Raw genomic sequence first — 108330 nt, 5'->3', positions numbered from 1 at the left:
GTGGTATAGTGCGCCAGTTCCCCGTTCTACCGACCACGCCATCTGAGCGGCGACACTGCTCGCGAGGGCGTGCCTTACTGGTAAGGGCCAACTCCAAAGCACCGGTGTAGCGACGTACTCGTATGGCTGTCACGGAAGCAGGATTCGACGTCGAAGCGGACACACAGGCGAACACGCTGTACCTCGAATTCTCGGGGACGCTCTCTCCAGCCCAGATCAAGCAGGCCGCTGCCGAGGCCCTCACGTCGGCCCGGCATCTCTCCGAGGGCTTCTCCGTCATCAACGACATCTCTGCGTTCACGCCGCCGTCGCCGGAGGCGGCGAAACCTATCGAGGACGCTCAGAGCGAGTTGAAACAGATGGGCGTCGGCGACGTCGTCCGTGTCGTCGCGTCGGAGACGAGCGCCGTCACCGAGAACGCGTTCGCCCGACGGTCACGCGCGGCCGGGTACGAAGGCGAGACGGCGGCGTCGGTGGCCGAAGCAGAGCGCCTGCTCCACTGAGTCCCGAAACCGATTTGGGCGTCCTGTGGCGACACTGACCCGATGACTACGCTGCGCGACTCGTTGCCCGAGCGCCCCCTATCGACGACAGAGGTCACGGCCCTCGAAGCGCAACACGACGACTACGGCGTCGCGCCGGTCGGGTTCTTCCCGGAGTTGGACGTGGTGACGGCGTTCGTCGTCATCGTGGACGGCGACCACGGGTACAGCCTCGGGTTCGACGGGCGCGACGAGCGGTGGGTACTCGTCGAGCAGTTCGAGGACGGTGACGACTTCGCCGGCGTCACGGACCGCCTCCGTGAGTGGGTCGGCGAGGATTGGGACGACGTCGACGAGGACACCGTCGAACTGGACGACGTCGCCTGACGCCGGCCCCTCTCCTGTCAATCTGACTGAACAACATTGAAGTGGTATCGTGTACAACGTTAACACGGAGCCCCCGAGCTCCCAGCGGGAACGACCGCTGTAGCTTCCGGGATTGGCATCGACGGCCAACTATCGTCGGCGGGCTAGGCCACCCCGCCGACGTGCGCTTCGTTTCGTGACGGCGTCGACAGGTTGAGGTTCTTCTCCCGCTATGTCGTCCCAATGAGCACCTTGGCCGCAGTTCTCAGGGTCGGCGAGACACCGCCGATAGGTACGGGGATGGTCCCACGCGTCGAGGCGCACCTCTACGACGGTGGCCTCCCGCGACTCGTCGCCTACCGGGTGACGGAGGGCCCGGAACTGGAGCGGTACCCGGGCGGGTACGCACCGGACTTCGCCGCCGAGACGACGTACCCGGTGACGGACGTACTGCTCGCGATACCCGAAGCGCGAGCGCTCTCGTCCATCGGGCAGCGACTCGACACACTCTCGACGAAGGCCGAGGCGAACTACGGCCGGGACTTCGGGTCGATGGTGTTCACCACGGACGTCGAGTGGGGGAGCGACGGCTACGGCCGCCTGTTCGAGGCTCGGAGCCAACTGGAGGCACACCCGTTCGACGGACAGGTCACCGTGACGCTGACGCCGGGCGCGACGGACGAACAGACTGCGGCGCTCCGTGAGAACCTCGACCGGATAGCTGGCCCGACGCGTGTGTACGTCTCGGCGGAGAACGGCGAGTGAGAGTGGTCGGTGGCGAGTGGTCCGCTCGGGCGGAGAGGTTTTGACCCCGCGTGTGTACTCTCGGATATGGACGCGGCGCGGCTTCCCGGAACCCAGACGACCGACCAGGTAGTCGCGCACGTCGACATGGACTGCTTCTACGCGGCCTGTGAACGGCGGCGAGAACCCGCCCTCGAAGGCGAACCGCTCGTCGTCGGGATGGGGTACGAGAACGGGGAGACCCACGGCGCAGTCGCGACGGCGAGTTACGAAGCACGGGAGTACGGTGTAGAGTCGGCGATGGCTATCTCGGAGGCACTCGAACGCCTCCCTCGGCGAGTCGAGGCCGCCGAAGACCCCGAGACGTCGGTCGAGGCGGCGGGATACTACCGCCCGGTCGATATGGACCACTACGAGGCGGTCGCGAGCGAGGTCAAGGACGTCCTCCACGACGCCGCCGAGGTGGTCCGCGAGGTCAGCATCGACGAGGCGTACCTAGACGTCACCGACGACGTCGCGTGGGACGAGGCCGAGTCGTGGGCCGACACGCTAAAGGCGACCATCGAGTCGGAGGTGGGCGTCGTGGCGAGCGTCGGCGTCGCGCCGACGATGAGCGCCGCGAAAGTCGCCAGCGACCACGACAAGCCCGACGGCCTCGTCGTCGTTCGACCGGGGGACGTCCGGGAGTTCTTCGCGGACCTCCCCGTCGAGGAAGTCCACGGCGTCGGCCCGGTGACGGCCCGTGAACTCGCGGCGCTGGACATCGAGACGGCGGGGGACCTCGCCGCGGCCGACCCGGAGACGGTCGCCGAGCGATTCGGCGACCGGGGGCTGGAGATACGGCGCTACGCCCGCGGCGAGGACACGCGCACCATCACGCCGAAGGGCGACCCGAAGAGTCTCTCGCGCGAGTCGGCGTTCACCGAGGCCGTCGAAGACACCGATCAGAAGCGCCAGAAGGTCGAGACGCTCGCGGCGGCCGTCGCCGACCGCGCCCATCGCAAGGAGGCCCGCTACCAGACTATCGGCATCAAGGTCGTCGAACCGCCGTTCGACGTGAACACCCGCGCCCGGTCACTGCCCGGGCCCGTCGACGACGCGGACCTCGTCAAGTCGGTGGCGCTGGACCTGCTGACGGAGTTCGAGGACGCCGCGGTCCGGAAGGTCGGCGTCCGCGTCTCGAACCTGGACTTCTCCGCGGGGCGACAGGCCAGTCTCGGCGGGTTCGACAGTGAGGACTCGCCACAGACGGACGACGGTGAGGGGGCGACGGGCGGTTCGACCACCGAGAACGACCCGGAGGGACAGGTTTCGCTCACCGAGTTCGGCGACACCGCGTCGGGGCGAGACGAGGACGCGTCGTCTGCGAACCGCGACGGACAGGTGTCGCTCGACGACTTCGACTGACGGCTCTCAGGCGACGCCGTTCTCTAAGTTCTCCAGTAACTTCCCGACGAACAGGCCCGCACGCGGCGAGATGGTGTCTTCTGCGGGGACCGTCGTCGGGTGGGCGGCGAGCGTCTGGACGAACTGCTCGCTGTGGGTCATCGCGTTCAGCATGTCCACCACGTCGACAACCAACCCCTCGTCGTCCGTCTCCATCTCCGGGTACCGCGCCTTCTCGGCGTCGGTGTAGGTAATCGTCCACGCCGGGCCACCGACGGCGTCGAGGACGTCTTCGAGCGGTGCCACCTCCAGCGGTCCGTCGCTCGTCCCGACGAAGACGACGCCGTCCTCGACGTGGGTGTCGTAGCGGGTCATGCGGTGGTCACCGACACTGGTTACCACGGGGACCGCCAGCACAATAGCCCTTGCTCACCTCTCACCGGTACGACTGGTCGACTGGCTGACTAGCGTCTGACGGAGAGTTATGGGTGGTGCGGTGCTCTGTCCCGACAAGAACGCATGGCAGAGACTGAACACATTACCGTCGCGGACACGAGCGCGGGCCCCGGCGGCACCGAGGACCCGGGGCAGTCCGTCGACATTCCGGTGGTCGAACTGCTGACCGGACGTGGGTTCATCACCGGCAAGTCCGGGTCGGGGAAGTCAAACACCGCCAGCGTCGTCGCCGAGAAGTTGCTCGACAACGGGTTCGGCCTCCTCGTCGTCGACATCGACGGCGAGTACTACGGCCTGAAAGAGGAGTACGAGATTCTCCACGTCGGCGGCGACGAGGAGTGTGACATCCAGGTCACCGAGGAGCACGCGGGCAAGATAGCCTCGCTAGCGCTCGAACAGAACGTCCCCATCATCCTGGACGTCTCTTCCTTTCTCGACGAGGAAGAGGCGGAGGCGTTGCTGACCGCCGTCGCCAAGCAACTGTTCGCCAAAGCGAAGAAACAGAAACAGCCGTTCCTGATGCTCGTCGAGGAGTGTCACGAGTGGATTCCGGAGAAAGGGTCGATGGGCGAAGTCGGCAAGATGCTCATCAAGATCGGGAAGCGGGGCCGCAAACACGGCCTCGGCATCGTCGGCATCAGCCAGCGACCCGCCGACGTCAAGAAGGACTACATCACCCAGTGCGACTGGCTGGTGTGGCACCGGCTCACGTGGAACAACGACACCAAAGTGGTGGGTCGCATCCTCGACAACGACTACGCCGACGCCGTCGAGGACCTGGACGACGGCGAGGCGTTCATGATGACCGACTGGGCCGAACAGGTCCGCCGCGTCCAGTTCCATCGCAAGCAGACCTTCGACGCCGGCGCGACGCCGGGGCTGGACGACTTCGAGCGGCCAGAACTGAAGTCGGTCAGCGAGGATTTGGTCTCGGAACTGGAGACCATCAGCGAGGAGAAACAGGCCACCGAGAACCGCATCAAGGAACTCCGCGAGGAACTGGACAAGAAGAACTCCCGCATCGCCGAACTGGAGACGGAACTGCAGGACGCACGCGACCTCCAGCGGATGGCCGAGCAGTTCACCGAGGCGCTGGTCGGACACGTCGAGGGGTACAACCCCGGCCGCACCGCACAGGAGGAGATGCGCCGACAGCGCGAACGACTCGCCGGTCCGCCCGAGGAGGACGACGCGGCAGCGGCGAACGGGTCGGCGGGGACCGACGAAACGGAGGAAGCACCGCCCTCCGACGCGACCTCCGGGGGCGGGTTCGGCGACGCGTTCAGCGCCTTCAGCGACGACGGCGTGGCGATGAACGGCGGGAGCGACGACGCCGTCGTCACGAACGGGGCCGCGCCGGCGACGAACGGTGCGTCGACGAACGGACACGCCGACGAGGAGAGCGACGCCGACGCCGCCCTCGCGGCCGCGATGGCCGCCGTCGACGACGCCGAGAGCGGGGACGACTCGCCAGCGAGCGACGCGACCGACCGGCCCGCCGTCGTCGCCGCCGTCGTCGCCGACCTCACCGAGATGAACGACAAGACCCTGCGGATGCTGGCCTACTACCGTGAACACGGGCCGGGCACGCCGCTGAACGCGCAGTTCTCCGCCGGCGGTGACGGGGACCGGACCGCGGCGTACGCCCGGAACCGGACGCTACGGCTGCGCGGCCTCGTCGAACACGTCGGTCGCGGGAAGTACGACTACCGACTCCGTGACCTCGTGAGCGAGGAGAGCGACGAGACCCTCGACGAGTCGACGATAGAGGACTACGCTACGCGAATCGAGCGCGACGTACTCGACGGTCACGGCGAGGCGTGACCGGTTTCTGCGGTTAGTTCAGCGGTTCGACGAGGTCTTCGAGCGCCGCGCGCGGGTCGTCGGCCTTCGCGACGCCGCTCGCGAGGAGCACGCCGCTCGCGCCGAGGTCCGAGGCGGAGACGATGTCCTCGCCCGTCGAGATGCCGGCGCCACAGAGGACGTCGACGTCGCCGTCGACGCGTGCCGCGGCGTCGACAGCGCCCGTGACGATGTCCGGGTCGGCCTTGCTGACCGGGGTGCCGGTACCGATGAGTTCCGGCGGTTCGACGGCGACGGCGTCGGGGCCCAGCGCCGCGGCGGCGCCTATCTGGTCGGGGTTGTTCGCACAGACGATGGTCTCTAAGTCGGCCCGGTCGGCCGCGTCCAGCGACGCGTCGATGTCGGCGAGTTTGAGGCGGTTCTCCGAGTGGTTCAGCATGGTCCCGACCGCGCCGGCGTCGGCGACGGCCTCGGCGAGCGTACTCCCGGTGTGACTGCCGTGCTCGTTCGGGCTGACGTGCTGGGCCCACGTCTCGACGCCGGTCTCGGCGACGGCACCGAGGTGCGCGGCCTGCGGCGCGACGGCCACGCGGACGCCGGAGTCGTCGGCCACGTCGGCCGCGGCGGTCGCTACTTCGACTGGGTCGCACGGATACGCCTTCAGGTTGACGAGGACGAACATACACCACCCACCGGGGGCCGCCGGGAAATAGGTTGCGAGAGCGGGGCGAGGCGTCGAACGCCGCGATGAGTGAGCATTAAGACACTGGACGGTGAACAGTCGGGAGACAAGTCGTGACCACCGGGGACGAGACGCCGACCGTACTCATCGTGGAAGACGAACAGCACCTCGCCGACCTCTACACCGACTACCTGTCCGACCGGTTCGACGTCCAGACGGCGTACAGCGGCGAGGAGGGTATCGAGATGCTCTCGCCGGACGTGGACGTGGTCCTGTTGGACCGCCGGATGCCGGTCGTCTCCGGCAACGAGGTGCTCGCCGAGATGGAGGAGCGCGGCCTCGACTGTCGAGTCGCGATGGTGACCGCGGTCAACCCCGACTTCGACATCATCGACATGGGCGTCGACGACTACCTCGTCAAGCCGGTGACCCGTGACGACCTGACCGAGGTCGTCGAGCGCCTCGACAAGATAGCGACCTACAACGAGCAACTCCAGCGGCTCACGTCCCGCAAACTGAAGCGAAACGTCCTGCAGGTCGAGAAGACACAGACCGAACTCGACGGGAGCGAGCAGTACCGCCGGCTCCAGTCGGAGATTGCCGACATCGAAGAACGGGTCGATTCGCTGGCCGCCGAGCTAGACGTCGAAGAGCGGGACCTTCGCCTCTAGTCCTTCCGTTCGACCACGTCGCCGAGGGTGTACTCGCCGCTACTGGACCCACCGGACCACTCGGTGTCGTCGGTGCTGCCGCCCGCGCTCAGGTCGATGCCGAGCGCGCGCTCCAGTTTCGTACGCACGTCGTCGCTGGGGAGCGAGTTCCCCTGTTCGAGCTTTCGGATGAGGCTCGCCTTCTCGTTGAGTTTCTGGGCGAGGTCCTTCTGACTCAGGCCCTCGGACTCGCGGGCCTGCCGAATCTGGTCGTCGAAGTCCTGTGCTATCTCGTCCATCTCGTCGAACATGTCCCGGCGGCGGCCGCCACCACCCGACGAACTCGACGAGGAACTGGACGACGAGGACGACCCACCGCTACTCGACGACGTCGAGTACTTCGTCGACGTGGACGACGAGGCGTCCTGCGTCTTCACCTCTGTCCCGAAGTCGGTACACTCGTCGCAGACGTCGAGTTCTGCCCCCTCGATTTTGACGCGGTTGGGAGAGGAGACCTCCGTCCCGCACATCTCGCACTGTACCATACTGCCGGGTTGGAGAGGGCGCGGTATAAATGGTGCGTTGCCCTCACTCCAGCGCCTGCATCGAGTAGTAGAACCGCTGGAGGGCGGTGACGTGCCCGACGACGGCGAAGACGACGAGCAGCCACCCGACGAGCGTGAGGGTCAGCGCCGTCGGGTTCACGAAGGCCGCGACCCCGGTCGTGATGCCCACGAGGGCGAGACGGTCCGCCCGGCCAAGCAGGCCGCCGTAGACTCGGTCGAGACCGACCGCCTGTGCCTGGGTGCCGAGATACGACGTCATCAGGACGCCGGTGACGGCCGCGATACCGAGGGCCCATCGGCCGAGTCCGGCCGCGAGACCGACGATGATGACGATGTCGGCGTAGCGATCGAGGACGTGGTCGAGCAGGTCTCCTCCAGAGGAGGCCACGTCGAGCTCTCGGGCCAGCGCGCCGTCGACGAGGTCCAGCCAGCCGTTGAGGAAGACGAGGACGGCCCCGGCGAGATACAGCAGGGGTGCCCTATCCGAGACTGCGTAGACGCCGGCGGCGGCGACGGCCAGCAGGAACGCGAGGACGCTGACGCCGTTGGGCGAGAGGCCCACGGTCTTCGCGGCGCCGACGAACGGGACCAGCGCTCGGTCGGCGACCGAGCGGAACCTGTCCAGCGTCATAGCCAGTCGACGTAGGAGACGGTGCCGGCGCTCGGTTCGACCTCGTCGGCGAGGACGGCCGCGATCCCGTCGGCCACCTCGTCCGGGTCGCGCTCGGTCGTGTCTATCTCGTAGACGTTCTCGGTACCGTGGTGGGAGACGGCCTCGGAGAGTATCACGTCGAGGGCCTCCGACTCCGCATTCTCGTACGCTTTCGAGTCCGAATCGCCCCGTTCGCGTAGCCGCTCGACGACGGTGTCGGGGTGCGCTCGGAGGACGATCACGCGATCGGCCGCGAAGTTGTGGGCCAGATGCGACTCGAACAGCACGTCGTCGCGGCCGTACAACCACTCGGCGACGGCGTCCATGTCGGCGACGACGCTCCCGCGCTCCTCGTCGACGCCGGTCGAGAACCCCTCGTCCTCGATAATGTCGTTGAGGTGGACGACGTCGAGGTCTGTCTGGAGCAGTTCGGTCGCCGTGGTCTTGCCCGTCCCGGGCGTCCCGGTGACCGCGACTCTCACGCCTCGACCACCTCGACGACGTCGTTCAGGATCGCGACGGCCCGTTCGGTGTCCTCCTCGGTCCCGCAGGTGATGCGGATGCACTCGGGCAGGCCGAACGAGGAACAGTCGCGGACGATGACGCCCTCCTCCTGTGCGGCGTCGGCGACGGCGGAGGCGTCACCCACTTCGGCCAGCACGAAGTTACCGGCGCTGTCCCACGTGTCCGCCGTCAAGTTGTCGTGGATGTACTCGCGGGCCCACGCGGCCGTCTCGACGGAGCGCTCGACGTGGTCGTCGTCGTCGAGTGCCGCGAGGCCGGCCCGGCAGGCCAGTTCGCTCGCCGAGAACGGCGTGTTGATGCGTGCGTAGGCGTCGGCCCACGACTCTGGGACGAGGGCGTAGCCGAGACGGACGCCGGCTAGTCCGTAGGCCTTCGAGAACGTCCGCAGGAGCGCCACGTCGTCGCGTTCGTCGAGGAGGGGTCGCTTGCTCGGCGACTCCGTGAACTCGCCGTAGGCCTCGTCGACGAGGACGAGCGTCGCTTCGTCCGTCTCCTCGGCGATGGTCCGGACGGCCTCCATGGAGAACTCCGCGCCGGTCGGGTTGTGGGGGCTGGTGAGGTAGACGATACGCTCACCGTCGTAGTCCTTCAGGACGGTGTCGGCCGTCTGGGCGAAGTCCTCGGCCTTCGAGAGCGTGTACTCGCTGACCTCGCCGTGGTGATAGCGCGCGCTCATCTCGTAGTAGGCGAAGCCGGGCTTCGGGACGAGTACCTCGTCGCCGGGTTCGAGCATCGCGCGGGCGAGACAGTCCAGTGCGCCGTCGCCGCCGTTGCTCAGCCACACCTGCTCCGGGTCGGCGTCCCACGTCGCCGCCAGTTTCTCGACGAGGTCGGCGTGGGAGGCCTTCGGGTAGGAGTGCATCCGTTCGGCCGAGTCCCGGATGGCCTCGACGGCCAGCGGACTCGGACCGAACATGTTCTCGTTCGACGCGAGTTTCACCATCTCGTCCGGGTCGAGACCGAGTTCCCGGGCGACTTCCTCGATACCGCGGCCCGCCCGGTAGACGGTGTGAGCGGAGAGGTCCCGTGGTTGCATGGATGTGCCAAGCGGGTGGGGCGGCTTAAGCGTGCTCACCTGCAGAGAGGGCCGTCCTCCGCAGTCCACCCGAACGCACACGCAGGCGGTTCAGTTCATCCCTCCCGAAGAGTACCAATAGTGTGCACGCGGTGCCGGTAGGCGATACCACTTCTCGTCGACCAGTCGAGACCCGGCCGCCGAGACGGGGAACCGATGAGTGGTACCACTCCAACTGGAGCGGACTAGACGTGTCGAGCGGGGTGGAGGCGTTCGAGGACGCTTGCGACGGGTCTTGACGCTCTGTAGCCTGCCTGTTCCGGGGCGTTCAAGAGGCCCGCGTCCAACCCACGGGCATGAGCACAGTCGATGCCGCGGTTTTCGCGACACACCTCGTCTTCGCGGGCCTCTGGTCCGGGAGCGTCCTGTTCGCTACCTACGCCGTCCTCCCGACGGCGATGGACGGCGACACCCGTCCCGGTCCGCTCTCGACGATGACCGGGAAACTGAAAACCGTCTCGCGGGCGAGCGCACTGCTCCTGTTCGTCACGGGCGGTCACCTCGCCGCGACGCGCTACACCGCCGAGTCGCTGACCGGAACCGGTCGCGGCCACCTCGTCGTCACGATGGTCGTCCTCTGGTTCGCGCTGGCCGGCCTCGTCGAAGTCGGGGCCTCGAAACTCTCCGATGGGTTCGACCAGAAGAAGGTCCGCGAACCCGCCCGTAACGCCCGCCCGTTCCTGCTGGGCGCGTCGCTCGTCGCCGTCCTTCTGCTGGTCAACGCCGGCGCCATCCTCGGCCTCTACTACTAGAGTCGCTCGCCGACGTGGTCGGCACACTTCAGCGCGAGGGCCGCGATGGTGAGCGTCGGGTTCATCGACCCGGCGGTGACGAACACCGACGACGACGCCACCGAGAGGTTGGCCACGTCGTGGGTCCGTAACTGCGGGTTCACGACGCTCGTCTCCGGGTCGGTGCCCATCCGGGTGGTCCCCATGTGGTGGTAGGCGGGGCCGGACCCGCCGCCTTCGGGGCCGGCCGTCCACGAGACGTCGACACCCAGTTCGTCGAGAATCGCGTGCTGGATGTCGTTCGCGCGCCCCATCGACCGCCGGACGCGCGGCCCCCACGACCACTGGACGTCGGGGACCGGGTTGCCGTGGTCGTCGGTGGTCGAGGTGTCGAGCGTCACCCGATTCTCCTTCCGGGGTGGCTGGCCGACGAGGCCGCCCATCGCGATGCTGTTGCCGTAGGCCTCTCGGAGGTCCCCCAGCAGTGTGTCGCCCCACTCGTCGGCCGAGAGCGCTAGCTCTACCGGCGACGGGCCGGCGTAGTTGAGGAACTCCAGTTTGATGGGCGAGAGCGCGTCGTCGGAGGCCGGAACGACCGTCTCGTCGTCGCCGACCTGCTCGACGGCCTGCCTCGGGTCGTCGTAGAACTGGTGGCACTCGCTGGTGAGAAAGCCGACGTGGTTCTGGCGGGTTCGCGCGTCCAGCGTGCCGCCCGCGCCGGCGAACAGGTGGTCCATGAAGTACCGACCGACGAGGCCCGACGAGTTCGCGAGGCCGTCGGGGTCGTCTTCCGACCGGGAGAGCAAGAGGAGGCGCGGAATCTCGACGCCGCCCGCCGCGAGGACGAACTCGCGGGCCTCCTGTCGGTGTTCGGTGCCGTCGGGGGTCGCGTAGACGGCCGCGCTCACACGGCCGTCGGCGTCGGTTTCGAGTCGCTGGACCGGCACGCGGTCGAGGACCGTCGCGCCCTCGGCCTCGGCGTCTTCGACGTGGACGCTCGCGTCGTACTTCGCGCCGGAGGGACACACTGGCTGGCAGGTGCCGTAGCCGACACACGGACCCCGGCCGTCGTAGGCCTCGGAGTTGCGGGCGTTCGGGACACCGTGCATCGAGATACCCAGCGACTCGCAGGCCTCGGCGAACAGCGAGTCACTGTACGAGGGTGGGAACCCCGGGAGCGGGTAGGGGTCGTCCCGCGGCGGTGCGAACGGGTTGTCGGCGTCGCCGGCCACGCCCATCGCCCGTTCGGCGTCGGCGTAGTACGGCCGCAGGTCGTCGTAGTCGATGGGCCACGCCGGGTCGTCGTTGTCGTGACTTCCGTCGAAGTCGCTGGGGTGCAGGCGCATCACCATCCCCTGCCAGTGGAGCGTCGACCCCCCGACGCCCTTCACCCGGGCGACGTTGAGCGGGTAGTACTGCTCGCCGCTGGCCGAGAAGGCGTCGCGCTCGCCGCCCATGTCCCAGACTGACCCGTCGTGGGCGGGTCGGATGGCCTCCTCCATCCGACGGGGTCGCTCCTCGAAGTCGAACCGTGGACCGGCCTCCAGAACCACCACGTCGTAGCCGTCGCTCGCGAGTCTGCTGGCGACGAGGGCGCCCGCCGGCCCTGCACCGACGACGCAGACGTCCGCGCGTGACTCCGGCGTCCGCTCCATCTCGACAGCGATTAGGTGAGCCTAAACTTAGGCGTTGTCATCGACGGCGTCGAGAAGGGGCTCGCGGCGTCAGGGAATCTTCACGGAGTGTTTCAGCGTCCCGATGCCCTCCACCTCTATCTCCACCTCGTCGCCGTCTTCGAGCGGGCCGACGCCCTCCGGCGTCCCGGTGGCGATGACGTCGCCGGGTTCGAGCGTCATGTACTCGGTAATCTCGGCGATGAGTTCCTCGACGGAGAAGATGAGGTGGTCGCGCGAGGAGGACTGCCTGACCTCGCCGTTGACACGGCTCTCGATGGTGGCGTCTTCGGGGACGTGTTCCGGCGTCGCCACGAGCGGGCCGATGGGACAGGCGTTGTCGAAGGCCTTCCCGCGGACCCAGTTCTGCTCTATCTCCTGGTCGTCGCGGTTCGAGATGTCGTTGAGGCAGGTGTACCCTGCGACGACGTCCATCGCACCGGACTCGCTGACGTTCTTGCACTGCTCGCCGATGACGACGCCCAGCTCGGCCTCGAAGTCGATGCGCTCTTTCCCCGACGGCATGGTGAGCTTGCTCCCGTGGGAGGCGACGGCGTTCGGTGCCTTCAGGAACAGCATCGGCCTGTCCGGCAGGTCGGAGCCCATCTCTTCGGCGTGGTCGGCGTAGTTGCGGCCGATACAGACGATTTTGGTCGGTTCACACGGTGGCAGGATGTCCACGTCGTCGGGAGCGTACGTCTCGTCGCCGAAGGCGATGCGCCCGTACGGACCGGCGGCCGCCGTGACGACTGGTTCTCCGTCCTCGACGGTCCAGCGACCGCCACGGACGTTCCCCGCGGTGTCCCGGAATCGAACGCGCTTCATGACTCCGACGACTCGGGGCCGACGGATAAGCGTTTAGGAGGGGTGGGAGGCCTGCCGGCTGGAGGTTCGACGCCTGTCTACGGCGTATTCGTCAGTCGCCACATACCGGCGCGCCGGGAGTGACCGAACGGCTTTTGAGAGGCGCCGGGCTACGCTCGTCGCATGAACTGTCTCGTCGTCGGCGCCGGGTCCATGGGCCGCTGGTTCGGCCGGACCCTCCGGGACCACGCCGACGCGACACTCGCGTTCACGGACCTCGACGCGGACGCGGCACGCCGGGCGGCCGACGCCGTCGGCGGCCGCGCCGTCCCCAGTGACACGGCGGACCGATTCGACGTGGTCTGCGTCGCCGTGCCGATGCCCGTCGCCGAGGAGGCCATCGGCGAGTACGCGCCGTCGGCGACCGACGCCGTCCTCGACGTGACCGGGAGCATGGCCGGACCGCTCGCGGCGATGGAGACGGCGGCCCCAGACGTCGGTCGGGCGAGCCTCCACCCCCTGTTCGCGCCGGAGAACGCCCCCGGTAACGTCGCCGTCGTCACGGACGCCGGCGGCGACGCCGTCGACGTTGTCCTCGGGGCTATCGCTGCAGCCGGCAACGAAACGTTCGAGACGACGGCGGCCGAACACGACGAGGCGATGGAGACGGTGCAGGCCGGCGCCCACGCGGCGGTCCTCGCCTACGCGATGGCCGCCGACGACGTGCCCGACCGGTTCCACACGCCGGTCTCGGGCGGACTCGCCGACCTCGTCGGACAGGTCACCGGCGGTGACGCCCACGTCTACGCCGACATACAGGAGACCTTCGAGGGGGCCGACAGCGTCGCCGAGGCGGCCCGAGAGATAGCGGACGCGGACGCGGAGACGTTCACCGCACTGTACGAGGACCTCTCATGAACCCCGAGACGCGCCAGCAGATACGCGAGAACGCCCAGTACCTCCGGAACGTCCGTCCGGTAGACCCCGAAGAGATATTCGAGTACGTCGACGGCCAGCCACACCCGGCCGTCGTCCGGCAGGTGCTCCGCGAGGAGGCCGTCGACCTCGCGCTGGTCGAACAGGACGACGGCACGTTCGTCCCGGCGCCGGAGGGACCGCTCTCGCCGGCGGGTCCGTTCCACGGCGTCGAGCGCTTCCCCGAGGAGTACGGCCGGCGGGTCGAGAGCCTGCTCACCGACGCGTACGGCCCGGACTGGGAGCGCGGCGACAGCGGCGAGCAGTTACGCGAGCGCATCCGCGACGTGAAAGAGCGCTACCTCCGGCGCGACGACGTGGCCTACGACGACCTGACGGCCCACGGCTACGCCGTCTACCACCTGCCCGACTACTACGCGGTCACGCAGTACGTCCTCTCGGACCTGTTGGTCGAGGGCTTGCTCCCCACCAGACTCCGCGTCCTCGACGTCGGCGCCGGCGTCGGGGGGCCGGCGCTGGGACTGCTCGACCTCCTGCCGGACGAGGCGCTCGTGGACTACCACGCCATCGAACCGAGCGCCGCCGCCGACGTCCTCGAGACGATGCTCGACGACCCCGGACCGAACGTCGACGTCTCGATACACCGGGAGACGGCGGAGGCGTTCGACCTCGACGCCGCCGTCGCGGCCGACGGCCCGTTCGACCTCCTGCTGTTCGGGAACGTGCTCAACGAACTCGACGACCCGGTGAGCGTGCTCGAACGCTACCTCGGCGCGCTGGCCGACGACGGGACGGTGGTGGCGCTGGAACCCGCCGACCGGAACACCGCGACGGGCCTGCGCGAGATAGAGCGCGCCGTCACCGACGACGGCCCGGCGAACGTCTACGGCCCGACGGTCCGCCTGTGGCCCCACCAGATGCCCGAGAGCGAGTCGTGGTCGTTCGACCGCAAACCCGACCTCGCCGTCCCGTCGATGCAGCGACGACTCGACGACGCCGCGGGCGGGACGGGCGAGTTCGTCAACGTCGACGTCCAGTACGCCTACAGCGTCCTCCGGACGGACGGACGGCGGGCCATCGAGATGACGCCGGACCGCGGCACCCACGCGCCGATGGCCGACGCCGAGAGCTACGTCACCGACCGGGTGAACCTGCTGGCGGTCAAACTCAGCCACGACCTCTCGGAGGGGGAGTCCAACCCGCTGTACCTGCTCGGCGACGGCAGTCAGGAAGTCGACCACTTCGCCGTTGTCACCGAACCCTCGCTGTTGAACGACGACCTGCGAGACGCCGACTACGGCGACCTGCTCTCCCTGCAGAACGCGCTGGTCCTCTGGAACGACGACGAGGGGGCGTACAACGTCGTCGTCGACGGCGAGACGACGGTCGACAGGGCGCGCTGACGAGCGGCGCGCCACGCCCGGGCAGTGGGTTTTTCTCGCCCACGGCCCCAGACGGCGTATGGACGAGCCGACCATCCTGCTGACGAACGACGACGGCATCGACAGCGTCGGGTTGCGAGCGGTGTACGACGGACTCTCCGAGGTCGGCGACGTGACCGCCGTGGCGCCGGCGGAGGACCAGAGCGCTGTCGGACGCGCTATCTCTCACGAGGTCGACGTCCGGGACCACGAGATGGGGTACGTCGTCGACGGGACGCCGGCCGACTGCGTCGTCGCCGGACTGGAGGCGCTCGTCCCCGAGACGGACCTCGTCGTGGCCGGCTGTAACCGCGGTGCGAACCTCGGTGCGTACGTGCTGGGCCGGTCGGGCACGGTGAGCGCCGCCGTCGAGGCTACCTTCTTCGACGTCCCCGCTATCGCCGTCTCGATGTACATCCCGGTCCGGGAGGACGCGGCGTTCTCTGATATCGAGGCCGACGGCGACAGCTACGGCGAAGCGGTTCGGGCCACGTCGTATCTGGCGGACCACGCGCTCGGCGCCGGCGTGTTCGAGCAGTGTGACTACCTCAACGTGAACGCACCCGTCGCCGAGTGGGGGCCGGCGCCGCTCGAAGTCACCCGGCCCTCGCGACTGTACGAGATGGACGCCGTCCGCGACGGCGACGCGGTCACGCTCCACGACCGCATCTGGGAGCACATGGCCGACGGCGACATCCCGGACCCCGAGGGAACCGACCGTCGGGCCGTCGTCGACGGGCGAGTGAGCGTCTCCCCGCTCACCGCGCCGCACACGACCGAACACCACGAGGCACTGGACGCGCTGGCGGAGACGTACGACGCCGAGGAACGCCCGTAGATTGATACCGCTCGGCGGTCCAACGTGACTCGATGGCGACTGCGAGGGCCGAACGAGCGGGGTACGAACGGTTGGCGCTCGGTGCCGGCGTCGCGTTAGTGCTGTTCGCGCTCCTGTTCCTGTCGCTGGACGTCTCCGCGACGGTCGGGGCCCTGACCGGCGCAGACCTCCGGTTCGTCGCGCTCGCCGTGCTCCTGTCGCTGCTCGCCCAGTTCTGCTGGAGTCTGACGACGGTCGCAATCGTGGACGGTATCGACGGCTCGCTCCCCCGCCACCGCGTGCAGTTGGGCTACCTCTCCGGCACGTTCGGGAAGCAGGTCTTGCCGCTGGGCAACGTCGGCGGGTCGGCGATTCTGGCGTACGTGCTCGCCGAGGACTTAGACCGCCAGTTCCGCGAAGTGTTCGCGGCCGTCACGGCGAGTGAACTGCTCGTGTTCGCGGGGTCGCTCGGCGTCGCGACGCTGGGACTGGTGGCACTGCTGGTCAGCCCGCTCCCCGGCCTCGACGGTCCGCTCGTACTCGCGATGCTGGCCGCCGTCGTCTTCGCCCTCGTCGTCGGCGGGGCCGTCCTCGCGTACCGCCGGCACGTGGTCGCGACGCTCGTAGAGCGGACGGCCGCGCTCGTCAGGGCCACCGTCGGCCGCGTCTCGATGCGGGTCCACCGGTCGCTGGCGCCCCGTCGCGTCACGAACGGCGTCGAGTCGTTCCTCGCGGCCTTCGGCGCGGCGACGGGGGACACGCGACGCCTCGTGCTCGCGTCGACGCTCGCCGTCATGGGGTGGATAGCCTTCTCCTACGCGCTCCTGTTCGGTTTCGGCGCCGTCGGCGTTGCGCTCCCGGTCGGTCTGGCACTGTTCCTGACCCCGGCCAGCGGCCTCGCGACACTGCTGCCGACGCCGGGCGGGTTGGGCGGGACCGAAATCGGACTCACGGCGGTGTTGACCGTGTTGACCGGTGCGCCGCCGGAGGTAGCCGCCGCCGGTGTCATCGTCTACCGACTCGCGACGTACTGGCTGGTCGTCTCCGTCGGTGCGCTCGCCTCGCTGTACCTCTCGGCGACGGTGTGGCACGCCCTCGACTGACGACGACCCGATGGTCAGGGTTATGACGCCGCCCTCGTACACCTCGATATGAGCGAGCGACGGTCGGCAGTGCTGTTCGTTCTCCTCGCCGCGGTGTGGGGCACGTCGTTCATGGCCATCAAGGCCGGACTGGAAGCGTTCCCACCGGTGCTGTTCGCCGCCATCCGCTACGACCTCGCGGCCGTACTGATGGTCGGCTACGCTGCGGTCACCTGCGACTACTGGCTCCCGCGGACCCGCGCGGACTGGCTGACGCTGGTCGTCGAAGGGACGCTCATCATCGCGCTGTACAACGCCTTCCTCTTCGTCGGCGAGACGGGCGTCACCAGCGGCGTCGCGGCCATCCTCGTCGGGATGAGCCCCATTCTCTCGACAGTGTTCTCCCGCCTGTTCCTCCCGGACCAGCGACTGACGGTCGTCGGGACCCTCGGGCTTCTGCTGGGGTTCGTCGGCGTCGCGATGGTGGCGCGTCCGGACTCGTCGACGCCGCTCGCGAGCGAGGCGCTCTGGCCGACGCTGGTCCTGCTCGCGGCGGCGTCCGTCGCCCTCGGGAGCGTCCTCGTCCAACGCCTCGACGGCGACATCTCGCCCGAGGGGATGGTCGCGTGGTCGAACGTTCTCGGGGCCGTCCTGCTCCACGCTATCAGTTTCGGACTCCCCAGCGAGGCGCTCGCAGACGCCCAGTTCTCCCTCGCTGGCGTCGCCGCACTGGTCTATCTGGCGGTGTTCGCGAGCGCCATCGGCTACGTCGTCTACTTCGACCTGCTGGCTCGCCTCGGCGCGATAGAGATAAACCTCGTCTCCTACGCCGCACCGATATTCGCGGCCGTCTCGGGCTGGCTAGTGCTAGACGAGACGCTCGAACTGCTCGACGTGGCCGGTTTCGTGGTCATCTTCACCGGGTTCGTCCTGCTGAAACGGCACGCACTCGCGACGGAGTTGTCGCCGGTCCTCGACCGGGTCGAGGGCCTTCTCCCCGGCCGTTGAGTCGGTGCCCCCGGGAAGTTATTTGTCCGTGTCCGGCGAACGAGTAACCGTGAACGCCGATAGTCTCCGCGTCGTCCGACTCACCGCCCTCTTTCTCGTGGCCGGTGCACTGCTCGGGGCCGGCATCTGGACGTTCTGGCGACTGGGGCTGGTCGTCGGACTGGCCGCCGTCCTCGCGAGCGTCGCTCTCGTCTCCTACGCCGGCTACGACACCTACCGGTTCGCGACGGCGTAGTCAGAACAGCCCCGTCACGAACCCGAGTCCCATGGTACAGAGGACGACGGCCGAGAACACCGGGAGGTACCCCGTGTACTGCTCGACAGTCTCCTCGAAGTGCTGATAGCCGGCGAGCAACAGCAGGGTCAGGCCGACGATACCGACGACGACGGTCAGCGCGTACGCCGTCATCAGTTCGAGACAGTGTGCCGACCCGTAGCAGAGTGCGATTATCTCGAACTCCTCCTCGTGGGCGAACCCCAGCAGGAAGGCGAACCACGCGATACCGAGGAGGCCGCGGTCGGTGGCCTCCTCGAAGTCACCGTGGTCGTGGCTGTGGCCGCCGCCGAACGGGAGTCTGTCGGTCAGTCTCCCGAGCAAACCGCCGCCACCGTGGGCGTGCCCGCCTGCGTGACTGTGGTCCTCGTCGCCGTGCGCGTGCCCGTCGTCGAACTTCGAGAGGTGACCGTCGTCGTGCGTGTGGTCCTCGTGTCCGTGGCCGTCCCCACCGTGGGTGTGTGAGTGCCCCTGTCGGTACTCGCGGACACCCAGGAGTAGCAGGAGGACGCCAGCGACGATGCTCACCGGGCCGCCTATCTCGACGCCCGGTGGCACCACCACGGGTTCGTTGACCTGCGTCAGTTCGAAGTACGACTTCGCGTAGAAGAACACGGCCACCATCGCGATGCTGCTGACGAGGTGGCCGACGCCGATGAGGACGCTCGCCGCGAGGCCGTAGAGCCACTTGTTCGACTGGTCGAGGGCGTACGAGGCGGCGACTGGCCACCCGTGTCCCGGTTCGATACCGTGGACGGCACCGAGTGCGACCGCACCGAGGAACAACCCGAGGGCTTCACCGTGTACCGGCATTGTCTGGGATTCGACGATGTGACGGTTAGTGGTTGTTAATACTCGACAGGGGGGTCGCTCATACTGACATCACCGGCCAGACGGTTGCACCAGAGGGAACTACTATACCGACGGGCGTCGGTTTTCGCGTATGAGCGACACGATTCTCGACTTGCTGGAGCGGAACGCGGACCACGCCGAGAGGTTCGCCGACCGCTTCGACGACGTGCAAGACGCACAGCACCCCGAGGCAGTCACGGTCTGCTGTTCGGACTCGCGCGTGTTACAGGACGCCATCTTCGGCAACGAGGACCCCGGCTACCTGTTCACCTGCGGCAACATCGGCAATCGTGTCGTCCAGCGGACCGAGGCGGGCGAGGTGGTCTCCGGCGACGTGCTCTATCCGCTCGCACACACCGGCACAGAGACGGCCGTCGTCGTCGGCCACACCGGGTGTGGGGCCGTCACGGCGACGTACGACGACCTGACCGAGGGCCTCTCGGAACCGCCCGGTATCGAACACTGCATCGGTCTCCTGAAGCCACACCTCGAGGGTGGCGTCGAGTCGCTGCCGGACGACGTGGGCAGGGCGGGGGCCATCAACCGCCTCGTCGAGTACAACGTCGACCGACAGGTGGAGGTCCTCGTCGAGAGCGACGACGTGGCCGAGGACGTCGAGGTAGTCGGTGCAGTCTACGACTTTCAGGACGTCTACGGCGGCCAGCGGGGGGAACTCCACGTCGTCAACGTCGACGGCGAGACGAGCGTCGAGACCTTGCGGGCGGAGTACCCCGACATGGCGGACCGAGTGCATCGCCTCTGGGAGTACTGAACGCGGTCCTAATCCCCTTCAGAATCGCTGGACGCGTGTCTCCGAGGAGCACAGAGACCGAACGCCCGGTTCGACGTGGCGTACTGTTTCTCTGAGTCGGTTCCCGCCGAGACACACACCTGCGCGCGTGCCCCTCGATTTTATGTATCTCCACTGTCACGACGAGGTATGTTACGACGTGACCTCCTCCGAGCGGGCGCGACTGCCGGTGTGGTCGCCGGTGCTGGCTGTCTCGGCGGCGACGACGGCCCGGCGTTCAGGGAGGGCTTCGAGGACGGCCTCGGCGACTGGGAGTCCGGGGCCGCCATCGGGCCGGAGGTGGACCTCGCGGCGTTCGAGTGGGAGGTCGACACCACTAGCGACGAGGCGGCTGCTGGCGAGCGGTCCCTGCGTATCTGGAACGAGGGCGACTACGACGACGGCGTGACGTGGGTCGTCCATCCGGTCCCAGTGACGGCCGGGCAAGCTTACACAGCCACGGTGACGGCACAACTCTGGAGCGAGTCGGAGTCGTTCAACACGCTCCGAGACGCCGTGATGCGACTCGGCCCCGAGCCACCCGAGGTAGAGACGGACTTCCCACATCCGGGCGTCAACACCAGCGCACTCGGTCAGACGCCCTACGGCGGCCTGCGAGAACCACTCTGGCTCGCCGACGGCTGGCGCGAGTACACCTTCGAGTGGACGACGCCAGAACTATCCTCTGAGACGCTGTATCTTGCCGTCGGGACGGCGGTCATCTGGGAGGGCGACGCGACGCACTACGTCGACGAACTGACGGTCACCCTCGAACCGCGATGACGACGGTCCTCAACGGACGACTCGGCGGACTGGTCGTGGGGCTAATCGCCACGGCGGCCACGGCGGCAGCGTCAGAGCAGGGCTGGCAGACGCGACTGGGGTCTCACGGTGGGTCGCGCTCTCGGCCGAGGTGGTCTACGGGGCCGTCGCGGGCGGGGCACTCGTCGCACTGGAGTTGTCCGTCTTCGGCGTCCTCGGTGTCCCGCCGAGTGCCGTCGACGTGCTGGGCCTCACGCTCGGGTGGGGCCTGACCCTACTGCTCGCTACGCTCGCGGGTGTCACACTCGTCGCCGGCCGAGGAGTCGGCCGGTCGGCGGCCGTGCCGCTGGTTGTGTACCATCTCGTCTACGCGCTCGGACTGTGGGTCTGGGTCCGGGCTACGTGGATAACCTGCGTCCCGGCCAGCGCTGGACCGTCAGCGTCGTCGGCTACCGGTTCTCGCGCTGTTCGACCTTGTTCAACTCGATGAGGAGTCGGAACATCGCCTTCACGAGGTTGGCGTCGACGTCGAATCGCTTCGCGTTCTCGCCGGCGCGGTCCATCACGGCTTGTTCCTGCTCTTCGTCGGTGGTCGGCAGGCCCTTCTCGGCTTTGACCTGTGCGATAGTGTCGGCCACGTAGGTCCGCTGGGCTATCTTCTCGACTATCTCGCGGTCGATAGTGCGAATCTCCTCGCGCAGTTCGTCTAACGACATCTCCTCTGGGTTCGTGTTCGAACTCATACTGTGTGTGTTCCCTCCGTCTGTGTCGTGGTCAGCAGCGTCGTCCCGGGCCGCTCGTCCCAGCGCGCTCGAATCTGTTCGAGTGCTGGTCGCTCGCCGACGGCGGTGAACGAGGGGCCGGTCCCCGACAGCGAGACACCGTCGACGTGGCGCATGCCTTCGACGAGCGGTTCGGTGTCGAACTCCAGCGCGGCGCAGAACGCGAGGCCGTTGACCGTCATCGCTCGCTCGTACTCGCCGTCGAGCGCGAGGTCCTCGACGAGTCGGGCCATCGGCGCGACCTGCCGACAGCGCTCGACGTCCGCGTCCGCCGAGAACGCCTGCTCGGGGGGCGTCCAGACGAGCACGTCCCAGTCCACCTCGTCGCGGGCCAACACGTCGTCGGTGTCGTTGTCGGTGACGGTGACGCCGCCCAGCATCGACGCGGAGGCGTCGTCGAACGCGCCGGTCGCGGTCACGCCCACGTCGCGGGCGGCCATCACGCCGAGTCGCGCCATATCTTCTCGGGTCATCCGCTCGGTGGCGTCGAGTGCGTCCAGCGTCGCCATCACTGTCGCGTTGGCGGCCGCACTCGAACTCTTGAGGCCCGCGGCCATCGGCACCTCGCTCTCCGTGCGGACGTGGCCGCCGACGACCGGAGGCGTTCCGACGACTTCGGGCCCGCCGTGGGCGTCGACGACGTACTCGACGCAGCGCTCGACGAGGCGCGTGTCGGCGTCGGGGACGCCGGCCACCTCGCCGGTCACGCCCTCCGTCTCCGTCGACAACTCGACGGTCGCTTCGGTGTACTCGTCGATGGCGAACGCCGACCCACGGCCGGTCGCCAGCGCGTTGAGGACCGTCCCTGCGGCCGGTGCTGCTGCCGTGCCTTCCATCGCTCAGTTCTCCAGTCCGGGGCTATTTACCATCTGCGGAACCGGCCACGGCGACAACGGGTCGTTTTTCCACCAGCGACGGTAAGGCAGGCGCATGAGCAACCGCTCCGACATCGCGCCGGACACCCTCTCTGTCGAACTGAGCGAGGACGGCGTCGCAGTCGAGTACCTCGACGGGCGGACCGCCTTCTACCGCGGTGTCCCCGCGAAGGCCGAGGAGAGCGTCCGGACGGCGCCGGGCAAAGACACGCACGTCCTCGTCACCGACCCGACGGAGACGTCGGGCATCCTCGTCTACGTCAACGACCTGCGGACCCACGACGACATCATCGAGGAGAGCGGCGTCGGCCGGGTCGTCCTGACCGACGGCGAGGAGGACGAACTGTTCCCCGGCGTGACCGTCCGGGACCACCAGATGCGCGTCGAAGTCGACGTCGACTTCGAGGTCGCCGACGGGCGCGTGTTCGTCTTCGAGGAAGACGAGATGGGCGAACGGAGTTACGAAATCGTCCCGGGGGACGCGTAACGCGAACAGAGCTACGAAGTCGTGCCGGCAGAAGACTGAACCGGACCAGCCGTCGTCCTCGCGGACCGCTACTGGAACCGGGGACGTATCCGCAGAGCGTCGGGTCGCAACGCCGACGTGGTGCTACTGTATGTACGACGGGTCCTCGTCGTCGCAGTTGGCCTCGTGTTGTCGCGCGTCGTCCTGGTCGTCGAACATCAGCCCGCACGTCTCGCACTTGTACCAAGTCATCTCGTCGCGCTCGGTAGTGACAACCATGTGCGTCTGTCCGACGCCCGTGCGTAAATTGTTTTCCCGCGACACAACGGGAACCCTCAAGAGGGCCGGACGGCTAGCCGACGGCATGAGCGGGTCCAGCGACGGCGGCGTCGAACTCACTGTCGAGGGAGCCCACAAGCGCGACGCCGGCCGCGGCATCGCGCGCCTCCCCGAGTCCGTGCGGAGTGCCCTCGGCGTGCTGAGCGGGTCGCCGGTCATCATCGACGGCGAACGGATGACCGTCGTCAAGGTGTGGCCCGGAGACGACGACGGGTCGACGGTCCGCATCGACTCCGACACGCGGGCCAACGCGGGTGTCAACATCGGCGACACGGTGACGGTTCGCGCCGGCTCTGTCACCGAGGCGAACACCATCAGCATCCAGCCGATGGAACCCCTGCCGGGCAGCGACGAGTACGAACACATGGTGCGGACGCGGCTGGTCGACCAGATGGTGCAGGCGGACGAACGGACCCACATCGACGGCCTCGGGACGTTTCGCGTCCTCTCGACTGACCCGGACGGGCCGGTCCGAGTCACCGACCAGACCGACGTCTCGGTCCTCCCGCGCATCGAGGAGTCCGCCTCGGACGGGAACGCGACGGTCGACGAGCAGTCCGGCCCGACCGAGACGCCGAACGCCAGACCGGCCGAGACGGAGACGGGCGTGAGCTACGAGGACATCGGCGGTCTGGACGAGGAACTCGACCGTATCCGCGAGATGATAGAGATGCCGCTCTCGGAACCCGAGGAGTTCCGACGGCTGGGTATCGACCCGCCGAGCGGCGTCCTCCTGCACGGCCCGCCGGGCACCGGGAAGACGCTCATCGCCCGCGCCGTCGCCAACGAAGTCGACGCCTACTTCGACACGATCTCCGGCCCGGAAATCGTCTCGAAGTACAAGGGCGAGAGCGAGGAGCGCCTCCGAGAGGCGTTCGAACGCGCCGAGGAGAACTCCCCTGCCATCCTCTTCGTCGACGAAATCGACTCTATCGCCGGCTCTCGGGACGAGGACGCGGACATGGAGAACCGCGTCGTCGCCCAGTTGCTGACGCTGATGGACGGCCTCGAAGACCGGGGACGGGTGGTCGTCATCGGCGCGACCAACCGCGTCGACGCCGTCGACCCGGCCCTCCGCCGCGGCGGCCGCTTCGACCGCGAAATCGAAATCGGCGTCCCGGACGAGGGCGGCCGCCGGGAGATTCTCGACGTCCACACGCGGGACGTGCCCATCGGTGACGACGTCGACCTCGACCGCATCGCGGCCCAGACCCACGGCTTCGTCGGTGCCGACCTCGCCTCCCTGACCACGGAGGCCGCGATGTCGGCGCTGCGAGCCAAGCGCGACCGCTCGGACGGAGACGGCGACGAGACGGCGAGCGACGACGGCGCGGAGGTGACACAGGACGACTTCGACGCGGCGCTGGCGACGGTCGAACCCAGCGCGATGCGGGAGTACGTCGCCGAGTCGCCCGCCGTGTCGTTCGACGACGTTGGCGGTCTGAGCGAGGTCAAGCAGACGCTCACCGAAGCTATCGAGTGGCCGCTGGCGTACGGCGACCTCTTCTCCGCGACGAACACGGACCCGCCCAGCGGCATCCTCCTGTACGGCCCGCCGGGCACCGGAAAGACCCTGCTCGCTCGCGCCGTCGCCGGCGAGAGCGACGTGAACTTCATCCACGTCGCCGGCCCGGAGATAATGGACCGCTACGTCGGCGAGAGCGAGGAGGCCGTGCGCGAACTGTTCGAGCGCGCCCGCCAGACTGCCCCGAGCATCATCTTCCTGGACGAGATAGACGCCATCGCCAGCCACCGCGGACAGGGTAACGAGGTGACCGAACGGGTCGTCTCGCAACTGCTCGCCGAACTGGACGGCATCACCGAGAACCCGAACCTCGTCGTCCTCGCGGCGACGAACCGTCGGGACATGATAGACGACGCCCTCCTCCGGCCGGGCCGCCTCGAACAGCACGTCGAAGTGCCGAACCCGGACCACGACGCACGCGAGGCGATTCTCTACGTGCACACGGAGGGGAAGCCGCTGGCCGACGACGTCTCGCTGTCGCCCCTCGCAGCCGACACGGAAGGGTTCTCCGGGGCGGAACTCGAGGCCGTGGTCCGCGAGGCGTCGATGCTCGCCATCCGCGAGGCCGCCGACGAGATGGGGCCGGCGGAGGCCAGCGAACGGGCCGACGAAGTGACCATCACGACCGACCACTTCGAGCGAGCGCTGGCGCGAGAAGCGGAGCGCTGAGAGGCAGAATCTGTCTGATTCTTCGGTACCGTGTGTCGAAGAGAGGAACGGTCGAGTGGGCGCCGCCGACGAGGAGTGACGTGAAAGGCTGTCCGGACAGCCTTTGGCGGACGAGCGACGCCATGTGGCCGAGCAGCGAGACGGACTGTTGTACCGGCATCGACGTGAAAAGCGCCTTGCCGGCGAAATATCCTTGCGGAGCGAACGATAAAAAAGGCCCGGTGTCCGGCGGCTACTGCTCGCCGTCGGTCGGTGAGTCAGTCGCGTCACCGTCCCCAGTGTCCTCCGGGGGCTCTCCCTCGCCACTGGCGGTCTCGTCGTCGCCAGCGGTCTCACTGCCGCCGCCGCCCTCGGTACCGCCGATACGCGGGAGTCGCCGGCCGCGGAGGAGCCGACGCAGACCGTACGCCGGCAGGGCCAGCACGCCCAGCCACGGCGCCGCCGCGGCCAGCGTCACCAGCGTCGCCCGGCCGAAGACGTAGACGTCGGTCACCGACCGGAGGAAGACGGCCGTCAGCGACTGCTCGTGGTACTGGGTCCGAATCTGGCTGATTCCGGGTTCGGGTTCCTGCAGTTCCACCCGAATCGTCGAGAACGCGACCCGCTGTTCGAGCGAGCGCTGTTTGGCTTCCAGTCGCTCTATCTGGCCCTGCACGTCGGAGAGCTGTTCCTCGATGCGGAGCAACTCCTCGGTGTCGTTGGCGTCCTCGTAGAACGTCCGGAGACGGGCCCGACGCTGGCGCAGGTTCTCCAGCCGTGCCTCAAGGTCGACCAACTGGTCGGTCACGTCCTCGGTGTTCGTCTCCTCGCTCAGGACCGTGCCTTCCGCGGCGACGTCGTCCTGCATCGACTGGTACCGCTCGTTGGGTACCCTGACAACGACGTACCCCGAGGTCCACGTCTCGTTGCCCGTGCGGTGGAGTCGCTGGTTGGACCCGCTCACGTACCCACCGTACTGCCGGGCCTGCGAGGCGATGGTCGCACGGCTCTGTGAGAAGTTCTCCACCTCGACGACCATCCGCCCGGTCTTGATTATGGCTCGCTGCTGGGCTGCCGCGTCGACCTGGACGCTTCCCGACCCGCCGTCACCGCCGCTCGTGTCGGCGCGTTGTTGCTGTGCTCCCTCTGCGGCCGGTGCGGACCCGGCGTCGCCGCCGCCACCGGTAGCGAGTTCGGCGCCGTCGCCGCTGACGGGGTTCCCGCCCATGCCCGTACACCCGGCGAGCAGGAGCGTCACGGCCAGCGCGACGACCAGTGATTTCTTCGACATGACGACTACGTATCGTCTTCGCCGGCGTATAGTGCCGCCGGACGCTCAAAACGCGTTTTGTGTGAAAGAGCGACTGGACCTATCGGAACTCTGTTCGGCGGTCGCCGAGTGCCGGGAACTCGTCGCGGACGGCCGTGACTCGCTCGGGGTCGACGGTCGCGCTGACGAGCGTCGGGTCGTCGGCGGAACTGGCCAGTGCCGTCCCCCACGGGTCGTACACCGTGGACCGTCCCAGCAGTTCCGCGTCGTCGAACGACCCGACGCCGTTGGCGGCCGCGACGAACATCAGGTTCTCGACGGCGCGCGTCCTCGGGAACAGTTCCCAGTGTTCGACGCGGGGGTAGGGCCACGCGCTCGGGACGAGCGTCAGCGTCACGCCGTCGTCGACGAGTCTGCGGTACAGTTCCGGGAACCGGAGGTCGTAACACGTCGTCACACCCACGGTGAACCCCTCGAAGTCGACGGTCGGGAGCCGTCGGCCCGGTTCGAGCAGTTCGGTCTCGGCGGAGCCGTAGCCGAAGAGGTGCTGTTTCCGGTAGATCGAGCGACGATTCCCGTCACGGTCGAAGAAGACGGCGGTGTTGGCGAGGCCGTCCGCGGCGGGCACGTCGACGCCGGCGTCGGCACTCGCGGCGAGGTCCTCGACGATGCTCCCGGCGAGGACCGCTACGCCGTGGTCGACCGCGGCCTCGCGAACGGCGGTCAGCGTCGCTCCGTCGACCCCCTCTGCCCGTCGGGCGTAGCTATCGAACGCGAAGTAGCCGACGTTGAACAACTCCGGCAGGACCACGAGGTCGGCCCCGTTCGCGGCCGCGCGGTCGATAGCGTCGACGGCGCGTCCGACGTTGGCGCTCACGGCCGAGGGCTCGACCGCAATCTGAGCGAGTGTGAGTCTCATGCTTCGACTTCGAGGTAGTCACGCAGGGCCTGTTCGAGGTTCTCCATCTCGCCGTCGAGGTTCCGTTTGAAGAACCGTTCGACCCCGGGGAGTTTGCCGTCGACGACGAACCGGTTGGTCAGTTTGGTCCCGCCGTCGTCTGTCGGTTCGAGTTCGTGCTCGCCCTGTACCTGCATCACCTTCGAGCGGCCCACGAAGCGGACGTACTCGGGTTCACGCCGTTCGACGTCCCGCGTCTCGATGCGGATGGTCCGGTCGATTATCGGAATCGGCAGCGAGATGTGCCACGTCGCCTCCTCGTCGCTGATGACCTCCCAGTCCTCGACGACGCTGATGGGGCGGGCCCGCTGGTCCGGGTCGGCGATGAACGCCCAGACTCGCTCGGGGGGTGCCGACACCGTCATCGACCGCTCTACCCGGACAGTCATGTACGTAGCTCAGGTTTCCGCCGGAATGAATCCACCGACTAGCTGGTCGTCACGCGCCACGTCGTCGACCGGGCACGGCCCCACTTCTCGATGTCGACCTCGTCGGCTTCCTCCGCGAGACGGGGCAGGCGGGCGCCGACCTGTTTCGAGGAGAGGCCGAGCTGTGAGGCGATGTTCTTCGCGCGGAAGTAACTCTCTCCCCGCGAGACGCTCTCCCGGAGGTACTCCAGAATGCGTCTGTCCTCCTCGCTGAAATCGACCATAGAAGCGGTACGTGCCGAACGGATTTAATCGTTCCTTTCAGGTACCGTCCGCGACACCGGTCAGGCGTCGTAGACGTGTATCGCGACGAGCGCCAGACTCGCCGCGAGCATGGCCACGCCGAAGCCCACGCCGCTGTTCAACAGCAGTCCGCTCGTCTCGAGTTCCTGTGCGTGCCGGATGGCGTAGTTGTAGCTGTTGACGGCCGCCAACACTGCGGCACCGACGGCGACCACCCCGAACAGGACGCCGAGCCCGATTCCCATGTCAGTCTTCGCTTCAGTCGCCATGCGAGTGGGTTTCGGTGTTTCCCACTTAGTTCATTCGGGCCGTCGCCAGCCACAGGACCTATCCCGACGGACGAGAGAGCGCCGTGTGATGTTTGGACTCGGTCGCCTGAAACTGATAGGTGTCGTCGTTCTGGTTCTCGGCGTAGCTGGCGGTGGCGCGTTCGCACTCGGCGTCGTCGGCGCACCGACCGTCGAATCCGTCGACAACCACTTCGCCGGCGTCTCGAACGAGACGACGACGATACACACGAACCTCACGGTGAACAACCCCAACCCGATAGGTGTCCGACTCGGCGGGACGACGGTCGACTACGCCGTCGCGATGAACGGCGTCCCCATCGCCAGCGGCGAGAAGAGCGGCCTCGCTCTGGAGACGGGCAACACCACGCTCCCGTTCTCGACCGAGATGCAGAACGGCCAGATTCCCCCGTGGTGGCACACCCACATCGAGAACGGGGAGACGACCGAAGTGACCATCGACGCCGACGTCTCCTCGTCGATGCTCGGCGGCCGCTCTATATCGCTCACGCAGGACGAGACCATCGAGACGGACATCATCGGCCAGTTCAACTCCACGGAGACGCAGCCGGTGAACGCCAGCCAGCCGTTCGTCTCGGACCCGGTGCTGTACATCAACGAGACGCGCGGGTCGTGGGACCGCGCGAACCTCACGGAGGCCGAGACGCCGATGGACCTCGCGTTCACCGTCCACAACCCGAAGCCGTACCCCTACACGGTCTCGAAAATCGGCTACGAGATCACGATGAACGACGTCGCCGTCGGCGAGGGTGAGACCGAACGCGGGTACACGATAGGGCCGGGCGAGACCGAGACCGTCGAGGCGGGCACGGCCATCCAGAACGGGAACCTCGACCGCTGGTGGGTCACCCACCTGCGACGGAACCAGGTGACGGACCTCTACATCGACTTCTATCTCGTCCTCGAGGGTGGCGGTGAACAGTTCCGCGTCGACATGGACGCTATCGACTACGAGAAGACCATCGAGACGGACATCTTCGGCAACAAGGCGCAGTATCCGACCGGCGAGAACGGCACCGCCGCCGCCGGCGGTGACGGGACCTCGGACGGTGAGACTGAGACGCCGACGCCGACACCGACCCCGACGGAGACGGCGACCGACGGCGGCCTGTTGGGTGACGACGGTACCGAGACGCAGACCGAGGCGGCGACCCCGACCGAGACGGCGACCCAGACTGACGGCGGCACCCAGACGGCCACGCAGACCGACGGTGGCACCGAGACCGCGACGCAGACGGACGACGGCGGAATCCTCGCGCTGAGTCGCTGAACGCCGGTAGCACCGTCAGTCGGCCTCGCCGGTCTTTCTGGTGAGTGACCGGATACCGGGCCGGAAAAGTCGGCGGCGTACTCAGCGTTCTCCACGCAGTCCCCGGTCACAGTCCTCGGTCCAGAAACTCGCGCCGAGGCCGGTCGGGCCACGACTGCGTCGGAAAACTCGCGCCGTCTGGACGACCCTCACTGGATGGTCGTGTGTTCGGACTCCTCGTCGAGCGCGAGATTGGTCGCTATCTCGGCGTTTCTCACGGCGTACTCGGCGGTCTGCTGGAGGCTGACGAGTACTTCCCGGACCTGCAACAGGCTCTCGTTGTCCATCTCCGGCAGGTCGTTGAGGATGTCGTGTTCCTTGTCGCCGATGTCGGAGTACGCCTCGCGGACCTCGATTGCGGTGTCGTAGTTCCGGTCGACGGCAGACTGGACGGCCATCGCGGTTATCTCGTTGACCTCGTCGGTGAAGTCACGGATGCGCCGCATCGTCGAACTGTCGACGTCCAGCGCGTGTTCGGGGGCCTCCAGGGCTATCTCGGCGATGTCCTCGGCGTTGTCGGCGGTCAGTTCGAGGTTCTTCGCGATGGAGCGGTAGCCGATGAGCGGGAAGCCGTCGTCCAGCCCCACCGCCCGCGCGAGGTTGGGGTTCTGGTACGAGGTGAAGATGAGGCGCAACAGGAGCACGAATATCTTGTTGGCCTGGCGCTCCCGGTTGAGCGCGCGCTGGGCCAGGTCGGGGTTGCCGTGGGCCAGGGCCTTGACGGCCTCGTTGCGCATCGTCGACCCGGTCGACTCCAGCCGTTCGAGCAGGTTGTCGAGCGTGAAGTCCTCGGGGTCGACCGAACAGCGGATGGTGATACGCTGGGGTGTCTCCTCGATGACACCGAGCCCCATCAACTGCGTCTCCGCGTTGTAGACGGCGTTGATGTGGGCCGATTCGAGGGTCTGTCCCTCCGGCGCCTCGACGTGGATGATGCGCCGGCCGAGGACGTACTGGGCGACGATAGCCCGTTCGACGGCGTCGGCGTTGAGGTTCTCCGCGTGGATTATCGCCTCGGACTCCTCGGTCTGGACCGATTCCGGCATGACGGTCAGCGTCCCTTTGCCACCCATCCGGAGCGACACCTCGTCGCCCTTCTCGACGTCGTGTGCGCTGGCCCACTCCGCCGGCAGCGTCATCGCGAGCGTGGACGGGCCTAGCCGCTGGACTTTCCGTGTTTCCATATGGCCTTTCTTATACGCCATCGACCTTAATCTTCACTATACACCAATTAATGCGAGCAGTCGAATACAATCACTTGGTGTGGCGTGCCGCTGGTCCACGTCTGTCAGGAGACGACTTCGACGAGGCGGCGCTCGTATCGTCCGACGCGGACCTTCAGCCACCCCTCTAGTTCGGCGTCTAACTCCGGGTCGCCGGTGTCGACTCTGAGGGTTCCGATGTCGTCCAGTTTCCGGCGGGACGCCACGACCTCGACGTCACACCGCCGGACGACGGCGGGCGAGAGTTGCTGATTGCCGCGGCCGAAGACGAACCCCTGCCCGCCGATGGGCGAGACGACGACGACGTTCTCCTCACCGAGGGCGGCTAAGATGTCCGACTCGGCGGCGTCCGCGACGAGGAGTTCGCCGTCGCGCCAGACGTCGACGCCGAGGGTCGTCCCCTCGAAGCCCAACTTCTCTTTGATGGCGCCGACGGTACTGCCCGGTCCGAGGACGTAGGTGACGCCCGGGCGAACGCCTTCGGCGACCCCTTCCGCGAGCGTCTCGACAGTGCCGCCGCCCAACTGCTTGGCCGACTGGCGCTGGTCGGCGACGGGGACGGTGGCGACGGCCCGCAGTTCGGTCACGACTTCGCCGCCCCTGAAGGCGTCCTCGTCGATGTCGTTGACCTCGGCGGGTTCCGTCTCCGAGAAGGTCCCGAGGATGCGGCCGGCCGCGCGGGGCGAGACGCCGAACACCGACGAGTACACCTTGACGCCGGCCGGGACGCCGAGTATCGGCGTCTCGTCGTCCAGTTCGTCCAGTGTCTCTGCCACGTCGACGGCGGTGCCGTCCCCGCCCACGAACCCGACGACGTCGACGCCGTGGTCGACGAAGGCCCGGACCGCCGCTCTCGTGTCCTCGCTCGACGTCTCCGCCGGGTCCTCGGGGTGACCCACGACTGTCGGGTCGAACCCGGCCTCGCGAGCGAGCGAGGCCCCCATCGGGTCACCGTACGTGAGCAGGTCGACCTCTTGGCTCGTGGCTCGAAGCGAGTCGAGTGCCTCGCGTGCCCGGTCCGGTGCGCGCTGCTCGGCCCCACGCTCGCGTGCCTCGGCGACTTTCCCGTCAGTTCCCTTCAGTCCCACGCGGCCACCCATGCCCGCGATGGGGTTGACCACGACAGCGATACGTCGCATAGCCGTCGGTTGGGTACCCGGCGGCAAAAGGCACCCGGGAGCGTGTCTTTCAAGCCACCCGCCACAGAAGGGCCGGTATGCTCGAACTACTGCAGGCGAACGTCCAGACCGGCGTCATCAGTGCCGCCGGCGCAGTCATCACGCTCGGCGGCCTCGTACTGACGGCGCTGTGGCTGGCCTACCTCTACCGCTGAGCGAGTCGACTCACTCGCTCTCTGGCGACTCGACGCGCGCTCGGAGCCACGCGGCCGCGTCCTCGACGACGGCCTCCTCGGGCCCCTCGAACCGAACGGTGACGTTCTCGCCGGGATAGCTCCCGACCTTGACGGGGAACTGCTCTCGTACGTCGGCGAGTCGGTCCAGCAGTGCACTCTCCGGTTCCGCGGCGTCGACGGTCCGCACGTACTGTCGCTGGCCGCTGAACTCCTCGGCCACCTCCTCGAACATCCGCTTCATCTCGTCGGGGACGCCGGGCAACACGTAGCACTGTTCGACGACACACCCCGGCGCGACGCCTTCGTGGTTCGGCAGGACGCGGCTCCCTTCGGGGACCTCACCGGTCCCGTCCGTGAGGTCCTCGCGGGTGTAGCCGCCGTGTTCTTCGAGCCACGACAGCGCTTCCTCGCTCTCGACCACGTCGCGACCGAAGGCGGCGGCCACGCCGTCGATGGTCACGTCGTCGTGCGTGGGGCCGAGGCCGCCCGTGACGAGGACGGCGTCGTACTCGGCGTGGTACTCGTTGACGACGCGGGCGATGTCGGCGGTCCGGTCCGGGACGACGGTCGTCCGCTCGACGGTGACGCCCCGGTCGGCTAACTGTCGGCCCAGCCACGCGGCGTTCGTGTTGACCGTCTCTCCGGCGAGCAGTTCGTCTCCGACCGTGACCACCGCGACGCGCATACGCGGCGTAGGGCGTGCCGATACAAATACTGTGGGTCGCCCGTCAGCGCATCCCCGGCGGGGGACCGCGGTCCCGCGGGTCGTCGTCGCCCTCGTCTTCCTCTAAGTCGATGCCCGCCTCCTTCCGTTTCCGGATGACGGCCTGCAACTGCCGGTAGTAGTACAGCGTCCCGCCGCCACCCACCAGTATGGCCACGAGAGCGAGGCCGCCGAAGATGAGCAGGTCACGTTCGAGGTAGTACCTGACACTCACCTGCCGGGCGTCGATTGGCTGTGCCCATCGGACGGTCATCCGGTTCGTCTCCTCGTCGACGCTCGACTCGTAGCCCCCCGGACTCACCTGTGAGAGCAGTGGGAGGCCGACCCGAGCGCCGGGCGGCATCGTCACCTGATACGTCGCGCCGTCGAGGTGGGTCGGCGTCGCGTAGGACTTCCCGTTACGCGGGGCGCTGTACGCGACCTGTCCGGTGACGTTGCCCGGGAACCGGATGGTGGTCCGGTCGCCGCTCCGAGTGGCATTCATCGAGGAGTTCGCGCCGGTGACGACGGTGCCGTTCGCGTAGCGGAACTTGAGCGCCTGTATGGGGACGCTCTGCTCCCGTCCGAGGCCGTCGCGGTCGTACACCTCGAAGGTGTCGTTGTTCCGGACGTCGTAGACGGCCCTGTACGAGGACTTCTCCAGCACGATAGACGCGTTCGACTGGGTCTCCCAGTCGTACGTCGCGTTCTGATTGAGTTGACTCTGATCGATGTCCTGCTGGCCGAACAGCCCGCTGCAGCCGGACAGGGCGACCAGTGCGACGATGCCGACGAGAGCGAGGTGGCGGCGGTGCATAGCTCAGGGGACGACGGCGAGCAGTTCCGATTGCATGAACCGGCCGATGTCCGACAGGAGGCCGGGCGCGTCGGTGTCCGGGTCGCAGACGATGCTCTGTTCCAACAGGCCGATGCGTTCGACGGTCACGATGTCCTGTGCGTGGCCGGCCCGGTTGACCGTCGCACGGGCGTTCGACCGGGTGACGCTGTTGGCGTTGACCCGACCGTTCCCGCGGGACCACTCGTACAGACGGTCCACTTCCTCGTCGGCGAGTCGCGGGTCGTCGCCTGCGACGAAGCGAAGCGGCATGTGCTGGACGATGCCGAACCGCTTGCGAATCTGGGCGGGCGACCCCTGTCCGAGGTTCAGGTTCGCCGCCGGGATACGGACTTCCTGTCCGAACCCGACGTCGAGGACGAACCCGTCGTCGTCCCACGAGTCCAGCGTGCCGACGTACGTCTCGCCGTCCTCGTGGGTCGGGACCATCTCGCCGAACTCCTCGCGCAGGAGGTTCCGGGCGACGGTGGCGTCCGGGCCGTCGACGGTCACCGTCGGAAAGTCGTCTTCGCGGTGGCCGACGTCGAACTCGACGTCGAGTTCGCCGAGTTCGTTGGCGACCAGCGACCGCAGGCCGTCGAGCGCACGGTCACGGGTGTCGCCCGTGACGTACACTTTGGTACCGAGAACGACCATCAGGCCTCGGCTTCCGTCTCGACGTTCAGTTCGTCGCGCAGTTCCTCGATGCGCTCCTCCATGGCGGTGACCAGACGGGTGTTCTCCATGGCGTCTATCTGGTTCCCACACTCGGGGCACTCGAAGCCGAACTCCATCGCTTCGCCGAACTCGAAGCGGATGCCACAGTGTTCACAGAGGTAGAACTCGTTGTCCCGCTCGTACTCGCGACGTTCTTCGAGGCCGTCGAGCAGACGGTACATCTCCTCTTCGAGTTGCTCGGGAATCTTCTCGTACTCGAAGGTCCAGAGGTAGGTGAGCCACCCAGAGTCCTCGTCGCGGAGGCGACGGTACGACGCCAAATCGTTCTCGTAGAGGATGAACAGCGCACGGCGCACGTCGTTGAGTTCGAGGCCCAGTTCCTCGGCCAGTTCCTCGTCGGTCACTTCGCCGTCCGGCGGCGCGGCTGCGACCGGCATCCCTTTCGGTCCGACTAGCTCGTGGAGGTACTTCTGTATAACCGGGTCCTCCAGGAGGTCCTCAAAAGCCATTATCCGTGTCTCGGGCGGTCACGCGGTTAAAACCATCGGAGCGCTCGCTGGCACTCACACACCTTGGCCCGCGGACGCGAAGCGACTTCGACTTTCGGGTCTGGTCCCGCCGGGCCTACGCTCAGACGTCGTCTACGTCGTCGTCTTCGGGGTCGACGACTCGCTTGCCCGTCTCCATCGGGACGACGACGCGGTCCGGGTCCTCCCACTCCCGTTCGAGTTCGCGGCCCTCGAACAGGCGGTCCAGAAACACCGCGAGGGAGGCCACCTCCGAGTGTGGCTGGTTCGTCACACCGACGTTGTAGTCCGCGTTCTCGTACACCTCGAAGGGGACTTTCTCGGCCCCGACGACGAGCAGGAGCGGTCCCTCGGCGTGTGCCTCGCGGACGTCGGCCTCCACGTCCTGTACCGGTTCGCCGTACATCGTGAGGTGGACGATGGTGCCCTCGAAGTCCCGGATGAGTCGCTTCGGTTCCTGCGTGACCTCCACCTCGAACGGGCCGCCGAAGCGCTCGGTGATGTCGACGATCGTGTCCGTGCGGTCACGGGCGGACCCCGCCATCACCACGCGGTCGGCACCCAGTGCCCGGGCGGTGAGGCCGACGTGGGTCGTCATGCGCTCGTCCCGACCGGGGCGGTGGCCGAGACGGAGGACCGTCACCTCGTTGTCGCCTCTCATCCGTTCAGTGCCGACTCGATGGCGTCACGGACCGGTGCGTAGGCGATCTCCTGCCACTCGACGGGCTGGTCGTTCACGAGGACCGTCGGCGTGCCGCGAAGTCCTTTCTCGACGGCCCCGTCGCGGTCGGCCTGCACCGTGGGGTCGTACGTTCGCCCCGTGGCGGCCTCGCGGACCGCCGACCCGTCGACGTCGAGGCCGTCGGCGAGTTCGGCGTACACGTCCGGACCGAGACGGCCCTGATTGTCGAACAGCCGCTTCGAGTACGTGAAGAATGCGGCGTCGCCCGCCGAGTCCTGCACCTTGCGGGCGGCGTTCGCGGCCTGCCACGAGACCTGTTCGTCCACCGGAATCGGGAAGTCGTGGAACTCGTAGCGGACCGTCCCGTCGGCGAGGAAGTTCTCCCGTACCTTCGGGAAGACGGTCTGGGAGTACGTCTGACAGTGGGGACAGGCGTAGTCCTCGTACGCGGCTACGGTCACGTCGGCGTCGGAGTTCCCGGCGACGGGTGCGGAGAGTGGCTGCCCGCTCGCAGTGGGGACCGAACTGCCGTCGGACCCGTCTCCCCCGGACCCGCCGGAGAGACAGCCAGCAGTCACACCGGTGAGGGCGACACTCCCGGCGATGAAGCCGCGGCGGCTGAGTCGCGTCATACCCCTTACTCGCCCCGGGAGCTATAAAACGGCGTCCATCGCGGTACCGGAACGCTATTTGACCGTCCGCGTCGACTCCGGGTATGAACCTCGAAGGCCAGCGCATCGTCGTCACGGGCGGTGCGGGCTTCATCGGGTCGCACCTCGTCGAACGCCTCGTCTCGGACAACGACGTCCTCGTCGTCGACGACGGCTCGAACGGCCGACGCGAGTGGGTCCACGACGACGCGACGTTCGTCGAGGGCGACCTGACAGACCCCGCCGTCGTCGCGGACACCGTCACGGCCGACACCGACCTCGTGGTCCACCTCGCGGCCTCGAAACTGGTCGACACCGACGCGCCGCGCCGACAGTTCACCGACAACAGCGACATCACCTACAACGTCCTCGAACGGATGGACGAGGTGGGCGTCGAACACATCGTGTTTACGTCGTCGTCGACCGTGTACGGCGAGGCCCCACGACCCACGCCGGAGGACTACGCGCCGCTGGAACCCATCAGCGTCTACGGCGCGACGAAACTCGCCGAGGAGTCGCTCGTCTCGACGTACGCCCACAGCCACGGCGTCCAGTCGTGGGTGTTCCGCTTCGCCAACATCGTCGGCCCGCGCCTGCGCGGCGCGGTCATCCCGGACTTCGTCGAGAAACTGCGGGAGAACCCCGATTCGCTGACCATCCTCGGTGACGGCCGCCAGCAGAAGTCCTACATGCACGTCTCCGAGTGCGTCGACGCCATGGTCTACGCCGTCGAACACGCGGACGACGACCACAACGTGTTCAACCTCGGTACCCGCACCACGACGTCCGTCGACCGCATCGCCGACATCGTCGCCGACGAGATGGGTGTCGACCCCGAGTACGAGTACACCGGCGGCGACCGCGGGTGGACCGGTGACGTCCCCCGGATGCGCCTCTCAATCGACAAACTCGCGGCGGTGGGCTGGGAACCCGACCAGTCGAGCGACGACGCGGTGCGACAGTGCGCCCGTGAACTCGTCGCGGAACTGTGAGCGACTGACACCCGGGGTTTGCGGTGAGTATTATACGGCAGGCCCCGGAGTGAGGGTTATGACACCGTTCTCGCGCGTGACGGACCTCGACGCGGAGCGAGTCCTCTTCGCTGTCGGCGGGGTCCTCTGTGGGGCACTCACGGCACTCGTGGTCGTCGGTGGGGGTGACCCGGTCCGTGCTGTCCTGTTCGGGTCGTTCACGCTGTACCTGCTCGGTGCCGCCGTACCACAGGTCCACGAGCGGGTCCCGGAGTACAAGCGAACCGCCGCGATAGCGCTGGGCGGCGTCGGGGCACTGGCGGCGCTCACCGGCACGAGTTCACTCCTCCCGCTGTTGTTCGTGATGGGCGGCGTCGCCGCCCTCCTCGGCCTCTGGTGAGCGCCGAACCGCGACGTCCCGTCAGGCGGGGAACGTCCCAGTCAGTTCCGCCTTCCCGACCATGTGGCCGCTGGCGGCGTCGTAGACGTCGTCCTTGCTCGCGCTGCGCTCGAGGTCCAGCGTGGTGTCCAGCGCGTACAACAGGAACCGGTAGGTGTGCTCGCGGTCCGGGGGGTTCGGGCCCCCCCATCCGACTTCGCCGAAGTCGTTCTCGCCCTCGACCGCACCCTCGGGCGTCGTGGCCTCGGGAATCTCGGTGACGTCGGGCGAGACGTTCCAGACGACCCAGTGGTCCCACACCTTCCCCGCCGGTTCCTTCGCGTCGGGGTCGTCGACGACGAGGACCAGCGATTCGGCGTCGTCGGGCACGCCCCGTATCTCCAGCGGTGGACTCGTGTTCGCCGCCGCGTAGCCGTACTCCTCCGGGATGCGCTCGCCGTCGTCGAACGCCGGACTGGTGAGTTCGAGGTCGGCCATACCCGAGAGTTGCCACCCGAGAAGCAAAAACGTCATCCCGGTAGCCCTTTGCCGGTCGGTCGCCAACGCTCGGCCGTGCAGGTCGTCGGGTACCAGTCTCGCGTCGAAGACCACGCCGCACTGCGCCTCGCCGACGGCGAGGCGGTCACCGTCGAGCGGCTGGACCCGGGGACGGAACTCACCTACGCGCTGGGGGAGCGCCACTGTGCGGGAGCGGTCGACGGCGACCGACACTACGCTTGCGACGAGACGGACGCGCCGTACTGCCCGGAACACACGAGCAGGTGGCCGTGTGCCCGGTGTACCGGCGACTGTACCAAGCCCATCGAGGCCTGCGACGAGGAACACGCCGTCTATCTGGCGGCGTTCGCGCCGGCCACCGTCAAAGTCGGCGTCACCCGGTCGTGGCGTCTCGAAACCCGACTTCGCGAACAGGGCGCGGACCGGGCCGCACACCTCCGGACCGTCGCCGACGGCCGCATCGCCCGGCAGATAGAGTCCGACATCGCGACGGACCTCGGCGACAGGGTCCGCGTCCCCACCAAGATAGCGGGTCTCCACGAGTCCATCGACGAGCGGTTCTGGTCGGCCCTCCTCGACGAGTACGAGACGCTCGCGACCTACGACTTCGACTACGGCCTCGAACTCGCCGAACGGCCGATGGCCGAGACGCTCGCGACCGGCACCGTCCGCGGGACCAAAGGCCGCGTCGCCGTCCTCGACAACAACGGGAGCACCTACGCCGTCGACTTGCGGGCCCTCGTCGGGTACGAACTGACCGAGGGCGGGACCGACCGGGACCTCCAGTCGAGTCTCGGGGCTTTCGGGTAGGTTCTATCCGGGCCGATTTGGTTACACACAAAACACTTACCGAACGGTCTCGCGCTCACACTCGTGCGACGCGAAGTACTCCTCGCTGGGGCCATCGCCCTCCTGACGCTGACGATGGTCGCCAGTGCGACGGCGGTCCCCGACGTCCTCTCGGAGCCGACCGAAGACGTGCGTCCGAGTCACCTCGACCTCCGAGAGTCCTACGTCGATGCCCCCCACGTCTCCGGCGAGACGGTGACGCTCTCGCTCACGTCCAGCCTCGAACACCGGGGCGGGACGGCGGAGAACGTCACGGTCGTGACGCGGGCCATCGACGCCGACACCGGACTGGTAGCGACGACGGAACGACAGTCGCTCGGTAACGTCAGCGGCGACCGGGACGTCTCCTTCACCCGGAACCTCACCGTCGAACGCGACGGCGACTACCGCATCGAGACGACGGTGTACGAGGACGGCCGCCGCGTGTCCGTCCAGCGGCGGACGGTCAGGAACGTCGACGCCCTGACCCCGGCGTACGCTCGGTCGCCGGTCTCGTTCCACCGGTTCGAGAACACGAACACGCCGCTCCGGGCTATCTCGTACCGTATCGCCGACGTCGAGAACAACGAGACGACGCTGAACGTGACGGCGTACCTGACCAACAGCGGCGACGACCCGGCCGGCGGGCTCTCGCTCCGGATGCGCGCCCGGCAGGCGGAGTCGAACGTCGTCGCCGACGCGTCGACGCTCGAAGTGGGGCAGATTCGCCCCGGCCGGACGCAGACGGTCAGCACGACGCTGACCGTGCCCGACGGCTACAACTACTGGCTCGACGGCATCCTCCAGTCCGACGGCGTCATCGTGGCCACGGAGAGCGCGCCCGCGAACCTCGACCCCCAGGAGACGCTGACCGAGAACGAGACGCGCCGCGACGTCGGGTTCGACTCCGGCGACTTCGAGGAGGCGACGGCGGCACCGGACCGGATGACCGAACGAGCGGAGGAGACGACTGCCGGCGGGAGCGGCCCCGGTTTCACCGTCGTCGTCGCGCTCGTCGCCCTCCTCGTCGCGACGCTCGGACTCACACGGAGACACGCATGACCGAGGAACCCACCACCGACCCGACTGCACCGACCGACCAGACACAGAGCGACCACGCTCCCCCATCGCCGACACCCGACGAGTCACCGTCTGACGACGCCGACGAGGGATACGCTGCCGTCGAGTACCTCCAGTTCGCGGCCATCGGCGTCCTCGTCCTCGTGGCACTGGTCGCAACCTTCCGGCTCTACTTCTCGGTGTCGGCGGCCGTCGACACCTTCGTCACCCGACGGTATCGCCCGCTGTTCATGGCCGGGTTCAACCTCGTCGTCCTGCTCGGGTGCGGCATCGGGCTCTCGGCGCTCGTGCGCCGGTTGGCCTGACACGACAACCCTTTTCAGCGGGCCAGCCGAACCCGGAGGCATGGCAGACGACGAACCCGAGAACGGCGACGAAACGGCCGAATCGAGCGAGAACGGCGAGGAAGAGAAGTCCTTCCGAGAGCGCGTCGAGGAGATTCGACAGAAGCGCGCCGAAGAGCGCGAGGAAGGCGAAGAGGGCGAGATGAGCCGCGAAGAGCGCATGGAAGAGATGATGGGCGGCGGTGGCGGCCCCGGCGGCATGGGCGGCGGCGGCAACCCGTTCGCACAGATGATGGGCGGCATGATGGGCGGCGGCCCCGGTGGCCCCGGCGGCATGGGCGGCGGTCCGCCCGGCCGCGGTGCCGAAGAGGAGAGCGGGAGCGACAACGAGGAACTGACCCGCGAAATCCGGAAGCTCCGCGACGAAGTCCACGACGTCCGTCGCTCGCTGGACCGTATCGCCGACGCGCTCGAAGACTGAGCGCGCGACTCCGTTTCTCTCTTCCCACCGACGACGGAGCGGCCGCTCCGCCGTTGGTTCGAACGACCCGCGAGGTGGCCGCTCAGTTCTGATACGCGAGGTTCATGACCCACTGGGAGAAGGCGTCGTCGTGTGGGTCGACCTCCTCGTCGCCGATGAACGGTGACAACTGGTCGCCGGCCATCAACAGCGAGAACTCCAGGTCGCGGGCCGCGGGCGTGAGGTGGTACGTGTTGTGCCCCTCGTAGACCGTCTCCTCACGCTGGATGAGTCCCTTCTCGAAGAGGGACTCGACGATGCGACTGCCCTTCCGGGAGGAGACGTCTAACTCCTTCCAGAAGTCGCTCTGATGGATGCCGCCGGACTCGCGGATGAGCTCCAACCCGGCTCGTTCGTCCTCAGAGAGGTCCGCCTCCGACGCTGCCGAACTCATTATGGTAACAACACCGACGGTCGGCCGCTTAAATCTGACCTTCGACCGGGTGGTACTCGGTCGTGCACGGTGGCCCGTCGGCGAACTCGTAGCGCTGGCCCTCACCGAGGGCGACGAGCGAGGACGAACGGGTGCCGAAGCCGTCGCCGTGGACGCAGACGCCGTAGTCGTGGTCGGCGATGGTCTCGCCCGCGCGGTCCAGCCACGCGTCGACGCCCTCTCCGGGTTCGACCTGCATGGCCTCGCGGAGTCGGTCGGCGTTGACCGCCTGCTGTTCGCCCACGTCGGGCCGATGGCCCGGAATCCGGTAGTCCCCGTCCGCGCCGACGTTGACGACCACGTGGACGCCCGGTTGGAAGTTGCGGACGGCTAGCTGGCCGTCCCACTCCAGCAGTACGGCGGCGTTCTCGTCGGCCAGCAGGAGGTTGAACCCCTCGTACTCCGCCTCGCGGGTCGCACGCTCGACGGCGCGGGCGGCGTCTTCGGCCGTCTCGTGGCCGAGACAGTCGCGGACCAGCAGGCCGCGGGAGCGCTCGCCCGCGAGGTCGGCGTCCACCCAGCGGTTGGTGATAGCCGCGAGGAGGCCGTGTTCGTTGTAGCCCAGCCACGTACCGTCCGCTTCGCCGTCGGCCGGCGCCACCACGCGAGCGCCCCAGTGACGCACTGCCGGCGGTTCGGATGGGCGGTCGACTCGCTCGTCACGGTTCGCGGCGAAGGCGACGGGTGTCCCGTCGAACACCTGCCACGCGAGGACGATGGTACACACGGACGTCAGTAGACGATACGAGTAGAAAACGGCTTGGCTGGAGCGCTCGCTACGACTCCAACCGCTCGCGGACCGCGTCGCGGTCGACGGTGCCGGAGGCCGTCCGCGGGAGCGAGGTGGTCACTCGAACGGTCTTCGGGACCTCGTGGGACGCGAGTTTGCTCCGGCAGTGGTCGCGCACCGTCTCGGAATCCACGGCTCCGACCACGAGCGCCGCGACCCGCTGGCCCCACTCCTCGTCGGGGAGGCCGACGACGGCGGCGTCTTCGACGCCCGGACACGCTCGGATAGCGTCGGCTACCGCGCCGGCGTCGACGTTCTCCCCACCCGTGACGATACGGTCGTCCACGCGGCCGACGACCCACAACCGTCCGTCCTCGTCGCGGTAGCCCACGTCCCCGGTGTGGAAGCCGTGCGGGCCGAACGCGTCCTCGGTCCGGTCGTCGTCGAGGTAGCCCGGCGTTACCGTCGGGCCGTCGACGACGAGTTCGCCGCGCTCGCCGGGGCTCACCGGGTCGCCGTCCGCTACGACGGTCACGTCGGTACAGACGAGTGGCTGGCCGACGGTCCCCTCGTACTCGGACGCCGTCTCGGGCAGCGCCGTCGCTATCTGCGAGGCGGTTTCGGTCATCCCGTAGGTGGGACACGCCGGCACGCCGCGCTCGCGACACCGGTGTAGCAACTCGGGGCTCGCGGGACCGCCACCGAGCAGGACGAACCGGAGCGCGTCGTCCGGTCTCCAACCGGCGTCGAGCAACCGCCGGAGCGTCGTCGGGACGAGCGAGACGCCGGTCACGTCGAACTCGGACAGCACGCGCGCCGTCTCCGACGGGTCGAACTCGCGCTGGACGACCACGGTAGACCCGTACAGCGTCGAACGGACGAACGGCGCGAGACCGCCCATGTGGTAGGTCGGCAGGCAGACGAGCCAGCGGTCCGCCGGCGCTACCCCGAGTCGGAACGCCGAGGCGGTGGCGCTGGCGACGAGGTTGCCGACGGTCAGTCGCACGCCCTTCGGGTCGCTCGTGGTCCCCGACGTAAAGAGGACGAGTTGCGTCGCGTCACGGTGAACTTCCACCGGCTCGACCGCCGCACTGGCCGTCTCCAACGCCTGAACAGCGTCCGTCGTGGGATTGTCGAGGGAGACCACCGGACAGTCCGCGACTCGGGTCGCCAACTCCTCGGTCGCCCGTTCACAGACGAGGAGGTCGGCGTCGAGCGTGTCGAGTTGCGCAGACAGGCTCTCCGCGTCGAGCGTGACGTTCAGCGGCGCGAGGGTCGCGCCGACCCGCATCGCGCCGAACAGCAACGGCCCGACTGCGGGCCGGGTGTCCACGAGCGTCGCGACGGTGCCGTCCGGCGTGTCGACGGACGTGGCCAGCGTCGCGGCCACGTCGTCCGCTCTGGCGTCGAGTTCGCGGTACGTGGACTGTGCGCCCGCATCCGCGTCGACCATCGCGGTGCGCTCGGGTGTCGTCTGGACACGGTGGGTCAGGAGGTCCCGCGTCGGCCACTCGACCGGGTCACGCATCCGGCCCCACCTCCGCCGGGTCGACCCCGAGGCCGGGCGACTGGGGGACGGCCATCCGTCCGTCCGAGACAGTCGCCGGGTCGGGCGCGAGGTCCGTCGCCAGTCGGTCGCCAGTCGCGAGGCCACAGGCCCGCACGTCTGGTATCGCGGCGGCGACGTGGAGGGCGGCGAGACGGGCGACCACGCCGTCGATGGTCGTCGTGACGACGGGGTCGACGCCGCGTTCGCGGGCCCGCATCGCCAGTGTGTGGGCGTTGCCAGGACCGCCCAGCACCATCGGCTTGAGGACCAACACGTCGGCGGCGTCCGCGTCGAGTATCTTGTCGACGCGCCGGTCGACGAGCGACTCGTCGAGTGCGACCCCGACCGGTCCGCCCCTGAGGGCCGCGTGCCCGTCGACGTCGTCGGCCGGAAGCGGTTGTTCGACGTACTCGACACCGAGGTAGGCGAACCGCTCGAAGGCTCGCTCGGCCTCGTCGCGGGACCACGCACCGTTCGCGTCGGCCCGGAGCGTCACGCCGTCGCCCACGCGGTCCCTGAGGGCGCCGATTCGCTCGACGTCGTCTTCGACGGGCCGTGCACCGACCTTCACCTTACAGCAGTCGAAGCCGGCGTCGACGGCGCTCGCGACGGCGTCGGCCGTCTCCTGTGGCGTGCCGTCGCCGACGGTGGCGTTGACGGGGACGGACCGACAGCGTCGGTCGGCGTCGAACCACCGATAGAGCGCCACGCCGTCTGCCCTCGCGTCGGCGTCCAGTAGTGCCGTGGCGAACCCGTGGCGGGCAGCCGGCACCTCGGCGGCGTCGAGCGCCAGCATCGCGGCGGTGTGACCGCCGTCCGCCTCGGCCGCGGCGGCGTCCGCTAGCCCGGACCGACACGCCTCGAGCGACTCCGTCCACCCGGGGAGCGGTGTCGCCTCGCCGACGCCGGTCGTGCCGCGGTGGTCGTAGCGGACGACGACTCCCTCGCGTTCGTCGATAGTGCCGCTGGCGGTGGCGAGCGGGCTTCTGAGCGGGAGCGAGAACGGCGTCGTCTTCATAGTACCGTCGGGAGTGCGAGGCCGGCGGCGAACAGGAGCGAGTGGAGGAACAGCGTCTGGCCCATGCGCTCTAACGCCGGGTTCAGTGCGGCCCCGTCGGTGTTCGTCAGCACCGTCTCGGTCGTCACGACGGCCAGTGGGAGCGAGAGCACCGGCGCGAGTGCCGGGAGGCCGTAGGCCGGGTCGATGGCGAAGACGGCCGGGACGACGTAGGCCATCCCCACGAGAGCCAGAAACTCGACGCGGCTCCAGCCGTAGCCCAGATAGACGGCCAGCGTCTTCTTGCCGGCGGCCATGTCCGTCTCCCTGTCACGGACGTTGTTGACGACCAGAATCGCCGTCGAGAGGCCGGCGGCGGGCAGACTCGCCACCACTGCGGCGAGGGTGAGGCTTCCGTCGGGGAGCGCCATCGGGAACGTCCCGACGGCGGGCGTGTTCGCCACCGCCTGCACGTAGTACGTGCCGGTGACCGCCACCAGACCGAAGTAGACGAACACGAACAGGTCGCCGAGGCCGCGGTAGCCGTATGGGAGCGGGCCGCCGGTGTAGAGAACGCCCGCGGCGATTCCCGAGAGGCCGACGACGACTATCGGGAGGCCGCCGATGGCCACGAGGTAGACGCCGACGGCGACGGCGAGCGCGTACGTCAGGAGCATCGCTCGCTTGACCGCCTCGGGTTCGATGAGGCCGCCCGCGGTCACTCGGGTGAACCCCTCTCGTTCGTCCGTGTCGGCGCCCTTGATGGCGTCGTAGTAGTCGTTCGCGAAGTTCGTCCCCACCTGAATGAGGAGGGCCCCGACGAGCGCTGCGAGCGCCGGGAGCAGTGCGAAGACGTCGGCGTGGACCGCGAGTCCGGTCCCGACGACGACCGGGGCGGCCCCGGCGGGGAGCGTCTGTGGCCGGGCGGCCATCAGCCACGCCTTCCGCTTCGAGACGTTCGCCGTCGCTGTACTCATTGGCGGAACTGGGGACGCTATCCCCAAAGCGACTGTGGTTCGCCCCCTCTCGTCTGTGTGCCCGACTCGTGTTCCTCCGCGGAGAACGTGAGTGTCAAACAACACGTAGGGGACTGCATTTTTATCTTCACGCGCGGTACGCTGTGTATGACCGACGCCGACGGTTCCCGTGTCTCGTCCGGCATCCCAGGCCTCGACGAGGTACTCTCAGGCGGATTCGTCGACGAGCGGACCTACACGGTCCGTGGAACGTCCGGGACGGGGAAGACGATTCTCGGCTACCACTTTCTGACCGCCGGCGTCGACGAGGGCGAACGGAGCCTCTACCTCGCCTTCGAAGAGACGGCCGACGACATCGTCGCCAACGCGGCGTCGCTCGGCATCGACCTCTCCGGAGTCGTCGTCGAGGACCTGAGCCCGTCGCCGACACAGTTCCTCGAAGACGAAGGGTACACCGTCTTCGGACCGGGAGAGGTCGAAGGCCACGAGATGGTCTCGCGCATCGCGGAGGCCATCGAGACCCACGACCCCGACCGGGTGTTCATCGACCCGTTGACGCTGTTGCGCCACCTCTCGCCGGACGAGTACCAGTTCAAGCGGATGGCGGCGTCGATGACGAGTTACCTCAAACAGCGGGGCACGACGACGCTGTTCACGACGCAACCGACCCTCGCCGAGTCGGACGAGGACCTCCAGTATCTCAGTGACGGGTCGATAACGCTCGAACGGTCCGAGTACGGCCGCGACCTGACGGTCGACAAGTTCCGCGGCTCCGACTTCCGGAGCGGGCGACACAGTTTCCGCATCGACGGCGACGGCGGCATCACCGTGTTTCCGAGTCTGGACCCGACCGAGTTCGACCAGGAGAGCAGTTACGAGACGCTGTCGTCGGGTATCGACTCGCTGGACCTCTTGCTCGGCGGGGGTATCGAGCAGGGTAGCATCACCCTCGTGAGTGGCCCGAGCGGCGTCGGGAAGTCGACGACCGGGATGGCCTTCCTCCGGGCCGCGGCCGACCGCGGGGAACCGGTCACGGCGTATCTGCTCGAAGAGACGGCGTCCAGTTTCCGCCACCGCTCGAACGCCCTCGGGTACGACATCGACGCCCTCGAGGCCGACGGCACGTTCCGTCTGTCCGAGGTCGAACCGGTGACTGTCTCCGCCGACGAGTTCGCCGACACCGTCAGGCGAGACGTCGACGCGCGGGATACCGAGATGGTCCTGCTGGACGGCACCGCCGGGTATCGGATGGCGCTCCGGGACGAGACCGAGGGTCTGGAGACGGAGTTGAACGCGCTCTGTCGGTACCTCCGGAACAGGGGCGTGACTGTCCTGCTCACCGACGAAGTGCGCTCGGTCACGGGGTCGTTTCAGGCGTCGGACTCTCGGCTCTCGTACCTCGCCGACAACGTCGTGTTCATCCGCTACATCGAGGTGGACGGAGAGATACAGAAGGCCATCGGCGTCCTCAAGAAGCGCTTCGGCGACTTCGAGGCCACGCTCCGGCAGTTCCGTATCGAGTCGGACGGCATCGCCGTCGGGGAGACGCTCGACGACCTGCGCGGCATCCTGACGGGGACCCCGACGAGACGGGTCGAGTAGCCGACCGATGACTGCCCCCCGCAGCACGCTCACGGCGGCACTCGACGGCGGCCCGGAGCGGGTCGCGTTACTCATCGACAACGACAGGAACCGCGAGTTGCTCGCGACCCAACTCGACGACTTCGAGGTCCTGACACCGGAGTCGCTGCGGGACCTGCCCCAGTTCGACGTCTGTCTGGTCGACACCGCGACCTACCCGCGGGTCGCAGACCAACTCACCGAACGGCGGGCCGAGGCGGACCCGCTCTTCGTGCCGGTGTTGCTGGTGGTCGGCCCGGACGCCCCCGAGCACACGGTCCAGAACCCGCCAGAGACCGTCGACGACGTGCTGACGGTGCCGACGTCGACGGCGGTGTTCGAGAACCGGCTCCGGTCCTTGCTGCGAATCAGGCGCCAGTCCGAGCGACTCGCCCTCTTCAACCGGGCGATTGACGACGCACTCACCGGTATCACCATCGCCTCGGCCGAGGACGACCAGCCACTGCAGTACGTTAACGACGCCTTCGTCGAGATGACTGGCTACGAGCGCTCGGAGATTCTGGGCCGGAACTGTCGGTTTCTGCAAGGGCCCGAGACCGACCCGGAACCGGTCCGGGAGATGCGCGAGGCCATCGACCGAGGCGAGGGCGTGACCGTCGAACTCCGCAACTACCGGCGAGACGGGACGATGTTCTGGAACCACGTCGAGATAGCCCCGGTGTTCGGGCCGTCGGGGCTGACACACTTCGTCGGGTTCCAGCAGGACATCACCGAACGAGTCGAGCAGGCACGGACCCTCCGACAGTACGAACAGATAGTCCGTGCGGCCGGCGACCCGATATACTCGCTCGACGCCGACCTCCGGTTCACGCTGTCCAACGAGGCGACCGCCGACCTCTGTGACCGCGCCCCGGGCGAACTGACCGGCGAACACGTCCGAACCGTGCTGGGACGGACACACGCCGCCGCGCTCTCCGGCGCTATCCTCGAACTGGCCGACGCGGGCGCGTCACAGACGACCATCGAGACGACGATACGGGACGCCGAGGGCCGGGACCGGAAGTTCCAGACGGCCGTCGCGATGAACCCGGCGTCCGAGTTCGACGGCGTCGTCTGCGTGAGCCGTGACGTGACCAGCCACCGAGAGCGGGAGTCTCGCCTGTCGGTGCTGGACCGCGTCCTCCGGCACAACCTCCGCAACAAACTCCACGTGGTCCTCGCACAGGTGGAGTTCCTCAGGGAAGCCAGCGACGACGAGGGGGTCAGGACGCCGGCGGCGGCCATCGAACGGGCGGCCACCGAACTACTGGACCTCGGGGACACCGCGAGGGAGTTTCACGAAACGCTCGACCCGAGTTCCACCGACCACGTCGGTCCGATGGACGTCGTCTCGCACGTCCACCACGTCATCGAGGAGGTCAGGATGGGTCACACCGACGGCAACGTCGTCGCCTCCGCACCCGACGAGGCGTGGGCACGGGCCCACGACTCGCTCGAACTCGCGCTCGGCGAACTCGTCGAGAACGCCGTCGAGTACGGCCAGACCGACGTGACCGTATTGGTGGACGTGACCGTCGAAGCCGACGCCGTGGTCGTCACCGTCACCGACGACGGCCCGGGGATGCCCGAGGCGGAACGAGAGGTTCTCGCCGCCGGGATGGAGTCAAACCTGAGGCACTCGACGGGACTGGGACTGTGGTTCGTCCGCTGGATGGCGATAAACAGCGGCGGGTCGTTCGACGTCCGTGAGAACGACCCGACCGGGACCGTGGTCGAACTCAGGTTCCCGCGTGCCGACCCACCCGAGACCCCGTCTCAGTAGTGCCACGGGACGTCGTCGAAGTCCGGTTTCCGGCCCTCGTTGAACGCGTCTCGGCCCTCCTGTGCTTCGTCGGTCATGTAGGCGAGTCGCGTCGCCTCACCGGCGAACACCTGCTGGCCGACCATGCCGTCCGAGTCGAGGTTGAAGGCGTACTTCAGCATCCGCATCGCCGTCGGCGACTTCTCGTTCATGCGCCGGGCCCAGTCGACGGCCACGTCCGCCAGTTCCTCGTGGGGCACCACCTCGTTGACCATGCCCATGTCGGCGGCTTCCTCGGCGTCGTAGGTCTTCCCGAGGAAGAACACCTCGCGGGCCTTCTTCTGGCCGATCTGTCTGGCGAGGTACGCGGAGCCAAAGCCGCCGTCGAAACTCCCCACGTCGGGGTCGGTCTGGAGGAACTTCGCGTGCTCCTCGCTGGCGAGCGTGAGGTCACAGACGACGTGCAGGGAGTGGCCGCCGCCGACGGCCCACCCCGGGACGACGGCGACGACGGGTTTGGGGATGTGGCGAATCTGGCGCTGGACTTCGAGGATGTGGAGTCGGCCGACGTTCTCCGGTGCGTCGTCGTCGTCCCCGACGTCTCGCGGGTCTCGCTGCGCCCCGCTCGCCCGTTCCGAGTCGCGTGGCGACTCGCTGTCCTCGTCGACATCGTACTCGTACCCGCTCTCCCCCCTGATGCGCTGGTCGCCGCCCGAACAGAACGCCCACCCGCCGTCCTTCGGCGACGGGCCGTTCCCGGTGAGGAGGACACAGCCGACGTCGGTGAGTCGCTTCGCGTGGTCCAGCGCCGCGGAGAGTTCGTCGACCGTCTCGGGTCGGAAGGCGTTGCGGACCTCGGGGCGGTCGAAGGCGATTCGGACCGCACCCGTCTCGGTAGAGCGGTGGTAGGTGATGTCGGTGAAGTCGAACCGCTCGACGGGTTCCCAGCGGTCCGGGTCGAATAGCTCTGAGACCATACCGGGCATGACGGTGGGCGGCGCAAAAAGATTCGCAGTGACGGCGAAACGCTTTCGACGGGGCCGTCCGTCACCCGACGTGCATGCCCTCCACGACGAACGACCGGACATTGAGAGCCGGCCTGGCGGTGTTCTCGGTGTTGGTCCTCGCCTACAGTCTCGTTATCGTCCAGCAGATACTGCTCGGCTTGCTCGCCGTCGCGACGCTCTGGACGGTCTACCTGTTCTACCACTTCGTGCAGGTGCTGGGTCGCATCGCCGCAGCGCTGGAGCGGTTGGCGTCACAGCGCGCCGACGGCGGGACGGGCACGCCACCGGCGGAACAGCCCCACCGCGAAGTGGCCGACGACCGCGACCTCGAACGTGACTACTGAGAACTGGGGACGAGGATTTATACGTAGCTGTGGCCGACCTACGTCCCGTTCAGCGCCCGCATGACTGAGACGTTCTACGACGTCCTCGGCGTCGCGGCGGACGCGACGACCGAGGAGATAGAGGCCGCCTACCGGGAGCGTCTGAAGGAGACGCACCCGGACGTGAGCGACGCCGCCGACGCACGCGAGGTGACACAGACCATCGTCGAGGCCCGTGACGTCCTCGTCGACGAGGCCGCTCGCGAACGCTACGACCGACTCGGCCACGAGGCCTTCGTGGGTCGCGAGTCGTCGGTGACCGAGAGCGACGTCGCCGCGGCGGCGCGTCGGGCCGGCTACGGCGAGTCGGCGGCCAGTCGGACGACGTCCGCGGGCGACACGTCCGCCGAGTCGGACGACGGCGACCCCCACCAGCGGGCACGCGAACGCGCCGAGCGAGAGCGGCGCGCCAGCGAGCGGGTGCGTGCGGACCGTGAGGACCGGACTGGGACGACCCACGGCGACGGGACGGCGGCCGGGGACGGCCGGACGAGACGGACCGACAGCGGCCGGTCTGCTGGCAGGACCGCGGAGACGGACGCACGGGGTGGGTACGCCGACGCCGGCGGGGCCGACGCGTGGACCGGGACCGACACGTACGCGGTCAGAGACTCCGTCCAGACGGGGTCGAGATACGAGCGCCTCGTCCCCACCGGGCGCGAACTCACACTGCTCGGCATCACGTTCGCGCTCTACCCAGTCCTGCTGTTCAGCGCACTCGTCCCGGCGTTCCCGCTGTTCGTCAACCTCGTCCTCGGTCTCTGTCTCGTCCTCGTCGTCGGGTACCTCCAGTCCGTGCCCAACGTCGCGATGCTCGTCTTCGGGGCCTGGAGCCTCGTCACGCCGCTGGTACTGGTGGCACTGAACGTCAGTTTCCTCTCGCTGCTCGGCGTCGTAGCCCTGAGCGGGACGTGGCTCCCGTTCGGATTCTCGATACTCACCTACTCGGTCCTGCGACTCTAGACGCAGGCTTTTGTGAGTCGGGCCGGTCGCACACGTATGGAGCACTCTCGTCGGTCGTTTCTCGTCTCTGCCGCCGCGGCCCTCGGACTGTCCGGGTGTAGCGAACTGTCCGGTTTCGAACCCACGTCGAGACGTGACTCCGGAGCCACGTCGGGGGAGACCACGAACCCACAGGCGGGCGGTGTCGGGACGGACGCCCCCTTGACGCCCTCGGCCGGCACCGAGACTGAACCGGTCCAACAGGAGTTCTCGCAGGCAACTCGGGAACGCGCCTCCGAGGTGGGGACCGCCGTGCGGGACTCCGTGGTGGTGCTCCGGGACGGCAACGCCGGCGGGACCGGATGGGTCGTCGGCGAGGGCGAAATCGTGACGAACGCACACGTCGCCGACGGGTCTCCGACGCTCTCGGTCGAGACGTTCGACGGAGCGACCGGAACCGCCGAACGGGTCGGCTACCACGAGGACCTCCGGCCGGACCTCGCGCTTCTAGAGACAGACCTGTCCGTCCCGCCACTCTCGCTGGGGAACGTGGAAGACCTCTCGCGTGGCGACCCGCTCGTCACCGTCGGCCACCCGGGGCGACTCGGGCAGTGGATAATCAGCCTCGGTCGCTATCTCCGGGTGCTAGACGGTATCGACTGGCTCCTCTCGACCGTTCCGACACAGCGCGGGAACAGCGGCGGGCCGCTGGTCACGCTGGACGGCGACGTCGTCGGCGTCGTCTCCGGGTCGACGACCGGCCCCGAGAGCAGTCGGCCGGACTTCAGCAGGAACGAGACGGCCTACACGGAGTTCCCGGAGCTAGCGGAGCGGACCACCTCGGTCCCGGTCGACACGCTGGAAGCGTCGCTCAGCGACTGGCGATAGCGGCCCGCACCCGAGCGGTCAGGTCGTCCCGGACGGCGTGGCTCGCTTCGGCGTCGAACGACACTTCGAGGACCTGCGTGCCGTCGGTCCGGACAGCGTCGGCGAACGCGTCGAGGAACGCCTCGCGGCCCTCGACGCGGCGGAACGTCAGCCCGTAGAGGTCGCCCGTCGGCTCGAAGTCCAGTCCGTGCGGGGTCTTGAACTGCTCCTCGAAGGTGTCGTCGTCCTCGATAGGGAGCACGTGGAAGATGCCGCCCCCGTCGTTGTTCAGGAGGACTATCGTCGCGTCGACGCCGCACCGGGCGAGCGCCAGCAACCCGTTCATGTCGTGGTAGTAGGCGAGGTCACCGGTGACGAGGACGAGGGGGTCCTCGGTGGCGCTCCCCGCACCCAGCGCCGTCGAGGTGATGCCGTCGATGCCGCTCGCCCCGCGGTTGCCGAGGACGGACAAGTCTGCCGTCCGGGGTGCGCCGAACCGGTCGAGGTCCCGCACCGGCATGCTGTTCGAGACGAACACCGTCGCCGGGTCCGGTGCGTTCGCCGCTACGTCCGCCAGCACGCCGCCTTCCCAGTAGCGGTCGCCGAAGGCGTCCGAGACGGCCTCCCAGTGGAGCCGTTCGGCAGTCGCGAAGCGCTCGCGCCACGCCCGTGTTCCCGGTTCGCTCACCCGGTCGGCCACCGCACGGGCGACCGCGTCCTCGTCGGCCACGAGGTAGTCCGTCGCGGTGAACTCCGCTTCGGACCACCCGCCCGAGGGGTCGACGAGTATCTGCCTGCATTCGGCGTCGCGAAGGTAGTGCCGGAGCGGCTTGGAGGTCGGCGACGCGCCGAACCGGAGGACGACGTCGGGGGCCGGCCACGACTCCGTCGCCTCGCTCCCGAGATAGGCGTCGTAGCCGCCACACACCGGCGGGTCGATGCGGTCGACGTGTGGGCCGTAGCGGCGGTCGGAGAGCGGGTCTGCGAGCACCGGGAAGCCCGTCGCGTTCGCGAGTGATTCCAGCGGCGCTGTCGCTAGGCCATCGTCCGCTGGCCCGGCGACGAGCAGGCCCCGGTCGGCCGCCTCTACGGCTCGAGCGATTCGGGCCACCTCGGTGGCCGGTGGCTCTGGGGCCCCCTGTCTCGTCCTGACGAACGGGCCGTTCCGACCCTCGGCGGCCAGCTGGTCTCCACCGGCCCAGTCGTCCGGTACGCCGTCTGGGCCGTCGTCCGGCGCCGGTGTCGGTTCGAGCGGCTTCCGAAAGCGGCAGTTGAGGTGGACCGGGCCGGGGTCGCTCCCGGTCGACTTCGCGAGCGCACGGGCCGCAGTCGTCCGGAGCATCCGGACCGCTCGCGGTCTGGCCGCCGGTTCCGGCATGTCCCGGTACCAGCGGACCGCGTCGCCGTACAGTTTCTCCTGGTCGACGGTCTGGTTCGCGCCGCTGTCGGTGAGTTCCGGGGGCCGGTCGGCGGTCAACAGGAGCATCGGGACGCCGGACTGGGTCGCCTCGACGACGGCCGGGTGGAAGTTCGCGGCGGCGGTCCCGGAGGTACAGACCAGCGGCGTCGGTTCACCAGTCCGCTTCGCGCGGCCGAGCGCGAAGAACGCCGAGGACCGCTCGTCGAGGTGCGAGTACACCGTGACGTCGGGGTGCTCAGCGAACGCCACCGTCAGCGGCGTCGACCGACTCCCCGGCGAGACACAGACCGAATCGACGCCACCGGCGACCAGTTCCTCGACGAGCGTCTCGGCCCACAGCGTGTTGACGTTGGGATAACTCACGTCGGTCACTCCAGTTCGTCGAGCATCGGCCGGTACTTCAGCTGGACCTCGTCCCACTCTCTGTCCGGGTCGCTGTCGGCGACGATGCCCGCGCCGGCGAACAGCGTCGCGAGTCTGTCCCGTGCGACGGCCGAGCGGATGCCGACGGCGAACGTACCGTTGCCCGCGGCGTCGACCCACCCTATCGGTGCGGCGTACCACCCGCGGTCGAACGTCTCCGTCTCCCGGATTGTCCGGAGCGCCTCGTCCGGTGGAAGCCCCCCGACGGCGGGCGTCGGGTGCAGGGCCTCGACGAGCGAGAGGACGTGTTCGTCCCGCCGGAGTTCGGCCGTTATCGAGGTCCGGAGGTGCTGGACCGTCGCCAGCCGTCTGACGGTGCGGTCGCCGATGCGGACCGAACTCGCGAACGGTTCCAGCTGCTCGCGGATAGCGTCGGCGACGAGTTCGTGTTCGTGCGTGTCCTTCTCGCTGTCGAGCAGTTCCGCGGCCAGCCACTCGTCCTCTGCGGGGGTATCGCCCCGCCCGGTCGACCCCGCGAGGGCCTCTGTTCGGACGGTTCGCCCCCGGAGAGACACGAGTCGCTCCGGGGTCGCACCGAAGAACGTGCCGCCGTCCTCGGGTGAGAGCAGGAAGCGATAGCAGTCCGGATACGTCGCCGCCAACCGGTCGAGGACGTCCGGGACCGAGAGGTCGTCCCGCAACTGCACGCGCAGTGCCTGCGCGAGGACCACCTTCTGTAAGTTCCCGTCCTGGACGCTCTCGAGCGCGGCACCCACCTGGTCGCGCCACGTCGCTTGCGAAGGGGTTCGCTCCCGCGATTCGACGCCCGGTGGGACGTTCGGGACGGCGTCGGGGGCGTCGGTCAGCCGGTCGGCCCACTCGTCGAGCCGTCGCTCGGCGTCGGCCGTCGCCGTCGGCCCGGTCCCGGTCGTCGTCAGCCACGTGCCGCCGTCCGTTCGCGTCACTTGCACCTCTGGGAGGAAGAACGCGGCACCGGGAAACCCGTCCCACGGCGAGTCCTCGCTCTCGGTGTCGCCGTCGTGGAAGGCGAAGCCACCGAACAGGCGCGGGCGCGCCGCACTCGGGAGCTCTGTCGGAACGGTACAGCGGTCGAACACCGCCCTCGCGGCGGCCTGTACGTCGGCGAACCGAGACGGCCCGGACGCCGTGACGGTAGCGGCGGCACCGGCGGCCGCCACCGATTCGGCGTCTGTCGCCCACGCGAATCGCGGCCGCGTCTCGGTGTCGAGGACCGTTCTGGGGGCACCGCTCTCGACGCGACAGCCGCGTGTGACGACCGATGTCTCACCCACCGTCGCCTCGTCGCCACGCAGTGGTTCCATCACCTCGGTCTTAGGATTCCGACCCTTTGAGCCTGACTATACCCACGACCACTGGCTCCGCGTAGACGGCGTCGGTCGTGGCTGTTCCCCATTTCGAAAATTAATATCTGATTTCGAGAAGTAGATACTGCGTAATATCTACAAACGGTTTGTGAAATACGCAACTACCCCCGTCAGGTTTAAATATGACTTACTCAAAGGGGCCAACGTTGCGATGCCAAAGGTAGAGATCAACATCCCGGAACACCTCGAAATGCAGATCGCCCAGCTCGTAGAGCAGGGCGAGTTCCTCAACCGCGAAGAAGCCATCGAAGACCTCCTGTCGACCGGGCTGAAGGCGTACAAAACCTCCGGCCCGCAGGACGAGGACGAAGAGCCAGGCTTCGAGGACGACGGTATGATGGGACACGACGACGAGTACGTCTTCTGAATATCGAACAGTGACGGTCTGGTACCCCTTCTCAAGCAATTCTTATACGAGTCCCGTCACATAGCACACGACAATGCACAAAGACGAGCTGTTAGAGCTACACGAACAGATGGTGACCATCATGGAGTTCTTCCGCGACGAGATGGACAGCGTCGACCCGACCCTGTTCGACCCCTATCAGGAACTCGACGTGCGCCCCTCCGACGTCCACAAGTCCAAGAGCGAACACAAGCACGCCGTCTTCGTCCTCGGGAACGCGCTGGCGACGGCCATGAGCGAAGACGAGTTCTCCGACGCCGGCCGGGTCGGCAAGCGCATGAAGGAACTGGCCGAAGACGCCGAGCGGAAACTCTGAGACGGGCGAGCGACCGGTCTCTTCTCTATCTGTCGTCTGCGTGCAGTTCCGTGAATATCTCCGGGTCCGTCTGGAACTTCAACACGTTGTGGACGACTGAGTTGCGGACGTTCTGGACGACCCGCCCGTGGTCCTTGTAGAACTCGTGTATCCACCGTGACTCGGCGGCGCGCGTCTGGAACATCATCACGGACTTCCACTGGTACTCCCCGTCCGAGAGGAAGTAGAACAGCGTGTGCTCGTCGTCGCGAATCGAGACCATCGCCTCGTACCACTCGTCGGCGAAGTGTTCGGGGTTGAACTTGAACTCGAACAGGGCGAAGTTGAACAGCGACTCGTTGGGGACGATGGCCTCGCGGAACACCTCCTCCTCGCGCATCTTCCGGATGGACTCGCTGACGGTGACGTGCGAGACGTCGATGTCGTACTCGCTTTCGAGAATACCGGCCAGTTCCCGCGAGGACCGCTGTGGTTCGGCGGCGAGTTCACGGAGGATGTGGACGTCCCGCTCTTTGAACTCCCAGTCCGGCGTCTCGTTAGCCATGTTTACACTCCATTGGCTACGGATTTGACAGTTGTGCCTCCCACAGTTATTCCTCCAGTGCGACCAGCGTGTCGACGTCCGGAATCGCCGCGTCGGCGTCGGTAATCTGTCGCATCCGTTCGGTGTGCTTCTCGGCGGCGTACGTCTGGAGGTCCGCCGCCGACGGCCCCGGCGTCTCGCTCCCACCGTCGTCGATACCGTCGGTCGTCGTCCGCTGGACCAGCGGCAGGAGTTCGTTCACGGTGTCGTGGAGGAGTTGTGGGTCGATGCCGTCGGCGACCAGTCCCTTCAACTGCGCCATGCCGAACCCCACGTGTCGGCCCTCGTCACTGCGGATAGACTCGATACCCTCGGTGAATCCCGGGAGCGTCGGGAGGTCCGGTTCACTCGGGCCGAAACTCTGCTGGAGGCCCCAGTAGGCCGTCTGCGCGAGAATCCCCTCTATCGTCAGGTGGTAGTGGCAGTAGGCCACCGCGCGGGTCTCCGGCGTATCTTCGTCGAGGATCCGGTGCATCGCCTCGCCGGTGCGAGCGAGCAGTTCGTCGTACGCCGCGTTTATCCACCGGTCTTCGGTCGGTGATGTCTGCTCGAGGCCGCGGGCCGTCTCTACCGGGTTGACGACCTCCCGCCAGTACCGCTCGAAGAAGTCGAGGTGTCGCGCCTCCTCGTACAGTTGGGTGCTGAGGTAGGCCTGTGCCTCGGCGTCGTCGAGGACGACGGTGAGCGGTGCGAGGTCCTCGGTTACGGCCCGTTCACCGGCCCCGAACTTCGCGACGGTCGCCCGGAAGTTGTCGAAGGTCTTCGGGTGAGCGTCGACTAGCGGGTCGCGGTCGCCGTCGAGGTCGACGTCCGCGGGGTCCCAGTGTCGCTCGACGGCGTTGCGGTAGTAGCGAAACGACCGTGCGTCCCGGTCGACTGCGAGGCGGAACCTGTCGTCCGTCATACGCACTTCGTCAACCGGGTGGTAGAAAAGGGTTGACGATAGCCACTTTCCGCTCGCCCGCCTGCGGTCAGCGACCCTCGAACTCCGGAGACCGCTGTTCCATGAACGCCGTCGCGCCTTCCTCGTGGTCGGCCGTCGTGAACGCGAGGCCCTGAGCCGTAGCCTCGTCGTCGAGCGCTTGCTCGAACGTCGATTCGGTCCCGCGGTCCAGCAACCGCTTGGCCTGTGTCAGCGCGACGGTCGGTCCCTCTGCGATGGTTTCGACCATGTTTTCGACGCCGTCCTCGAACTCGTCGGCCTCGAACAAGCGGGTGAAGATACCCAGTTCGCGGGCCGTGTCGGCGTCGAGCAGTTCCCCGGTGAAGACCAGTTCCTTGGCCTTGTTCGGGCCGACGAGTCGCGGGAGGAAATAGGAGACGCCCGAGTCGATAGCGAGGCCGACGCGCCGGAACCCGAACCCTATCTTCGCCTCTGGACTGGCTAACTGCACGTCACACGCCAGTGCGAGGCCAGCGCCGGCACCGAACGTCGCGCCGTCTATCTTCGCTACGACCGGTAGTCGGCAGTCGTGGACCGCCTCGATAGCGCCGTGGATGGCCGAGACGACGAGTTCGACGCGCTCGGCGGGTGGCTGGTCGCCGGCGACGCCTTCGACCATCGCGCCCACGTCGCCGCCGGCACAGAACGCCGGTCCGGCTCCTTCGAGGACGACACAGCGGGCGTCGCTGTCCGCGATGGTGTCGAAGCGCTCTATCAGTCGCTCGGACGTCTCCTCGGCGAGGGCGTTCCGCACGTCAGGTCTGTTCAACGTCACCGTTGCCACGTCGTCTTCGATGGTCAGGAGAACGGCATCGTCTGACATACCCGCGACCACCGGGCCCGCCGAGATAACTCTGCCGCCGGTCGGAGCCAAACCCTGTTGGGTACGGCTTTTTGCCCGCGGCGAGCGTCCACCGGATATGCGCCTTCACTGGCACCGTCGAGACCTGCGGGCGGCCGACAACGTGGGCCTCGCGCGGGCGAGCCCCGATGACGCCGTAGTCCCGGTGTTCGTCTTCGATACGAACGTACTCACACACGCCGGCCCGCCGCGGGTCGCGTTCATGCTGGACGCCCTCGAGAGCCTCCGGTCGTGGTACCGCGACCACGGCTCCGACCTCGTCGTCGCCCACGGGGACCCACGGACGGTCCTCCCCGAACTGGCCGCCGAGTACGGCGCAGAGACGGTGACGTGGGGCAAGGACTACTCCGGTCTCGCCCGGGAGCGAGACGCCGCCGTCCGCCGGGCACTGGACGACGCCGACGTGGCCCGCGAGGCCGTCCAGAACGCCGTCCTCCACGAACCCGGCGAGATTACGACCAACGACGGCGACCCCTACAGCGTCTTCACGTACTTCGGTCGGAAGTGGCACGACCGGGAGAAGGCCGACCCCTACGACGCCCCCGCCGCGGACGCACTGGCCGACGTCGACGGTGACGACCTGCCGACGCTCTCGGACCTCGGGTTCGATACCCCTGAGGCCGACGTGCCGCCCGCCGGTACCGACCACGCTCGCGAGTTGCTCGACGCGTTCCTCGACGAGAACGTCTACCGCTACGAGGACCGGCGGGACTACCCCGCCGACGACTGCACCTCGCGGCTCTCGGCCCACCTCAAGTTCGGCACCGTCGGTATCCGGGAGGTGTACGAGGCCACCGCCGAGGCACGCGACGCCGTCGAACCCGGCAGTGCCGAGGCGGAATCGGTCGAGGAGTTCCTCTCCCAACTCGCGTGGCGGGAGTTCTACGCGCAGGTACTGTTCGCGAACCCCGGCGTCGTCACGGAGAACTACAAGAGCTACGAGCGCGACATCGAGTGGAACTACGACGAGGACCACCTGCAGGCGTGGAAGGACGGCGAGACGGGCTATCCCATCGTCGACGCCGGGATGCGCCAACTCCGCGAGGAGGCGTTCATGCACAACCGCGTCCGCATGATTGTGGCCTCCTTCCTCACGAAGGACCTCCTGCTCGACTGGCGGCACGGCTACGAGTGGTTTCGGGAGAAACTGGTCGACCACGACACCGCCAACGACAACGGCGGGTGGCAGTGGGCCGCATCGACGGGGACTGACGCGCAACCGTACTTCCGGGTGTTCAACCCGATGACGCAGGGCGAGCGCTACGACCCCGACGCCGAGTACATCAAACACTACGTGCCGGAACTCGAAGACGCCGCCCCCGAGATAATCCACGAGTGGCACGAGGCGTCCCTGACCCAGCGCCGGAACGCCGCTCCCGACTACCCCGACCCCATCGTGGACCACAGCGAGCGACGGGAGGCGGCGATAGAGATGTTCGAGATGGCGAGGGGCGACGGATGAGCGAAGTGACGGAGTCGGCCCTCGGCGGAACTGACAGCCAACATCCGGGATGAGGAAGTAAAGCGCACGTTTTTTACGCTCTCCCGTGAGTTGGGATTACGAGTATGGTGGGCAACATATTTCTGTCGGCGCTGGGGCTGTCCGCGCTCTCCTGTGCAGTCGTCGCGGCGCTTGCGGTTCGTCACAGGACGGTTCCGGGGGCGCGGCCGTTGGTCGTCCTCTCGCTCGCCGAGTTCTGGTGGATAGCGTTCTACGCGGGCGAACTGCTGGCCGAGTCGCAGACGAGGACGTTCCTGTTCGCCCGGTTCGAGTGGGTCGGCGTCGTCGTCCTCCCGCTCGCGTGGATAGCCTTCGTCTTCGAGTACACTGGCCGCACGGAGTATCTCACTCGGACGCGGTGGGCTGTCCTCGCTATCGTCCCGGCCGTGACGCTCGTCGCGGCACTGTTCGCCTACGAGGGGGCTATCCGAACACCTGTGCAGACGACGGCCTACGGCGGCGTGACGGCGCTCACCGGTGGCTTCGGTCCCGGCATGTGGCTGTTCGCGCTGTTCACGTGGCTCGTCGTCGCCTCCGGGGCCATCCTCCTCGTCGAGTTCATCCTCGAACAGCGGTCGCTGTATCGGGGGCGAGCGGCCGCACTGGTCGGTGCTGCGGTGGTTCCCATCGCCGCGAGTTACGTCTTCGCGACGGACCTCGTCCCGACGGCTGTCTTCGACCCGACACCTATCGCCTTCGCGCTGTCGAGTCTGCTCGCGGTGGTCGCCATCGTCGAGTACGATATGTTCTCCCGGATGCCGGTGTCCTCGCACCTCGCGTCCGGCACGGCCGTCGACGCTATCGACGACCCGGTGTTCGTCCTCGACACCGGCAGTGTGGTCGTCGACTGTAACCCGGCGGCCTGCGCGCTCGTCGGGACCGACCGGGAGTCACTGCTCGGCCGTCACGCCGACGACGTGGCCGTCCTCGCGGACCTCGCGGACGACGCGACGGCGACGACGGTATCCGTCGAGGACGAGGACGGGACGGCTCACTACGACGTCCAGACCGCGCCGATAGACGGCGACGACGACCACGTCTTCGGCGAGGTGGTGACGCTCCGTGACGTGACCGAACGGCGGGAGCGAAAGCAGCGTCTCGACGGCCTCAACGAGGTCCTCCGGGCGACGTTGCAGGAGGAGATGGACACCGTCCAGCGGGTCGTCGACGACGGGGACACGATCTCCGACGTGGCGGTCCTCCGCGAACGAGTGTCGGTCGCACTGGACGTGAGCGACCGTGCCGGGGAACTGGCGACGATGGTCTCACCGGAATCGGAACCGCCGGCCGACATCGTGCCGATAATCCACGAGGAGATAGACGCCGCGCGAGAGTGGCGACCCGACGTGACGTTCGTCCTCGAGGCCAGTCTGGGCGAGTGGGCCTACTGTAGCGGCCTGTTCGAACCGGTGTTTCGCGTGTCGCTCCGACACGCCGCCGAACGGTCGCTGGCCGCCGACACCGACTCTGTGGTCGGCATCGCCGTCACCGCCGAGGCCGAGACGGTCACCGTCACGGTCAGCGATACGGGCGACCCGCTGACGGAGCACGAACAAACGGTGTTGCTCCACGGCGCCGAACCACGGCCAGCAGACAGCGACGACATGGGCCGTTGGCTCGTCAACTGGGGCGTCGAGCAGGCCGGTGGAACGGTGTCGGCCGGGACTGACGGCCGACACACCGTGCTCGAACTCACCTTCCCCCGAACGTCGGCCGAGTGACGTGACGGCCGCCGACGGGTCGCTCGGCGCACCTGACATCTCGCCGCGGAATAATTGCGCCGTTGTCAGTACCGCTCGTCGCTCGGCCTATCGGGCTGCCGCTGGTGTCTCCCTGCGGTGTGGTATCATACGGCTCCTAAACGTTTAACAGTCGGCCGCACCACCGTTCATGTGGAGGCGATTTCATATGTCCGAACACTCCGAACCCGAGCTGCCACCGCTTCCGTACGACTACGACGCCCTGGAGCCACACATCTCCGAACAGGTGCTCACGTGGCACCACGACACCCACCATCAGGGGTACGTAAACGGGCTGGAGTCGGCGGAAGAGACGCTGGCAGAGAACCGCGAGTCGGGAGACTTCTCCTCGTCCGCCGGTGCGCTGGGTAACGTGACCCACAACGGCTGTGGCCACTATCTCCACACGCTGTTCTGGGAGAACATGGACCCCAACGGTGGCGGCGAACCCGAGGGCGACCTGCTGGCCCGTATCGAGGAGGACTTCGGCTCCTACGAGGGCTGGAAGGGCGAGTTCGAGGCCGCTGCCTCTGCCGCCGGTGGCTGGGCGCTGCTGGTCTACGACCCCGTTGCGAAGCAGCTCCGCAACGTCGCGGTCGACAAGCACGACCAGGGCGCGCTCTGGGGCGCACATCCCGTCCTCGCGCTCGACGTCTGGGAGCACTCGTACTACTACGACTACGGTCCGGCCCGCGGCGACTTCATCGACGCCTTCTTCGAGGTCGTCGACTGGGACGAGGTCGCATCGCAGTACCAGACCGCGGTCGGTCACTTCGAGTAACGCTCCTCACCCGCACTTTTTATCGCGCGCACGCCGACCAGCCGACGGCTCGTCGACTCGGTCACCGAGATGGAGTCGTCACCAACGCGCCGTCGAGTTCTGTGACCGCGACTCGGAACCCGCCGGCCGGACTCTCTGTCGCCCGTACCGTCCACCCGTGGCTGGCCGCGACGTGGTCGACGATAGCGAGTCCGAGACCGGTTCCCGACGACGAGGTGCTGAATCCGTGGTCGAACACCTCGTCTCGTTCGTCCGCCGGCACGCCCGGGCCGTCGTCTTCCACGGCGAACCCGTCGTCCGTCCCGATGACGGTGACGGTGACCGCCGGGCCGCCATGCTCCACGCTGTTTCGAAACAGGTTCTCGAACAGGCGTAACAACTGGTCCCTGTCACCGACGAGCGGACGGTCTCGTTCGACCACCAGATTCGCGTCGCCGGTGTCGACGTGTTCCCACGCCGACTCCGCGAGCTCCGAGAGGGAGAGTGAGTCGGCCTCCAGCGTCGTCTCGTCGCGGGCCAGTGCGAGCACTTCGTCGACGAGTCGCTGCATCCGGTCGTGGGCGCGCTCGACGCGCTCGAAATGCTCCGGGTCGCCGGTCTGTTCCGCGAGTGCGAGACTTCCGCTGGCGACGTTCAGCGGGTTACGGAGGTCGTGTGAGACGACGCTCGCGAACTGGTCTAGTTGCCGGTTCCGGCGTTCGAGTTCGCGCTGGCGAGCCTTCTGCTCCGTGATTTCGTGGACGAGGAAGACTCGGCCAAGCGGGTCGCCACGGTCGTCGTACAGAGGCGACGATTCGACGGTGAAGTAGCGGTCGTTGTGTTCCATCGTCATCTCCCTCCGTTCGACGCTGTCGACGATGGACTCGTATTGCTCACGGACGGCCGGCCACTGGTCGAGCACCGTCCGGATGTCGTCACCGACCGTGACGGACTCGCCCAGTAGCGCGCGGCCGCTGTCGTTCACCTCGATAACTCGGTCGTCTGTCCCGACGACGAAGACGGCGCTGTTCAGGGATTCGATTACCTCGCGGTGGGCGACCGGAGAGATATCCAGGAAGTCGGTCCGAAGGGCAGTCCACGCGAGCGCGATTGCGGTGACGGAGAACGCGAGCGGGGTCGGGTCGAACCCGAGGTCACCGAAGAGGTAGAGGCCGTTTCCGATCCACGGCGCGAAGATACCGAAGACGAGTCCGACGACCTGTTTCTGCCGCATCGAGTCACTCGAGAGCGCGGATCTGATTATGAGTGTACTCGCAACCCCGACCAGTGCGTACGAGTAGGCCGCGTGAGCCCAGAATAAGCGGCCAGACACCACTTCCCACCCTATCATCGCCGTCTCGGACGGACCGAGGACCGTGTAGAGCAGCGGGGTCGGGTCGAATGCCACGACACCGATCAGGACGACTGGCTCTACGGCGAGCGCTCCGTACGTCCATCGACCGAGGTACTGGTCGTTTCCAGTGTAGGCGAGAGCGAAGACGAAGAGGCCGGCCACCACGATGACGATGCCGACGTACCAGAGGCGTGACCAGAGGAGCGCCCAGCGAGTACCGCGTGTGGCGATTGCAGCGAACGCACAGACACACCAGACGGACTGACCGGCCAGGAGAACCGCCAGCGGCGTCGCGCCAGTCCGGTCCCGTCGTTCCCACGCGTACCCGCCGACCGCCGCGACGAACACCGCGGTGGCAAGCAGGACGAACGCGTAGACGACGAACAGCGAGACCATCTGGCAACTACTAGAACTCTACCGATAAAGTGGTTCTGGATGGTTCGAGGGATTTACCCACCCCCTCGGCGTAGCGGCGGCTATGCCAGCCGACAAGGCCGAATTCGACGACGTCCGCGCCTTCGAGTTGCACGAACCCGCAGACATCCTCGACCCGGACCTGCTGTACACGATTCCCGAACTCGCACGCCTCCTGCAGGGGCTCCCGGTCGACGCCGAGTTGAGCGACTTCAACGAGTCGGTCTTCATCGACTGGGCCATCCCGTGGATGATCTACTATCAGGACGACCTCGTGTTCGCCGAACCGGACGCCGAAGACGTGGTCGGCCTCTACGGTCTCGACGACAGATGAAGCTCCTCGTGGCCGGTGCCGACCGCGTCGACGCCGGCAAGACGACGTTCTCAGTCGGGTTGCTGGCCCACACTGGCGCCCGCGGGTTCAAGCCGCGGGCCGGCAACAACTACTGGTTCGACCACGACGACTACCGGTACGCGACCGAACAGGGACGACTGTTCGGCAAGGACGCCAAGCGACTAGCCGACGCGTCGCCGGGCGACGTGCGTCCCGAGGCCATCAATCCGATTCACCGACTCTGGCACCCCTCGCCGGGCGCCGGTACGGGCATCCTCGGGAGCGACCGTCGGCAGTTCGTCGTCGACCGCGTCGGCGGCCGCGACGGGGCTGGCGAGTTCGTCGTCAACGGGACCGTCGACCTGCCGGAGTCCGTCGAAGACTCGCTCCCGGTCGCCGACGCGCCGCGGGTCACCTCGCTTCCCGACTTCAACGACCTCATGGGTGTGATGCACGCCGAGGCCCTCGACGACGTGGCCGGGGATATCGCCGACGCCGACAGAGCGGTCGTCGAGTCCTACGGCGACGTAGCCCGGCCGCTCGACGGGTTCGAACCGGACGCCGTCGCCGTCGTCGAACCCGGCCGGGCCCGCTTCTACGACGGCCAGCGCTACGCGAAGGCCTGCGAGATTGCCACCGGGAGCCCCGGTGACGGACAGTTGGAGGAACGGGTCGGCAACGTGGTCGACCTCATCGACCGGACGGGCGCGGTCAGACTCCCCGCGCTCGACGGCGAGACGCGGGCCGACCCCGAGGCCGTCGCCGACGCGTACGACCACGCCTACGACGCACTGCTGGCGACGGCGTTCGACTGAACCGCCGTCTCACTCGACGCTATCGAGGTTACCGAATGCCTCGTCGACGAGTTCGCCGGTGTCGGCGACGATGTCGGCCATCACCTCGTCGTCGGGTGCCATCCCGAGGAGTCGAGCGGCGCGCATGATGCTGATGTGGTACACCGCCTGTACGCCGGGTTCCTCCTCCCAGACGACGACGTTACAGGGGAACAGTGCGCCGATACGCTTCTCCGAGGCGTCGAGCGCCCGGTCGGCCATGTTCGGGTTGCAGGCCCCGAGCACGTAGTACGGGTCCCGGTCCGCGTCGATCTTCTCGTTGAGCAGCTCAGAGGGCGAGAACTCCGTGGCGACGCCGAACCCGGCGTCGGTGAACACTTCGCGGACGTGTTCTATCGCGTCCTCGTGGGCCATCTCCAGCGTCGCTCGCTTCTCGCCGATGTCTTCCGCGTCGAGCGCCGTCGGGTCTATCGGGAGCGTCATGTGTCGAATCGACGCACCGTCCGGACAAAGAGGTTTGGTCGGCGGCCTCAGAAGCGGGCGGCCTGCCACGCCAGTTCGACGTCGCGGTAGGGGTCGTCGGTGACGCTGGGGCCGTGCCCGGTGTGCATCTCGCCGAGGTCCTCGTCGACGACGTCGAGTACACGGTCGATACTCTCGACGAGCAACTCCCGGTCGCCCTCTTCGAGGTCGGTGCGGCCGAAACTGCCGTTGGCGAAGACGAGGTCGCCCGCGAACAGGACGTTCGCCGTCGGCGAGTAGAAGCAGAGGTGGTCGTTCTTGTGCCCCGGCGTGTGGAGGGCCCGGTAGTCGTGGTCGCCCAGCGTCACCGTCTCGTCGTCGGCGACGGGCCGGGTGACTCCCTCCTGGTCCGTGTCGAACCCCCAGACGTCCACGTCGTAGGCCTCTACGACGTCTGCGAGGTTGCCGACGTGGTCGTAGTGGGTGTGTGTCAGCACGACGGCGTCTAAATCGTCGGCGGTGGCTTCGACCTTCGAGACGACGTCGAACTCGTTGCCGACGTCGACGAGGACCGTTCGGTCCCCCGTGACGAGGAAGGTGTTGCTCGTGAACGACTGGACGCCACGGGCCAGATTGCGTATCATGGCCCTCCGTTGACGGTGGTCGGCAATGTCGGTGTCGCTCCGCGGCTACCCCGACCCGACACCGGTTCGACGCGCACGCTCGCGTCCGCACCCACAGGGCTATGTATGTGGGTACTAAAACGGGGACAGTAAGAACAGTATGTCGAACTCGGACCCGCCAGTCGTGCTCATCGTCGAAGACGAACCGGACGTCGCCGAGACGTACAAACTGTGGTTGGAAGGTGATTACGAGGTCCGGATGGCCCAGAACGGTGACGAAGGGCTCGAACTGTTGGACGAGACAGTCGACGTCGTCCTCCTGGACCGGATGATGCCCGGGCTCTCCGGCGACGAGGTGCTCAGTCGAATCCGCGAACGGGAGCTAGGCTGTCGCGTAGCGATGGTGACGGCCGTCGAACCGGACTTCGACATCCTCGAGATGGGGTTCGACGCGTACCTCTCGAAGCCGATTCGGAGCGAACAACTCCACGACACGGTATCGAATCTCTTAGAACGCTCCGAGTACGACTCGCTCCTGCAAGACTACTACGCACTCGTCGAGAAGCAGGCGACGCTGGAAGCGACGAAGTCGAACGCGGAACTGGCCGACAGCGAGGAGTACGCCGCACTCAAGGCGGAGGTGGCGGAGATGCGGGAGGGCCTCTCCGACACCCTCGGTGGCATCGAGGACGACGACGACTTCATCGCGACACTGCGTGGACTGAGCAATGGCGAAGAGAACTGAGGTGACGGAAGACATGTACGACCTCTCATCTGTACTCGATTTCGACGCGCTGTCAGAGGTCCGACCCGGGTCCAGCATCCTCATCTCTGGCCCCGCGATGACCGGGAAGCAACGACTGGCCTACGACATACTGGCCGACGGCGCTCGCGAGGGGGACGGCACCGTCGTCGTGACGACGAGCGACGACGCCACCGACGTCGTCGCGGACTTCCGAGAACGGGTCCCGGAACTGGAGGAGTCACAACTCGGCGTCGTCGACTGCCGACGCGAGGGCGGGTCCGATAGCAGCTCCGTCGACGGTGCGTACGTCCATCAGGTGTCGTCGCCGGGCGACCTGACGGGCATCGGTATCGGCATCACGAAGACGCTCGAAGGGTTGCACAACTCCGGCCGTGACCGTGGCCGACTCGCCCTCATCTCGCTGTCGACGATGCTCACCTACACGGACAAGAAGACGGTGTTCAAGTTCTGCCACGTCCTCTCCTCGCGACTCGACGCGGCGGACTACATCGGCGTGTTCACCATCGACTCGGGGGCCCACGACCAGCAGACGATTCAGGTCATCAAGCAGGCCTTCGACGGCCTCATCGAGGTTCGGGACGCGGAGGGCGGCGGGCGCGAGTCGCGCGTCCTCGGCCTCGCCGGCGAACCGACCGACTGGAAGCGCATCTGAAGCGCCCGTCGGAGCGACGCGTCGCGTCCGTTCTGACCGGTGGGGAGCAAGTATTTTGACCCTCCGGCGTTCCCTCCCGGTATGGAAGTCACGCTGCTGGAAGCCACGGAGGACCCCGAGGACCTCGTCTGTAAGGCCGCCCGCAACGACTACAGCGCGGAGTTCGTCGGCGGCCAGTCCATCGAAGCGACGATGGAGACGGTCGAGGGCGACACGCTCGAAGAGAAGAAGGAGACGCTCATCGGCCACCTGCTGGACCACGGCCACTTCGGCCCCTTCGAGCACCCCCAGATAACGTTCGCCATCGAGGGCGTCTCACGCTCCTGTATGGCACAGATTACGCGCCACCGCCACGTCTCCTTCGACGTCCAGTCGATGCGGTACGTCTCCTTCGACGACGTCGACCCGGCCGACGTCCGGGATGGCGAGATGGTCGTCGTCCCGCCGTCGGCGACCGACCCCGAGTGGGTCGGCCGCAACCAGAAGCAAGGGGCCGTCGACGAGGCCGACGTCGAGCGACGGGCCGAGATTTTCCGTGACACCATCGAGGACGCCGTCGAGTCCTATCAGGAACTCCTCGACCTCGGGATGCCACCGGAGGACGCCCGGTTCGTCCTCCCTATCGGGACGAAGGTCAACATCGTGATGTCGATGAACGCGCGGATGCTGATGCACGTCGCCGACATGCGCGCCGCCGCGGACGCACAGTGGGAGATTCGCGAGATGACGGAGGAACTCCTCGACATCGCGGGCGAGTGGTGCCCCATCACGTTCGACCACTACGAACGCGAGATGAAGAACCGGAAGAACCGCCTCGCACCCTGACAGGTCTGCGACCCGACAGACCGGGCCCGCCGTTGCTCCGCATCACGCCGCCGTCCAGCGTCCCAGCACGGGCAACATATTTCTACTAGTGGGTTCAAACAACGATAGATATGAGTCGTGATAGCAGTAGACGAACGTTCCTCAAGCGTACCGGTGCGCTCAGTACCCTGAGTCTGGTCGGCCTCGCCGGGTGTTCGACGGAACCGAGCGACGGCGGTGGCGGCGACGGTGGTGACGGCGGTACAGACGGCGGCGACGGCGGGACCACCGGCGACGGCGGGAGTGACGGCGGTGGCGGTGCCGACACGCCCGACGTCCTGATGGTGGTCGGCTACCCGCAGAGCGGCGTCCAGCTGTTCAAGGACTACTACTCGGACTACGGCGACGACACCGTCGACATCCTCGTGACCGACGGGCTACAGGACGGCAGTCTTCCCGGCGACGTGGGCAACGACATGTCCAACGTCACCGGGTCGGCGCCGTCCGCCGCCGGTCCGGGCGTCGACACGTTCACGAACCTGTTCACGTCGGAGTTCGACTACGACGAGGCCGGCGTGTTCACCTCGCAGGCGTACGACGCCTCGGCGGTCCAGATTCTGGCCAACCTGATGGCCGGCGAGAACGACGGCACCGCGATTCGCGACCACATGCGGGTCGTCGCGAACCCCGGCGGGACGACGTACACGCCGTCCGAACTGCCCGAGGCGGCCGAAGCGGCGGCCGCCGGCGAGAACATCCAGTACGAGGGGGCGTCCAGCAACGTCAACTTCGACGACGCCGGCGACATCACCTCCGCGCAGTATCAGGTGTTCGGCTTCACCCAGAGCGGCGTCGAGACCCAACAGACCATCGACTTCGGTGGGAACGCCGACCTCGCGCAACCGGAACCGTCCGGGAGCGGTAGCGGGGCCGACCGGACGGTCCGACTCGGCGTCCTCCAGCCGGAGACCGGTGACCTCGGTCCGCTGGGGCAGGCGATTCGTGACGCCGCGCTGTTGCCGGCGATTCAGCTCCGGGACCAAATCGACCAGAGCATCGACACGCAGGTCGGTGACACCCAGTCGACGGCACAGGCCGCCGTCAACGCGGCGAACTCGCTCGTCAGCGCCGGCTACCCGTCCATCACCGGCGCGGCCTCGTCCGAAGCGACGATTCAGGTGGCGAACAACGTCCTCGTTGACAACCAGGTGGTCGGGTGCTCGCCCGCGTCCACCTCGCCGGCCATCACCACTCTCGAAGACGACGACTTCGTCTTCCGGACGCCGCCGAGCGACGCCCTGCAGGGGCAGGTGCTCGCGCAGTTGGCGACCGAGGAACTCGGCGCGTCGACGGCCTCGACGCTGTACCTGAACAACAGCTACGGGCAGGCGCTCCAGCAGGCCTTCGTCGACGCGTTCGAGAACCAGGACGGGAGCGTCGTCCAGCAGGTGGGATTCGAATCTCAGCAGTCATCCTACACCTCACAGATAAACAGCGCGCTGAACCAGTAACTCGGCGCGTCCGCCTTCGACGTTCTAGCCGCCGAGGAAGTCCTGCCTGACCTGCTGGTCCGCGAGCAGGACGTCGCCGTCGTCCTGATACCGGTTCTGGCCCTGCACGAGGACGTAGCCGCGGTCACAGCGCCGCAGCGCCTCCTTGGCGTTCTGTTCGACCATCAGGACGGCGGTGCCGTCGTCGTTGATGCCGTCGATGCGGTCGAACATCTCCGCGACGAGGTCCGGTGCCAGCCCCGCCGACGGTTCGTCCAGCAAGAGCAGGTCCGGGTCGAGCATCAGCGCCCGCCCCATCGCCAGCATCTGCTGCTGGCCGCCAGAGAGCGTCCCGGCTTTCTGGGTCGAGCGCTCCTCTAAGATGGGGAACCGGTCGTATATCGTCCGAATCTGGTCCTCGGGGACTTCGTCGAGGATGTACGCGCCCATCTCTAGGTTCTCGCGAACCGTGAGCGACCCGAACACGTTGTCGTTCTGCGGGACGTAACCGATACCCTCGTGGATAATCTCGTCCGGGCGGCGTTGGCTGATGTCCTCGCCGTCGAAGACGACCGACCCACCCATGTAGGTCGTCAGGCCGAAGACGGACTTCATCACCGTCGACTTCCCCGCGCCGTTGGGGCCGACGATGACGACGTACTCGCCGTCGGCGACGTCCATGTGCACGTCTTCGAGCACCTGCAGGTCCCCGTAGCCGGCGTCCAGATTGCGGACCGCGAGCAGGCTCTCGGCGGGGTCAGGTAGCGACGCGTCGGCGGACCGCTGGGCCTGCTGGCTCATACGTCACCTCCCAGATAGGCCTCGAGAACGCGCTCGTCCGACTGGATGGTGTCGGCGTCGCCCTCGGCGAGGACCTGTCCCTGATGCATGACGATGATGTGTTCGCAGTGGTTCATGATGACGTCCATGTCGTGTTCGACCAGCAGGAAGGTCAGTCCGTCCTGTCGCAGTTCGTCGATTCGGTCCAGCAGTTTCTCCTCCAGCGTGGGGTTGACGCCGGCCAGCGGTTCGTCCAGTAGCACCATCTCCGGTTCGGTCATCAGGACGCGGGCCATCTCCAGCAGTTTCCGCTGGCCGCCCGAGAGGTTGCCGGCGTTCTCGTGGGCGAGGTGGTCTATCTCGAAGAACTCCAGCGTCTCCCACGCCGCCTCGACGACTTCGGTCTCGTCGCGCTGGACCCGTTCGCGCAGGCCCGGGACGACCGACCGCAACGCCGATTCACCTAGCTGGCCCGGCGGCGCCAGCATCACGTTCTCCAGCACCGTCATCTCGGAGAGTTCGCGCGCGATCTGGAACGTGCGGACGAGGCCCCGCTTGGCGAGGGTGTACGGCGCCAGCCCTGTCACGTCGTGACCGTCGAACGTGACGGTCCCGGCGGTCGGTTCGTGGATGCCGGTGATGCAGTTGAACGTCGTCGACTTCCCGGCGCCGTTCGGCCCGATGAGGCCGGTGAAGGACCCTTTGGCGACCTTGAACGACGCGCCGTCGACGGCCGTGACCCCGCCGAACTGCTTGCGGAGTCCGTCGACTTCCAGCAGCGGCGAGTCGATGGCGTCGCTGGTGGTGGGAACGTCACTCTCCGGCATCGTTCGCTCGACCGTCTCGGCGTCACTCATCCGTCTCACCTCCGTCGGCGGACCGGGGTCGTCTCAGGTCCACGCTCGCGGCTGGTTCGTTGCGGTGGCCGAGCAATCCGTCTGGCTGGTTCTGGATGATGTAGACGAGGACGGCACCGATGAGGACGAACCGGAGCGTACTGATGTTCCCGACCGTGTAGGCGACCAGCGGCGTCGGGTCGAGCGACCCGAGGGCGGCGATGGCCTCGAAGACGTTGCCGGGCGCGCTCCGGCCGAACGTCGGGAAGTACTCGCCGAGCCGGGCCGGGAGGTAGAACAGCAACGCGGAGAACGTCGCCGCGCCGAGGATGCTCCCCGTGTTCGACCCGGAGCCACCGATGATGAGCGCCGCGAAGACGTAGAACGTGATGACCGGCCGGAACTGGGCGGGGCTGATGTAGCCAGCGCCGCCGCGGAACAGCGCGCCGGCCAACCCCATCAGCGCACACCCTATCATGAACGCCTTTATCTTGAACAGGCGGGTGTCCTTGCCGAGCGACTGGGTGACCGTCTCGTCCTCCCGGATAGCTTTCAACACGCGCCCGAACGGTGAGTCCGAGACCCGACTGAGGACCCAGTAACTCCCGGCCGCGATGGCCAGCAGACTCAGACCGTAGGCCATGTTGACGACGTTCGGCCCGGAGATGCCCACGCTCTCGGCGGCGGCGACGAGCGGTTGCCCGGGACCGTTGACGAGCGTCGCGACGACTTCGTCGGGCGACTTGAACGAGATGCCGGTCGCGCCACCCGTCCCGAACCGCTTGCCGAACACTTCGACTTCCGCGACGCCGCCCCAGTTGACGAACAGGCGGATAATCTCCGAGAGCGCGACGGTGACGATGGCGAGGTAGTCCGCGCGCAACCGGAGCGCGGGGAGGGCGGCGATGGCGCCGACGATGGCGGCCATCACCATTCCACCTAGCAGGCCGACCAACAGCGGGAGGCCGAAGCCCGGGACGCCGCCCGCACCGGGGTCTACCGGCGCCGTCAGGATGGCCGTCGTGTACGCGCCGACGGCCATGAAGCCCGCGATACCGATGTTGAACAGTCCCGTGTACCCCCACTGGAGGTTCAGCGCCAGCGTGAGGATGGCGTAGGCACCGACGAGCACCGTCACGCTGCCGACGAACCCGGCGGCGAGGTTGGCCGATTGCGCGCCGCCGACGGCGAAGGCCAGCAGCGTCAGTAGCAGCCAGATGCCGACGAGGAACGACACGACGAGCGCGGCGTCGGGGAGCGCCTCCAGTCTGTCGCGAACGTCTTCGAAACCGCTCATGCCGTGCTCACCCCCCCGAAGATGCCAGACGGGCGCAGGAGCAAGACGACGATGAGGACCGCGAAGGCGGCGGCCCGCGTCAGTCCCGACGGGAGCCAGATGAGCGCCAGACTGTCGACGAGGCCGATGAGTACGCCGCCGGCCATCGCGCCGTAGATGGAGCCGATGCCGCCGACGATGACGGCCGCGAAGATGAGCAGGAGGAGAATCCACCCGAAGTTGAACGAGATGGTCCCGCTCTCCAGGACGAGCAGGTAGCCGCTCGTCCCGGCCAGTGCGCCGCCCAGCACCCACGTCAGGCGGACGACCCGTTCGGTCGGGATGCCGGTGACGCGCGCGAGGTCCTCGTTGTCGGCCATCGCCCGCATCGCCTTCCCGAGTTTCGTCCGCTGGAGCAGGAGGTGGACGCCGAGCATCAGGACCACGGCGACGACGAGGAGCGCGATTTCGTTGTCCGTGATGGCGACCCCGGCGAACAACTGGAGACGCGTGCCGCTGGTGGCGACGCCGCTGGTCTGCGTGCTGAAGACGAAGGCGACGAGGTACCGAAGCGCCAGTGCTACCCCGATAGAGGCGATGAGCAGGGCGATGTTGCCCGAGTCACGCATGGGGCGGTAGACGATGCGGTCGACGACGAGGACGACGGCGACGGTGCCGACGGCGGCGACGACGAGGCCGAACAGGACGAGCACCCACGAGGCGGACGCGCTCAGTTGGGCGCCGCCGTTGAACAGGAAGAGGTCCGTCAGGGGTGCGCTGACGGCCAGATTCGCCGTGACGTACGCGGCGACCCAGCCGAGGAAGGCGCCCACGGTGACCGTATCACCGTGCGCGAAGTTCGCGAAGTCGAGGATGCTGTAGGTCATCGAGAGGCCGATGCCGGCCAGCCCCACCGCGAGGCCGACGAGCAACCCGTCTAACACCATCGAGGCCAGCGACCCGACGGTCAGTGCCCCACCCATGACCCTGAATCCGAGGGCGTACACCGTGGTTCCGAGCAGTTTCGTCGCGAGGTCGGCGACCAGATAGAGGACGACGGCGGCGACGGCACCAGCACCCGGCCGCTCTATCGCCAGTTGTCGGCCATCCGAGACTGTTTCAGCGATACCCATTGGTTAGCAATGGTTCGACACTGGAGCGTAAATAACGCTCCGGTGGTTCTCGTCGGCCGATTGGAACGACGAGGCGGGAATGCCGTCGTGTGCGTCAGGTTAACGTCACGTCGCTCGAACGTCCGACCATGGGTGCTACCGAACAGGGGCCGAGCGAGGACCCGGCCACCGACGCGCGGTCGGACTACGACTATCGGACCGACGCCGTGGACCGGCCCGGTCTGGTCGCCGACATCGCCGACCGCGTCGACGGTGACGTACGGTTCGACGAGTACTCGCGACAACTCTACGCGACCGACGCCAGCGCGTACGAGGTGACGCCGGTCGGCGTCGTCTACCCCGAATCGACGGCCGACGTGGCCGCCGTGATGGACTACTGCGCACGGCGGGAGATTCCCGTCTTACCCCGGGGCGGCGGCACCAGTCTCGCCGGGCAGTCGGTCAACGAGGCCGTCGTCCTCGACTTCACTCGCCACATGGACGCACTGCTGGACGTGGACCCCGACGCCGCCCGCGCCACCGCGCAGGTCGGGACCACGCTCGGCGACCTGAACGCAGAACTCGCGCCCCACGACCTGAAGTTCGCGCCCGACCCCGCGTGGGGCGAGAAGTCGGCGCTCGGCGGTGCCATCGGCAACAACTCGACCGGTGCCCACTCGCTCCAGTACGGCAAGACCGACCACTACGTCGAGTCCTGTGAAGTGGTCCTCGCCGACGGGACGGTGACGACGTTCGGCTACGTCGAGGTGGAGACGCTCCGGGAGACCGCCGACCCCGACGGCGACGTCGAAGCGCGGATTCACGCCGCAGTCGTCCGGATTCTCGACGAGGAGCGGGACGACGTGGACGCCGCCTTCCCCGACCTCAAGCGGAACGTCTCGGGGTACAACCTCGACCGACTCGTCGCCGAAGCCGACGGCGAGTACGGCGAGGCGGGGACGGTCAACCTCGCCCGACTGCTGGCCGGGAGCGAGGGGACGCTGGGTATCGTGACGGAGGCCACCGTCTCGCTCGAACCCATCCCGGAGACCAAGTCGCTCGCGTTGCTGGCCTACGAGGACCTCGTCTCGGCGATGGAGGACGTCTCGCCCATCCTCGAGCACGACCCGGCGGCGCTGGAAGTCTTAGACGACGTGTTGCTCGACCTCGCGGCCGGCACCGAGGAGTTCGGGGACCTCGTCGACGAAATCCTCCCCGAGGGGACGGGGGCGGTCCTCCTCGTGGAGTTCTACGCCGAGAACGACCCGCAGGGCAAGCAGAGAGTGGCGGACCTCCTCACGGACCGCGTCGGCGACGTCTCGACCGAGGCCGTCCCGCAGGCCGACGCCGAGGCCCTGACTGCCGCCCCGCTTCGGGCGTTCCACGGCCGCGAGGCCCACGACGACGCCGAGCGGGAGCGGTTCTGGAAACTCCGTAAGTCCGGCCTCCCCATCCTCCTCTCCCGGACCAGCGACGCCAAACACATCAGTTTCATCGAGGACACGGCGGTCCCGCCCGAGAACCTCCCCGAGTACGTCGCGGACTTCCAGGACGTCCTCGAACGGGAAGGCACGTTCGCCTCGTTCTACGCCCACGCCGGGCCGGGGTGTCTCCACATCCGGCCGCTCGTGAACACGAAGACGCTGGAGGGCGTCGAACAGATGGAGGCCATCGCCGACGGTGCGACGGACCTCGTCCGGGAGTACGGCGGTTCGGTCTCGGGCGAACACGGCGACGGGCGCGCCCGCACGCAGTGGAACCACAAACTGTACGGCGACGCCGTCTGGGAGGTGTTTCGGGACCTGAAGACGGCGTTCGACCCCGACTGGCTCCTCAACCCGGGGCAGGTCGTCGGCGTCGACGAGGCGGCCGTCGAGGCGGGCGAGGCCCCACCCCGGGCACGCACCGTCGACATGACCGAGAACCTGCGGTTCTCCCCGGACTACGAGTTCGACTTCGACTTCGAGCCCCAACTCTCGTGGGACAACGAGAACGGGATGCAGGGGATGGTCGAGTTGTGTCACGGCTGTGGTGGTTGTCGCGGCCCGCAGGAGACCACCGGCGGCGTGATGTGTCCGACCTACCGGGCGGCCGACGAGGAGATTACCGCCACACGCGGCCGGGCGAACATGCTCCGGCAGGCGATGAGCGGCGACCTGCCGGACGACCCGACCGACGACGAGTTCGTCTCGGAGGTCATGGACCTCTGTATCGGCTGTAAGGGGTGTGCGAAGGACTGTCCCAGCGAGGTGGACATGGCGAAACTCAAGACGGAGGTCGAACACGCACACCACCAGAAACACGGCGCGAGCCTGCGCGAGAAGGTGTTCGCGAACGTCGAGACGGTGAGCAAAGTCGGGAGCGCGCTCGCGCCGCTCTCGAACTGGGCTCAGGCCCTTCCAGGGAGCGACTACCTCGGCGAGAAACTGCTCGGCGTCGCCCGCGAACGCGACCTGCCGACGTTCCGCCGGGAGACGTTCGCGGACTGGTGGGCCGACCGCGGACCGCGGGTGTCCGAACAGGACGCCGAACGCAAGGCCTTGCTGTTCCCCGACACCTACAACAACTACAGTCACCCCGAGGTCCTGCGAGCGGCCGTCGAAGTGCTGGAGGCCGCGGACGTCCACGTACAGGTCCCCGACGACGTGACTGCCTCGGGACGGGCGGCCCACTCGAAAGGGTTCGTCGACACCGCACGCGACCGAGCGGCGACCAACGTCGCGGCCCTCGAACCGATGGTCGAGGACGGCTGGGACGTGGTCGTCGTGGAACCGTCCGACGCCGTGATGGTCCAGTCGGACTATCTGGACCTGCTCGGCCACGACCACGACGGCGCGACGACGGTCGCACGCAACGCCTTCGGCGTCTGTGAGTACCTCGACCGCTTCGCGCTGGACGCGAACGTCGACTGGAACGGCGCGTCGGCGTCGCTGACCTACCACGGTCACTGCCACCAGAAGGCGACGAAGAAGGACCACCACGCCGTCGGCGTCCTCCGTCGGGCCGGCTACGCCGTCGACCCGCTGGACTCGGGGTGTTGCGGGATGGCCGGCAGTTTCGGCTACGAGGCCGAACACTACTCGATGAGCAAGGCCATCGCGGGCATCCTCTACGACCAGATAGCCGACAGCGACGGCGAACAGGTCGTCGCTCCCGGCGCGTCCTGTCGGACGCAGATAGCCGATGGACCGACCGGCGAAGAGCCGCCTCATCCGGTCGAGAAACTCGCAGACGCCGTCGCCACGGTGTCCCGATAGCACCACTATTCATAGCGCTTTTATGCTGTCCTCGGGTCATACGACGTAGATGTCTCGCGCGGTCGCCGTCGTCGTCGCCCTCCTGCTGACAGCCAGCCTCGGCGCCGGTTCCGCACTCGGGGCACAGTCGGCCTCGCTGGGGCAGACGCCGGACGGGTTCGAGGAGACCACGTTCCGCGTCACGGTCTACGAGAACGGCTCTGCGACGTGGGCCATCGAACACCAGACGCCGCTGACCAACGAGACGGAAGAACAGCGTTTCGAGGACTTCGCCCGAAACTTCGAGCAGAACGAGACGGAGTTGTACGTCAACTTCGTCGAGCAGGCGGGGCTACTCACGCAGTACGGGACCAACGAGACGGGCCGACAGATGGAGGCCCGGAACTTCCACCGCTCGGCGGCCGCGAACCCGGTCCAGAGCACCGGAACCGTCCGCATGGCGTTCCTGTGGACGAACTTCGCGAACGTCTCCGACGGTCGCGTGTTCGTCGGGGACGTCTTCGAGGGCGGGTTCTACGTCGCTCGGTCCCAGTCGCTCGTCGTCGAGCGCGGCCCGTCACTGGCGTTCGCACAGGTCCGTCCGACGCCGGACTCTCGGAGCCAGCCCGACTCGTTGACCCGCAGCGAGAGCGTGAGTTGGGTTGGCGAGCGGTCCTTCGGTGACCGGCGCCCCTACGTCGAACTCGGCCAGCGGTCGGCCGTCGTCGACGGTGAGAACCCGGGCCAGACCGACGCGACGACGGCCGGTGGTCCCGGGTCCGCCGACGGCATGTGGCCGCTGGCCGTCGTCGCCGTGGTCATCGCGCTCGGTGCCGTGGCCGCCGCTGCGTGGCGCTCCGGGGCCGCGGCCGCCGCACTGGGCGCCGACGAGGGCGGTGGGACGTCTGCCGAACCGACCCCCGACCCGGAGCCTTCGCCGGCAGAACCGGACCAGCACGACCCGGAACCCGCAGTCTCGGACGAGGAGCTACTGAGCGACAGCGACCGGGTCATCAACCTCCTCGAAGAGAACGGCGGCCGGATGAAGCAAGTCGACATCGTCGACACGACCGACTGGTCGAAGTCCAAGGTCAGTATGCTCCTCTCGGATATGGAAGAGGACGGCGACATCAGCAAACTCCGCGTCGGCCGAGAGAACATCATCAGCCTCGCCGGGGAGGAACCCGACGCGGCCGGGTCGCCGTTCGACGAGGAGTGAGAAACCCACACAGGGCGCTCCCGAAACGCAATCATTATACGTTCCTCCACCCTTCGATTCAGTGTACGCTCCGTTGGTGTAGTCCGGCCAATCATATCACCCTCTCACGGTGATGACTAGGGTTCAAATCCCTGACGGAGCATTCTTCGACGCTCGTCTCGACCAGCAGTGCGTCGGTTCTTTCCCGTCGGGGATGGGAGGACACGTATGTCCACACATCTCCTCCCGACGCTCGGAATCGTCGTCGCACTCCTCGGGTTCAGTGCCTTCTTCTCCAGTAGCGAGACCGCGCTGTTCTCGCTCTCGCGGGAGTGGGTCGCCGAGGCGGCGGCTACTGACCCGCGTGCGGCGGCCGTCGAAGACGTACTCGCCGACCCACACCGACTGCTCGTGACGATTCTCGTCGGGAACAACGTCGTCAACATCGCCCTGTCGAGTCTGCTGACGGCGCTGTTCGTCGACCGGTTCCAGTCGGGGACCGCCGTGGTCGTCACGACAGTCGTCGCCAGCAGCGTCATCCTCGTCGCCGGCGAGATAGTCCCGAAGTCCTACGGGCTCGGCCACGCCCAGTCGTTCGCGCTTCGGGTCGTGCGTCCGCTCCGGTACGTCGAACTCTTCCTGTACCCGGTGGTCACCGTCTTCGACGTCCTCACCCGAACGGTGTCGGCCGGACTCGGTGGCCAGCAGGCCATCGAGCGCACGTACGACGACGAGTCGGCGACGGAGACTACGGACGACGGATAGCCGCGAGGGCACGTCGACCCACCGCCGTCGCTCGGCGTGCGAGTCCCGCCAGCGAGTACTCCGACCAGTAGAACTCCGAGATGCTCCAGACGACGCCGGTCGAGACGGCGGTGGTCGCGAACACGAGGTCGCTGAACCGGACCCACGACGGCGCGACGTACAGCGCGCCGTTCGCGACCAGACTCGGGACCAGCGCCTTGAGACCGAGCCAGAACCGGTCGACGAGCGAGCGGTGCTGGCCCGACCCCGACCGCGCCGACTCGTCCGTGACGTTCGCGACGACGCTGGTCGCGTTTCCGGACCGGTCGCTCACGACGGCACGGTACGGCGCGGCCGGGCCGCCTGCACTCTCGTCGCCGGTCCCCAGTCGTTCGACGTCGTAGGGCATCCCGACGTCGGCGCTCCAGACGACCGTGTCGTTCACACCGACTTCGGCGACCCGATCGCCGTGGGAGTCGACGACGAGGGTGCCGCCGTCGGGGAGGCGGTCGGCGTCGCGGGGCCACTGGAGGCGGACGTCCCGCCACTGCCACGTCCGAGTCCACCCGTCGGCCGTGCGTTGGTACTCGACGACCCGGCCGTTCTCAGAGTCGGCGACGAGGACCGCCGGGCCGCCACGCTCGGCGGGGATGTAGTCGGGGTTGTGCTGTTCGTAGAGGACAGAGTGGTTCTCGTCCGTCCCGAGCGTCCGCCGCTCGGCGACGGCCCACCCGTCGGGGCCGCGTTCGAGAAAGATGACCTCGTCCATGTTGCGGGGGCTGACCATCACGCTCCCGTCGGCGAGGTACTCGACGTCGTTGACGTGTGTCCAGTCTCCCTCGGAGCCACCCTGGTCTCGGTCGTAGTGTGCGGTGGCGTTCCAGCGCCACGCGACGCTCCCGTCCCGCGTGTCGACGGCGTAGACCCCGTCGTCGACGATGTCGGCCACGAGGAGGTGCGTCTCGTTGATGCGGTCGACGTCGTGCCAGCGCGCGGAGTAGACGCGCTCGGTCACCTCGCTGTACACCGTCCGCTCGTCCCCGGTCGTGAGGTTCACACGGACGACGACGTTCCGTGTACAGGGCTCGCCGCCGACCGGCGTACAGACGTCGCCAGTCAGGTGCTCGGCGGCGACGTACTCGACGGTGTACCGCTCGTCCTCGACGGGGTCGACGTCGAAGTAGACGCGATAGCGGTCGTCGTAGTAGACGACCGTCCCGTTGGGGAGGAAGGCGGCCAGTTCGGCCCGTTCGTCGCTGACGTAGAACCCCTGTGTCGCGACGACGGTGACGTTCCGGTCGAAGGTCGAGACGGCCTCGGTGACGCGGGCTGTCGACCAGTTCTCACCGCGGGTCGGACGGTCACTCGCCCGCTCGAACCGGGACTCGACGTCTACCGTTCGACCGCTCGTCGACACCGTCGGCGCGTCGCTCGGACTACTCGACTCGGGCGTGGAGGGACTCGCGGCACCCGCACTCGCGCCGTCGGCCACTCCCGTCGCAGTCGCGTAGGAGTGGCCGACGGCGACGGTGGCGGAGAGGAGTATCGCCAGAAAGGCGAGGCGGGCGACCGTACCACTTCGGCGGCTCATGTGTCGTTCAACCGCCAGAACGAATCGTCCTACAAAGTGCTTTCCGTAGACTCTAGCTGGAATCGAAGTTACCTACGCGCCGTCCCACTGCTGGCGGCACTCGTCGTCGCAGAAGTGTGCCGTCTGGACGCTCTCGTCCTCTATCCACGTGATGACGCGGTGTGTCGCTTCGTTCGCTATCGCGTCGCCACATACCTCACAGTTCGGTGCATCCGCCTCGTCGATGTCCTCGTGGTGGTCCGAAGTCGGGTCGACCATCTTATCTGAGCGTCGTTTTCACCCTACTTAATCCCACATAATCGACGCGCGCCCCGGCCGGGCCGCTATCGGTCCCGCGTGATACTCTCACCTGGGCCGGTCGTCGCGCCGGCAGAGAGGACGACACCCGCGTTGAGGCTGGTGTTGATGCCCGTGTGGACGCCGTCGCCGGCGACGACGCCGAACTTCCGGCGGCCGGTCGAGACACGGTCGCCCTTGACCGTCATCTTCACGTCGCCGCCGTCGTGCCTGAGGTTCGCTACCTGCGTCCCCGCACCGAGGTTCACGTCGGTTCCGAGGACGCTGTCACCGAGGTAGGAGACGTGCGGCACCGCCGAGTCGGCCATGACGACGCTGTTCTTGACCTCGACGCCGTGGCCGACGTGCGTGTCTTCGCCCAGCATCGTCGCGCCGCGGACGTACGCGTTCGGCCCGACCTCGGCCCCCGACCGGACGAGGACCGGTCCCTCGATGGTGACGCCGGGTTCGACGACGGCACCCTCTTCGACGACGACGGTGCCACGGAGGTCGGCGTCGCCGCGAACCTCGCCGTCGACGCGGCGGCTCATCTGGTCGAGTTTCCACTCGTTGGCCTCCAGCAGTTCCCACGGACGGCCGACGTCGAGCCAGCGGTCCACCTCGACGGCGGTGACCGTCCGCTCCTCGATGACGCGGGCGAGCACGTCGGTAATCTCGTGTTCACCGCGGTCGCTGAGCGGGACGTCGAGCCAGTCCCGCGCCTCGGCCGGGAAGACGTACGCGCCGGCGTTGGCCAGTTCCGTCGGCGGGTCCGCCGGTTTCTCGACGATGCCGGTGACACGGTCGCCGTCGGTCGAGAGGACGCCGTAGTTCGAGGGGTCGGGCACGCGGTACGCGGCGATGGACGGCGCCGCGTCGAAGAGGTCCGTGAGGCTCGCCTCGTCGTAGAGGTTGTCGCCGTTCAGCACGGCGAATGGGCCGTCGATGTACTCGCTCGCCGCGTCGACGGCGTGGGCCGTTCCGAGTTGCTCCTCCTGGACGGCGAACGAGACGGGGTGGCCGCGATACGAGTCGCCGAAGTACTCTCTGACGGCGTCGGCCTCGTAACCGACGACGAATATCAGTTCGTCCGCACCGGCCTCGATGGCGGTGTCCGCGGTGTGGGCGACGAGCGGTCGGTCGGCGACGGGGAGCATCGGTTTCGGCGTGTTCTCGGTCAACGGACGCATCCGCGTCCCTTCACCGGCGGCGAGTACGATTGCTTGCATGGTTTAGCGCTGGCGGCGCCCTGAAAAATAGCTACTGGCATCCTAACCCGGTCGTGTCACTGCCACTCTCGGGACGTTATCACACGTCTAAGACGGCGTTAATCGCGCTACACCAGCCACTACAAGCGCCAGAATCACTCGTGGAGACGCCGCTACGCCTGCACGGGGACAGTCGCCGTCGAAGGTCGCCAGCGTCGTCACTCGGGGACTCGTTCGCGGCAGGAATGTGCTCGGTATGGGATTTGAACCCATGTCCTCGGCTCGAAAGGCCAAGATGATTGGCCGGACTACACCAACCGAGCGCATTCCTGCGTTTCGGGTGCTCCAATTTAACCCCATCGAAATAGGGGCTATCTGTGGCGCGGTCACACGGTCCGCCCGGGCCGCGTGACTGCTCACGTACGCACGAGCATTGAACCGGAGGTAGAACCGTCGGTGAGAATCTGTGGGGTTACTTGCCTTCGAAATCCGGTTCCCCGTCACCCATGAACGCCGTGATACCCTCCATCAAGTCTTCGGTGCCGAAGAGGTGCCCGAAGGCCTGGGACTCGACTTCGAGGCCGGCGTCTTTGTCGTCGCGGCCGGCGTGCATCGCACGCTTCGTGAACTTCTGTGCGACCGGCGGCCCGGCCGCGAGGTCACGCGCCAGTTCGAAGGCTCGCTCGTCCAGTTGGTCGTTCTCGACGACTTCGTTGACGAATCCGTAGTCGGCCATCTCCGCGGCGTCGTAGCGCTCCGCAGTGAAGATTATCTCTTTCGCGCGGCCCTCGCCCACGATGTTTGCGAGGCGGACGGTGCCGCCCCACCCAGGGATGAGGCCGAGGTTGTGTTCTGGCTGCCCGAGTTCGGACCGCTCCGAGGCGATTCGGAGGTCGGCACACGTCGCCAGTTCCATCCCGCCGCCGAGCGCGTAGCCGTCGATGCCGGCGACGACGGGCATCGAACACGACTCCAGTTTCCCGAAGATTTCCTGACCCTTCTTCGAGAGTTCGACGGCCTCCAGCGGCGTCGCGTTCGACGCCATCGATTGGACGTCGGCCCCGGCGGAGAACGCCTTGTCGCCGGCGCCGGTCAGCAGGACGGACCGAACTTCGTCGTCGTCTTCGAGGAGGTCGACGGCCTCGCTCAGTTCGTCCATCAGGTCGGGACTGACCGTGTTCATCCGGTGGGGTCGGTCGAGGACGATGTGGCCGACCATCTCGCCCGGGTACTCGACGGTGATGGTCTCGAACTCGGCGTCTGCCTCCTCGTCGGCACCGTAGAAGCCGCCTTCCTCGGCGGCGGCACGGAGGCCATCGGAGACGGCGTAGCGGGCCTCGCCGGTCTCCTCGTGGACGTCCTCCAGCGTGTCGACCAGCGTCTCCAGACCGGCCTTGTCTGCCAGTTTCGCCGGCCCCTCGGGGAAGCCACCGCCGAGCATCACGGCCTCGTCGATGTCGGCGACGGGCGCCACGTCGTTCTCGACCAGTTTCCCGACTTCGTTGGCCATCACGGCCAGCAGTCGGTGTTCGACGTCCTCGCGACCGGCGTCGGTCGGGATGTCGACGCCGCCGTCCTCGTAGTCGTAGAAGCCCTCGCCGGTCTTCTTCCCGAGTTGCTCCTTCTCGACTTTCTCCTCTAGGAGTGGACACGGGGCGTAGGGCTCGCCCAGCACCTCGTGCATGTACTCGAGGACGTGGAGGCCGACGTCGTTGCCCACCTGGTCTGAGAGTTCGAACGACCCCATCGGGAGGCCCATGTCGAACTTCGTCGTCGAGTCGACTTCGGCGATGGTGGCCACACCGTCGTGGACCAGCCAACAGGCTTCGTTCATCAGCGGAACGAGGATGCGGTTGACGATGAACCCGGGCGAGTCCTTACGGACCCGGACCGGCGTCTTGTCGAAGTCTTCGGCGAGCTGTTCGATAGTCTCGAGGGTCTCCTCGCTGGTATGTTCCCCGGAGATGACTTCGACGAGTTGCATCCGGACCGGCGGGTTGAAGAAGTGCATGCCGCAGAACTGCTCCGGTCGCTCCGTGACCTCCGATAGTTCCGTGATGGAGAGACTGGAGGTGTTCGTCGCGAAGATGGCGTCTTCGGGCGCGTGTTCCTCGACGTCTGTGTAGACGTCCTTCTTTATCTCCATCTTCTCGGGGACGGCTTCGATGACCACGTCGGCGTCGCCGACGGCCGCCTCGACGTCGACGAGTGCCGTGACGCGTTCGAGCGCTTCCTCGGCCTCCTCGTCGGACAACTGGTCTTTCTCGGCCAGTTTGTTCAGCGACCACTCGATGTTGTCGTACCCGTTCTGGACGAACTCCTCTTTGATGTCGCGCATCCGAACCTCGTAGCCCGCGAGGGCGGCCACCTCCGCGATACCGTGGCCCATGTTGCCCGCGCCGAGCACTGCCACCGTCTCGATGTCCTCGAAATCCATGACATATACCCCCACTGCCGGACCACGTTTCAACGTTTCTCTCGCCGAACAACCTCTCTGCCGTTTATTTCGGATTACAAACCATTAATTGGTGGTCTCGTGAACACACCACACATGGACTTCGAACTGTCCGACGAGCAGCGCCAGATACGAGACGAGGTCCAGCGCTTCGCCGAGAACGAGATACGGCCAGTCGCCACGGAGTACGACCGCGCGGAAGAGTTCCCACACGAGGTGGTCGAGAAGGCCGCCGAGATGGGGCTGACGGGGGCGAACATCCCGCTGGAGTACGGTGGCGTCGGCTACGATACGCTGACGAACGCCATCATCGCGGAGGAACTGTTCGCGGCCGACCCCGGCATCGGCCTCTCCATCCAGTCGGCGGCCTTCGGCGCCGACGCGCTGGTCGGCTTCGGGACGGAAGAACAGAAAACGGCGTATCTGGAACCAGTGGCGTCGGGCGACGCCATCATGGGGACGGCCATCTCCGAACCGGACACCGGTTCGGATGTCTCGTCGGTGTCGACACGGGCCCGCAAGGAGGGCGACGAGTGGGTCATCGACGGGACCAAGATGTGGATTACCAACGGCTCCGTCGGCGACTACTTCGTCGTGCTCTGTGAGACCGACCCCGAGGCAGACGGTCGGTACAACGGGTTCTCACAGATTCTCGTCGAGGCCGACCGCGACGGTTTCGAAGCGGAGAAGATAACCGGGAAACTGGGCATCCGTGCCTCGGACACGGCCGAACTCGTCTTGAACGACGTCCGCGTTCCCGAGTCGAACCTCGTCGGGACGCGGGGTGCGGGGTTCCTCCAGATAATGCAGTTCTTCGACGAGACCCGAACTGGCGTCGCCGCACAGGGGGTCGGCATCGCTCGCGGCGCGGCCGAACGTGCACTCGACTACGCGCAGGAGCGCGAGCAGTTCGGCCAACCCATCTCGGAGTTTCAGGCCATCCAGCACAAACTCGCGGAGATGTTCACCGAAATCGAGGCCGCCCGCCAGTTGACCTACAAGTCCGCGTGGAGCGTCGACAACGGAGACGACCAGTTGACCCAACTGGCGTCGATGGCCAAAGAGAAGGCCTCGCGCGTCGCCGTCGAGGTGGCCGACGAGGCGGTCCAGATTCACGGCGGCGCCGGCTACGTCGACGACTTCGACGTCGAGCGGTTCTACCGCGACGCGAAGATAACCCAGATTTACGAGGGGACGACCGAGATTCAGAAGAACATCATCGCGCGCGAACTGCTCGGGAAGGGGATGGTCTGAGCGCGGCAGACAAAGCCCGGCTTACCGGCCCCGAAGCCGACCCGAAACGCCGACACAGCGACCTTTCTCGCTGTACTGGCTGGCTAACTAAGCGGCGGTCACGAGACGCTCCCACGTATGGCGCGGAAGCTACCACTCGACAACATGGAATCGTGGTTCGAGCAGATGAGCCGGCAGTTCGAGGCGGCCGCCGAGCGGTGGGGGACGGGCTTCGAACCGTGGACGCCGGAGATGGAGTCCCCCCGCGTCGACGTGGTCGACGAGAACGACGCGTACGTCGTCACCGCCGACCTGCCGGGGTTCGGCAAGGACGACCTCGACGTGTACATCAGCGACCAGACGCTGGCCATCGAAGCCGACCATAGCCACGAGGCCGAGGAGACCGAGGTGAACTACGTCCGGCGGGAGCGGTCCCACCGCTCGCTCTCACGACGAGTTCGACTGCCGGGCAGCGTCGACGAAGACGACGTCTCGGCGTCGATGGACGACGGCGTCCTGACGGTTCGCATCGGGAAGGCCGACGCCATCAGCGGGGGTCACCAGATCGACATCGAGTAGTGCCCGTCCGACCGTCGGTCCCGGTCCGACAGACAGGTTCTTTCGCCCGGCGTCACTACCGTGGGTCGATGACGGACTCGCCACACGAGACGCTCCGCGAGGACTCAGACATCGGACCGCTCGTCGACGCTCACGGCGAACTCACGCTGGACCCGGCCGACGACCTGTTCGAGCGGTTGGTCGTCTCTATCCTCCGCCAGCAGGTGTCGATGGCGTCGGCGGCGGCCACGCGCGAACGCCTGTTCGACGCCGTCGAGGTGACCCCGACCGGCATCCTCGCGGCCGACGACGACGTGTTGCGCGACGCCGGCCTCTCCCGACAGAAGACCCGCTACGTCGACGAGGTGGCCGCGGCGTTCGAGGAGGAGGGGTACACCGTCGACTACTTCGCGGACCACTCTGACGAGGCCGTCCGCGAGGAACTGACGGCCATCACCGGCGTCGGCGACTGGACGGCGAACATGCAACTCCTGTTCTCGCTGGGCCGCGAGGACGTGTTCCCGGTCGGCGACCTCGGCGTGCGAAAGGGCTTCTCGAACGTCGTCGGCGACGGGTACGACCGGCCAGAGATGGTCGCGTACGCCGAGGGGTGGGCCCCGTATCGGAGCTACGCGACGCTGTACCTCTGGCGGGCGCAAGAAGATATCGCCGACAGCGTCGACGAAGTCGCAGACGAGTAGGCGACCGCCCGCTCACTCCAGCGTCTGTTCTTCCTCTTCCTCGGAGTCCGACTCGTACTCGTCGTCGGCGCGACGGTTGACGTTCACCTGATAGTGTTTGAGGATGTCCCGGCCGAGCAAGAGTGGGTAGTCCATGTGCGACCGGTCCTCGACGCTGGCGGTGACGGTGTGCTGTGTGCCGCCGATACCGACGACGAGGTCCACGACGGGACGCGAGCGGCCGGACTTGACGCTACCGGACTTTATCTTCACGATGTCGAGAATCGGGCCGGTCCCGATTTCGGCGGCCAGTTCGGCGTCGATACTCGTCCGGGTTGCGCCCGTGTCCGACTTCGCGAGGACGGTCTTGTGGCCGCGGGTCCCCGAGACGACGACTTCCTCGATGTAGCCGATGGTGACGTTCTCGGGCGTCGACGTGGTGGGTTTCCGGGGCATCGCCGTCGGCCGGGAGTCGTCCAGTCGGTCCGAGAGCCGTTCGACTTCCGCGTCGTCGACCTCGCCGCCGGCCTTCTCGATAGCCCGCCGGGCGATGTAGGGGGCCGGGCTGATGCCGGTGGCCTTGAACAGGCCGCGGAACCCGGCGGTCGGGTTGACCTCGAGGACGTAGTAGCCGTCCTCGCCCTGCACGATGTCGACGCCGGCGTAGTCGAGGCCGACGGCCGCCACGGAGTCGAGCGCCATCTCGCGGACCTCCTGTGGCAGGTCGCCGGTCATGTCCTCGACTTCGCCGCCGAGGGCGACGTTCGTCCGCCACTCGCCCTCCGGGGCGTACCGGTTCATCGCGCCGACTATCTGGTCGCCGACGACGTACACCCGTAGGTCGTGGTGGCGCTGGTCGTCGTGTTCGAGGAACTCCTGCAGGAATGCGTGACGCTCGCCGACCTGTGCGTTGACCGGTTCGTCGAGTTCGACCATCCACGTCCCGCCGCCGTGGGTCCCGATGGCCGTCTTGTAGACCGCTCGCTCGCCGAAGCGGCCGCGCTCCTTGTTGAGTCGCTGGGTGGACAGAGCGAGGACGGCGTCGGGGATGTTGACGCCGGCGTCGGCGAGGGCTGCGGCGGTGGCGAACTTGTGGAGCGCCGTCATGGCCGGCGTCGGTTCGTTCAGCATCGGTGCCGCCTTCTCGAGGGTCAGCGCGAGGCCCGCGCCCTCCATCGGGTGCTCGTCGCTGGAGAGCAGCAGTCGGTTGGCGATGACGTCCACCTCTGGGTCGAGGCTCAGTTCACTATCGCTCGTCGTGACCGTCGTGTTCTCCTCGCGGAGCCACTCCGTGTCACAGCCCATCTCCTCGGCGGCGTTCAGAATCGCCTTCGTCTCCTTGCTGGAGTGGAGACTCAGCACGCCGACCGTGATGTCTTCGGTACGCATACCGCGTCGTTCTAGGGGCGTCAGCAAAACCCTGATGGGTCGCCGCCACGCGTGGCTGTCTCTCCCGAGCGCCGACGTGGCAATCGCTCGCCAGACACCCTTTTACCGGCCGTCGTGCTTGTACGGGCATGGACGAGGCCGAACCGTTCACGTACGACGGTGGACGGGTAGACCCCGGCGAGACGCAGAACGTCCGGTACACGGTCAGCGAGACGTACATGGGCGACCCGGTCCGGATTCCGGTAACCATCGTGAACGGCGAGCGCCCGGGTCCGACGGGGTTCCTCTCGGCGGCGGCCCACGGCGACGAACTGAACGGCATCGAAGTCGTCAGAGAGGTCGCACACGAGTGGGACCACGAGACGCTGGCGGGGACGCTGGTGTGTCTCCCGGTGTTGAACGTCCCGGCGTTCCTCGCACAGGAGCGGTACCTCCCTATCTACGACCGGGACCTCAACCGCTCGTTCCCGGGCAATCCCGACTCGACGAGCGCCAAGCGGATGGCCGACCGCATCTTCCGGAACTTCCTCGAGCCCTGTGACTTCGGACTGGACTTCCACACGTCGACGCGTGGCCGGACCAACATGCTCCACGTCCGGGCCGACATGGACGACCCGGCCGTCGCACGGGTGGCCAACGCCTTCGCGTCGAACGTCATCATCTCCTCGGAGGGGCCCTCCGGGTCGCTCCGGCGGGAAGCCAGCGCCGTCGGTGCCGCCGCAATCACCATCGAGATGGGCGAAGCACACCGGTTCCAGCGCCCGCTCATCGACTCCGCGCTGGAGAGCGTCCGCTCCGTGTTGGCGGAGTTCGGGATGCTCCCGACCGAAGTCGTCCAGTGGCCGGGGTGGCGCACCGTCATCGAGAACGGCGACGAGAAGACGTGGATACGCGCCGACGCCGGCGGACTGGTCGACATGCACCACCAACGCGGCGACCTCGTGTACGAAGACGACGTCATCTGTACCATCGCGAACCCGTTCAAGACCGAGGACACGACGGTTCGGGCACCGTTCACCGGCCTCCTCGTCGGCATCCTCGAGAACCCGCTGGTCTACCCCGGCAACCCGCTCTGTCACCTCGTTCGACTCGACGAACGGACCCGCCGGGCACTGGAGCGGACGCAAGAGGTCCGCGGCGAAACGTGACCCGCTACTGCACCTCAATCGACTAGTTCGATGGCGAAGATATTCGACAGTTGCGGCGATACGCGCACGTTGTAGTAACTACTATCTGTTCCCGGACTAACCCCCGAGTGTATGAGCCAGTCTTACAACCGTGGCACCGTCGAGGACTTCGGACGGTGGCGGGAGTTCTCGGCCGGGATGTGGGCCTGGATATTCCACAAGTTCACCGGCTGGGTGCTCGTGGGGTATCTGTTCACCCACATCGCCGTCCTCAGTACCTCTCTCGGTGGCGCCGAACTCTATACGAACACACTGCAGGGACTCGAAGCCCTGCTCGTGGTTCGCTTCCTCGAAGTCGGCCTGCTCGCCGTCGCCGTGTTCCACATCCTCAACGGCATCCGACTGCTGATGGTCGACCTCGGCGTGGGCCTCGAAGCGCAGGACAAGAGCTTCTACGCGTCGCTCGTCCTGACGGGCGCTATCGTCGTCGCAAGCATTCCGACGTTCCTCGGGGGGCCGCTCGCGTAATGGCCGAACACTACTCCTCCTTCGAGCGGGGCGGCCGCCGCTGGCTGTTCCAGCGGCTGACGGCCGTGTTCCTCATCGGCGTCCTCGCGTTCCACTTCATGCTGCTGCACTTCGTCAACCACGCCGCCGACATCACGTTCGCCGGGACGCAGGCCCGCATGGGGCAGTGGAGCTACTTCGCGACGATGTGGCTCTTCCTCGTGACGGCGACGTTCCACGGCGTCAACGGCGTCTACAACGCCCTCGTCAATCAGGGTATCAGCGGCTCGCAGAAGACCGCAGTCAAATACGTCCTCGTCGTCGCGGGACTGCTACTCGTCGCACAGGGCACCCGAGTGGCACTCGCGATGAACGGGCTGATCTAACCATGAGTACACAGATAGAACAACAGGAGACGGAGACAGAAGCCGACGAAGCGGAGTCCGAACAGGCCGTCGAATCCCCCGGCGACCAGCGCCGAGCGGCCAAACGCCAGCGGCAGGCCGAACGAGACGTCCAACGCGAGGCCGAGGAGGCGTCGCTGGACGACGAGGAGACGGTCGAACTGAAGGTGTTCCGCTACGACCCCGAAGTCGAGGGCAAGCAGGAACCCCGGTTCGACGACTTCACCGTCCCGTTCCACAAGGGGATGACCGTCCTCGACGCGCTCATCTACGCGCGGGACCGGTACGACTCCTCGCTGACCTTCCGGCACTCCTGCCGGCAGGCGGTGTGTGGGTCGGACGCGCTGTTCGTCAACGGCCGCCAGCGACTCGGCTGTAAGACCCAGTTGTCGGACCTCGACGACCCCATCCGCATCGAACCGCTCCCTCACCAGGAGGTCGTGAAAGACCTCGTCGTGGACATGGAGCACTTCTACGACCAGATGGAGGCCGTCGAGCCGTACTTCGACGCCGACGAACTGCCGGAGGACAGCCTCGAAGAGCAGCGACAGACCCGAGAGAACCGCGAGAAGGTGAAGATGTCGACGCGGTGTATCTGGTGTGGCGCCTGTATGTCCTCCTGTAACATCGCCGCCGGGGACAACGAGTACCTCGGCCCTGCGGCCATCAACAAGGCTTACCGCTTCGCGATGGACGAACGCGAGGGTGAGAACCGCAAGCAGGAGCGCCTCCGCATCATCGAACAGGAACACGGCGTCTGGCGGTGCCAGACCCAGTTCTCCTGTACCGAGGTGTGCCCGAAGGACATCCCCCTGACCGAGCACATCCAGGAACTCAAGCGCGAAGCAGTGAAGAACAACCTCAAGTTCTGGTAGTCCTAAGCGAAGCCAGACACACGTTACTACTTCCCACTATGTACGAACACGACGTTATCGTGGTCGGCGCGGGTGGCGCCGGCCTCCGAGCGGCTATCGCAGCGGACGAAGAGGGTGCAGACGTCGCCCTCGTCACGAAGCTCCACCCTGTCCGCAGTCACACGGGCGCGGCAGAGGGAGGCATCAACGCCTCGCTCCGGGACGGCGACTCCTGGGACCTGCACGCCTACGACACGATGAAAGGCTCCGACTACCTCGGAGACGCGCCGGCCATCGACACGTTCGCCAAGACGGCGCCCGAAGAGGTCATCCAACTGGAACACTGGGGGATGCCGTTCTCCCGCGAGGACGACGGCCGCGTCTCCCAGCGCCCGTTCGGCGGGATGTCGTTCCCCCGGACCACCTACGCTGGCGCCGAGACTGGCCACCACCTCCTGCACACGATGTACGAGCAGGCGGTCAAGCGCGGCATCGAGGTGTACGACGAGTGGTACGTCACCAACCTCGCGGTGACCGACCACGACGACCCCGAAGACCGGAAGTGTCACGGCTGTGTCGCCTACGACATCAAGTCCGGGAAGATAGAGGGGTTCCGCGCCACGGGCGGCGTCGTCCTCGCGACCGGCGGTCTCGGACAGGCCTTCGACCACACCACCAACGCCGTCGCCAACACCGGCGACGGCTGTGCGATGGCCTACCGGGCCGGGGTCCCGATGGAGGACATGGAGATGATCCAGTTCCACCCGACGACGCTCCCGTCGACGGGCGTGCTCATCTCCGAGGGGGTCCGCGGCGAGGGCGGCATCCTCTACAACGACGACGAGGAGCGGTTCATGTTCGAGTACGGCTACGCGAACAACGACGGCGAACTCGCCTCGCGTGACGTCGTCTCGCGGGCCGAACTCACGGAGGTCAACGAGGGCCGCGGTATCGAGGACGAGTACGTCGACCTCGACATGCGCCACCTCGGCGAGGAGCGCATCCTCGACCGGCTGGAGAACATCCTCCACCTCGCGGAGGACTTCGAGGGCGTCGACGGCCTCGACGAGCCGATGCCGGTCAAGCCCGGCCAGCACTACGCGATGGGCGGCGTCGAGACGGACGAGAACGGCGAGACGTGTATCGAGGGGCTGTACGCCGCCGGCGAGACCGCGTGTGTCTCGCTGCACGGCGCCAACCGCCTCGGCGGGAACGCGCTCCCCGAACTGCTCGTCTTCGGCGCCCGCGCCGGCTACCACGCCGCCGGCAAGGACATGAAGACCGCCGAGATAGAGACGGGCCCCTCCGCCAAGAGCGAAGACGGGGACGTCCAGCCACCGGTCGCACCCGGGGCCGTCGACACCGGGAGCGAGGACGTCGCCGCCGACGGGGCGGCCATCGAACCGACCGGCGTCATCGAGAACGCAGTGGAGCGAGAGCGCGACCGCGTCGAGACGCTGCTGGAAGAGGACGGCGTCAACCACGCCGAAGTGCGTGCCGACGTGCAGGAGACGATGACCCAGAACGTCAACGTCTTCCGCGAGGAGGAGGGCCTGAAGACGGCACTCCGCGACCTCCGACGGGCACGCGAGGCGTACGAGGACGTCGCCGTCTCGGACCCGTCGCGCACGTACAACACGGACCTCATCCACACCATCGAGACGCGCAACATCCTCGACGTGGCCGAAGCCATCACGCTCGGTGCGCTGGCCCGCGAGGAGTTCCGCGGCGCCCACTGGCGCGCGGAGCACCAGGAGCGCAAGGACGACGAGTGGATCAAGCACACGATGCTCGCGTGGAACGACGGCACCCCGGAACTGTACTACAAGCCGGTCATCCTAGAGGGCGACGAGGAGACGTACGAACCGAAAGAACGCAGTTACTGACCACTTCTGTTTCGCCGGCGGACGGTTCGCGGGATTTTCCGACGACTGCCGACGCAGATACCTGACCCGCAGAGTTAGCGGTCGTCGACACGCGTCTCGAAATCGTACGAGTCGACGGTCACCTCGACGGGCTCACGCTCGGGTGGCGTCGCCTCCAGGACTCGAAGCCTGCCGGTATCGCCGTCGCCACCGTCTCGCTCGACCGTCCCAGACCCTCCGATGGACAGCCTGTTGAACGCCGCTCGGGAGACGAGACCGTTCGCCGGAGTCGCGCCGTCTTCGGGTACGACGTTGGTGCTGTACGTGACCGTCGAGAACCGGTCCGAGAGGCGCTCGTGAACGTCGTCGGAAACCGAGAGCTCCGGGCCATCGACGACCGAAGCGGCAACGTCTGCGTACGACCCCGTGACGAGTCGTCGCTCGGTCTCGAAACTCACGTGTGCGAGCCGAACGTCGACGGGGTCACCGGTGGACTGGGGTACCTCGACGGTAATCTGCTTTCGCGCGACGGTCCCGGATGTCCCGGCTACGCCTGAACAGCCACCGACGACGCCGACCACCGCGATTCCCAGACCTGCCAGCACCTGTCGTCTGAAGGCCATGGCGAAGTTACAGGTCGTTGTCACAAAACCGTTGCGGGGGACGGGGAGTCACCGGAGGGATCCCGATGACCGGTGGCCTCTCGTTACGGCGCTCCGACGAGGACGAACTGGCTCTGACGCTCACCGTTCTGTATCTGCCGTTCCGAATCGGGGTCGATTCTGAGCGCGTCGCCGGCCGTCATCGACACGTCTTCGCCGTCGACGGTCACGGTGGCCTCGCCCTCGACGAGCACGTACACTTCTTCGTGGTCCTGGTCGGCGTGGTTGTGGGGCTTGCCCGTCCACCCGGGGTCGCAGTCGACGACGGTGACGCCCACTTGCTCACACTCCAGCGGGTCCCGTAGGAAGTGCATCGCGTCGGCGACCGGTTCAGTGTCGGTGTAGTCGACTTTGGTGTAACTCACGCGACACGGTTCGTGGCGCTCGCTTGAATAAGCACGGCCGGCATGCTCAAGGACGTGACAGCGAGACGGTCCAGAGGGCGTCGTCGGTCGGACTCGCGCGCCCGCGGCCTCGGACGCCCGAGTCCGTTTCCGGCGAGTGAGTGCCACTCCCGTCACATATTTGGGGGTAGGGAACCAACGTTTCCCCGTCCGGAAGGGTGGCTCAGTGGTAGAGCGCTGCCAGCCAACGTGCCAGAATTCGGCCTGGCAGTTTCCCATGCAGGGCTCCGCGTGGTTCGAATCCCGCCCCTTCCACTCTGTCCTCATCGGCCGGTAGTCGTACGTGGCGTCCGCGGGACTCGAACACGCGAGTCGTAGCGCCGGCACCGAGACGACGGCTGGCGACTGGTGCCGGTTCAGGGGAATCCCCGTCGGACCCGGGCCGGAGCAGTCGCTACGGAATGTCGCGTCGGAAGGAATGTGCGTGGGTGCAGTCCCAAGGGAGTGCACCTGCATCGTCCTCGGCGGCGACGCCGCCGTGATATCGAGGGCTCGGCCCTCGCTTGCGATGCGTGGGACCGGATTTGAACCGGCGGACCCCTACGGGACAGCGCCCTCAACGCTGCGCCGTTGGCCTGGCTTGGCTACCCACGCTCGCACTGTCTTACTGCAATCAATCGTATCCCGCGGTCCAATAAAAGGGCTTTCGTTTGCGACGGGCCGCGGGACAGTGTGCCATTCGACGGAACCGGACGTTTCAAATACGACGAAACCGCTACCGGGGGCATGGCCAAATACTCGACCGGCGACGGAGGCGCCAGCGCCGGCGGGAGCTGCGAACTCTGCGGTGCCGACGGTGGCGACTTGCAGACCGCCAACGTCGCGGGCGCGACCCTCCAGGTCTGTTCCGACTGCGCGAAGAACCACGGCGAGAACGACCGGACGACGTCTTCGAGCGGGGACTCGCGCGACGAGGTCGACCGGCGAAAGCGCGCGGCCCAGAACACCGCGAAGTTACAGGACTCGCAGAAACCCGACGCGTCACACTGGGAGGAGGGCGCCGATTACGACAGCGACCAACTGCCCTACCTCGTCAGCGACTACGGGAGTACGGTGACAGAGGCCCGGCAGGAGCGGGGGCTCCAGACGAGCGAACTCGCCGACGAACTCGACATCGACGAGAGCGACGTGCTGGCCGTCGAACAGGGCCGTGCGACGCAGGCCAACGTCGGCGGGTCGACGATCGCGGTCCTCGAAGAGTTCCTCGACGTCGACCTCGTCGACGAACGCTGAGTCGGTCGCTTTTCGCGTCAGCAGACCTTTGGTAGTGCCATCCATACCGACGGTATGGAGCTCTCGCCGGAACAGGAGGCCATCAGAGCGACCGTCAGGGAGTTCGCCACCGAACAGGTCCGTCCGACCGCGAGCGAGGCCGACGAGACTGAAGAGTTCCCCGAAGACGTCTGGGACCGCCTCGCCGACGTCGACCTCACCGGATTGACGACGCCGGCCGAGTACGGCGGCTTCGACGCCGACCGGCGGACCTACGCCCTCGTCAACGAGGAACTGGCCTACGGGTCGCTGGCCGTCGCCACGGCGCTGTCGGTCCACTGTCTGGCCACCTCCTGTATCGCCGAGTTCGGCGACGAGTCCGTCTGTGAGGAGTGGCTCCCGGAGATGGTCGACGGCCGGCCGGTCGGCGCGTTCGCGCTCTCGGAACCACAGGCGGGGTCGAACCCGCGGGGCATGAACACCGTCGCGCGCCGGGACGGGGACGAGTACGTCATAGACGGGGAGAAACAGTGGATAACGAACGGCGAGCGCTCGGGCGTGGTGGTCGTGTTCGCGAAGACGGACCGCGAGGACCCGGACTCTGTCACGCAGTTTCTGGTCCCCAAAGACACGGACGGACTCGCCGTCGGCGAGAAGGAGGACAAACTCGGTCTGCGGGCCAGCGATACCACGTCGCTCACCTTCGACGGCGTCCGGATTCCCGACCGCTATCGACTCACCGAGGAAGGCGAGGGACTGGCCGCCGCGCTGTCGATCCTGAACGGGGGCCGCGTCGCCATCGCCGCACAGGCCGTCGGACTGGCACAGTCGGCGCTCGACGAGGCTATGGCGTACGCACAGGACCGCGAGCAGTTCGACCAGCCGATAAGCGAGTTCCAGACGATTCGCCACAAACTCGCGGACATGGCGACCACGGTACAGGCCGGACGGCTACTCACGTGGGACGCGGCGAGTCGGATGGACCGCGGCGATGACGCCCGGCAAGCCGCGAGTATGGCGAAGTACTTCGCGAGCGAGGGGGCCGTTGACGTCGCCAACGAGGCGGTCCAGATTCACGGCGGCTACGGCTACACGACCGACTTCCCCGTCGAACGACTCTACCGCGACGCGAAGGTGACGACCATCTACGAGGGGACCAGCGAGATTCAGAAGAACGTCGTCGCGCGGTCGCTGCTGGACGGTCTCTGAGGGCGACACACCCTTCAGCCCCGCTGGCGTACGGTCCCCCGTGACCTACGACGCTGTCGTCTACGACTTGGACGGGACGCTCGTGCGGTTGGCTGTCGACTGGGGCGCCGTCGCGAGCGACGTCGCGAACGTCCTCCGAGCGCGCGACGTGGACCCGGGGACTGCCGGTCTCTGGGGGATGCTGGAACTGTCCGACGAGACCGGCCACAGAGACGCCGTCGAGGCGACGATAACCGACTACGAGCGTGACGGAGCACGGAACTCCGACCGGCTCACGCTCGCCGACGGGTTACCCCACGACGTGCCGGTCGGCGTCTGTTCGCTGAACGCGGAGGAGGCGTGTCGACTGGCGCTCGACACCCACGACCTCACGTCGTCTATCGGCCCGGTCGTCGGCCGCGACTCGGTCGGGTCGTCGAAACCCGACCCGGAGGGCCTGTTGCGGGTCGTCGACGACCTAGACGCAGACCGCGAATCGACCGTGTTCGTCGGCGACTCGGAGCGAGACGCGGAGACCGCCCGCCGTGCCGGGACCGCCTTCGAGTGGGCGAGCGAGTTCGATCAGCGCCGATACCGGGCGTAGAGATAGACGCCGACAGCGGTCAGGAACCACACGACTGCACCGACGCGAACAGCGAAGAGGGCCCGACTCGTCCACGTCGGCAGCGTCGTCCCGAACGACGCGAGGACGACGAGGGGCGACCCGACGAGGATGGTCGTCACGAACGTAATCTGCATCACCCATCCGAAGTCGACGCCGTCCGGGTCGGTCTGTTCGACTGCTGGCACGGTCTGAGTTTCCGAGAGCATCGGCAAGCCGCTTCCGGTTTCGGCGGCGACCAGACGATATTTCCACCCCCAGTGCAAACCGGCAGTCGATGACAGAGGACGACGAACTGCCGGAGATTCCGGTCGTCTGTACGGCCTGTGACACCCGAACGCGGGTCCCGTTCGAGGACGTCGAGTCGGCCGTCGACCGCCACAACGAGCAACTCCACGACGGCGACCCCGTCGCGGAGGTCGACCCGGAGGTTCTCGACCAACTGGTCGACCGGGTCGGGCGTGACCTCGGCCTCTTCGACGGGGAATGATACGGCCGTACGAGGCGGGCGACGCGGCGGCCCTGTGGGAGTGCAAGCAGGCGTTCGAACTCGAACTGGGGACCGGAACCGGGGACGACGAGAAGGCCCACCGGTACCGAGAGAAACTCGACGCGGACTACCGCGAGTCGTACCTGCAGTGGGTCGACCGCTGTGTCGGCGAGGACGAGCGGACCGTACAGGTGGCTACGGACGACGACGAGGTGGTCGGTTACGTCTTCGTCCTCCCCGAGTCGATGGCCCACGTCTGGGACGCCGCCGTCCTCAACGAACTGTTCGTCGCCGAGTCCCACCGCGGGACCGACGTGGCCGACGACCTGCTGGAGGCGGCCCTGCGGGTGGCCCGCGACCAGTCGCTCCCACTGGACCGTCTGGTCCTCGACGTCGACCCGTCCAACGAGCGAGCGAGAGCGTTCTACGACCGCTGGGGGTTCGAACCGTGGGGCGAGATGGTCGCCCGCCCGCTGTGAGACCCGAACACGTAATAGCGCGGCGCGCCCGCCCTCGGACATGACTACCGTCCGGGACCTGCAAGCGATGGCAGGGGACGAACAGATAACGATGCTGACCGCCTACGACGCCGTGACGGCGGGTATCGCGGAGGACGCGGGCGTCGACGTCCTCCTCGTCGGCGACAGCATGGGCAACGCCGTCCTCGGCCACGACGACACGCTCCCGGTCACGCTCGACGAGATGGCCTCACGGGTCGCGGCCGTCGCCCGTGGCACCGACGAGACGCTGGTCGTCGCCGACATGCCGTTCCTCTCGTTCGGCGCCGACGAGGGAGAGAGTGTGCAGAACTGCGGTCGGATGCTCAAGGAGGCCGGAGCAAACGCCGTCAAACTCGAATCCGGGCCCCACACGCTTGACCTGACCGAACGGCTCTCGGACCTCGGTATCCCGGTGATGGCTCACCTCGGCCTGACACCCCAGAGCGTCAACCAGACGGGGTACACCCAGCAGGCGTCCGACCGCGAGGAGGCCGCGGAGATTCTCGAACTCGCACGGGCACACGAGGACGCCGGCGCGTTCGCCCTCGTCCTCGAACACGTCCCGTCGAACCTCGCCGCGCAGGTCACCGAGGCCATCGATATCCCGACCATCGGCATCGGCGCCGGCGGCGAGTGCGACGGGCAGGTGCTCGTGTTCACCGACGTCGTCGGACTGGCCGAGTCGAGTCCGCCGTTCGCCGACCAGTTCGGTGACGTTCGCACCGAGATGCACGACGCCATCAGCGACTACGTCGACGCCGTGGAGTCGGGTGCGTTCCCGGCCGAGGAGCACGCGAGCAGTAGCGAGGAACTGGACGACCTGTACTGACCGGACTCTGGGGCCGAGAGCGCACCGGGTCGCCGGATAATCGGGAATTATCGGCGGTTAGCGTGTGACCAATGAAGAGTGCGTCGGCCGAACGACGGCGTACATGTCCGGGGAGAGCGCCGAGACGGGCGACGAGGAGCAGATGCCGACGGAGAACATCCTCGACATCCAGATAGAGCGGGGATTGAGCGAACTCCGCCGCCCGCTCACCGGCCTCTCGCTCTCGGCGCTGTCTGCGGGTCTCGACATCGGGTTCGGACCCCTGTTGATGGCCGTCGTCCTCACGTCCGCCGGCGTCTCGGGTACCGCACACCTCCCCAAAGAAATCCTGCTCGGCATCGCGTACGGCGTCGGATTCATCCTCGTGGTCCTCGGCCGCTCGGAACTGTTCACCGAGCACACGACGCTCGCGGTGCTCCCGGTGCTGGACAATCAGGCCGGGGTCGCTCGACTCGGACGACTCTGGGGCACCGTCTACGTGTCGAACGTCGTCGGGGCCGTGTTCTTCGCGTGGTTCGCCGTCGTCGTCGCCCCGGCGGTGGGGGTCGTCGAACCCTCCACCTTCGTCGAACTGGCGACGACGTACACCGAGCAGTCGCCGGCGGCGTTGGTCGGCGCCGGAATCATGGCCGGATGGCTGATGGGCCTGCTCTCGTGGCTCGTCGCCGCGGCCGACAGCACGCTCTCGCGGATGGCAGTCGTCTGGCTCATCACCGCGGCCATCGGCTTCGCCCACCTGCCACACTGCATCGCCGGCACCGTCGAGGTCGTCGCGGGCGTCGTCGTCTCCCCCGGTATCGGAGTCGCAGACTACGCCGAGTTCCTCGCGTTCTCGACTGTCGGCAACATCATCGGCGGCGTCGTGTTCGTCGCGCTCCTGAAGTACGGCCACGTCGTCCGTAGTGGCCCATCACACACCGAAGTGCGTCGGGAGTGACCAGCGCCGACGCGAGCAGTCGCGGCCACCCGAAGTTTTATTCACTCGTCAACTGTCGTTGGGCGTGTGGTTTACGAGACGGGCAACCGCACGGTAGACGACGCCGTCGCACGCGTGTTGGACGGCGAACGCCTCGACCGCAGGGACGGACTGGCGCTCGTCGCACAGCCAGTCGACGCTCTGGCGGCCGGGGCCGACTACGTCCGCACGCAACTCGGGGACGGCACCGTCGACGCGTGTTCCATCGTGAACGCCAAGGCCGGTAACTGCGCGGAGGACTGTGGGTTCTGTGCCCAGTCGGTCCACTTCGACACCGGCATCGACAACTACGGCTTCCTCGGTCCGGAAAAGATTCTGGAGGCCGCGAAGCGCGCCGAGCGAGACGGTGCCCAGCGCTTCGGCATCGTCGTCGCCGAGAAGGGCGTCTCGAAGGAACAGCGACCCGACGAGTGGGCGGAGGTACTGGAAGCCATCCGTCTCGTACGCGACGAGACGGACGTGGAAGTGGACGCCAGCCTCGGCATCCTCACGGACGAGGAGGCTGCCATCCTCGCCGAGGAGGGGCTGAACCACTACAACCACAACATCGAGACGTCGCCGCGCTACTTCCCCGAAATCGTCCAGACGCACTCCTTCGAGGACCGCGTCGAGACGCTGGAGGTAGCGAAGGAGGCCGGTATGGACCTCTGTGCCGGCGTCATCCTCGGCATGGGCGAGACGCCCACCGACCGCGTCGACGCGGCGATGGCCCTGCAGGACATCGGTATCTCCTCGCTCCCGGTCAACATCCTCAACCCGGTCGAAGGGACGCCGATGGCCGAGCGCGGCCTCCCCGACATCACCACTGAGGAGGTCGTCAAGACCATCGCGGTGTACCGCCTGCTCCACCCGGAGGCCCGCGTGCGCCTGACCGGCGGACGCGAGGTGAACCTCGACACGGACGGACAGGTGGCCGCACTGGAGGCTGGCGCGGACGGCATCCTCACGGGCGACTACCTCACCACCGAGGGCCAGTCGGCGGCCGACGACCTCGAAATCGTCGAAGAGGCGGGTCTCGAACCGAATACCGAGGCCAACACGTTCGACCCGGAGGAGGTCAAGACACGCGCCGACGACGCGACCGACCCCGAGACGGCGGCAGGCACCGCACAGAGCAAATCGGAACTTCAATCAGACGACTGACCATGGACGACGTACGTTTCGCAGTACTTGGCACGGGCGGTATCGGTCGACGAACACTCGAAGTCTCCCAGCACAAGGACGGTCTGACCGCCGTCGCGGCGTGTGACCGCAACGGCGTCGCCGTCGACCACGGCGGTCTCGACGTCGAGGAACTGCTGGACGCCACTGAAGGGAATATTGCCAGTGGCCCAGCGGACGACGTTGCGACCGACGGTGGGGCGGCCGCCGCACCCGAGGGCGTCAAACAGCACGGCGAACAGGCCGGCGTCGTCGCCAGCGACCAGGGCCGACCGACGGAGACGCCCATCGACGACGTCATCGCGGAGAGCGACGCCATCGACGCCGTCCTCGTCGCGCTCCCGAACCTCGAACACGACTTCATCCCGCGGGTCGCCGAGCGGTTCGCCGAGGCCGACTACGAGGGCGTCCTCGTCGACGTGCTCAAGCGCTCGCGGGTCATCGGGATGCTGGACGACCGGGAGGAGACTCTGAAGGAGTCGGGTATCACGTTCGTCTGCGGCGCCGGCGCGACGCCCGGGTTCCTGACCGGCGCGGCCGCGCTGGCCGCCCAGTCGTTCGTCGAGGTCGAGGAGGTCGAAATCTGGTGGGGCGTCGGCCTCAAGAGCGGGTACGAGGACAACCGCGGCACCGTCCGCGAGGACATCGCCCACCTCGACGGCTACGACATCGAGACGGCCCGCGAGATGAGCGAGGCAGAGATAGAGGAACTCATCGACGACCACGACGGCGTGCTGGAGTTCAACGACATGGAACACGCCGACGACGTCCTCCTCGAACGAGCGGGCATCTGTGACGCCGAGGACGTCCACGTCGGCGGCGTGCTGGACGTCCGCTCGGACGAGAAGCCGACGACGACGACCGTCTCGGTGACGGGCACGACCTTCGACGGCGAGACGGGCACGAACACCTTCCAGCTAGACGACGTGACGAGTATGGAGGCGAACGTCAACGGCCCGGCGCTAGGCTACCTGAAAGCCGGCGTCCGGAACAACCGGGCGGGCCACTACGGCGTCTTCGGCCCCGCGGACCTGATGCCCGGGTTCTGACGCCCACTCTCGCCCGTCTCGACCTATCGACTGCCGGCCAGTCGAACGGCGTCGACGGCCTGTCGAATCTCCCGTTCTCGGACGTCCAGCGGTGGCAGTAGCCTGACGGTCCGGTGCCCGCAGGCGAGTGTCAGTAACCCCTCCTGTAGACACTGGTCGACCATCTCGTCCCGTCTGGCCTTCGTCTCGAACTCGACGGCGACCATCAGACCGAGATTCCGCACGTCCGTCCGCCCGTCCAGCGGTATCTCCGCCAGCTGGTCCGCCAACTCGTCCCCTCGCTGGACGGCGTTGTCGCGCAAGTCCCGGTCTTCGACGACGTCGATTGTGAGCGTCCCCACAAGCGAGGACAGCAGGTCGCCGGACCCCCACGTCGAGGAGAGTCGACCCTCCTCGTCGGGGAACAACTCTGCTCGGCCCACCGTGGCACCCACTCGGAGCCCCTTCCCGACGGCGAGGACGTCCGGTTCGATGCTGTAGTGGTCCGAACCCCACCACTCCCCCGTTCGGCCGACGCCGGACTGAATCTCGTCGGCAATCAGCGGGACATCGTACTCCGAGCAGACGGCGGCCACGTCGTCCACGAACGCCTCGCTCGGAATCCGGTACCCGCCCTCGCCCTGCACCGGTTCGAGGATGACGTAGGCCACCTCGTCGGGGTCGACGTTCCCGCCGTCGTCGAGTTTGCGCTGGAGTTGCGACGGTTCACCGTCCGGAAAGTACCCACACCGACAGGACGACGGGTCGCAGGTCCGGTCGTCACAGTACGGGAGGGAGGTGACCCCGGCTATCTCGGGGAAGTCCCGTCGGTGGACTGCCTTCGAGCGGTTGAGCGAGAGCGCACCCAGCGTCCGACCGTGGAACGCGCCCTCGAAGGTGAGGCCGTACTTCGCGCCGTCGCGGTAGTCGTAGCAGACCTTGATGGCGTTCTCGACGGCCTCGGCCCCCGAGTTCGAGAGGAAGACCGTATCCAGTCCGTCGGGGCTCACGTCGACGAGGCGGTGCATCAGTTCGGTCGGGCCGGGCAGGTCCCCCGTACTCGCGTAGAAGTCCTGTCCCGCGAACTTCGTCGGGTCGACGACGTCGAACTCGTCGAGGCGGTCCAGTAGGTGGGGGTTGTTGTAGCCCAGCGGTGCGCCGGCGACGTGCGAGGTGAAGTCGAGCAGTACGTTCCCGTCGACGTCCCGGCAGTACGGCCCGCGAGCGTCGGCGGTGACGTCCCAGACGAAGTCGTAGACGTGCGTGGCCGGCGCGGCCACCTCGTGGTGGTGGGCGACGCGTTCTCGGGCCCGCGTGCCGGGGAACTGGTCCACGCTCGGTTCGGCGCTGTCCCGGTCCATGTTGACTATACACGTGGTGAGGTAGTAAAGGTAAGTCCGCTGACCGGTACACGGCACCGAGGCCACGCCCATCACCAACCGCTAAGGGCCGCTGGCACCACCCACCGAACGATGACCCACGGGTTCGACCTCGACGACCGCCTCCGTGAACGGGAACGTCGGGACCTGCGCCGCCACCTCGACGTGACGGAACGAGTCGCCAGACGCACGCGCTTCGCCGATGACCCGAAGGGCGGCGCGGCCGACTTCGGCGAGGAGATGGTCGTCTTCGCGGCGAACAACTACCTCGGACTGGCCGACGACGGACGAGTCCAGCGCGCCGCCGAGCAGGGTGCCCGAACGGTCGGCACCGGTGCGGGGGCGTCCCGACTGGTCACTGGGGACACGCGCCTCCACCGTGCCCTCGAACGTGACCTCGCGGACTGCAAGGAGGCCGAGCGAGCACTCGTCTTCTCGTCGGGCTACGCCGCCAACGTCGGGACCATCGACGCCCTCTCCCCAGACGTCGTCTTCTCCGACGAACTCAACCACGCCTCCATCATCGACGGCTGTCGGGTCGGCGCGAGCGAGACGGTCGTCTACGACCACTGTGACCCGGACGACCTGCGAGCGAAGATGGCCGAGCGAGCGTCGACGACCGGCGACGGCGAACAGTGGCTGGTGGTCACCGACTCCGTGTTCTCGATGGACGGGGACGTCGCGCCACTCGCGGCGCTCTGTGACGCCACCGAGGAGTACGGCGCGTGGCTGATGGTCGACGAGGCCCACGCCACCGGCCTGTTCGGCGACGGCGGCGGCGTCGTCCAGCGCGAGGCCCTCAGCGACCGCGTCGACGTCCAACTCGGAACGCTCTCGAAGGCGCTGGCGAGTCAGGGCGGCTACGTCGCCGGCGACGAGACGCTGGTCGAGTACCTGTCGAACGCCGCCCGCTCGTTCGTCTTCTCGACGGGACTGGCACCGCCGGCGGCCGCCGCGGCCCGCGAGGCACTCCGAATCGCCCGCGAGACCGACCACCCCGACAGACTGTGGGCGAACGTCGCGACGCTCAGAGACGGCCTCGAGGGGATGGGCTACGAGGTGTTGGGCGAGACGCACATCCTGCCGGTGCTGGTGGGCGACCGGGCGGACGCACTCGAACTCGACGAGCGACTCCGCGACCACGGGGTGGTCGCTCCGGCCATCCGCCCGCCGACGGTACCGGAGGGTACCTCCCGTCTCCGCGTCGCGCCGATGGCGACACACACGGACGCCGACCTCAGGCAGTGTCTCGACGCCTTCGAGACGGCCGGCGAGGAGGTCGGTCTGCTGTGACGGACGCGGACTCACGAGGGCTGTTCGTCGTCGGCACTGGCACCGGCGTCGGCAAGACTGTCGTCACCGCTGGCCTGACCGGCTGGCTCCGTGCCCGCGGCCGGGACGCCGTCGCGGTCAAGCCGTGTCAGACGGGCTATCCGCCGGACGACGACGCCGCCTTCGTCGCCGACGCGTGTGGCACGGACGCGGCGGCCACCTGTCTCCGCCGACTCGAACCGGCTCTGGCACCAGAGGTCGCCGCGGACGTGGCCGACGCCGACCTCTCGTACGACGAGATTCGCTCCGGCGTTCGAGCGGCGGTCGCGGCCCACGACGTCGGGGTCGTCGAGGGTATCGGCGGCCTGCGAGTCCCGTTGGCCGACGGCGAGGAGGTACTGGACCTCGTCGCGGACCTCGGCCTGCCGGCCCTCGTCGTCGCCCGGTCGGGTCTGGGCACGCTGAACCACACCGGGTTGACCGTCGACGCGTTGCGCGCGAACGGGGTTCCGGTCCACGGCATCGTCCTCAACGAGTACCAGGGCGCGACCGTCGCCGAGCGGACGAACCCCGACGTGTTGGAAGGGATGACGGACGCCCCGGTGTGGACGCTCCCGCCGCTCGACCTCGCGGCGCCGTCAGAGGCAGTGAGCGGCGTCCGCGAGCACCTCCCGCCCACGGCGCTCTCGGCAGTAGGGGAGTTCTGACGCCGACGCTCGCACAAAGGCGTCGAATCGGGGAAAGGGGGTCCCCGAGCGTGTGACACTACGGAGCCTCTCGGCTCCACTTTCACTATGGCGTCAGACATTGAAAAATCCCGAGGTGCGTTTCGACTGGAGATATGCAAACTGAGCATCCAAAGGCCCGGGTATCGAGGTTTGGAACCGCAGGCGAAAGAGACCCCTTACTCCTCTAACTGGAGGAGCGAGTGGACGTCGACGCCGTCGTCCAGTAGCGCCTGCATCCGTTCGACGGTGCTCTCGTCCCGCGTTCGGCCGGACCGAAGCACGTCCTCGACCCGGTCGATAGTCGTCCGCGTGTCGGACTGAACGAGCAAGATGGGGACGTTCTCGTCTTCGGCCCGACCGAGGACGGCGCTCGCCGGGCGCAACCCACCGGTCAACAGGAGCGCTTTGATCCCCGAGGCTTCGAGCGCCGCCGTCTGGACCTCCGAGCGGTCGCCGCCGGTGACCATCACCGCGTCGCGGGTGCGCCGGAACTGGTCGAGTGCGCTGTTGCCGCCCATCGCACCGACGGTGAATCGCTCGACGTGGACGCCCGTCGACGCCTCGTTGGTGAGGACGTCGGCGCCGAGGCTGCGAGCGAGGTCTTCGACCGTGATGCCTGCGAGTTCCTGCACGCGCGGGAGCGACCCGAACACCGGGACCCCACGCCCTTCGAGGAAGGGCAGGACGTCGTCGGTGAGTTCGTCCATCGCGGCGTCGGTGACGCCGTTGAACAGGACGCCGCCGAGGCGGTCACCGAGCGACCGGGCCGCGGCGAGCACCTCGTCGGCGTCACCGACGGTCGCGTACCCACAGACGAGGAGGACGCGCGCGTCGAGCGCTTCCGCGATGTCGGCGTCGGTCAGGTCGACGATACCACCAGTCTCGAGGCGGTCGCTCCCCTCGACGACCATCAGGTCCGTGCCCTCCGAGATGGCCTGGAAGTTGTCGACGACGCGTCCTCGGAGTTCGTCGGGGTCCTCGCGGCCGCGGATGGCCTCCTGCACGAACGTCGGCGAGTAGACGATGGGCTCCATCTCGTGGACCTCGGCGTCCAGTCCGAGCAGTTCCCGGGCCAGCATCGGGTCCTCGTCGCGGGTCTTGCCGACCGCGCTCTGGAGTCGCGTGCCCTTCGGCTTCATGTAGCCGACCTCGTTGCCGGCCTCCTGGGCCGACTTGGCGAGCGCGAGCGTGATTGCCGTCTTGCCGATACCTTCCTCCGTGGACGTGACGAGTAGCGTGTTCGAGTCGGTCATAGTTCCTCCTGGTCGAGGGTGAGTCGCAGGTCGACCGCCTGCACCCCGTCCGGGGTCGCGACGAGCGGGTTGATGTCCAGTTCGACGATGGCCGGGAAGTCCGTGACGAGCTGTGAGAGCCGCTGGACCGTCTCCACGAGGGCGTCCTCGTCGACGGGGTCGCGGCCGCGGGCGCCGCGCAGGAGCGGCGCGGAGTCGATGTCGTCCAGCATCTCTCTGGCCTCGGGTTCGCTCACGGGAGCGACTCTGACGGTGTTGTCTTCGAGCACCTCCACGAAAATACCACCGAGGCCGAACAACAGCAGCGGCCCGAACTGCGGGTCCCGGTTCATCCCGAGGATGGTCTCGGTGCCCGAGTCGAGGTCGACCATCTCCTGTACCTGCACGCCGAGGACGGTGGCGTCCCGCTGGTAGTTGCGCGCGCGGACGACGAGGTCTTCGTAGGTGTCCCGGACCTCCTCGGGCGGGACGCCGACCTCCACGCCGCCGATGTCGGACTTGTGGAGGATGTCCGGGCTGACTATCTTCATCACCACGTCGTCGCCGATGTCTTCGGCGAGCGCCTGTGCCTCGCTCGGCGAGTCGACGACGCCGCCCCGCGGCGTCGGGATGCCGTAGGCGTCGAGCAGGTCCATCGCCTCGACGCCGAGGCGGTTCGTGTCCCGACGGGCCGCCGACTCCAGAATCTCGCGGGCGCGCTCGCGGTCCACGTCGAAGGTCGCCGGGTCCTCGTACTCGCGGGCCTGTATCGCCCCGTAGTCGCGCAGTGCGTCCAGACTGTCCACCGCACGCGCCGGGTCGAAGTAGTTCGGGATGCCGGCCTCGCTGAGGACCGCCTGTCCCTCGCCGACGGACTTCCCGCCCATCAGCGTGGTCGCGATGGGCGTCTCCGCCGCCTGCTGTTTCTCGACGACGACTTCGGCGAGTTCCTCGAACGAGAGGACGGCAGTCGGGCAGGCGACCACGACGGCCATCGAGACGTTGTCGTCTTCGAGCACCGTCTCCAGCGCTATCTCGAAGCGCTTCGCCGGGGCGTCGCCGATGATGTCGACGGGGTTGTAGATGTTGGCCTCGTCGGGCATCGTCTCGCCGAGTCGGTCGAGCGTCTCGTCCTCGA

Annotated in this window: 118 protein-coding genes and 4 tRNA genes (1 of these 122 running past the window's edge); 65 read left to right on the top strand and 57 right to left on the bottom strand. The window is 67.4% G+C overall.

The features are described 5' to 3' along the window. Window positions 1–122 precede the first annotated feature (122 nt). From EGH21_RS10250 to dinB, 4 genes are all read left to right on the top strand, one after another. Complete coding sequence (locus tag EGH21_RS10250; RefSeq protein WP_220618379.1) at window positions 123–503, top strand: hypothetical protein; 381 nt, start codon at window positions 123–125, stop codon at window positions 501–503. A gap of 42 nt (window positions 504–545) precedes the next feature. Continuing rightward, window positions 546–869 carry a DUF7964 domain-containing protein gene (locus tag EGH21_RS10245; RefSeq protein ID WP_220618378.1) on the top strand — a complete coding sequence of 108 codons (324 nt, stop codon included), beginning with the start codon at window positions 546–548 and terminating at the stop codon, window positions 867–869. Between the two features lie 222 nt (window positions 870–1091). Beyond that, entirely contained in the window at window positions 1092–1613 is a 522-nt protein-coding gene (locus tag EGH21_RS10240) for a hypothetical protein (RefSeq protein WP_220618377.1), read from the top strand. A gap of 66 nt (window positions 1614–1679) precedes the next feature. Further along, on the top strand, window positions 1680–2999 hold the full coding sequence (gene dinB, locus EGH21_RS10235) for a DNA polymerase IV (RefSeq protein ID WP_220618376.1): 1320 nt from the start codon (window positions 1680–1682) through the stop codon (window positions 2997–2999). Window positions 3000–3005: 6 nt separating this feature from the next. On the opposite strand, the gene EGH21_RS10230 is transcribed toward dinB, so the two are convergent. Further along, entirely contained in the window at window positions 3006–3353 is a 348-nt protein-coding gene (locus tag EGH21_RS10230; protein ID WP_220618375.1) for a hypothetical protein, read from the bottom strand. A 144-nt stretch (window positions 3354–3497) separates the two neighbouring features. Here EGH21_RS10230 and EGH21_RS10225 point away from each other — a divergent pair, with 144 nt between their 5' ends. After that, a complete protein-coding gene (locus EGH21_RS10225) occupies window positions 3498–5258 on the top strand; it encodes a helicase HerA domain-containing protein (RefSeq protein ID WP_220618374.1) in 1761 nt (586 codons plus the stop codon). A 13-nt stretch (window positions 5259–5271) separates the two neighbouring features. On the opposite strand, the gene tpiA is transcribed toward EGH21_RS10225, so the two are convergent. Continuing rightward, entirely contained in the window at window positions 5272–5919 is a 648-nt protein-coding gene (tpiA, locus tag EGH21_RS10220) for a triose-phosphate isomerase (RefSeq protein ID WP_220618373.1), read from the bottom strand. 113 nt (window positions 5920–6032) lie between these two features. Here tpiA and EGH21_RS10215 point away from each other — a divergent pair, with 113 nt between their 5' ends. Further along, window positions 6033–6590 (top strand): response regulator transcription factor, encoded by a 558-nt coding sequence (locus tag EGH21_RS10215; RefSeq protein ID WP_220618372.1) that lies wholly within the window; start codon window positions 6033–6035, stop codon window positions 6588–6590. On the opposite strand, the gene EGH21_RS10210 is transcribed toward EGH21_RS10215, so the two are convergent. The 4 genes from EGH21_RS10210 to hisC are packed head-to-tail and all read right to left on the bottom strand — an operon-like array spanning window position 6587 to window position 9348. Then, a complete protein-coding gene (locus EGH21_RS10210; protein ID WP_220618371.1) occupies window positions 6587–7114 on the bottom strand; it encodes a multiprotein bridging factor aMBF1 in 528 nt (175 codons plus the stop codon). The genes EGH21_RS10215 and EGH21_RS10210 overlap by 4 nt on opposite strands. A gap of 43 nt (window positions 7115–7157) precedes the next feature. Further along, entirely contained in the window at window positions 7158–7766 is a 609-nt protein-coding gene (locus EGH21_RS10205; protein WP_220618370.1) for a CDP-alcohol phosphatidyltransferase family protein, read from the bottom strand. Next, entirely contained in the window at window positions 7763–8269 is a 507-nt protein-coding gene (locus EGH21_RS10200) for an adenylate kinase family protein (RefSeq protein ID WP_220618369.1), read from the bottom strand. The genes EGH21_RS10205 and EGH21_RS10200 overlap by 4 nt, the downstream gene beginning before the upstream one ends. Then, window positions 8266–9348 carry a histidinol-phosphate transaminase gene (gene hisC, locus EGH21_RS10195; protein WP_220618368.1) on the bottom strand — a complete coding sequence of 361 codons (1083 nt, stop codon included), beginning with the start codon at window positions 9346–9348 and terminating at the stop codon, window positions 8266–8268. The genes EGH21_RS10200 and hisC overlap by 4 nt, the downstream gene beginning before the upstream one ends. A gap of 335 nt (window positions 9349–9683) precedes the next feature. On the opposite strand from hisC, the gene EGH21_RS10190 reads away from it, so the two are divergent. After that, complete coding sequence (locus tag EGH21_RS10190; protein WP_220618367.1) at window positions 9684–10139, top strand: transporter; 456 nt, start codon at window positions 9684–9686, stop codon at window positions 10137–10139. Here EGH21_RS10190 and EGH21_RS10185 read toward each other — a convergent pair. After that, on the bottom strand, window positions 10136–11773 hold the full coding sequence (locus tag EGH21_RS10185; protein ID WP_220618366.1) for a GMC family oxidoreductase: 1638 nt from the start codon (window positions 11771–11773) through the stop codon (window positions 10136–10138). The two genes, EGH21_RS10190 and EGH21_RS10185, sit on opposite strands and share 4 nt — an antisense overlap. A 69-nt stretch (window positions 11774–11842) precedes the next feature. After that, window positions 11843–12616, bottom strand: a complete 774-nt coding sequence (locus EGH21_RS10180) for a fumarylacetoacetate hydrolase family protein (protein WP_220618365.1) — start codon at window positions 12614–12616, stop codon at window positions 11843–11845. A gap of 162 nt (window positions 12617–12778) precedes the next feature. Between EGH21_RS10180 and EGH21_RS10175 the strand changes: the two genes are divergently transcribed. Genes EGH21_RS10175 through EGH21_RS10150 form a run of 6 tightly spaced genes read left to right on the top strand, consistent with a single transcriptional unit; the run spans window position 12779 to window position 18094 of the window. Next, the gene (locus EGH21_RS10175; protein WP_220618364.1) at window positions 12779–13513 is read left to right on the top strand and encodes a prephenate dehydrogenase/arogenate dehydrogenase family protein; all 735 of its coding nucleotides are present in this window, start codon (window positions 12779–12781) and stop codon (window positions 13511–13513) included. Continuing rightward, window positions 13510–14934 (top strand): small ribosomal subunit Rsm22 family protein, encoded by a 1425-nt coding sequence (locus EGH21_RS10170; RefSeq protein WP_220618363.1) that lies wholly within the window; start codon window positions 13510–13512, stop codon window positions 14932–14934. The genes EGH21_RS10175 and EGH21_RS10170 overlap by 4 nt, the downstream gene beginning before the upstream one ends. 58 nt (window positions 14935–14992) lie before the next feature. Then, window positions 14993–15790 carry a 5'/3'-nucleotidase SurE gene (gene surE / locus EGH21_RS10165; RefSeq protein ID WP_220618362.1) on the top strand — a complete coding sequence of 266 codons (798 nt, stop codon included), beginning with the start codon at window positions 14993–14995 and terminating at the stop codon, window positions 15788–15790. 32 nt (window positions 15791–15822) lie between these two features. Beyond that, entirely contained in the window at window positions 15823–16872 is a 1050-nt protein-coding gene (locus EGH21_RS10160; RefSeq protein WP_220618361.1) for a flippase-like domain-containing protein, read from the top strand. Window positions 16873–16920: 48 nt separating this feature from the next. Continuing rightward, complete coding sequence (locus tag EGH21_RS10155; RefSeq protein WP_220618360.1) at window positions 16921–17859, top strand: DMT family transporter; 939 nt, start codon at window positions 16921–16923, stop codon at window positions 17857–17859. Between the two features lie 49 nt (window positions 17860–17908). Further along, the gene (locus EGH21_RS10150) at window positions 17909–18094 is read left to right on the top strand and encodes a hypothetical protein (RefSeq protein ID WP_220618359.1); all 186 of its coding nucleotides are present in this window, start codon (window positions 17909–17911) and stop codon (window positions 18092–18094) included. On the opposite strand, the gene EGH21_RS10145 is transcribed toward EGH21_RS10150, so the two are convergent. Continuing rightward, window positions 18095–18946 carry a hypothetical protein gene (locus EGH21_RS10145; protein WP_220618358.1) on the bottom strand — a complete coding sequence of 284 codons (852 nt, stop codon included), beginning with the start codon at window positions 18944–18946 and terminating at the stop codon, window positions 18095–18097. A 130-nt stretch (window positions 18947–19076) separates the two neighbouring features. Here EGH21_RS10145 and EGH21_RS10140 point away from each other — a divergent pair, with 130 nt between their 5' ends. The 3 genes from EGH21_RS10140 (at window position 19077) to EGH21_RS10130 (ending at window position 21027) form a co-directional block, all read left to right on the top strand. Next, window positions 19077–19757, top strand: coding sequence for a carbonic anhydrase (locus tag EGH21_RS10140; protein ID WP_220618357.1), 681 nt, complete (start codon window positions 19077–19079; stop codon window positions 19755–19757). 168 nt (window positions 19758–19925) lie between these two features. Continuing rightward, window positions 19926–20558 (top strand): hypothetical protein, encoded by a 633-nt coding sequence (locus tag EGH21_RS10135; protein ID WP_220618356.1) that lies wholly within the window; start codon window positions 19926–19928, stop codon window positions 20556–20558. A 130-nt stretch (window positions 20559–20688) separates the two neighbouring features. Beyond that, window positions 20689–21027 carry a hypothetical protein gene (locus EGH21_RS10130; RefSeq protein WP_220618355.1) on the top strand — a complete coding sequence of 113 codons (339 nt, stop codon included), beginning with the start codon at window positions 20689–20691 and terminating at the stop codon, window positions 21025–21027. On the opposite strand, the gene EGH21_RS10125 is transcribed toward EGH21_RS10130, so the two are convergent. Together EGH21_RS10125 and EGH21_RS10120 are read right to left on the bottom strand one after the other, a co-directional pair. Beyond that, window positions 20987–21280: a chorismate mutase gene (locus EGH21_RS10125; protein ID WP_220618354.1), complete on the bottom strand. Its 294-nt coding sequence runs from the start codon at window positions 21278–21280 to the stop codon at window positions 20987–20989. The two genes, EGH21_RS10130 and EGH21_RS10125, sit on opposite strands and share 41 nt — an antisense overlap. Beyond that, complete coding sequence (locus EGH21_RS10120) at window positions 21277–22155, bottom strand: shikimate kinase (protein ID WP_220618353.1); 879 nt, start codon at window positions 22153–22155, stop codon at window positions 21277–21279. Before EGH21_RS10120 ends, EGH21_RS10125 begins: the two co-directional genes overlap by 4 nt. A gap of 94 nt (window positions 22156–22249) precedes the next feature. Here EGH21_RS10120 and EGH21_RS10115 point away from each other — a divergent pair, with 94 nt between their 5' ends. After that, complete coding sequence (locus EGH21_RS10115) at window positions 22250–22681, top strand: DUF5796 family protein (RefSeq protein WP_220618352.1); 432 nt, start codon at window positions 22250–22252, stop codon at window positions 22679–22681. 123 nt (window positions 22682–22804) lie between these two features. Here EGH21_RS10115 and EGH21_RS24400 read toward each other — a convergent pair whose 3' ends face one another. Continuing rightward, complete coding sequence (locus EGH21_RS24400) at window positions 22805–22939, bottom strand: DUF7128 family protein (RefSeq protein ID WP_255491942.1); 135 nt, start codon at window positions 22937–22939, stop codon at window positions 22805–22807. An 85-nt stretch (window positions 22940–23024) separates the two neighbouring features. On the opposite strand from EGH21_RS24400, the gene EGH21_RS10110 reads away from it, so the two are divergent. After that, the gene (locus tag EGH21_RS10110; protein ID WP_220618351.1) at window positions 23025–25193 is read left to right on the top strand and encodes a CDC48 family AAA ATPase; all 2169 of its coding nucleotides are present in this window, start codon (window positions 23025–23027) and stop codon (window positions 25191–25193) included. Between the two features lie 232 nt (window positions 25194–25425). Here EGH21_RS10110 and EGH21_RS10105 read toward each other — a convergent pair whose 3' ends face one another. The 5 genes from EGH21_RS10105 to EGH21_RS10085 form a co-directional block, all read right to left on the bottom strand. Continuing rightward, window positions 25426–26463 carry a DUF4349 domain-containing protein gene (locus EGH21_RS10105; protein ID WP_220618350.1) on the bottom strand — a complete coding sequence of 346 codons (1038 nt, stop codon included), beginning with the start codon at window positions 26461–26463 and terminating at the stop codon, window positions 25426–25428. 79 nt (window positions 26464–26542) lie between these two features. Continuing rightward, window positions 26543–27361 (bottom strand): carbon-nitrogen family hydrolase, encoded by an 819-nt coding sequence (locus tag EGH21_RS10100; protein WP_220618349.1) that lies wholly within the window; start codon window positions 27359–27361, stop codon window positions 26543–26545. After that, window positions 27358–27789 (bottom strand): SRPBCC family protein, encoded by a 432-nt coding sequence (locus EGH21_RS10095; protein ID WP_220618348.1) that lies wholly within the window; start codon window positions 27787–27789, stop codon window positions 27358–27360. Before EGH21_RS10095 ends, EGH21_RS10100 begins: the two co-directional genes overlap by 4 nt. A 38-nt stretch (window positions 27790–27827) precedes the next feature. Continuing rightward, complete coding sequence (locus EGH21_RS10090; RefSeq protein ID WP_166970245.1) at window positions 27828–28052, bottom strand: DUF7123 family protein; 225 nt, start codon at window positions 28050–28052, stop codon at window positions 27828–27830. A gap of 60 nt (window positions 28053–28112) precedes the next feature. Further along, complete coding sequence (locus EGH21_RS10085; RefSeq protein ID WP_236035492.1) at window positions 28113–28340, bottom strand: DUF7525 family protein; 228 nt, start codon at window positions 28338–28340, stop codon at window positions 28113–28115. A gap of 88 nt (window positions 28341–28428) precedes the next feature. Between EGH21_RS10085 and EGH21_RS10080 the strand changes: the two genes are divergently transcribed. Further along, the gene (locus EGH21_RS10080; protein ID WP_220618347.1) at window positions 28429–29649 is read left to right on the top strand and encodes an LEA/WHy family protein; all 1221 of its coding nucleotides are present in this window, start codon (window positions 28429–28431) and stop codon (window positions 29647–29649) included. Window positions 29650–29837: 188 nt separating this feature from the next. Here EGH21_RS10080 and EGH21_RS10075 read toward each other — a convergent pair whose 3' ends face one another. From EGH21_RS10075 to EGH21_RS10040, 8 genes are all read right to left on the bottom strand, one after another. Then, window positions 29838–30872 carry a phosphate signaling complex PhoU family protein gene (locus tag EGH21_RS10075; protein WP_220618346.1) on the bottom strand — a complete coding sequence of 345 codons (1035 nt, stop codon included), beginning with the start codon at window positions 30870–30872 and terminating at the stop codon, window positions 29838–29840. Between the two features lie 104 nt (window positions 30873–30976). Continuing rightward, window positions 30977–32050 (bottom strand): ATP-NAD kinase family protein, encoded by a 1074-nt coding sequence (locus tag EGH21_RS10070; RefSeq protein WP_220618345.1) that lies wholly within the window; start codon window positions 32048–32050, stop codon window positions 30977–30979. Window positions 32051–32254: 204 nt separating this feature from the next. Further along, a complete protein-coding gene (locus EGH21_RS10065; protein ID WP_220618344.1) occupies window positions 32255–32950 on the bottom strand; it encodes a competence/damage-inducible protein A in 696 nt (231 codons plus the stop codon). A gap of 43 nt (window positions 32951–32993) precedes the next feature. Next, window positions 32994–33785, bottom strand: a complete 792-nt coding sequence (locus EGH21_RS10060) for a DUF5803 family protein (protein WP_220618343.1) — start codon at window positions 33783–33785, stop codon at window positions 32994–32996. Window positions 33786–33788: 3 nt separating this feature from the next. Beyond that, on the bottom strand, window positions 33789–34460 hold the full coding sequence (locus EGH21_RS10055) for a DUF2110 family protein (protein ID WP_220618342.1): 672 nt from the start codon (window positions 34458–34460) through the stop codon (window positions 33789–33791). Then, window positions 34460–34990 carry a transcription factor E gene (tfe, locus tag EGH21_RS10050; protein ID WP_220618341.1) on the bottom strand — a complete coding sequence of 177 codons (531 nt, stop codon included), beginning with the start codon at window positions 34988–34990 and terminating at the stop codon, window positions 34460–34462. Before tfe ends, EGH21_RS10055 begins: the two co-directional genes overlap by 1 nt. Window positions 34991–35111: 121 nt before the next feature. Beyond that, window positions 35112–35669 carry a tRNA (cytidine(56)-2'-O)-methyltransferase gene (locus EGH21_RS10045; RefSeq protein WP_220618340.1) on the bottom strand — a complete coding sequence of 186 codons (558 nt, stop codon included), beginning with the start codon at window positions 35667–35669 and terminating at the stop codon, window positions 35112–35114. After that, window positions 35666–36322 carry a DsbA family protein gene (locus EGH21_RS10040; RefSeq protein WP_220618339.1) on the bottom strand — a complete coding sequence of 219 codons (657 nt, stop codon included), beginning with the start codon at window positions 36320–36322 and terminating at the stop codon, window positions 35666–35668. The genes EGH21_RS10045 and EGH21_RS10040 overlap by 4 nt, the downstream gene beginning before the upstream one ends. Before the next feature lie 83 nt (window positions 36323–36405). Here EGH21_RS10040 and EGH21_RS10035 point away from each other — a divergent pair, with 83 nt between their 5' ends. Continuing rightward, a complete protein-coding gene (locus EGH21_RS10035) occupies window positions 36406–37332 on the top strand; it encodes an NAD-dependent epimerase/dehydratase family protein (protein ID WP_220618338.1) in 927 nt (308 codons plus the stop codon). Window positions 37333–37390: 58 nt separating this feature from the next. Further along, window positions 37391–37711 (top strand): hypothetical protein, encoded by a 321-nt coding sequence (locus tag EGH21_RS10030; protein ID WP_220618337.1) that lies wholly within the window; start codon window positions 37391–37393, stop codon window positions 37709–37711. A gap of 21 nt (window positions 37712–37732) precedes the next feature. On the opposite strand, the gene EGH21_RS10025 is transcribed toward EGH21_RS10030, so the two are convergent. Continuing rightward, on the bottom strand, window positions 37733–38188 hold the full coding sequence (locus tag EGH21_RS10025) for a YbhB/YbcL family Raf kinase inhibitor-like protein (protein ID WP_220618336.1): 456 nt from the start codon (window positions 38186–38188) through the stop codon (window positions 37733–37735). Between the two features lie 75 nt (window positions 38189–38263). Here EGH21_RS10025 and EGH21_RS10020 point away from each other — a divergent pair, with 75 nt between their 5' ends. From EGH21_RS10020 to EGH21_RS10005, 4 genes are all read left to right on the top strand, one after another. After that, a complete protein-coding gene (locus EGH21_RS10020; RefSeq protein ID WP_220618335.1) occupies window positions 38264–39019 on the top strand; it encodes a DUF2797 domain-containing protein in 756 nt (251 codons plus the stop codon). A 63-nt stretch (window positions 39020–39082) separates the two neighbouring features. Further along, window positions 39083–40099 (top strand): DUF7490 domain-containing protein, encoded by a 1017-nt coding sequence (locus EGH21_RS10015; RefSeq protein ID WP_220618334.1) that lies wholly within the window; start codon window positions 39083–39085, stop codon window positions 40097–40099. Beyond that, window positions 40096–40422, top strand: a complete 327-nt coding sequence (locus EGH21_RS10010; RefSeq protein WP_220618333.1) for a DUF8060 family membrane protein — start codon at window positions 40096–40098, stop codon at window positions 40420–40422. Before EGH21_RS10015 ends, EGH21_RS10010 begins: the two co-directional genes overlap by 4 nt. A gap of 40 nt (window positions 40423–40462) precedes the next feature. Beyond that, entirely contained in the window at window positions 40463–40882 is a 420-nt protein-coding gene (locus tag EGH21_RS10005; RefSeq protein ID WP_220618332.1) for a hypothetical protein, read from the top strand. An 82-nt stretch (window positions 40883–40964) separates the two neighbouring features. Here the strand turns inward: EGH21_RS10005 and EGH21_RS10000 are convergent, their stop codons facing one another. From EGH21_RS10000 to EGH21_RS09980, 5 genes are read right to left on the bottom strand one after another with little or no spacing between them, the layout of a single operon-like run. Then, complete coding sequence (locus EGH21_RS10000; RefSeq protein WP_220618331.1) at window positions 40965–41315, bottom strand: helix-turn-helix transcriptional regulator; 351 nt, start codon at window positions 41313–41315, stop codon at window positions 40965–40967. 28 nt (window positions 41316–41343) lie between these two features. Then, window positions 41344–42081 carry an NRDE family protein gene (locus EGH21_RS09995; RefSeq protein ID WP_220618330.1) on the bottom strand — a complete coding sequence of 246 codons (738 nt, stop codon included), beginning with the start codon at window positions 42079–42081 and terminating at the stop codon, window positions 41344–41346. 49 nt (window positions 42082–42130) lie between these two features. Beyond that, complete coding sequence (locus tag EGH21_RS09990; protein ID WP_220618329.1) at window positions 42131–43612, bottom strand: class I adenylate-forming enzyme family protein; 1482 nt, start codon at window positions 43610–43612, stop codon at window positions 42131–42133. Continuing rightward, window positions 43605–44651 carry a mandelate racemase/muconate lactonizing enzyme family protein gene (locus tag EGH21_RS09985; protein WP_220618328.1) on the bottom strand — a complete coding sequence of 349 codons (1047 nt, stop codon included), beginning with the start codon at window positions 44649–44651 and terminating at the stop codon, window positions 43605–43607. The genes EGH21_RS09990 and EGH21_RS09985 overlap by 8 nt, the downstream gene beginning before the upstream one ends. Then, a complete protein-coding gene (locus EGH21_RS09980; RefSeq protein ID WP_220618327.1) occupies window positions 44648–45607 on the bottom strand; it encodes a 1,4-dihydroxy-2-naphthoate polyprenyltransferase in 960 nt (319 codons plus the stop codon). The genes EGH21_RS09985 and EGH21_RS09980 overlap by 4 nt, the downstream gene beginning before the upstream one ends. A 147-nt stretch (window positions 45608–45754) precedes the next feature. Here EGH21_RS09980 and EGH21_RS09975 point away from each other — a divergent pair, with 147 nt between their 5' ends. Both EGH21_RS09975 and EGH21_RS09970 read left to right on the top strand, forming a co-directional pair. Continuing rightward, window positions 45755–47209 carry an ATPase domain-containing protein gene (locus EGH21_RS09975; protein WP_220618326.1) on the top strand — a complete coding sequence of 485 codons (1455 nt, stop codon included), beginning with the start codon at window positions 45755–45757 and terminating at the stop codon, window positions 47207–47209. Window positions 47210–47216: 7 nt separating this feature from the next. Then, complete coding sequence (locus EGH21_RS09970; RefSeq protein ID WP_220618325.1) at window positions 47217–49010, top strand: receiver/sensor box histidine kinase; 1794 nt, start codon at window positions 47217–47219, stop codon at window positions 49008–49010. On the opposite strand, the gene EGH21_RS09965 is transcribed toward EGH21_RS09970, so the two are convergent. Next, window positions 49004–49966 carry a 1,4-dihydroxy-2-naphthoyl-CoA synthase gene (locus EGH21_RS09965; protein WP_220618324.1) on the bottom strand — a complete coding sequence of 321 codons (963 nt, stop codon included), beginning with the start codon at window positions 49964–49966 and terminating at the stop codon, window positions 49004–49006. The genes EGH21_RS09970 and EGH21_RS09965 overlap by 7 nt on opposite strands. An 83-nt stretch (window positions 49967–50049) precedes the next feature. Between EGH21_RS09965 and EGH21_RS09960 the strand changes: the two genes are divergently transcribed. The 3 genes from EGH21_RS09960 to EGH21_RS09950 are packed head-to-tail and all read left to right on the top strand — an operon-like array spanning window position 50050 to window position 52209. Next, window positions 50050–50340, top strand: a complete 291-nt coding sequence (locus tag EGH21_RS09960) for a DUF8066 domain-containing protein (protein ID WP_220618323.1) — start codon at window positions 50050–50052, stop codon at window positions 50338–50340. A 60-nt stretch (window positions 50341–50400) separates the two neighbouring features. Next, complete coding sequence (locus EGH21_RS09955; protein WP_220618322.1) at window positions 50401–51342, top strand: J domain-containing protein; 942 nt, start codon at window positions 50401–50403, stop codon at window positions 51340–51342. A gap of 36 nt (window positions 51343–51378) precedes the next feature. Continuing rightward, complete coding sequence (locus tag EGH21_RS09950) at window positions 51379–52209, top strand: S1C family serine protease (RefSeq protein WP_220618321.1); 831 nt, start codon at window positions 51379–51381, stop codon at window positions 52207–52209. Here EGH21_RS09950 and menD read toward each other — a convergent pair. Both menD and EGH21_RS09940 read right to left on the bottom strand, forming a co-directional pair. Continuing rightward, window positions 52193–53971: a 2-succinyl-5-enolpyruvyl-6-hydroxy-3-cyclohexene-1-carboxylic-acid synthase gene (gene menD, locus EGH21_RS09945; RefSeq protein WP_220618320.1), complete on the bottom strand. Its 1779-nt coding sequence runs from the start codon at window positions 53969–53971 to the stop codon at window positions 52193–52195. The genes EGH21_RS09950 and menD overlap by 17 nt on opposite strands. A gap of 5 nt (window positions 53972–53976) precedes the next feature. Beyond that, complete coding sequence (locus EGH21_RS09940; RefSeq protein WP_220618319.1) at window positions 53977–55314, bottom strand: isochorismate synthase; 1338 nt, start codon at window positions 55312–55314, stop codon at window positions 53977–53979. 214 nt (window positions 55315–55528) lie between these two features. Here EGH21_RS09940 and EGH21_RS09935 point away from each other — a divergent pair, with 214 nt between their 5' ends. Then, on the top strand, window positions 55529–55744 hold the full coding sequence (locus EGH21_RS09935; RefSeq protein ID WP_166970188.1) for a ribbon-helix-helix domain-containing protein: 216 nt from the start codon (window positions 55529–55531) through the stop codon (window positions 55742–55744). 73 nt (window positions 55745–55817) lie between these two features. Continuing rightward, a complete protein-coding gene (locus tag EGH21_RS09930; protein ID WP_220618318.1) occupies window positions 55818–56099 on the top strand; it encodes a UPF0058 family protein in 282 nt (93 codons plus the stop codon). Window positions 56100–56124: 25 nt separating this feature from the next. On the opposite strand, the gene EGH21_RS09925 is transcribed toward EGH21_RS09930, so the two are convergent. From EGH21_RS09925 to EGH21_RS09915, 3 genes are all read right to left on the bottom strand, one after another. Then, window positions 56125–56643 (bottom strand): Lrp/AsnC family transcriptional regulator, encoded by a 519-nt coding sequence (locus EGH21_RS09925; RefSeq protein ID WP_220618317.1) that lies wholly within the window; start codon window positions 56641–56643, stop codon window positions 56125–56127. A gap of 46 nt (window positions 56644–56689) precedes the next feature. Continuing rightward, on the bottom strand, window positions 56690–57586 hold the full coding sequence (locus EGH21_RS09920; protein ID WP_220618316.1) for a ferritin family protein: 897 nt from the start codon (window positions 57584–57586) through the stop codon (window positions 56690–56692). 67 nt (window positions 57587–57653) lie between these two features. Continuing rightward, a complete protein-coding gene (locus EGH21_RS09915; protein ID WP_220618315.1) occupies window positions 57654–58448 on the bottom strand; it encodes an enoyl-CoA hydratase/isomerase family protein in 795 nt (264 codons plus the stop codon). Between the two features lie 97 nt (window positions 58449–58545). Between EGH21_RS09915 and EGH21_RS09910 the strand changes: the two genes are divergently transcribed. The 3 genes from EGH21_RS09910 (at window position 58546) to sod (ending at window position 62508) form a co-directional block, all read left to right on the top strand. Next, window positions 58546–59949, top strand: a complete 1404-nt coding sequence (locus tag EGH21_RS09910) for a cryptochrome/photolyase family protein (protein ID WP_220618314.1) — start codon at window positions 58546–58548, stop codon at window positions 59947–59949. 104 nt (window positions 59950–60053) lie between these two features. After that, the gene (locus EGH21_RS09905; protein WP_220618313.1) at window positions 60054–61709 is read left to right on the top strand and encodes a histidine kinase N-terminal 7TM domain-containing protein; all 1656 of its coding nucleotides are present in this window, start codon (window positions 60054–60056) and stop codon (window positions 61707–61709) included. A gap of 187 nt (window positions 61710–61896) precedes the next feature. Then, a complete protein-coding gene (sod, locus tag EGH21_RS09900) occupies window positions 61897–62508 on the top strand; it encodes a superoxide dismutase (RefSeq protein ID WP_220618312.1) in 612 nt (203 codons plus the stop codon). Between the two features lie 61 nt (window positions 62509–62569). Here sod and EGH21_RS09895 read toward each other — a convergent pair whose 3' ends face one another. Then, on the bottom strand, window positions 62570–64237 hold the full coding sequence (locus EGH21_RS09895; protein ID WP_220618311.1) for a histidine kinase N-terminal 7TM domain-containing protein: 1668 nt from the start codon (window positions 64235–64237) through the stop codon (window positions 62570–62572). Between the two features lie 82 nt (window positions 64238–64319). Here EGH21_RS09895 and EGH21_RS09890 point away from each other — a divergent pair, with 82 nt between their 5' ends. After that, entirely contained in the window at window positions 64320–64589 is a 270-nt protein-coding gene (locus tag EGH21_RS09890; RefSeq protein ID WP_220618310.1) for a DUF5827 family protein, read from the top strand. Continuing rightward, a complete protein-coding gene (locus EGH21_RS09885) occupies window positions 64586–65404 on the top strand; it encodes an ATPase (protein WP_220618309.1) in 819 nt (272 codons plus the stop codon). Before EGH21_RS09890 ends, EGH21_RS09885 begins: the two co-directional genes overlap by 4 nt. A gap of 9 nt (window positions 65405–65413) precedes the next feature. Here the strand turns inward: EGH21_RS09885 and EGH21_RS09880 are convergent, their stop codons facing one another. Continuing rightward, window positions 65414–65866 (bottom strand): DUF302 domain-containing protein, encoded by a 453-nt coding sequence (locus EGH21_RS09880; protein WP_220618308.1) that lies wholly within the window; start codon window positions 65864–65866, stop codon window positions 65414–65416. A 47-nt stretch (window positions 65867–65913) separates the two neighbouring features. Next, complete coding sequence (locus EGH21_RS09875; RefSeq protein ID WP_220618307.1) at window positions 65914–66489, bottom strand: MBL fold metallo-hydrolase; 576 nt, start codon at window positions 66487–66489, stop codon at window positions 65914–65916. A 139-nt stretch (window positions 66490–66628) separates the two neighbouring features. Between EGH21_RS09875 and EGH21_RS09870 the strand changes: the two genes are divergently transcribed. The 4 genes from EGH21_RS09870 (at window position 66629) to EGH21_RS09855 (ending at window position 70201) form a co-directional block, all read left to right on the top strand. After that, complete coding sequence (locus tag EGH21_RS09870) at window positions 66629–67213, top strand: response regulator transcription factor (RefSeq protein WP_220618306.1); 585 nt, start codon at window positions 66629–66631, stop codon at window positions 67211–67213. Next, entirely contained in the window at window positions 67197–67886 is a 690-nt protein-coding gene (locus EGH21_RS09865; protein WP_425433300.1) for an RAD55 family ATPase, read from the top strand. The genes EGH21_RS09870 and EGH21_RS09865 overlap by 17 nt, the downstream gene beginning before the upstream one ends. An 81-nt stretch (window positions 67887–67967) precedes the next feature. Continuing rightward, complete coding sequence (gene thyX, locus EGH21_RS09860; RefSeq protein ID WP_220618305.1) at window positions 67968–68711, top strand: FAD-dependent thymidylate synthase; 744 nt, start codon at window positions 67968–67970, stop codon at window positions 68709–68711. A 110-nt stretch (window positions 68712–68821) separates the two neighbouring features. Beyond that, window positions 68822–70201, top strand: coding sequence for an ABC transporter substrate-binding protein (locus tag EGH21_RS09855; protein WP_220618304.1), 1380 nt, complete (start codon window positions 68822–68824; stop codon window positions 70199–70201). 24 nt (window positions 70202–70225) lie between these two features. Here the strand turns inward: EGH21_RS09855 and EGH21_RS09850 are convergent, their stop codons facing one another. From EGH21_RS09850 to EGH21_RS09835, 4 genes are read right to left on the bottom strand one after another with little or no spacing between them, the layout of a single operon-like run. Continuing rightward, window positions 70226–70981, bottom strand: coding sequence for an ABC transporter ATP-binding protein (locus EGH21_RS09850; RefSeq protein WP_220618303.1), 756 nt, complete (start codon window positions 70979–70981; stop codon window positions 70226–70228). Further along, window positions 70978–71787, bottom strand: a complete 810-nt coding sequence (locus EGH21_RS09845) for an ABC transporter ATP-binding protein (RefSeq protein WP_425433302.1) — start codon at window positions 71785–71787, stop codon at window positions 70978–70980. The genes EGH21_RS09850 and EGH21_RS09845 overlap by 4 nt, the downstream gene beginning before the upstream one ends. A gap of 22 nt (window positions 71788–71809) precedes the next feature. After that, the gene (locus EGH21_RS09840) at window positions 71810–73093 is read right to left on the bottom strand and encodes a branched-chain amino acid ABC transporter permease (protein WP_220618301.1); all 1284 of its coding nucleotides are present in this window, start codon (window positions 73091–73093) and stop codon (window positions 71810–71812) included. Continuing rightward, window positions 73090–74205 carry a branched-chain amino acid ABC transporter permease gene (locus EGH21_RS09835; protein WP_220618300.1) on the bottom strand — a complete coding sequence of 372 codons (1116 nt, stop codon included), beginning with the start codon at window positions 74203–74205 and terminating at the stop codon, window positions 73090–73092. The genes EGH21_RS09840 and EGH21_RS09835 overlap by 4 nt, the downstream gene beginning before the upstream one ends. Window positions 74206–74333: 128 nt before the next feature. On the opposite strand from EGH21_RS09835, the gene EGH21_RS09830 reads away from it, so the two are divergent. The 4 genes from EGH21_RS09830 to EGH21_RS09815 all read left to right on the top strand — a co-directional run bounded on the left by EGH21_RS09830 (window position 74334) and on the right by EGH21_RS09815 (window position 79383). After that, entirely contained in the window at window positions 74334–77441 is a 3108-nt protein-coding gene (locus tag EGH21_RS09830; protein WP_220618299.1) for an FAD-binding and (Fe-S)-binding domain-containing protein, read from the top strand. Window positions 77442–77490: 49 nt separating this feature from the next. Next, on the top strand, window positions 77491–78639 hold the full coding sequence (locus EGH21_RS09825) for a helix-turn-helix transcriptional regulator (RefSeq protein WP_220618298.1): 1149 nt from the start codon (window positions 77491–77493) through the stop codon (window positions 78637–78639). Window positions 78640–78706: 67 nt separating this feature from the next. Beyond that, window positions 78707–78781, top strand: a tRNA-Glu gene (locus EGH21_RS09820). Between the two features lie 65 nt (window positions 78782–78846). Continuing rightward, on the top strand, window positions 78847–79383 hold the full coding sequence (locus EGH21_RS09815) for a DUF21 domain-containing protein (RefSeq protein ID WP_220618297.1): 537 nt from the start codon (window positions 78847–78849) through the stop codon (window positions 79381–79383). Here EGH21_RS09815 and EGH21_RS09810 read toward each other — a convergent pair. From EGH21_RS09810 to EGH21_RS09790, 5 genes are all read right to left on the bottom strand, one after another. Then, the gene (locus EGH21_RS09810) at window positions 79367–80953 is read right to left on the bottom strand and encodes an aryl-sulfate sulfotransferase (protein ID WP_220618296.1); all 1587 of its coding nucleotides are present in this window, start codon (window positions 80951–80953) and stop codon (window positions 79367–79369) included. The genes EGH21_RS09815 and EGH21_RS09810 overlap by 17 nt on opposite strands. A gap of 72 nt (window positions 80954–81025) precedes the next feature. Further along, window positions 81026–81211 (bottom strand): DUF7576 family protein, encoded by a 186-nt coding sequence (locus EGH21_RS09805; protein ID WP_220618295.1) that lies wholly within the window; start codon window positions 81209–81211, stop codon window positions 81026–81028. A 65-nt stretch (window positions 81212–81276) separates the two neighbouring features. Beyond that, complete coding sequence (gene glmU / locus EGH21_RS09800; protein WP_220618294.1) at window positions 81277–82458, bottom strand: bifunctional sugar-1-phosphate nucleotidylyltransferase/acetyltransferase; 1182 nt, start codon at window positions 82456–82458, stop codon at window positions 81277–81279. Between the two features lie 227 nt (window positions 82459–82685). Continuing rightward, window positions 82686–82760, bottom strand: a tRNA-Glu gene (locus tag EGH21_RS09795). Window positions 82761–82909: 149 nt separating this feature from the next. Then, complete coding sequence (locus EGH21_RS09790; RefSeq protein WP_220618293.1) at window positions 82910–84874, bottom strand: 3-hydroxyacyl-CoA dehydrogenase/enoyl-CoA hydratase family protein; 1965 nt, start codon at window positions 84872–84874, stop codon at window positions 82910–82912. 114 nt (window positions 84875–84988) lie between these two features. Here EGH21_RS09790 and EGH21_RS09785 point away from each other — a divergent pair, with 114 nt between their 5' ends. The 3 genes from EGH21_RS09785 (at window position 84989) to EGH21_RS09775 (ending at window position 87384) form a co-directional block, all read left to right on the top strand. Next, window positions 84989–86146, top strand: coding sequence for an acyl-CoA dehydrogenase family protein (locus EGH21_RS09785; RefSeq protein WP_220618292.1), 1158 nt, complete (start codon window positions 84989–84991; stop codon window positions 86144–86146). Window positions 86147–86263: 117 nt separating this feature from the next. After that, window positions 86264–86704 carry an Hsp20/alpha crystallin family protein gene (locus tag EGH21_RS09780; protein WP_220618291.1) on the top strand — a complete coding sequence of 147 codons (441 nt, stop codon included), beginning with the start codon at window positions 86264–86266 and terminating at the stop codon, window positions 86702–86704. 68 nt (window positions 86705–86772) lie between these two features. Further along, complete coding sequence (locus EGH21_RS09775) at window positions 86773–87384, top strand: DNA-3-methyladenine glycosylase family protein (RefSeq protein ID WP_220618290.1); 612 nt, start codon at window positions 86773–86775, stop codon at window positions 87382–87384. Window positions 87385–87396: 12 nt separating this feature from the next. On the opposite strand, the gene EGH21_RS09770 is transcribed toward EGH21_RS09775, so the two are convergent. Further along, window positions 87397–88752 carry a RimK family alpha-L-glutamate ligase gene (locus tag EGH21_RS09770; protein WP_220618289.1) on the bottom strand — a complete coding sequence of 452 codons (1356 nt, stop codon included), beginning with the start codon at window positions 88750–88752 and terminating at the stop codon, window positions 87397–87399. A 128-nt stretch (window positions 88753–88880) separates the two neighbouring features. Here EGH21_RS09770 and EGH21_RS09765 point away from each other — a divergent pair, with 128 nt between their 5' ends. The 5 genes from EGH21_RS09765 (at window position 88881) to EGH21_RS09745 (ending at window position 93530) form a co-directional block, all read left to right on the top strand. Next, window positions 88881–89900, top strand: coding sequence for a succinylglutamate desuccinylase/aspartoacylase family protein (locus EGH21_RS09765; protein ID WP_220618288.1), 1020 nt, complete (start codon window positions 88881–88883; stop codon window positions 89898–89900). Between the two features lie 111 nt (window positions 89901–90011). Then, window positions 90012–90407, top strand: a complete 396-nt coding sequence (sdhC, locus tag EGH21_RS09760) for a succinate dehydrogenase, cytochrome b556 subunit (protein ID WP_188995052.1) — start codon at window positions 90012–90014, stop codon at window positions 90405–90407. After that, window positions 90407–90772, top strand: coding sequence for a succinate dehydrogenase hydrophobic membrane anchor subunit (locus EGH21_RS09755; protein WP_220618287.1), 366 nt, complete (start codon window positions 90407–90409; stop codon window positions 90770–90772). The genes sdhC and EGH21_RS09755 overlap by 1 nt, the downstream gene beginning before the upstream one ends. A 2-nt stretch (window positions 90773–90774) precedes the next feature. Continuing rightward, complete coding sequence (locus EGH21_RS09750) at window positions 90775–91665, top strand: succinate dehydrogenase/fumarate reductase iron-sulfur subunit (RefSeq protein ID WP_220618286.1); 891 nt, start codon at window positions 90775–90777, stop codon at window positions 91663–91665. Window positions 91666–91703: 38 nt separating this feature from the next. Continuing rightward, window positions 91704–93530, top strand: coding sequence for an FAD-binding protein (locus EGH21_RS09745; RefSeq protein WP_220618285.1), 1827 nt, complete (start codon window positions 91704–91706; stop codon window positions 93528–93530). Between the two features lie 74 nt (window positions 93531–93604). On the opposite strand, the gene EGH21_RS09740 is transcribed toward EGH21_RS09745, so the two are convergent. Together EGH21_RS09740 and EGH21_RS09735 are read right to left on the bottom strand one after the other, a co-directional pair. Continuing rightward, complete coding sequence (locus EGH21_RS09740) at window positions 93605–94132, bottom strand: hypothetical protein (RefSeq protein WP_220618284.1); 528 nt, start codon at window positions 94130–94132, stop codon at window positions 93605–93607. Window positions 94133–94215: 83 nt separating this feature from the next. After that, the gene (locus EGH21_RS09735) at window positions 94216–94536 is read right to left on the bottom strand and encodes a cupin domain-containing protein (protein WP_220618283.1); all 321 of its coding nucleotides are present in this window, start codon (window positions 94534–94536) and stop codon (window positions 94216–94218) included. 191 nt (window positions 94537–94727) lie between these two features. Between EGH21_RS09735 and EGH21_RS09730 the strand changes: the two genes are divergently transcribed. Beyond that, window positions 94728–94830 (top strand) — tRNA-OTHER (locus EGH21_RS09730). A gap of 254 nt (window positions 94831–95084) precedes the next feature. Here EGH21_RS09730 and EGH21_RS09725 read toward each other — a convergent pair. Further along, window positions 95085–95169: transfer RNA gene (locus tag EGH21_RS09725), tRNA-Leu, on the bottom strand. A 132-nt stretch (window positions 95170–95301) separates the two neighbouring features. Between EGH21_RS09725 and EGH21_RS09720 the strand changes: the two genes are divergently transcribed. The 3 genes from EGH21_RS09720 to EGH21_RS09710 are packed head-to-tail and all read left to right on the top strand — an operon-like array spanning window position 95302 to window position 97579. Then, window positions 95302–95808, top strand: a complete 507-nt coding sequence (locus EGH21_RS09720; protein ID WP_220618282.1) for a helix-turn-helix domain-containing protein — start codon at window positions 95302–95304, stop codon at window positions 95806–95808. Window positions 95809–95862: 54 nt separating this feature from the next. After that, complete coding sequence (locus tag EGH21_RS09715) at window positions 95863–96996, top strand: acyl-CoA dehydrogenase family protein (RefSeq protein ID WP_220618281.1); 1134 nt, start codon at window positions 95863–95865, stop codon at window positions 96994–96996. 40 nt (window positions 96997–97036) lie between these two features. Beyond that, complete coding sequence (locus tag EGH21_RS09710) at window positions 97037–97579, top strand: HAD family hydrolase (protein ID WP_220618280.1); 543 nt, start codon at window positions 97037–97039, stop codon at window positions 97577–97579. Here EGH21_RS09710 and EGH21_RS09705 read toward each other — a convergent pair. Beyond that, a complete protein-coding gene (locus EGH21_RS09705) occupies window positions 97558–97785 on the bottom strand; it encodes a DUF5822 domain-containing protein (RefSeq protein WP_220618279.1) in 228 nt (75 codons plus the stop codon). The two genes, EGH21_RS09710 and EGH21_RS09705, sit on opposite strands and share 22 nt — an antisense overlap. 89 nt (window positions 97786–97874) lie before the next feature. Here EGH21_RS09705 and EGH21_RS09700 point away from each other — a divergent pair, with 89 nt between their 5' ends. The 6 genes from EGH21_RS09700 to bioU all read left to right on the top strand — a co-directional run bounded on the left by EGH21_RS09700 (window position 97875) and on the right by bioU (window position 102602). Beyond that, a complete protein-coding gene (locus tag EGH21_RS09700; RefSeq protein ID WP_220618278.1) occupies window positions 97875–98087 on the top strand; it encodes a DUF8149 family protein in 213 nt (70 codons plus the stop codon). Next, window positions 98084–98566, top strand: a complete 483-nt coding sequence (locus EGH21_RS09695) for a GNAT family N-acetyltransferase (RefSeq protein ID WP_220618277.1) — start codon at window positions 98084–98086, stop codon at window positions 98564–98566. Before EGH21_RS09700 ends, EGH21_RS09695 begins: the two co-directional genes overlap by 4 nt. Before the next feature lie 40 nt (window positions 98567–98606). After that, on the top strand, window positions 98607–99416 hold the full coding sequence (gene panB / locus EGH21_RS09690) for a 3-methyl-2-oxobutanoate hydroxymethyltransferase (protein ID WP_220618276.1): 810 nt from the start codon (window positions 98607–98609) through the stop codon (window positions 99414–99416). A gap of 103 nt (window positions 99417–99519) precedes the next feature. Then, window positions 99520–100353, top strand: coding sequence for a formate/nitrite transporter family protein (locus EGH21_RS09685; protein ID WP_236035491.1), 834 nt, complete (start codon window positions 99520–99522; stop codon window positions 100351–100353). 66 nt (window positions 100354–100419) lie between these two features. Continuing rightward, the gene (bioB, locus tag EGH21_RS09680; protein ID WP_220618275.1) at window positions 100420–101535 is read left to right on the top strand and encodes a biotin synthase BioB; all 1116 of its coding nucleotides are present in this window, start codon (window positions 100420–100422) and stop codon (window positions 101533–101535) included. Window positions 101536–101537: 2 nt separating this feature from the next. Beyond that, window positions 101538–102602 carry a (S)-8-amino-7-oxononanoate synthase BioU gene (gene bioU, locus EGH21_RS09675; RefSeq protein WP_220618274.1) on the top strand — a complete coding sequence of 355 codons (1065 nt, stop codon included), beginning with the start codon at window positions 101538–101540 and terminating at the stop codon, window positions 102600–102602. 23 nt (window positions 102603–102625) lie between these two features. On the opposite strand, the gene EGH21_RS09670 is transcribed toward bioU, so the two are convergent. Further along, complete coding sequence (locus EGH21_RS09670) at window positions 102626–103942, bottom strand: class-III pyridoxal-phosphate-dependent aminotransferase (protein ID WP_220618273.1); 1317 nt, start codon at window positions 103940–103942, stop codon at window positions 102626–102628. A gap of 111 nt (window positions 103943–104053) precedes the next feature. On the opposite strand from EGH21_RS09670, the gene EGH21_RS09665 reads away from it, so the two are divergent. Both EGH21_RS09665 and bioD read left to right on the top strand, forming a co-directional pair. Then, window positions 104054–105253 carry an aminotransferase class I/II-fold pyridoxal phosphate-dependent enzyme gene (locus EGH21_RS09665; protein WP_220618272.1) on the top strand — a complete coding sequence of 400 codons (1200 nt, stop codon included), beginning with the start codon at window positions 104054–104056 and terminating at the stop codon, window positions 105251–105253. Next, a complete protein-coding gene (gene bioD / locus EGH21_RS09660; RefSeq protein WP_220618271.1) occupies window positions 105250–105939 on the top strand; it encodes a dethiobiotin synthase in 690 nt (229 codons plus the stop codon). The genes EGH21_RS09665 and bioD overlap by 4 nt, the downstream gene beginning before the upstream one ends. 197 nt (window positions 105940–106136) lie before the next feature. On the opposite strand, the gene EGH21_RS09655 is transcribed toward bioD, so the two are convergent. Further along, the gene (locus EGH21_RS09655) at window positions 106137–107213 is read right to left on the bottom strand and encodes a phosphotransacetylase family protein (RefSeq protein WP_220618270.1); all 1077 of its coding nucleotides are present in this window, start codon (window positions 107211–107213) and stop codon (window positions 106137–106139) included. Then, a protein-coding gene (gene acs / locus EGH21_RS09650) for an acetate--CoA ligase alpha subunit (protein WP_220618269.1) crosses the window boundary here: on the bottom strand, window positions 107210–108330 show its 3' portion. 985 nt of this gene lie beyond the right edge of the window; the window shows 1121 of its 2106 coding nt (coding positions 986–2106); its start codon lies off the right edge, out of view; its stop codon occupies window positions 107210–107212. The genes EGH21_RS09655 and acs overlap by 4 nt, the downstream gene beginning before the upstream one ends.

Origin of the sequence: Haloarcula rubra (assembly GCF_019599465.1) — an archaeon.
Taxonomy (GTDB): Archaea; Halobacteriota; Halobacteria; order Halobacteriales; family Haloarculaceae; genus Haloarcula; species Haloarcula rubra.
Note: the sequence above shows the minus strand (reverse complement) of the source record. Positions and strands in the feature narration are given on the sequence as shown.

Excerpts from the sequence above, each read along its gene's own strand:
- EGH21_RS10110 (WP_220618351.1), top strand. The coding sequence starts at position 23,025 with ATGAGCGGGTCCAGCGACGGCGGCGTCGAACTCACTGTCGAGGGAGCC.
- panB (WP_220618276.1), top strand. The coding sequence starts at position 98,607 with ATGACTACCGTCCGGGACCTGCAAGCGATGGCAGGGGACGAACAGATA.
- EGH21_RS09775 (WP_220618290.1), top strand. The coding sequence starts at position 86,773 with ATGACGGACTCGCCACACGAGACGCTCCGCGAGGACTCAGACATCGGA.
- EGH21_RS09765 (WP_220618288.1), top strand. The coding sequence starts at position 88,881 with ATGGACGAGGCCGAACCGTTCACGTACGACGGTGGACGGGTAGACCCC.
- EGH21_RS09685 (WP_236035491.1), top strand. The coding sequence starts at position 99,520 with ATGTCCGGGGAGAGCGCCGAGACGGGCGACGAGGAGCAGATGCCGACG.
- EGH21_RS10205 (WP_220618370.1), bottom strand. The coding sequence starts at position 7,766 with ATGACGCTGGACAGGTTCCGCTCGGTCGCCGACCGAGCGCTGGTCCCG.
- EGH21_RS09810 (WP_220618296.1), bottom strand. The coding sequence starts at position 80,953 with ATGAGCCGCCGAAGTGGTACGGTCGCCCGCCTCGCCTTTCTGGCGATA.
- sdhC (WP_188995052.1), top strand. The coding sequence starts at position 90,012 with ATGAGCCAGTCTTACAACCGTGGCACCGTCGAGGACTTCGGACGGTGG.
- EGH21_RS09910 (WP_220618314.1), top strand. The coding sequence starts at position 58,546 with ATGCGCCTTCACTGGCACCGTCGAGACCTGCGGGCGGCCGACAACGTG.
- EGH21_RS10000 (WP_220618331.1), bottom strand. The coding sequence starts at position 41,315 with ATGAGTTCGGCAGCGTCGGAGGCGGACCTCTCTGAGGACGAACGAGCC.
- EGH21_RS09780 (WP_220618291.1), top strand. The coding sequence starts at position 86,264 with ATGGCGCGGAAGCTACCACTCGACAACATGGAATCGTGGTTCGAGCAG.
- EGH21_RS09980 (WP_220618327.1), bottom strand. The coding sequence starts at position 45,607 with ATGAGTACAGCGACGGCGAACGTCTCGAAGCGGAAGGCGTGGCTGATG.
- EGH21_RS10250 (WP_220618379.1), top strand. The coding sequence starts at position 123 with ATGGCTGTCACGGAAGCAGGATTCGACGTCGAAGCGGACACACAGGCG.
- EGH21_RS09885 (WP_220618309.1), top strand. The coding sequence starts at position 64,586 with ATGAAGCTCCTCGTGGCCGGTGCCGACCGCGTCGACGCCGGCAAGACG.
- EGH21_RS09695 (WP_220618277.1), top strand. The coding sequence starts at position 98,084 with ATGATACGGCCGTACGAGGCGGGCGACGCGGCGGCCCTGTGGGAGTGC.
- glmU (WP_220618294.1), bottom strand. The coding sequence starts at position 82,458 with ATGCAAGCAATCGTACTCGCCGCCGGTGAAGGGACGCGGATGCGTCCG.
- EGH21_RS09665 (WP_220618272.1), top strand. The coding sequence starts at position 104,054 with ATGACCCACGGGTTCGACCTCGACGACCGCCTCCGTGAACGGGAACGT.
- EGH21_RS10180 (WP_220618365.1), bottom strand. The coding sequence starts at position 12,616 with ATGAAGCGCGTTCGATTCCGGGACACCGCGGGGAACGTCCGTGGCGGT.
- EGH21_RS09950 (WP_220618321.1), top strand. The coding sequence starts at position 51,379 with ATGGAGCACTCTCGTCGGTCGTTTCTCGTCTCTGCCGCCGCGGCCCTC.
- EGH21_RS09855 (WP_220618304.1), top strand. The coding sequence starts at position 68,822 with ATGAGTCGTGATAGCAGTAGACGAACGTTCCTCAAGCGTACCGGTGCG.
- EGH21_RS09940 (WP_220618319.1), bottom strand. The coding sequence starts at position 55,314 with ATGGAACCACTGCGTGGCGACGAGGCGACGGTGGGTGAGACATCGGTC.
- EGH21_RS09865 (WP_425433300.1), top strand. The coding sequence starts at position 67,197 with ATGGCGAAGAGAACTGAGGTGACGGAAGACATGTACGACCTCTCATCT.
- EGH21_RS09785 (WP_220618292.1), top strand. The coding sequence starts at position 84,989 with ATGGACTTCGAACTGTCCGACGAGCAGCGCCAGATACGAGACGAGGTC.
- EGH21_RS10055 (WP_220618342.1), bottom strand. The coding sequence starts at position 34,460 with ATGGTCGTTCTCGGTACCAAAGTGTACGTCACGGGCGACACCCGTGAC.
- EGH21_RS09830 (WP_220618299.1), top strand. The coding sequence starts at position 74,334 with ATGGGTGCTACCGAACAGGGGCCGAGCGAGGACCCGGCCACCGACGCG.
- EGH21_RS09835 (WP_220618300.1), bottom strand. The coding sequence starts at position 74,205 with ATGGGTATCGCTGAAACAGTCTCGGATGGCCGACAACTGGCGATAGAG.
- EGH21_RS09740 (WP_220618284.1), bottom strand. The coding sequence starts at position 94,132 with ATGGCCTTCAGACGACAGGTGCTGGCAGGTCTGGGAATCGCGGTGGTC.
- hisC (WP_220618368.1), bottom strand. The coding sequence starts at position 9,348 with ATGCAACCACGGGACCTCTCCGCTCACACCGTCTACCGGGCGGGCCGC.
- EGH21_RS10145 (WP_220618358.1), bottom strand. The coding sequence starts at position 18,946 with ATGCCGGTACACGGTGAAGCCCTCGGGTTGTTCCTCGGTGCGGTCGCA.
- EGH21_RS10040 (WP_220618339.1), bottom strand. The coding sequence starts at position 36,322 with ATGACGCGACTCAGCCGCCGCGGCTTCATCGCCGGGAGTGTCGCCCTC.
- EGH21_RS10175 (WP_220618364.1), top strand. The coding sequence starts at position 12,779 with ATGAACTGTCTCGTCGTCGGCGCCGGGTCCATGGGCCGCTGGTTCGGC.
- tfe (WP_220618341.1), bottom strand. The coding sequence starts at position 34,990 with ATGGCTTTTGAGGACCTCCTGGAGGACCCGGTTATACAGAAGTACCTC.
- EGH21_RS09895 (WP_220618311.1), bottom strand. The coding sequence starts at position 64,237 with ATGGTCTCGCTGTTCGTCGTCTACGCGTTCGTCCTGCTTGCCACCGCG.
- EGH21_RS09975 (WP_220618326.1), top strand. The coding sequence starts at position 45,755 with ATGACCGACGCCGACGGTTCCCGTGTCTCGTCCGGCATCCCAGGCCTC.
- EGH21_RS10190 (WP_220618367.1), top strand. The coding sequence starts at position 9,684 with ATGAGCACAGTCGATGCCGCGGTTTTCGCGACACACCTCGTCTTCGCG.
- EGH21_RS10210 (WP_220618371.1), bottom strand. The coding sequence starts at position 7,114 with ATGGTACAGTGCGAGATGTGCGGGACGGAGGTCTCCTCTCCCAACCGC.
- EGH21_RS09815 (WP_220618297.1), top strand. The coding sequence starts at position 78,847 with ATGTCCACACATCTCCTCCCGACGCTCGGAATCGTCGTCGCACTCCTC.
- EGH21_RS10105 (WP_220618350.1), bottom strand. The coding sequence starts at position 26,463 with ATGTCGAAGAAATCACTGGTCGTCGCGCTGGCCGTGACGCTCCTGCTC.
- thyX (WP_220618305.1), top strand. The coding sequence starts at position 67,968 with ATGGAAGTCACGCTGCTGGAAGCCACGGAGGACCCCGAGGACCTCGTC.
- EGH21_RS09875 (WP_220618307.1), bottom strand. The coding sequence starts at position 66,489 with ATGATACGCAATCTGGCCCGTGGCGTCCAGTCGTTCACGAGCAACACC.
- EGH21_RS10160 (WP_220618361.1), top strand. The coding sequence starts at position 15,823 with ATGGCGACTGCGAGGGCCGAACGAGCGGGGTACGAACGGTTGGCGCTC.
- EGH21_RS10230 (WP_220618375.1), bottom strand. The coding sequence starts at position 3,353 with ATGACCCGCTACGACACCCACGTCGAGGACGGCGTCGTCTTCGTCGGG.
- EGH21_RS10240 (WP_220618377.1), top strand. The coding sequence starts at position 1,092 with ATGAGCACCTTGGCCGCAGTTCTCAGGGTCGGCGAGACACCGCCGATA.
- EGH21_RS10225 (WP_220618374.1), top strand. The coding sequence starts at position 3,498 with ATGGCAGAGACTGAACACATTACCGTCGCGGACACGAGCGCGGGCCCC.
- EGH21_RS09655 (WP_220618270.1), bottom strand. The coding sequence starts at position 107,213 with ATGACCGACTCGAACACGCTACTCGTCACGTCCACGGAGGAAGGTATC.
- EGH21_RS24400 (WP_255491942.1), bottom strand. The coding sequence starts at position 22,939 with ATGGTTGTCACTACCGAGCGCGACGAGATGACTTGGTACAAGTGCGAG.
- EGH21_RS10060 (WP_220618343.1), bottom strand. The coding sequence starts at position 33,785 with ATGCACCGCCGCCACCTCGCTCTCGTCGGCATCGTCGCACTGGTCGCC.
- EGH21_RS09960 (WP_220618323.1), top strand. The coding sequence starts at position 50,050 with ATGCCCTCCACGACGAACGACCGGACATTGAGAGCCGGCCTGGCGGTG.
- EGH21_RS10085 (WP_236035492.1), bottom strand. The coding sequence starts at position 28,340 with ATGGCGACTGAAGCGAAGACTGACATGGGAATCGGGCTCGGCGTCCTG.
- EGH21_RS09925 (WP_220618317.1), bottom strand. The coding sequence starts at position 56,643 with ATGGCTAACGAGACGCCGGACTGGGAGTTCAAAGAGCGGGACGTCCAC.
- EGH21_RS10155 (WP_220618360.1), top strand. The coding sequence starts at position 16,921 with ATGAGCGAGCGACGGTCGGCAGTGCTGTTCGTTCTCCTCGCCGCGGTG.
- EGH21_RS10080 (WP_220618347.1), top strand. The coding sequence starts at position 28,429 with ATGTTTGGACTCGGTCGCCTGAAACTGATAGGTGTCGTCGTTCTGGTT.
- EGH21_RS09990 (WP_220618329.1), bottom strand. The coding sequence starts at position 43,612 with ATGCGTGACCCGGTCGAGTGGCCGACGCGGGACCTCCTGACCCACCGT.
- EGH21_RS09880 (WP_220618308.1), bottom strand. The coding sequence starts at position 65,866 with ATGACGCTCCCGATAGACCCGACGGCGCTCGACGCGGAAGACATCGGC.
- EGH21_RS10135 (WP_220618356.1), top strand. The coding sequence starts at position 19,926 with ATGTTACGACGTGACCTCCTCCGAGCGGGCGCGACTGCCGGTGTGGTC.
- EGH21_RS10090 (WP_166970245.1), bottom strand. The coding sequence starts at position 28,052 with ATGGTCGATTTCAGCGAGGAGGACAGACGCATTCTGGAGTACCTCCGG.
- EGH21_RS09915 (WP_220618315.1), bottom strand. The coding sequence starts at position 58,448 with ATGTCAGACGATGCCGTTCTCCTGACCATCGAAGACGACGTGGCAACG.
- EGH21_RS10005 (WP_220618332.1), top strand. The coding sequence starts at position 40,463 with ATGGCAGACGACGAACCCGAGAACGGCGACGAAACGGCCGAATCGAGC.
- EGH21_RS09750 (WP_220618286.1), top strand. The coding sequence starts at position 90,775 with ATGAGTACACAGATAGAACAACAGGAGACGGAGACAGAAGCCGACGAA.
- EGH21_RS09715 (WP_220618281.1), top strand. The coding sequence starts at position 95,863 with ATGGAGCTCTCGCCGGAACAGGAGGCCATCAGAGCGACCGTCAGGGAG.
- sod (WP_220618312.1), top strand. The coding sequence starts at position 61,897 with ATGTCCGAACACTCCGAACCCGAGCTGCCACCGCTTCCGTACGACTAC.
- EGH21_RS09870 (WP_220618306.1), top strand. The coding sequence starts at position 66,629 with ATGTCGAACTCGGACCCGCCAGTCGTGCTCATCGTCGAAGACGAACCG.
- EGH21_RS09720 (WP_220618282.1), top strand. The coding sequence starts at position 95,302 with ATGGCCAAATACTCGACCGGCGACGGAGGCGCCAGCGCCGGCGGGAGC.
- EGH21_RS10065 (WP_220618344.1), bottom strand. The coding sequence starts at position 32,950 with ATGCGCGTCGCGGTGGTCACGGTCGGAGACGAACTGCTCGCCGGAGAG.
- EGH21_RS10025 (WP_220618336.1), bottom strand. The coding sequence starts at position 38,188 with ATGGCCGACCTCGAACTCACCAGTCCGGCGTTCGACGACGGCGAGCGC.
- EGH21_RS09700 (WP_220618278.1), top strand. The coding sequence starts at position 97,875 with ATGACAGAGGACGACGAACTGCCGGAGATTCCGGTCGTCTGTACGGCC.
- EGH21_RS09845 (WP_425433302.1), bottom strand. The coding sequence starts at position 71,787 with ATGCCGGAGAGTGACGTTCCCACCACCAGCGACGCCATCGACTCGCCG.
- EGH21_RS09745 (WP_220618285.1), top strand. The coding sequence starts at position 91,704 with ATGTACGAACACGACGTTATCGTGGTCGGCGCGGGTGGCGCCGGCCTC.
- EGH21_RS09770 (WP_220618289.1), bottom strand. The coding sequence starts at position 88,752 with ATGCGTACCGAAGACATCACGGTCGGCGTGCTGAGTCTCCACTCCAGC.
- EGH21_RS10140 (WP_220618357.1), top strand. The coding sequence starts at position 19,077 with ATGAGCGACACGATTCTCGACTTGCTGGAGCGGAACGCGGACCACGCC.
- EGH21_RS09805 (WP_220618295.1), bottom strand. The coding sequence starts at position 81,211 with ATGGTCGACCCGACTTCGGACCACCACGAGGACATCGACGAGGCGGAT.
- EGH21_RS09905 (WP_220618313.1), top strand. The coding sequence starts at position 60,054 with ATGGTGGGCAACATATTTCTGTCGGCGCTGGGGCTGTCCGCGCTCTCC.
- EGH21_RS10070 (WP_220618345.1), bottom strand. The coding sequence starts at position 32,050 with ATGCGACGTATCGCTGTCGTGGTCAACCCCATCGCGGGCATGGGTGGC.
- EGH21_RS09840 (WP_220618301.1), bottom strand. The coding sequence starts at position 73,093 with ATGAGCGGTTTCGAAGACGTTCGCGACAGACTGGAGGCGCTCCCCGAC.
- EGH21_RS09970 (WP_220618325.1), top strand. The coding sequence starts at position 47,217 with ATGACTGCCCCCCGCAGCACGCTCACGGCGGCACTCGACGGCGGCCCG.
- EGH21_RS10125 (WP_220618354.1), bottom strand. The coding sequence starts at position 21,280 with ATGAGTTCGAACACGAACCCAGAGGAGATGTCGTTAGACGAACTGCGC.
- EGH21_RS10095 (WP_220618348.1), bottom strand. The coding sequence starts at position 27,789 with ATGACTGTCCGGGTAGAGCGGTCGATGACGGTGTCGGCACCCCCCGAG.
- bioU (WP_220618274.1), top strand. The coding sequence starts at position 101,538 with ATGGACGACGTACGTTTCGCAGTACTTGGCACGGGCGGTATCGGTCGA.
- EGH21_RS09965 (WP_220618324.1), bottom strand. The coding sequence starts at position 49,966 with ATGGTCTCAGAGCTATTCGACCCGGACCGCTGGGAACCCGTCGAGCGG.
- EGH21_RS10010 (WP_220618333.1), top strand. The coding sequence starts at position 40,096 with ATGACCGAGGAACCCACCACCGACCCGACTGCACCGACCGACCAGACA.
- surE (WP_220618362.1), top strand. The coding sequence starts at position 14,993 with ATGGACGAGCCGACCATCCTGCTGACGAACGACGACGGCATCGACAGC.
- EGH21_RS10035 (WP_220618338.1), top strand. The coding sequence starts at position 36,406 with ATGAACCTCGAAGGCCAGCGCATCGTCGTCACGGGCGGTGCGGGCTTC.
- dinB (WP_220618376.1), top strand. The coding sequence starts at position 1,680 with ATGGACGCGGCGCGGCTTCCCGGAACCCAGACGACCGACCAGGTAGTC.
- EGH21_RS10075 (WP_220618346.1), bottom strand. The coding sequence starts at position 30,872 with ATGGAAACACGGAAAGTCCAGCGGCTAGGCCCGTCCACGCTCGCGATG.
- EGH21_RS09890 (WP_220618310.1), top strand. The coding sequence starts at position 64,320 with ATGCCAGCCGACAAGGCCGAATTCGACGACGTCCGCGCCTTCGAGTTG.
- EGH21_RS10045 (WP_220618340.1), bottom strand. The coding sequence starts at position 35,669 with ATGAGAGGCGACAACGAGGTGACGGTCCTCCGTCTCGGCCACCGCCCC.
- EGH21_RS10185 (WP_220618366.1), bottom strand. The coding sequence starts at position 11,773 with ATGGAGCGGACGCCGGAGTCACGCGCGGACGTCTGCGTCGTCGGTGCA.
- EGH21_RS09930 (WP_220618318.1), top strand. The coding sequence starts at position 55,818 with ATGCACAAAGACGAGCTGTTAGAGCTACACGAACAGATGGTGACCATC.
- EGH21_RS09755 (WP_220618287.1), top strand. The coding sequence starts at position 90,407 with ATGGCCGAACACTACTCCTCCTTCGAGCGGGGCGGCCGCCGCTGGCTG.
- EGH21_RS09850 (WP_220618303.1), bottom strand. The coding sequence starts at position 70,981 with ATGAGCCAGCAGGCCCAGCGGTCCGCCGACGCGTCGCTACCTGACCCC.
- EGH21_RS09790 (WP_220618293.1), bottom strand. The coding sequence starts at position 84,874 with ATGGATTTCGAGGACATCGAGACGGTGGCAGTGCTCGGCGCGGGCAAC.
- tpiA (WP_220618373.1), bottom strand. The coding sequence starts at position 5,919 with ATGTTCGTCCTCGTCAACCTGAAGGCGTATCCGTGCGACCCAGTCGAA.
- EGH21_RS10100 (WP_220618349.1), bottom strand. The coding sequence starts at position 27,361 with ATGAGACTCACACTCGCTCAGATTGCGGTCGAGCCCTCGGCCGTGAGC.
- EGH21_RS09825 (WP_220618298.1), top strand. The coding sequence starts at position 77,491 with ATGTCTCGCGCGGTCGCCGTCGTCGTCGCCCTCCTGCTGACAGCCAGC.
- EGH21_RS09920 (WP_220618316.1), bottom strand. The coding sequence starts at position 57,586 with ATGACGGACGACAGGTTCCGCCTCGCAGTCGACCGGGACGCACGGTCG.
- EGH21_RS10120 (WP_220618353.1), bottom strand. The coding sequence starts at position 22,155 with ATGGAAGGCACGGCAGCAGCACCGGCCGCAGGGACGGTCCTCAACGCG.
- EGH21_RS10030 (WP_220618337.1), top strand. The coding sequence starts at position 37,391 with ATGACACCGTTCTCGCGCGTGACGGACCTCGACGCGGAGCGAGTCCTC.
- EGH21_RS10170 (WP_220618363.1), top strand. The coding sequence starts at position 13,510 with ATGAACCCCGAGACGCGCCAGCAGATACGCGAGAACGCCCAGTACCTC.
- EGH21_RS09670 (WP_220618273.1), bottom strand. The coding sequence starts at position 103,942 with ATGGACCGGGACAGCGCCGAACCGAGCGTGGACCAGTTCCCCGGCACG.
- EGH21_RS09955 (WP_220618322.1), top strand. The coding sequence starts at position 50,401 with ATGACTGAGACGTTCTACGACGTCCTCGGCGTCGCGGCGGACGCGACG.
- EGH21_RS09985 (WP_220618328.1), bottom strand. The coding sequence starts at position 44,651 with ATGAAGACGACGCCGTTCTCGCTCCCGCTCAGAAGCCCGCTCGCCACC.
- EGH21_RS10245 (WP_220618378.1), top strand. The coding sequence starts at position 546 with ATGACTACGCTGCGCGACTCGTTGCCCGAGCGCCCCCTATCGACGACA.
- EGH21_RS09935 (WP_166970188.1), top strand. The coding sequence starts at position 55,529 with ATGCCAAAGGTAGAGATCAACATCCCGGAACACCTCGAAATGCAGATC.
- EGH21_RS10115 (WP_220618352.1), top strand. The coding sequence starts at position 22,250 with ATGAGCAACCGCTCCGACATCGCGCCGGACACCCTCTCTGTCGAACTG.